68 protein-coding genes and 2 pseudogenes are annotated in these 84377 nt (G+C 45.3%); 36 read left to right on the top strand and 34 right to left on the bottom strand.

The features are described from left to right. On the bottom strand, positions 1–2654 hold a 2654-nt coding region (locus TW84_RS12440), incomplete at its 3' end, for a retention module-containing protein (RefSeq protein WP_045975953.1). A gap of 350 nt (positions 2655–3004) precedes the next feature. Here TW84_RS12440 and TW84_RS12435 point away from each other — a divergent pair. Then, positions 3005–4594, top strand: coding sequence for an EAL domain-containing protein (locus tag TW84_RS12435; protein ID WP_045975952.1), 1590 nt, complete (start codon positions 3005–3007; stop codon positions 4592–4594). 47 nt (positions 4595–4641) lie between these two features. On the opposite strand, the gene TW84_RS12430 is transcribed toward TW84_RS12435, so the two are convergent. Continuing rightward, positions 4642–5550, bottom strand: coding sequence for an aldo/keto reductase (locus tag TW84_RS12430; RefSeq protein WP_045975951.1), 909 nt, complete (start codon positions 5548–5550; stop codon positions 4642–4644). A gap of 95 nt (positions 5551–5645) precedes the next feature. On the opposite strand from TW84_RS12430, the gene TW84_RS12425 reads away from it, so the two are divergent. Continuing rightward, entirely contained in the window at positions 5646–6044 is a 399-nt protein-coding gene (locus tag TW84_RS12425; protein WP_205622487.1) for a helix-turn-helix domain-containing protein, read from the top strand. A gap of 130 nt (positions 6045–6174) precedes the next feature. Next, positions 6175–8232, top strand: coding sequence for an alpha-amylase (locus TW84_RS12420; RefSeq protein WP_084720222.1), 2058 nt, complete (start codon positions 6175–6177; stop codon positions 8230–8232). 46 nt (positions 8233–8278) lie between these two features. Here TW84_RS12420 and TW84_RS12415 read toward each other — a convergent pair whose 3' ends face one another. Together TW84_RS12415 and aroG are read right to left on the bottom strand one after the other, a co-directional pair. Further along, positions 8279–8518, bottom strand: coding sequence for a hypothetical protein (locus TW84_RS12415; RefSeq protein WP_240478175.1), 240 nt, complete (start codon positions 8516–8518; stop codon positions 8279–8281). 202 nt (positions 8519–8720) lie between these two features. Then, positions 8721–9773, bottom strand: a complete 1053-nt coding sequence (aroG, locus tag TW84_RS12410; RefSeq protein WP_045975947.1) for a 3-deoxy-7-phosphoheptulonate synthase AroG — start codon at positions 9771–9773, stop codon at positions 8721–8723. A gap of 306 nt (positions 9774–10079) precedes the next feature. Here aroG and TW84_RS12405 point away from each other — a divergent pair, with 306 nt between their 5' ends. The 4 genes from TW84_RS12405 to TW84_RS12390 all read left to right on the top strand — a co-directional run bounded on the left by TW84_RS12405 (position 10080) and on the right by TW84_RS12390 (position 13415). Next, entirely contained in the window at positions 10080–10799 is a 720-nt protein-coding gene (locus TW84_RS12405; RefSeq protein WP_045975946.1) for an amino acid ABC transporter ATP-binding protein, read from the top strand. Beyond that, complete coding sequence (locus TW84_RS12400; protein WP_045975945.1) at positions 10796–11596, top strand: amino acid ABC transporter permease; 801 nt, start codon at positions 10796–10798, stop codon at positions 11594–11596. Before TW84_RS12405 ends, TW84_RS12400 begins: the two co-directional genes overlap by 4 nt. 9 nt (positions 11597–11605) lie before the next feature. Continuing rightward, positions 11606–12445: a transporter substrate-binding domain-containing protein gene (locus tag TW84_RS12395; RefSeq protein WP_045975944.1), complete on the top strand. Its 840-nt coding sequence runs from the start codon at positions 11606–11608 to the stop codon at positions 12443–12445. Between the two features lie 73 nt (positions 12446–12518). After that, a complete protein-coding gene (locus tag TW84_RS12390; protein WP_205622489.1) occupies positions 12519–13415 on the top strand; it encodes an amino acid ABC transporter permease in 897 nt (298 codons plus the stop codon). 13 nt (positions 13416–13428) lie between these two features. On the opposite strand, the gene cyoE is transcribed toward TW84_RS12390, so the two are convergent. The 4 genes from cyoE to TW84_RS12370 are packed head-to-tail and all read right to left on the bottom strand — an operon-like array spanning position 13429 to position 16668. Beyond that, the gene (cyoE, locus tag TW84_RS12385) at positions 13429–14325 is read right to left on the bottom strand and encodes a heme o synthase (RefSeq protein ID WP_045975942.1); all 897 of its coding nucleotides are present in this window, start codon (positions 14323–14325) and stop codon (positions 13429–13431) included. Beyond that, a complete protein-coding gene (locus TW84_RS12380; RefSeq protein ID WP_045975941.1) occupies positions 14322–15356 on the bottom strand; it encodes a COX15/CtaA family protein in 1035 nt (344 codons plus the stop codon). Before TW84_RS12380 ends, cyoE begins: the two co-directional genes overlap by 4 nt. Before the next feature lie 21 nt (positions 15357–15377). Continuing rightward, a complete protein-coding gene (locus tag TW84_RS12375) occupies positions 15378–15926 on the bottom strand; it encodes a hypothetical protein (RefSeq protein ID WP_045975940.1) in 549 nt (182 codons plus the stop codon). Continuing rightward, entirely contained in the window at positions 15919–16668 is a 750-nt protein-coding gene (locus tag TW84_RS12370; RefSeq protein ID WP_045975939.1) for an SURF1 family protein, read from the bottom strand. Before TW84_RS12370 ends, TW84_RS12375 begins: the two co-directional genes overlap by 8 nt. On the opposite strand from TW84_RS12370, the gene TW84_RS12365 reads away from it, so the two are divergent. Further along, on the top strand, positions 16658–16897 hold the full coding sequence (locus TW84_RS12365) for a DUF2909 domain-containing protein (protein WP_045975938.1): 240 nt from the start codon (positions 16658–16660) through the stop codon (positions 16895–16897). The genes TW84_RS12370 and TW84_RS12365 overlap by 11 nt on opposite strands. A 12-nt stretch (positions 16898–16909) precedes the next feature. On the opposite strand, the gene TW84_RS12360 is transcribed toward TW84_RS12365, so the two are convergent. From TW84_RS12360 to coxB, 4 genes are read right to left on the bottom strand one after another with little or no spacing between them, the layout of a single operon-like run. After that, entirely contained in the window at positions 16910–17794 is an 885-nt protein-coding gene (locus TW84_RS12360) for a cytochrome c oxidase subunit 3 (protein ID WP_045975937.1), read from the bottom strand. After that, positions 17791–18393, bottom strand: coding sequence for a cytochrome c oxidase assembly protein (locus TW84_RS12355; RefSeq protein ID WP_045975936.1), 603 nt, complete (start codon positions 18391–18393; stop codon positions 17791–17793). Before TW84_RS12355 ends, TW84_RS12360 begins: the two co-directional genes overlap by 4 nt. A gap of 10 nt (positions 18394–18403) precedes the next feature. Next, positions 18404–20065 (bottom strand): cytochrome c oxidase subunit I, encoded by a 1662-nt coding sequence (gene ctaD, locus TW84_RS12350; RefSeq protein ID WP_045975935.1) that lies wholly within the window; start codon positions 20063–20065, stop codon positions 18404–18406. Beyond that, positions 20062–21216: a cytochrome c oxidase subunit II gene (gene coxB, locus TW84_RS12345; RefSeq protein ID WP_045975934.1), complete on the bottom strand. Its 1155-nt coding sequence runs from the start codon at positions 21214–21216 to the stop codon at positions 20062–20064. The genes ctaD and coxB overlap by 4 nt, the downstream gene beginning before the upstream one ends. Before the next feature lie 357 nt (positions 21217–21573). Here coxB and TW84_RS12340 point away from each other — a divergent pair, with 357 nt between their 5' ends. The 3 genes from TW84_RS12340 to TW84_RS12330 all read left to right on the top strand — a co-directional run bounded on the left by TW84_RS12340 (position 21574) and on the right by TW84_RS12330 (position 25124). Beyond that, complete coding sequence (locus tag TW84_RS12340) at positions 21574–23283, top strand: phospho-sugar mutase (protein ID WP_045975933.1); 1710 nt, start codon at positions 21574–21576, stop codon at positions 23281–23283. A gap of 188 nt (positions 23284–23471) precedes the next feature. Then, positions 23472–24329: a DMT family transporter gene (locus tag TW84_RS12335; protein WP_205622488.1), complete on the top strand. Its 858-nt coding sequence runs from the start codon at positions 23472–23474 to the stop codon at positions 24327–24329. A 57-nt stretch (positions 24330–24386) separates the two neighbouring features. Then, positions 24387–25124: a substrate-binding periplasmic protein gene (locus tag TW84_RS12330; protein WP_045975931.1), complete on the top strand. Its 738-nt coding sequence runs from the start codon at positions 24387–24389 to the stop codon at positions 25122–25124. A 137-nt stretch (positions 25125–25261) separates the two neighbouring features. Here TW84_RS12330 and ppsR read toward each other — a convergent pair whose 3' ends face one another. Then, on the bottom strand, positions 25262–26095 hold the full coding sequence (gene ppsR / locus TW84_RS12325; protein WP_045975930.1) for a posphoenolpyruvate synthetase regulatory kinase/phosphorylase PpsR: 834 nt from the start codon (positions 26093–26095) through the stop codon (positions 25262–25264). Positions 26096–26270: 175 nt separating this feature from the next. Here ppsR and ppsA point away from each other — a divergent pair, with 175 nt between their 5' ends. Further along, on the top strand, positions 26271–28643 hold the full coding sequence (gene ppsA, locus TW84_RS12320; protein WP_045975929.1) for a phosphoenolpyruvate synthase: 2373 nt from the start codon (positions 26271–26273) through the stop codon (positions 28641–28643). A 461-nt stretch (positions 28644–29104) separates the two neighbouring features. Next, positions 29105–30475, top strand: a complete 1371-nt coding sequence (locus TW84_RS12315; RefSeq protein WP_045975928.1) for a YjiH family protein — start codon at positions 29105–29107, stop codon at positions 30473–30475. Positions 30476–30639: 164 nt separating this feature from the next. On the opposite strand, the gene TW84_RS12310 is transcribed toward TW84_RS12315, so the two are convergent. Continuing rightward, a complete protein-coding gene (locus tag TW84_RS12310) occupies positions 30640–31404 on the bottom strand; it encodes a ferredoxin--NADP reductase (protein ID WP_045975927.1) in 765 nt (254 codons plus the stop codon). A gap of 170 nt (positions 31405–31574) precedes the next feature. Here TW84_RS12310 and TW84_RS12305 point away from each other — a divergent pair, with 170 nt between their 5' ends. The 6 genes from TW84_RS12305 (at position 31575) to copI (ending at position 39350) form a co-directional block, all read left to right on the top strand. Continuing rightward, positions 31575–32012 carry an acyl-CoA thioesterase gene (locus tag TW84_RS12305; protein ID WP_045975926.1) on the top strand — a complete coding sequence of 146 codons (438 nt, stop codon included), beginning with the start codon at positions 31575–31577 and terminating at the stop codon, positions 32010–32012. Positions 32013–32080: 68 nt separating this feature from the next. Further along, positions 32081–32458 (top strand): hypothetical protein, encoded by a 378-nt coding sequence (locus tag TW84_RS12300; protein ID WP_045975925.1) that lies wholly within the window; start codon positions 32081–32083, stop codon positions 32456–32458. Between the two features lie 51 nt (positions 32459–32509). Beyond that, entirely contained in the window at positions 32510–33901 is a 1392-nt protein-coding gene (locus TW84_RS12295) for a TolC family protein (RefSeq protein ID WP_045975924.1), read from the top strand. Between the two features lie 10 nt (positions 33902–33911). Continuing rightward, the gene (locus tag TW84_RS12290) at positions 33912–35618 is read left to right on the top strand and encodes an efflux RND transporter periplasmic adaptor subunit (protein WP_045975923.1); all 1707 of its coding nucleotides are present in this window, start codon (positions 33912–33914) and stop codon (positions 35616–35618) included. Between the two features lie 2 nt (positions 35619–35620). Then, positions 35621–38749: an efflux RND transporter permease subunit gene (locus TW84_RS12285; protein WP_045975922.1), complete on the top strand. Its 3129-nt coding sequence runs from the start codon at positions 35621–35623 to the stop codon at positions 38747–38749. Positions 38750–38804: 55 nt separating this feature from the next. Further along, positions 38805–39350 (top strand): copper-resistant cuproprotein CopI, encoded by a 546-nt coding sequence (gene copI, locus TW84_RS12280; protein WP_045975921.1) that lies wholly within the window; start codon positions 38805–38807, stop codon positions 39348–39350. Positions 39351–39624: 274 nt separating this feature from the next. Here copI and TW84_RS12275 read toward each other — a convergent pair whose 3' ends face one another. Continuing rightward, positions 39625–40473, bottom strand: coding sequence for a pirin family protein (locus TW84_RS12275; protein WP_045975920.1), 849 nt, complete (start codon positions 40471–40473; stop codon positions 39625–39627). A gap of 161 nt (positions 40474–40634) precedes the next feature. Beyond that, positions 40635–41271: pseudogene (gene catB, locus TW84_RS12270) on the bottom strand (type B chloramphenicol O-acetyltransferase). Between the two features lie 232 nt (positions 41272–41503). Between catB and TW84_RS12265 the strand changes: the two are divergent. The 4 genes from TW84_RS12265 (at position 41504) to TW84_RS12250 (ending at position 45183) form a co-directional block, all read left to right on the top strand. Continuing rightward, positions 41504–42805 carry an alpha/beta fold hydrolase gene (locus tag TW84_RS12265; RefSeq protein WP_045975919.1) on the top strand — a complete coding sequence of 434 codons (1302 nt, stop codon included), beginning with the start codon at positions 41504–41506 and terminating at the stop codon, positions 42803–42805. A gap of 93 nt (positions 42806–42898) precedes the next feature. After that, positions 42899–43576: a hypothetical protein gene (locus tag TW84_RS12260; RefSeq protein ID WP_006960342.1), complete on the top strand. Its 678-nt coding sequence runs from the start codon at positions 42899–42901 to the stop codon at positions 43574–43576. 7 nt (positions 43577–43583) lie between these two features. Further along, a complete protein-coding gene (locus tag TW84_RS12255; protein WP_045975918.1) occupies positions 43584–44519 on the top strand; it encodes a hypothetical protein in 936 nt (311 codons plus the stop codon). After that, entirely contained in the window at positions 44506–45183 is a 678-nt protein-coding gene (locus TW84_RS12250) for a hypothetical protein (protein ID WP_045975917.1), read from the top strand. Before TW84_RS12255 ends, TW84_RS12250 begins: the two co-directional genes overlap by 14 nt. A 56-nt stretch (positions 45184–45239) precedes the next feature. On the opposite strand, the gene TW84_RS12245 is transcribed toward TW84_RS12250, so the two are convergent. Further along, positions 45240–46394, bottom strand: coding sequence for a histidine decarboxylase (locus TW84_RS12245; protein ID WP_045975916.1), 1155 nt, complete (start codon positions 46392–46394; stop codon positions 45240–45242). A 206-nt stretch (positions 46395–46600) separates the two neighbouring features. Next, complete coding sequence (locus tag TW84_RS12240) at positions 46601–47131, bottom strand: dihydrofolate reductase family protein (protein ID WP_045975915.1); 531 nt, start codon at positions 47129–47131, stop codon at positions 46601–46603. A 90-nt stretch (positions 47132–47221) separates the two neighbouring features. Between TW84_RS12240 and TW84_RS12235 the strand changes: the two genes are divergently transcribed. Beyond that, positions 47222–47782: a TetR/AcrR family transcriptional regulator gene (locus tag TW84_RS12235; protein ID WP_045975914.1), complete on the top strand. Its 561-nt coding sequence runs from the start codon at positions 47222–47224 to the stop codon at positions 47780–47782. A gap of 8 nt (positions 47783–47790) precedes the next feature. Here TW84_RS12235 and TW84_RS12230 read toward each other — a convergent pair whose 3' ends face one another. Beyond that, a complete protein-coding gene (locus tag TW84_RS12230) occupies positions 47791–48666 on the bottom strand; it encodes a LysR substrate-binding domain-containing protein (RefSeq protein ID WP_045975913.1) in 876 nt (291 codons plus the stop codon). 103 nt (positions 48667–48769) lie between these two features. Between TW84_RS12230 and TW84_RS12225 the strand changes: the two genes are divergently transcribed. Then, positions 48770–49381 (top strand): LysE family translocator, encoded by a 612-nt coding sequence (locus TW84_RS12225; RefSeq protein WP_045975912.1) that lies wholly within the window; start codon positions 48770–48772, stop codon positions 49379–49381. Positions 49382–49387: 6 nt separating this feature from the next. Here the strand turns inward: TW84_RS12225 and TW84_RS12220 are convergent, their stop codons facing one another. Continuing rightward, complete coding sequence (locus TW84_RS12220) at positions 49388–50269, bottom strand: LysR family transcriptional regulator (protein ID WP_045975911.1); 882 nt, start codon at positions 50267–50269, stop codon at positions 49388–49390. Between the two features lie 91 nt (positions 50270–50360). Here TW84_RS12220 and TW84_RS12215 point away from each other — a divergent pair, with 91 nt between their 5' ends. The 4 genes from TW84_RS12215 to TW84_RS12200 all read left to right on the top strand — a co-directional run bounded on the left by TW84_RS12215 (position 50361) and on the right by TW84_RS12200 (position 53398). Then, positions 50361–50789, top strand: a complete 429-nt coding sequence (locus TW84_RS12215; RefSeq protein ID WP_045975910.1) for a PACE efflux transporter — start codon at positions 50361–50363, stop codon at positions 50787–50789. A gap of 96 nt (positions 50790–50885) precedes the next feature. Beyond that, positions 50886–51299, top strand: a complete 414-nt coding sequence (arfB, locus tag TW84_RS12210) for an alternative ribosome rescue aminoacyl-tRNA hydrolase ArfB (protein WP_045975961.1) — start codon at positions 50886–50888, stop codon at positions 51297–51299. A gap of 486 nt (positions 51300–51785) precedes the next feature. Further along, positions 51786–52649 carry a hypothetical protein gene (locus TW84_RS12205; protein ID WP_045975909.1) on the top strand — a complete coding sequence of 288 codons (864 nt, stop codon included), beginning with the start codon at positions 51786–51788 and terminating at the stop codon, positions 52647–52649. A 2-nt stretch (positions 52650–52651) separates the two neighbouring features. Then, positions 52652–53398, top strand: coding sequence for a ThiF family adenylyltransferase (locus TW84_RS12200; RefSeq protein ID WP_045975908.1), 747 nt, complete (start codon positions 52652–52654; stop codon positions 53396–53398). 108 nt (positions 53399–53506) lie between these two features. On the opposite strand, the gene TW84_RS12195 is transcribed toward TW84_RS12200, so the two are convergent. The 5 genes from TW84_RS12195 to TW84_RS12175 form a co-directional block, all read right to left on the bottom strand. After that, positions 53507–53974 carry a homocysteine S-methyltransferase family protein gene (locus TW84_RS12195; protein ID WP_240478173.1) on the bottom strand — a complete coding sequence of 156 codons (468 nt, stop codon included), beginning with the start codon at positions 53972–53974 and terminating at the stop codon, positions 53507–53509. 66 nt (positions 53975–54040) lie between these two features. Continuing rightward, positions 54041–54922, bottom strand: coding sequence for a hypothetical protein (locus TW84_RS12190; protein ID WP_045975907.1), 882 nt, complete (start codon positions 54920–54922; stop codon positions 54041–54043). Beyond that, positions 54901–56547 carry a phosphoethanolamine transferase gene (locus TW84_RS12185; protein ID WP_045975906.1) on the bottom strand — a complete coding sequence of 549 codons (1647 nt, stop codon included), beginning with the start codon at positions 56545–56547 and terminating at the stop codon, positions 54901–54903. Before TW84_RS12185 ends, TW84_RS12190 begins: the two co-directional genes overlap by 22 nt. A gap of 265 nt (positions 56548–56812) precedes the next feature. Then, entirely contained in the window at positions 56813–57697 is an 885-nt protein-coding gene (locus tag TW84_RS12180) for a DMT family transporter (protein WP_045975905.1), read from the bottom strand. An 81-nt stretch (positions 57698–57778) separates the two neighbouring features. Then, entirely contained in the window at positions 57779–58195 is a 417-nt protein-coding gene (locus TW84_RS12175; RefSeq protein ID WP_045975904.1) for a RidA family protein, read from the bottom strand. Between the two features lie 264 nt (positions 58196–58459). On the opposite strand from TW84_RS12175, the gene TW84_RS12170 reads away from it, so the two are divergent. From TW84_RS12170 to TW84_RS12155, 4 genes are read left to right on the top strand one after another with little or no spacing between them, the layout of a single operon-like run. Then, entirely contained in the window at positions 58460–58921 is a 462-nt protein-coding gene (locus TW84_RS12170; RefSeq protein WP_045975903.1) for a Fur family transcriptional regulator, read from the top strand. A 37-nt stretch (positions 58922–58958) separates the two neighbouring features. Continuing rightward, a complete protein-coding gene (locus TW84_RS12165) occupies positions 58959–60293 on the top strand; it encodes a dihydroorotase (RefSeq protein WP_045975902.1) in 1335 nt (444 codons plus the stop codon). A 29-nt stretch (positions 60294–60322) separates the two neighbouring features. Next, a complete protein-coding gene (locus tag TW84_RS12160; RefSeq protein WP_045975901.1) occupies positions 60323–60883 on the top strand; it encodes a DapH/DapD/GlmU-related protein in 561 nt (186 codons plus the stop codon). Continuing rightward, positions 60873–61871, top strand: a complete 999-nt coding sequence (locus tag TW84_RS12155) for a CobW family GTP-binding protein (RefSeq protein ID WP_045975900.1) — start codon at positions 60873–60875, stop codon at positions 61869–61871. The genes TW84_RS12160 and TW84_RS12155 overlap by 11 nt, the downstream gene beginning before the upstream one ends. A 51-nt stretch (positions 61872–61922) precedes the next feature. Here the strand turns inward: TW84_RS12155 and TW84_RS12150 are convergent, their stop codons facing one another. Both TW84_RS12150 and TW84_RS12145 read right to left on the bottom strand, forming a co-directional pair. After that, complete coding sequence (locus tag TW84_RS12150) at positions 61923–62786, bottom strand: aspartoacylase (protein WP_045975959.1); 864 nt, start codon at positions 62784–62786, stop codon at positions 61923–61925. A gap of 232 nt (positions 62787–63018) precedes the next feature. Beyond that, a complete protein-coding gene (locus TW84_RS12145; protein ID WP_045975899.1) occupies positions 63019–64110 on the bottom strand; it encodes a YdcF family protein in 1092 nt (363 codons plus the stop codon). Between the two features lie 550 nt (positions 64111–64660). Between TW84_RS12145 and TW84_RS12140 the strand changes: the two genes are divergently transcribed. Next, positions 64661–65425, top strand: coding sequence for a hypothetical protein (locus TW84_RS12140; protein WP_045975898.1), 765 nt, complete (start codon positions 64661–64663; stop codon positions 65423–65425). A gap of 266 nt (positions 65426–65691) precedes the next feature. Continuing rightward, a complete protein-coding gene (locus TW84_RS12135; protein WP_045975897.1) occupies positions 65692–66147 on the top strand; it encodes a DUF2147 domain-containing protein in 456 nt (151 codons plus the stop codon). 57 nt (positions 66148–66204) lie between these two features. Here TW84_RS12135 and TW84_RS23755 read toward each other — a convergent pair whose 3' ends face one another. The 5 genes from TW84_RS23755 to TW84_RS12105 all read right to left on the bottom strand — a co-directional run bounded on the left by TW84_RS23755 (position 66205) and on the right by TW84_RS12105 (position 79695). Continuing rightward, positions 66205–72804: a tandem large repeat gene (locus TW84_RS23755; RefSeq protein ID WP_052707919.1), complete on the bottom strand. Its 6600-nt coding sequence runs from the start codon at positions 72802–72804 to the stop codon at positions 66205–66207. Positions 72805–73403: 599 nt separating this feature from the next. Beyond that, positions 73404–74600, bottom strand: coding sequence for a DUF3103 domain-containing protein (locus TW84_RS12120; protein ID WP_045975895.1), 1197 nt, complete (start codon positions 74598–74600; stop codon positions 73404–73406). Positions 74601–74852: 252 nt separating this feature from the next. Then, complete coding sequence (locus tag TW84_RS12115; protein WP_045975894.1) at positions 74853–77270, bottom strand: M9 family metallopeptidase; 2418 nt, start codon at positions 77268–77270, stop codon at positions 74853–74855. 155 nt (positions 77271–77425) lie between these two features. Next, the gene (locus TW84_RS12110; RefSeq protein WP_045975893.1) at positions 77426–78370 is read right to left on the bottom strand and encodes an HlyD family secretion protein; all 945 of its coding nucleotides are present in this window, start codon (positions 78368–78370) and stop codon (positions 77426–77428) included. Continuing rightward, positions 78370–79695: a sphingomyelin phosphodiesterase gene (locus TW84_RS12105; protein ID WP_045975892.1), complete on the bottom strand. Its 1326-nt coding sequence runs from the start codon at positions 79693–79695 to the stop codon at positions 78370–78372. Before TW84_RS12105 ends, TW84_RS12110 begins: the two co-directional genes overlap by 1 nt. Positions 79696–79940: 245 nt before the next feature. Between TW84_RS12105 and TW84_RS24560 the strand changes: the two are divergent. Further along, positions 79941–80177: pseudogene (locus tag TW84_RS24560) on the top strand (hypothetical protein). A gap of 63 nt (positions 80178–80240) precedes the next feature. On the opposite strand, the gene TW84_RS12100 reads toward TW84_RS24560, so the two are convergent. Further along, positions 80241–82706, bottom strand: coding sequence for a collagenase (locus TW84_RS12100; RefSeq protein ID WP_045975891.1), 2466 nt, complete (start codon positions 82704–82706; stop codon positions 80241–80243). 295 nt (positions 82707–83001) lie between these two features. After that, entirely contained in the window at positions 83002–84345 is a 1344-nt protein-coding gene (locus TW84_RS12095; RefSeq protein WP_045975957.1) for a DEAD/DEAH box helicase, read from the bottom strand. Positions 84346–84377 lie beyond the last annotated feature (32 nt).

The following is an 84377-nucleotide window of genomic DNA, read 5'->3' as shown; positions in this document are numbered from 1 at the left end:
TCATGGTCGATTGGCGCTTTGAGTTCAAAGGTGTAGCTGCCATCTGGGCGCAAGGTCAGGACGAATACTTCACCGTCTGCACTGGAGGCGGTGTACGTTGCCACACCATTGGCATCGACTGATTCAGAGAGCGTGACCGCTTTACCTTGTGAGGTCATGCCATCAATCGGGTTGCTGGTCAGGTCAAGCTCGTAGCTCACGACCTTATCCGCCCCTTGAATGGTGGTGAAGTCGCCATCTTTACTCAGCAAGGTGCCATCAGGGCTAGTGCCACTGGCTAAGTCATTCTCATTGAGGATTAACGCCTCAGCATGGGTTATCGAAGGAGCATCATCGACAATATTGACAGAAATATTTTGGGCAGCAGTATCACCATCATTATCTTTGGCAATAACCGCGAAGTTCAATGTTTGATCATCAGCATTCGCAGCATGATCAATCGGTCCTTTCAACTCAAATGAGTAGGTACCATCTCCTTTTATCGTCAGGACAAATACATCCTGAGCAGACGTAGAAGCGGTATAGGTATAAGTATTAGTTGCGCCGTCATAGGTTTCACTCAGTGATACCGCCAAGCCATCGGACTTCAAACCCGCTATTGGATTAGAGTTCGTATCGAGTCGGTATTCAACTACCGTATCTGCACCTTCAGTTACAGTAAACTGACCGTTTGCCGTCAAAGAAGCCGCGTCTGGTGAGGAACCTGAAGCGAGGTCATCTTCGTCAAGAGACAAAGCGTCAGCGCCGCTAATCGTCGGTGCATCGTCTTTCACTTGGATGAGAATTTTGCCCGCTTCCTCGGAACCCGTGCCGCCCGCTATCTCTGAACGGTCACCATCCGCATCAACCGCGTAAACTGGGAGTTCAATCGTCAATGACTCATCGTTCACACCTAAATGATCAAGCTGTTCAAACAAGGTAAATTCGTAATCACCCTGCGAAGGTGAATCTACCTTAATTTCGAACACTGTGACACGGCTTCCGTTGAGCTCAATCACACCTTCATACGTTCGAACACCGTTCTCATTAGCCTTTAGTTCAAGGGTGACCGGCTGTCCCTGTGAAGTCAGTGAGCCATCGGTATTGAACTCGCTTGGCTCCAGTTCAAAGTGATCGATAATATCGCTGCCTGCGGTGGCTGTAATAGAACCACTACCCGAGACTGCTACTGTGCCGACTTGCGAACCACCAACGACACCTGATTCATCAAGGCTCAACCCATCAACATTGGTAATAACAGGGTTGTCGCCGTCAGTAATCTCAATATTAATGTCATTAGTTACCGTATCCTGATCGTAATCTACGATAGTGGTAGGCAGCGAAAGAGAAATAGTATCAGAGCTATTGTGTTCCAGAGGTTTAAACTGCTGGTACTCATACTGCCCCTGCGTATCAACACTAACCGTCAGTACGGTATCTCCTGAAGCATCAGCCGTTAACGTAATTGTTGTCCCATCATCTGACAGCGTTGCCGTCGTGGTTTGATTATCACTGAGTAAGCCATCAAATTGCTGAAGTGCAGAACTGTCAAACCTTACTGAGGCCAGTGCATCACTGCCAATTTCAACGAATTCACCTTGAATCAAGGTTGAGTCAGACTCGACGTTCTGAACATTGGTCGTTTGAGGTGTTGGATTAACGCCATCGCCGATTGAAACCTGTGCATCAATCGGTGCTTGGATGGCATTGCCACCAGAATCAGCACCAGTAATTCCAAAGCTGACTACGATCTGATCATCGCTGACCGCTACTTGTCCACCGCCAACAGAATCTAGATGATCAATAGGTTGGCTTACTGTTGTGGTCAGTTCTAGGCTGACATCTTTGCCAACCAAGGTGGTATCAATATCAATGCGCAGTACTTCGCCTTGGTCGTTGACACCAATAATCGCATTTTCAGCAGCATCATAAGTAAACGTAACGGCTTCGCCTGACGAGCTAATATCAGAGTTGAGTTCAGCCAGCAGACTGGCGAGGGATGCCGATTCAGGGGTAAAACTAGCAGCATCGAGGGCAAGATCGCCCGCGAAAATAGTGACTGTTGTTGTTGCTGTTTGTGGGTATGTGCCGCCTGATAGAGAGCCTTCTGTCAAGGTTTCTGAGATGCTTTGACCGCCGGCAGCAAATACTAACGTTCTTAGCTCATCCTCTGTCTCTTCTGCATCGTCTTGTGCTTGCGCAGATGTTTCGAAGAAAGTGCTTGCCAACACCTCGGTACCATTATAGTCAATAGTAACAAAGCCTCCATTAGCCGAACTAGCGCCACCAGCTCCTGCTGCTGTAGCTTCTAGAATTTGAGTCGGGTCAGCCCCTTCCAAAATTGCGTCTTGAATCGCTGCAATATCACCCTCACTCAACGCATCGTCGCCGATTTGAGTAAAGTCAAATCCAATGTCGCCGTTCACTTGTTCAGTGTGCCAAGCGTTACCGGCAACATTATCCAACTCTAAAGAGATAGTATTTTCGTCTACAATTGAAGCGACACCGTCAGCATTCAGTACCACAGAAGCATGACGAGCGGTGATCATTATTTCATTCGACTGGATAGTCTCGCCTTGAACGACTTTTCTCGCAGTACCATCTGGCTTAACGGCAATGACGTCACCATTTACTTCTTCTACGATACGAGCCTGGCGTACAATTTCGACTTCCATACTTATCCCCTCAATCTGACTAAGCCAGTCAACAGCAATTAAGAAATTTAATAATATTTAACGAGCGTATTGGCGACAAAAATATCAAAATTTGTACGTGATTCCAGTGCTTATTACCGCATTAGGGCCATTGATCGTTATTAGAGTAAGTATAGTCCGAATCACACACCACTTAGCCTTAGCTAACTGCATGATATTCAACAATTAACTCAAAACCACACTCAAATTTCTCACAAGTGAGAAATTTGAGTAAAAATTACCTTAAACCTTAAAATAGGGCTTTGAAAAACACAGCCTTTGATAGATAACTCTTCAAGTAAATAAAATACTATACGGACATTGATGTCTCTATGAATTACAAAATTCAGCGATACTTGGCTAATGGAAGAGAAGTTTTCGCACACTTACCCAATTTGTTTCCCATCGCAGGTCTATTCGGTGCGGTCTTTATCGTATCCCTGATTTGGAACTATCACCAAACGCGAGAACAAGCAATCCTCGACGGAAAACACTCCGTGACCACGCTGGAGAACTATATCGACCGAGTCGCTAGCGATTTAATTGTCCTAAAGCAAAATGTAACCACTTTATGTAGCGAAGCAGATAAACTCGCCCTTCGCGCTCATATGTTTCATTCTGATATGATTAAAGAAATTGGTTTGTATAACGGGTCCAATGTCTACTGCACCAGTAACGAAGGACGAACTCGTATTCGTCTATTTTCTTCGGTGTTGCAACGAATTTCAGAATCATCAAATAACATCACCATTTCTCTGACCAAATCTAAGAGCAAACTCAATTCATTTTTCATTTATGTCTCTTCCAATGACGGAACAGGCATAAACGCCCTATTGCCACCTGTCCAGTTTCTTCAGCAAACGTCCTTTCTGTTAGATAAGCAACATTACGGGTATCAGATTCAAGTCCTCAATCGAAGTATTCAAGGGCAACATCAGATTTCTGAATATATGACGACTCCGTTTAACTTTTCATCACAACTCTATCCGTTGTCTGTCAAAATCCAACTTGATAGCGCCGCCTATCTTTATCACTACCAACAAAATATTTGGCTGATCGTGTTATTCGCTTTCGGCCTGTCACTGATTTATATCCTGCTTCGGCATCACACTCTTGTTAAACATTCGATTGAGTTCTGCCTGAGTAAGGCCATTAGCGAACGTCAAATCGAACTGTACTTACAACCTATTGTGGATATCGAAACACGTAACGTCGTCGGTAGTGAAGCCTTACTGCGTTGGGAACATCCATTGAAGGGCAGCATTTCTCCGGAAATATTTATTCCCTTAGCAGAGAAATTGGATCTTATTGATGACTTAACTCGTCACACCTTTCAATCAGTAACAGAGTTTTTATCACAAAATGGCCCTAGCCTAGGCAATCATTATATTAGTATTAACCTAAGCCGCACATCGTTACTCAAACCCGACTTTATGGCCTTTCTCAAGTCTTATGCGAAAGAAAAACCGGCTTTTGTGTCGCACATTCTGCTAGAAGTCACGGAAAACCTCGATTTCCCTGCAGAGCAACTAAAGGGCGCACTCAGTTCCCTGCAACAAATAAGCCAGCTCGGATTCGAAGTCGCAGTCGATGATTTTGGTACCGGATACTCTGGGTTGAATTTGATAAGACAGCACAAGTTTAATGTGATGAAAATAGATAGAGTTTTCATTAATAGCTTAGGCGAAGACACCCAAATCAAACCCGTAATCCAATCGATGGTGAACTTAGCAAAAGAGCTCAACATGAAAATTATTGCTGAGGGAGTAGAAAACGAACTTCAAATCAGCCAATTAAACGAACTTGGTGTCCGTTACATCCAAGGCTTTTACTATTCAAGACCAATAAAGCCTGAGGCACTTGTTGAATACACTGTCACTCCGTTTAGCGTACGCTTTGCCCATCGTTATATCTGTTACTAAAAAGGAGCCAGCAGCACTCGCTCCTTTTGTCTTTCCATTGAGAATGGTTATGCCACACCATGACCTTTGGAGGCGACCCAAACCCGATACCACTGTTCACGAGTAAGCTCAATGTCCATCGCTTCAAAAGCGCTTTTCACGCGTTCAATTTTTCCTGAACCAATAATAGGCAGAGGTCGCGCTGGTAGTCGATTTACCCATGCGTAGATGATTTGATCGATACTCTGCGCACCGACTTCACATCGGATTGCTTCTAGCTCATCACGAACACGTTGCGCCTGCTCGGTTGCACCAGTAAAAATGCTCCCTCCACCGAGACAAGACCATGCCATTGGTCGCACGCGTTTCATTTGAAGCTGATCTAATGTACCATCATGGGCAACCTCAAAATTCAGTGGATTGATTTCAATCTGGTTAGTAACGAGCGGTTTCGCCACGCGTGACTGTAGAAGATCAAACTGACTTGGAGTGAAGTTAGACACGCCAAAGTGCTTCACTTTGCCAACTTTATGTAATTCACTAAACGCATCAGCCACTTCATCCGCATCCATCAGTACATCTGGTCTGTGGATAAGCAGCACATCGATCTGATCTATATTCAGGCGTTCAAGCGAATTGTTCACAGATTCATAAATATGCCCCGCACTGGTGTCATAATGATTGACCTTGCGTTGAGGAAATTTGTCGGTACAGAGCTTAATATCACACTTAGTGACAATCTGGAGCTCATCGCGAACGGAAGGATCTAGCTTCAACGCTTCACCGAATAGCGATTCACATTCGTAATTGCCGTAGATATCGGCTTGGTCGACCGTGGTAATACCTAACTCAATGTGTTGCTTGAGAAAAGACAATCGTTGCTGAGGCGTCATACCCCATTCTGCAAGACGCCAGTAACCCTGAACCAGTTGAGAAAACTCTGGGCCTTGCGGCGCAATTGTGACTTTAGACACCATCACTTACCTCCTAATAAAAACTGCCTTTACAGTATTCTTGTTTAATTCAATGCTCAACGTATACTGACAACAAATTCGAACCAGAGTACGAAAAATTGAGTTTCTCCGAACGGCTAAAACAATTGATTGGTGAAGAGTCAGTTTCTGGCTTTGCCCGCCGAGTCGAACTTTCAGAGGCCCTTATTCGCAAATATCTCAACGGCAGTGAACCTAGTTTGTCGAAAGCAAACCAAATAGCCATGAAAGCCAACTGTTCACTTGAATGGCTGGCCACTGGCTGCGGGTACCTATATAGACAAGCGGAAGTGGTCGACATGGATGCCTATGTAGTAGCCTATCGATACGTTCATGGTTTTGAGCCCAAAGACCATGAACAACACCGCCATGTCATTGCAGGCTATCAATATCTGCGAGGCCATAAAAAAGCCGATGGCTACCTAGATGAATCTGCCATGGTGCAATTTTTAAATCTGCAGATAAAGGCACAACGCTGAAACTGTCATTTGCATAATACAAAGGATGACTACTGTGATGCTGAGCAAACTTTAGGGCGTAGATTAAGGGAATGATGTCAACTTGAAGAAATCGGCTTAGCCTTGTTGAAAAAACAATCAAGGAATGAACGTGAAGCCAACACATCTCTCTCTTGCTGTGCTGACTGCCCTAATCAGCTTATCAAGCTTAGCCACGCCGACTCTTACCATTTCAACCACAACCACAAGTCGGGACTTCCCTTTAAGCACATCGGATCCATTGGTTCTACCACTTAAAAAAGAAACCTATCAAGTTAATATATCGGGGATCGATGGTACATGCCCGTCGGTGACAGAACCGACAGTGAAGTTCCGTAAACCACTCAGCCTCAATTGCAATAGCGCTACCGAATTATCGGTCAAGATCCACTTCAGTGGTGATTACTCCTTTGCCTACGATGATACTCAACACACAATAACAATCGCTCGGGAAGCCAAGAAAATTGCAGCCAAGAAGTTTACCCGCCCTATCCCCGATGTAGCCTGCGAGCAATACAAAGGTGGAGAAGTGACACTTTCTTTAGGTGATACCTTCAGTGAAGGTACTCAACTCAGAGAGGTATTTTCAAATCAACTCGTTACCGTACAAAACAACCAAGTCAGACTAACCCCCTCTCCAAGCAGTGGTGGACTTGTTCTACTTGAACAGGCCGACACCAGCGCTTCCTCTGCGCAATTCAACTATCGAAACGCCAATATCTATTTCGCGATGGTAGATCGATTCAACAACGGAGATACATCCAATGACCACAGCTATGGTCGAAAGAAAGATGGCAAACAAGAGGTAGGCACTTTTCATGGAGGGGATCTCAAAGGACTAACTGAAAAGCTCGATTATATTCAGAGCCTTGGCACTGACGTGATCTGGCTTTCTCCTATCGTAGAGCAAGTCCATGGCTTTGTCGGTGGTGGAGAGAAAGGCAGTTTTCCATTCTACAGCTACCATGGCTACTGGACTCGTGATTTCACTAAAATTGACCAAAACTTTGGTAATGAAGAAGATCTAAAACAGTTGGTCACACAGGCTCATAAGCACGGTATGCGTATCTTTCTGGATGCTGTTGTAAACCATTCTGGTTACTCGACACTAGCAGACTTACAATTCGACAATATAAACGTTGTTAACACCCAAAACATGCCTGATAAATGGCAAAACTGGGCGCCAAAATCAGGGCAGAACTGGCATAGTTTTAATGATTCTGTTGATTACACAAGTTCAAACTGGCACCAGTGGTGGGGTAAAGACTGGGTCCGAGCAGGGTTGCCAGGCTACAGCAAACCAGGCTCAAACGACATCACCAAAACACTGGCTGGCTTACCTGATTTTTTAACCGAGTCTAAGCAGCCTGTAACGCCACCAAAATGGTTACTCGACAACCCGGGAACCCGCGTTCAGGCACGCGAAAACTACACCGTATCTGACTACCTCATCGAGTGGCAAACCGACTGGGTCAAGCGATTTGGTATTGATGGGTTTCGAGTTGATACCGTTAAACACGTTGAAGAAGATGTGTGGAAACGGTTGAAAAGCGAGGCAACAAACAGTCTTGAGCAATGGCGTACCAACAATAATCAGACCGGACAGCCTTTCTGGATGCTAGGAGAAGTATGGGGACATTCTGCCTACCGCTCTCCTTATGCTAACCAAGGTTTCGACGCACTAATCAACTTTGATATGCAGAAGAAACTCGACAAAGGTGCCGCTTGCCTGAGTCAAATGCAGGAGACCTATCAAAACTACGCTGATTCAATGCAAGAAACACCAGACTTTACCCCTGTCAGCTACATGTCTTCACACGACACAGAACTGTTTTTCAGTCGCTTCAACTCATTTGAGATGCAGCGTAACGCCGCCAACGCTTTATTACTTAGCCCCGGAGCCGTGCAGGTTTACTACGGTGATGAAGTGGGACGTGGTTTAGGCCCCTATGCTGATGACTTCCATCAAGGCACTCGCTCTGACATGTTGTGGAAGCTAAGCAAAGAGCGCCAACAGCTTCTCAAGCACTGGCAAACGTTAGGTAAGTTCCGTCAATCACATCCTGCAATAGGAGCTGGTGTACACAAAGAAATTGGCAACAATTCAGCCTATGTTTTCTCTCGAAGTTTGGAAGACGACACGGTTGTTGTAGGTTTCGTTGGTAAATAAATATACAAGGGCTCTCTACCGAGAGCCCTTGTTCAAATTAGTCAGATTAAGGTTCGTAGTTTGTATTCATTAATGAATACCGGTATTGCTGATCTTTCTGTCCTTCAGCCGCAATATAAAGTAAGAATAGTCCGGTATGACCGATGCCACACTTGAGATCGCAAGGGACCTCATAATCTAGCTTCAAAGCAAGTGAAGGTGATGTACTATCGACCTTTACATCAATCGGGTCTTGGTTCATCTCATGGCGCGAGTCATCGTACTTGGGCAGGGTGTAAATAAACAAATCACTTTCGCTTTGGGCCGCATGAGCGCATGGGAATAAAGCCAAGCATAGTATGACAGTCCAGATAATCTTTGACGTTCGCTTCATGAATCATTGGGGTCGATAAGTTTGATTGCCATAATATATTAAACAGTGTTCAATTAAACCCCTAAAACGAAAAAAGCTCCCGAATTGGGAGCTTTTCTTACCAATAAGAGATAGTTTATTTGTTACGACGCGCTTCTACCGCATCGGCTAACTGACGAAGAACCTTTTCAGTGTCTTCCCAACCAATACACGCATCAGTGATAGACTGACCATAGGTTGGCGCTTGACCATCAACAAGATCTTGACGGCCTTCAACAAGATGCGACTCAATCATTACACCAAAAATAGCCTCTTCACCTGCAGAAATTTGACCCGCTACATCTTCCGAAACCAACATCTGGCGCTGGTACTGCTTCGAGCTGTTCGCATGGCTAAAGTCGATCATCACCTTCTGAGGCAGACCTGATGCTTCAAGTTCAGATTTAATCGCACCCACATGTTCAGCGCTGTAGTTAGGCTCTTTACCGCCACGTAGGATGATGTGACAGTCTGGGTTACCAGCAGTTTCAACGATTGCTGAGTGACCGTACTTAGTGACTGACAAGAAGTGGTGAGAAGCACTCGCACTGCGAATTGCATCCGATGCAATTTTGATGTTGCCATCCGTACCATTTTTAAAACCAACTGGGCAAGAAATACCTGAAGCCAGCTCACGGTGTACCTGAGATTCAGTCGTACGTGCACCAATAGCACCCCAACTGATTAAGTCTGCAACGTACTGCGGAGTGATCATATCAAGGAACTCACTCGCCGTTGGTAAGCCAAGATCAGTGAGATCCAGCAGCAACTTACGACCCATGCGCAGGCCATCATTGATCTTAAACGTGTCGTTCAAGTACGGGTCATTTATCAAGCCTTTCCAGCCCACTGTTGTACGTGGCTTCTCAAAGTAAACTCGCATCACAACTTCTAGACGGTCGCCCAGCTCATCACGCAGTACTTTCAATCGCTTACCGTATTCAATTGCCGCTTCCGGATCGTGAATAGAACAAGGACCAACGATAACCAGAAGTCGGTCATCATCGCCATTTAAAATTTTAGAGATTGCTTCACGAGAACGAAAAGTCGTTGAAGACGCAGTTTCAGTCGCCGGAAACTTCTCTAAAACAGCTACTGGCGGTAATAATTCTTTTACTTTGCTAATTCGTACATCATCAGTCTGGAACATTGCTACGTCTTCCTATTTATCTTGGCTTGAACACCGCACCAAAAATCAGTGGTGCATAAATGCTCTGTTTTGTTTTTCGTCTTCCCTGTAACTTATCTATCAAAAACGATGCTTGCAACCACTTTTTTCAACAAAAGGCAATATTTCTTCTATTTTTACATTTTACACTCAATGTAAACTTTGAATTACATGCGATTTAAAGTGAGCAATATCAGGCTTTCAAGCTCTATTTGAAGCACGTGAGATGCAATATCCCTTTGATATTGTTAAGGTGTTAATATAAATAAACTCAAATAAAGAATCGGCATGAACGCCATCGATTTTACACACGTCAACAAGTGGTACGGCCATTTTCAAGCACTAAAGGATATTAATCTTTCAGTGAAAAAAGGAGAAAGGCTGGTCGTTTGTGGTCCTTCAGGATCAGGCAAGTCAACCTTAATTAGAGCCATCAATGGGTTGGAAACTATCTCAACAGGCAATGTTCAGATATTCGGCCAACCTATATCCGCTGCACCGCCGGGGAAAGTCGGCATGGTTTTTCAGCATTTTAATCTTTTTCCTCATTTAACCGTTTTAGATAACCTGACGTTGGCACCAGTGCGCACATTGAAACATTCGAAACAGCAAGCCATCGATACTGCCATGCATTTCCTTAAGCGCGTCAATATCTCGGAACAAGCACACAAGTATCCCGTTCAACTGTCTGGCGGACAGCAACAACGTGTCGCCATTGCACGCTCTTTGTGCATGAAGCCCGAGATCTTGTTGTTTGATGAACCAACCTCTGCTCTGGATCCAGAGACCATTAAAGAGGTTTTGCAGGTCATGATTGACTTGGCCTCTGATGGCATAGCCATGGTGTGTGTGACTCATGAAATGGGCTTTGCCCGTGAAGTTGCAGATAGAGTGATATTTATGGATCAAGGAGAAATATTAGAAATGGCCACCCCAAAACAGTTGTTCAGTGCGCCTCAACACCCGAGAACACAACAATTTTTTGAGCAAATTCTGAGTCACCAATGATCAGCCGAATTTTTAAGCCTGTGCTATCAGCCTTCGCTCAAATCGTACTACTAGGCTTGGGGCTATGGTGGCTACTGGATTCTGGGGCGAAAGCGATAGACTACCAATGGCAATGGCATCGAGTACCCGACTATCTCGCCTTCTATGAAGATGGCCAGTGGTGGCCTGCTGAACTGCTCGAAGGCTTGTGGATCACCATCCAAATATCAACGTGGAGCCTTTTGTTTACTCTGCTGATTGGTATATTGACGGCCTTACTCAAGCTTTCACAATCGATTGTCGGTCGAGCTATTGCAAATACTTATATTGAACTGATTCGCAATACGCCGCTTTTGGTTCAAATTTATCTGTTGTACTTCATCTTTGGGCCAGTGATAGGCCTAGATAGATTTGCGACTGCGATTTTGGCGCTATCGCTTTTCCAAGGTGCCTACACCGCTGAGATTTTGCGTGGAGGCCTGAACAGCATCTCTAAAGGTCAGTTTGAGGCGGCTAAATCCCTAGGGCTCAGTCCTTTCTCTACCTATTACGACGTTATCTTCCCACAGTTACTACAAAGAACGTTGCCGCCTTTGACCAATGAGGTGGTTTCTCTGGTTAAGAACTCGTCAATTGTCAGTGTAATGGCCATATTCGACCTAACAACAGAAGGAAGGAATATTGTTTCGGAGACCGCGATGCCATTTGAGATTTGGTTTAGCGTCGCAGCGATATATCTTTTGCTCACACTCTCTCTATCGGCAATCTCCGCTTGGCTAGAACACAAACTTGGCGCCCAATGGCGTACCCACCAATAAGGAAATCAAATGAAACACTTAGGACAAAAGGTTCGCTCGTTAAGGGCATTCAAACAAACCATCACAGCACTAGTTGGGTTAGCTATTACACTCCCTACACTCGCCAGTGACACTCCAAATTTAGATAAGATTAACGAACGCGGTACGTTACGCGTCGGAATGTCGACCTTTGTTCCATGGGCTATGCGCGACAAGCAAGGGGATTTAATCGGCTTCGAGATCGATGTAGCTGAGCGACTTGCCGCAGATTCTGGCTGGAAAGTAGAATTTGTACCTACTGCTTGGGATGGCATCATTCCAGCGCTGCTGGCGAAAAAATTTGACGTCATTATCGGCGGAATGAGCGTGACTCCCGAGCGCTCCAAGAGCGTTTTATTTACCGCCCCTTATTCACACTCCGGCGTTCAGGTAGCAGCCAATAAAGAACTGGCTTCAGGCTTTTCTGAAATGAGCGATTTCAACTCTCGACGCGTTAAAATCGCTGCACGCCGCGGGGCGTTCACAGTTCAAGTCGCTCGAGAAGCTTTTCCAAAAGCTAAGATTCTTCAGTTCGATGATGATGCGCAAGCATTTCAGGAAGTCCTCAATGGTAACGCTCATGCTGTAATTGCTTCTAGCCCTAAACCTGAGCATGAAGCCGTGAAAAATGCCGACAAGTTGTTTATCCCGTTTAATGAGCGCCTGTCTAAAGGCAACGAGGCGTTCGCTGTTCGTCTTGGTGAAAACGACAAACAGGCCTTCTTCGACCAGTGGATACAAGCTCGAACCGACGACGGCTGGCTTGAGCAGCGTTATGAATACTGGTTTGCGACACTGGACTGGCAACAACAAGTAGCAACGGGTCAATAACTACATTGTGAAATCCCGAATGATTGATGAAAAATAAAGATTAGCAGGACGTTAGGTGAATAAATCGAATTTGATGACAGCCAGTGAGCCCAATAAACACCGCTGGAACTTTAATAAACTTGATATAGTTTTATTGTTTGTTTTAGCTGTGTTTGGTTTGTGGCTTTACCAACGCGCTTCTATCGGAGTCAATTACACTTGGCGGTGGAGCGAAGCATTCACGTTAATCTTTACTTCACGCTCTGATGGGTCGTTGCCCTACTTCATTCAGGGTGTGATCTCGACATTACGGCTCAGCCTTTGGGGAATGCTCTTAGCACTAACCTTGGGGACACTCATTGGTGTGGCTAGGCATTGTTCCATTTCCGTATTTCGCTCACTGGCCAATGTGTATATCCAGTTAATCCGAAATATTCCACCGCTGGTCTTTGTGTTTATATTCTACTTTTTTATCTCAAATCAACTCATTCCAGCTATTGGGTTGGAAGGGATTCTACGAGAATATTCAGGAGAGTCAAACGCGTTGCAATCGATGTTGTTCGGGCCGAAGCCACTATGGGAGAACCTACTGTCTGGCGTACTTTGTGTCGGGATCCTTTCCTCTGCCTATGTTGCTGAAATAGTGCGTTCAGGTTTGGCTGGCATAGCAAAAGGACAATGGGAAGCCGCGGACGCGTTGGGGCTTTCCACTTGGGCTAAGTATCGCTTGGTGATCGCCCCTCAAGTACTAGCTGCAATTACTCCTGCACTTGCCGGGCAAGCCATTTCACTGGTCAAAGATACCTCGATTGTTTCTCTGATTTCTATTCAGGAAATGACTTTCGTTGGCACAGAGATGGCAAACTCCTCCGGCCTTATTTTTGAGATTTGGTTGATAGTAGGCGCTACTTACCTAATGTTTTGTCTGACGCTCTCCGCTTTGTTTAAAAAGCTTGAGCGTCATTCATTAAAACATAAAGCAAATGGCTAAACAGACTCTTCCCTCAGATCAAATAGTGTTCAGCCAATAACGCTGAAAACAGTAACATCAAATGCCAGATAGAGAACTTAAATGTTTTGATGGCTTGCTTCTCGTCAGTACCAAATTTCAGCTGCCAAGCATGATAGACAAACAATGTAGACAGTATCGTCACACACACTAGATAAAAAACTCCCGCCATCCCGACCAATACAGGGAAAAGGCATACAATAAGTAACAATACGGTGTAAAGCAGTATGGATGTTTTTGTGTATTCCTCACCGTGTGTAACAGGCAGCATTGGTATATCGGCTTTGGCATAATCCTCTTTGCGATGAATCGCTAACGCCCAAAAATGCGGAGGCGTCCATATAAAGATAATCATCACAAGCAGCCAAGCATTGGCATGCATTTCTCCTGTCACAGCCGTCCAACCAAGTAAAGGCGGCATCGCACCAGCAATCCCTGCGATGACGATGTTTTGTGGGGTAGCACGCTTTAAGTACATGGTGTAGATCACCGCATAGCCCAGCAAACTGGCAAAAGTCAGCCAAGCCGTCAACGCATTCACCCAACCATACAAGATCACAAATCCGGCGAGTCCAATTCCAGTTGCGAACGCAAACACGTTGCGCACATTGAGTTCACCTGACGGCAGAGGTCGCTTGTACGTTCGGGCCATAATCGCATCAATTCGTCTGTCAATCAGGTGGTTAAACGCTGCGGCAGAGCCTGCCATCAAGGCGATCCCCAGCATACCAAGAATCGACTGTTGCACAGGCAGTGATCCTGGCACCGCCAAGCACATACCGACCAAAGCCGTAAGCAGCATTAAAGCAACGACCTTCGGCTTAGTCAGAGTGAGGTAGGTTCGCCATAATGATCGGTCTTGCTCAGAGATGTGACTGATAGAATTACTCATCGCGAACTCTCCTTACGTAAAAATCCCGTGGAGTGGGCATTAGCAGTGACTTTCTGTCGCAGCAGGTAATTGACATGGAGGACTGAAAGCAGCAACAAAGCAGCGACTAGATTATGCGCAACCGCCACCACAAGCGGTAAGCTAAGTAAGACATTAGCAATACCTAAACTGATTTGTACCATCAGCAACACACCCACTTTGAAAGCAGCACTTGTTAGCTTAGGATGTCTGGCACATAGCAAAGCGCAAAGTAAACTGATCGACAATAGAGCCACCAGCACAGCACCGAACCTGTGCGTCACATGAATGGTCATCCTAGCGCCATAATCTAACGTGCCAAACTCGTAGGTTTCTTGTTTGGGTTGTATCAATTGAAAAGCGCGGTCAAAATCCAGATGCCCCATCCAGTTCCCTTCACAAACCGGTAGACTTGTACACATTAGGGCAGCGTAATTGGACGATGTCCAGCCGCCTAAGGCTATTTGAATCACAACAAAACACAAAGTGACAGGCGCAAGAATCTTTAACCAACCCGATACATGAGGCACTGCTTCAAGGGGAGACTTGTGGTCAAGTAGACGCCAATAAAGGAGCGCAAGTAAACAAAACAGCGTAAACCCACCAAGAAGGTGCCCCATCACCACCAGAGGCATCAGCTTCATGGTTACCGTCCACATGCCCAAGAGCGCCTGAAAAACCACCACTAAAGAGATCACAAGCGGTAAGCCATAGGGCAACGATTTCTCTTTAATCACTCGAAATGAAATAGCAAACACCAATAAACCCAGTGTGCCCGCAAAATAACGGTGGATCATTTCCAGCCAAGCTTTATTCGCTTCAATAGTGAGCTCTGGATACAAGGACTTTGCCAGTGCGATTTCTTGTTGATTGTTAGGTACAGTCAACTGACCATAACATCCCGGCCAGTCCGGACATCCCAGTCCAGCGTCAGCTAGTCGGGTATAGGCACCAAGCATGATGACGATAAACGTCAATACGAGACTTAGGCGAACTAAATTGGTCAATCCCATAACCAAACTCCTTCCCTGCAGTTACCCTACTCTTGATAACTTAAGTAGCTTCCTTAAGTCCGCCAGTACATCTTTGCTTTGGCGGACCAGATCGTCTTGTGATTCCACTTTGGGATACCGCATCACTAATTGGCCCAATGGGTCGACAATAACGTACTCAAAGTCAGACACAACCTGATGGAAGGCTTGATTCACTTTAATAGCTTCAAACCCACCCTTTTCCAGTACCGATATATCGCTGCGCTCAGAGACAAGCAGCACAGGCGCGACACGGCTTTGATATTTACCCAACGCTAAATGGCTTTGACCCAACAAGTACACCTGCTTTTGGCAGAATTCATCACATTGCCGCGGAATCAAGTACCCCAATTGCCATTGCTCGCTTGCATAAGGGTTGCGGATTCCAAGCCCATCATAACTTTGCTTTGGTTTAATCAATTGACCTTTGTTTGTTACGCCAGACTCATACCAATGATTGGCGAGAAATGTCTTGGCAATGACTGCGGGCAAAGCAAACATTAGTACCAAGGCAATCAGAATGATTCTGCCTCTTGTAACTGGATCAGCCATCCTGGCCTCCTTGTTTTAACGCTCTGATAAAAACCCAACCACTCAGCAGTACTAGGGCCACAGCCATGCTAAACCACTGAAAGGCATATCCTGTGTGTTTAGCAGAACCCAGTGGGACAGGTTTCCAAGGTTGCTCATAGGGCCAATCTGACGTGCGGGGCTGTAAAATGTATGGCTCAATCGGGTGCTGCCAATATTGTTCAAGGTCAGCAAGATTGAGATTTTGAATTCGGTGTGGCACACCCGGCTCAATATACAATTCATCACTCAGCGGGTTAGCAGAACGCTGGTATACTAGCGCTTCTGATTTTAGTGGGCTGTTCAGCCAATCAACGCTAGGCAAGCTGTCTCTTTGGCCATTTGAAGCAATAAACCCGCGTTCAACCAAAACAGCGCTATCAGCCCCAAACTCCATAAGCTGATAAGCCAAGTATCCAACTTCACCTTGATAGGTCTGATTATCGAGCAACAGATATTTTCCTTCGATGGGTCTTAGTTCAACGGTAACCCGCATACCGGTAAGATAGCGAGTATCGGTAACGTTTAGCTGAGTAATATCGATGGCAGAGGCCTGCTCTCTTGCATCGAGAAACCGCTCCATCTGCTGCTTTTCTTCTGCTCTCGATAGTTGCCACAAGCCTAAGTTGACCAAAATAGAAAAGGCAACCACAGTTAATAACAGACCACCCCAAAACGAGTACGACTTCATCTGAGCTGATAAGGAAGACTTTATGGTATTCATCTTCAAGTCGCTATTGGTAGTGTTACTACTGTTTATCATCGTAAACCTCGCAAGAGCGATGCTCGAAATGGTGAAAGGGCCTCAGCCCGAAAGTGATGAGGAACCTCGCCAAGATAAGCCCATGAGTTATTACCTTGGCCGACGCGTGTTCCTCTCTGCACTCGCCGTTGTGTTATTGATCGCCGCCCTTCTTACAGGTCTTATTGAACCTAATGCGCGCCCTTACTAAGGGCGAACACACCTACAGTACATAAACAAAGACAAACAGACATAGCCAAACCACATCGACAAAATGCCAGTACCAGCTGCCTGCCTGAAACGCGAAGTGATCCTTAGGTGTAAAATGATCTTTTGCCACACGGGCGAGCAGTATGATTAGGAACGTTGTCCCTAAGAAAACGTGCATGCCATGGAAACCCGTCAACAAGAAGAACGTGTTGCCATATATTCCTGATTGCAGAGTAAGATTCAGGTCCTGATAAGCATGAGCATACTCAACACCTTGGTAATAAAGGAAAAAGCCCGCCAGAACAATCGTAATTTCTAGCCATACAATCAGCGCCATGCGTTTGTTCTGCTCAAGACTCGTATGGGCCATATGCAAAGTGATAGAGGAAGTCAGAAGAATCAGGGTGTTTATCAGCGGAATTCCCTGCCATGCCATCGCTGTCGTTGTGACACCATCGGGTGTGGTCGTCAGTGGCCAAAGTGCTTCAAACGCAGGCCACAGAACCTCATGAGTCATCGCATTATTGCTCGCTCCGCCCAACCACGGTACTGAGATCATGCGCGCATAAAACAGTGCCCCAAAAAAGGCACCAAAGAACATCACTTCAGAGAAGATGAACCAACTCATTCCTTGCCTGAAGGAACGAGAAATTTGCTCAGAATACTTACCTGTCATCGACTCGGTGATCACGTTGCTAAACCAACCTGCAAACATGTAGAGTAGGAACAGGAATCCAGCTAGAAGAATCAGCTTACCGAAGACACTGCCTTCGCCGCCTTCGGCCATGTTTTGCACAGTGACCCCTGCGCCAACCGCGATAAGAAACAGCGCAACCGCTCCGACAATTGGCCAGCTACTTTGAGCCGGAACATAATATGATTGATGTTTTGAACTCATGGCTTAGCTCCTTGCTGTGTGAGGTCGCCACTCGGCTCCATTCGTGCTACTTCAACGGGTTGAGGAACCTTATCCGTAATGTCGTAGAGGGTATACGACAGCGTTAACGTATGAATCGACTCTGGGATGTCTGGCTCAATGTAGAAGATCAAAGGCATCTCGGCTTTCGCCAAACTTTCCAGTGGTTGGTGATTAAAGCAGAAACATTCAATTTTATTGAAATATGATGCCCCCATACCCGGTGATACCGAAGGGACGGCTTGACCTATCGTTGCCTTGGATGACTGGTTTGTTGCTATGTAGGCCGTCTGAATCACTTCTCCAGGATGCACATCCATTGACTGTTGCTTAGGTTCGAACAACCAAGGCATCCCCTGATTTCTGTGGGCCATAAACTCAACTCGAATAAGACGTGATGTGTCAGGAACCATACCCTGTGGCTGTAGCGCAGACTCAGTATTTGTTTTTCCGTTGATTCCTAAAGCTTCGCACATCACGTCATATAATGGGACAAGCGCAAAACCAAAGCCAAACATCGCCACCACTGCTGCCAGCAGCTTTAAGGTTAACTTGTTATTGGATTGCTGTTGTCCATCCATAGCGCTTCCCTCAATCCACTTTCGGTGGGGTAGAGAATGTATGGTGCGGTGCTGGGCTTGGTACTGTCCACTCCAACCCTTCAGCACGATCCCACGGTTTCGCCTCAGCTTTTTCTCCTCCACGGATACACTTAATCACTAACCAGAGGAAAATTAGCTGAGACAAACCAAAGGCAAAACCACCAATCGACACTATCTGATTGATGTCGGCAAACTGAATTGCATAGTCAGGAATGCGTCGTGGCATCCCAGCTAAGCCAAGGAAATGCATCGGGAAGAATAAGACGTTGACCGAAATTACTGAGCACCAGAAATGCCACAAGCTCAACTTGTGGTCATACATATTCCCCGTCCATTTCGGTAACCAATAATAAGCAGCTGCCATAATCGAGAATACCGCCCCTGAGACCAACACATAATGGAAGTGCGCGACCACAAAATACGTATCGTGATACTGGAAGTCTGCAGGAACAATCGCCAGCATAAGCCCGGAGAACCCACCGATGGTAAACAGAATAATGAAAGCAATAGCAAACAACATTGGTGTCTCGAATGTCATCGCGCCCCGCCACATCGTAGCCACCCAGTTGAACACTTTGACCCCAGTGGGCACCGCAATGAGCATGGTGCAATACATAAAGAAGAGTTCGGCGAAAACGGGCATCCCTGTTGTAAACATGTGGTGTGCCCAAACCAAGAATGACAACAGCGCGATACTACAAGTGGCGTACACCATCGAGTGGTAACCAAACAATTTTTTACCACTGAACGCAGGAATGATGGCCGACACGATACCGAAAGATGGCAAGATCATGATGTACACTTCGGGATGACCGAAGAACCAGAAGATATGCTGGAACATCACAGGATCGCCACCACCCGCGGCATCAAAGAATGATGTGCCGAAGTACTTATCGGTGAGGACCATCGTCACCGCCCCTGCTAGCACCGGCATGACGGCAATCAACAAGAAAGCAGTAATCAACCAAGTCCAGACAAACATCGGCATTTTGAACCAAGTCATCCCTGGCGCTCTCATGTTGACGATGGTGACGATCACGTTGATTGCCCCCATGATCGAGCTGATCCCCATGATATGAACAGAGAACACAAATAGAGCCGTACTGTCAGGTCCATAAGTTGTAGAAAGAGGCGCGTAGAAAGTCCAGCCAAAATCAGGGCCCCCACCTTCCGTAAATAACGAAGCAATCAGGATTAGGAATGCAAAAGGCAAGATCCAAAAACTGAGGTTGTTCATTCGTGGTAACGCCATATCTGGCGCGCCAATCATCATCGGAATCATCCAGTTTGCTAAACCAGTAAAGGCTGGCATAACCGCGCCAAACACCATGATCAAACCATGTACGGTCGTCATCTGGTTAAAGAATTGGGGCTCGATCAGTTGTAAACCAGGTTGGAACAACTCGGCACGAATAATCATCGCCATCGCTCCACCGGTCAGAAACATAATGAAACTGAACCAAAGGTAAAGCGTCCCGATATCTTTGTGGTTGGTGGAATAAATCCAGCGGGCTATGCCAGAAGGTGCTTCGTGATGATCATCATGATCGTCAATAGCAATCGCACTGTTTGCTCTTCCTAACTCGGCGTCAGCCGCTGGTGCTGATTTGATTGATTCAGAATTCATTGACTCAGGTTTGGACGTTTTCATTGTCCCTCCTTGGATGCCTTAAATGCATTCACATCGGATGCCTGCACCAACTCACCCGTACTGTTTCCTAAACCATTACGTTGATAAGTCACCACAGCCGCAATCTCTTTGTCCGAGAGCTGGTTGGCAAAAGCCTGCATAGCGGTGCCGGATCGACCGTTAACCACGATATCGATATGCTTGTCAACATCGCCCGTCGCGATCTTACTGCCTGTAATCGCCGGGAATGCCCCCGGAATACCCGCGCCACTAACCTGATGGCAGACGGCACATCGGTCGACATACACTTTTTCACCTATCGTCATCAATTCTTCTTGTGATAAGGATGCAGTGAGAGAAGCTGCGGCCTCTTGCTTTGCTTGCTCAATTTCAGCTTTTTTCGCTAGTAACCAAGCGTCGTATTTCTCTTCTTCCATGGCATGAACGACGACTGGCATGAAACCATGAGCTCGACCACATAGCTCTGCACACTGACCGCGATATACACCCGGTTCATCAATGCGGGTCCAAGCTTCGTTGATAAACCCTGGGATAGTGTCTTTCTTAACTGCAAAGTCAGGTACCCACCAAGAGTGAATTACATCATCGGAAGTCAGGAGGAATCGTACTTTTCGGTTGATTGGCAACACCAAAGGGTTATCAACTTCAAGAAGATAATGTGCGCCTTTGTCTTCTATACCGTCAATCGCTTTTTGACTAGTTGCTAACAAGCTGAAATATTCGACATCTTCTCCGAAATAACTGTAGTGCCACTTCCACTGGGAACCGGTGATCTTTATCGTCAGGTCAGATTGAGAAGTATCCTCCATTGCAACCAGCGTGCGGGTTGCCGGGATGGCCATGAGAATAAGAATGATGATGGGGATGACGGTCCAGATCACTTCCACTTTGGTGCTCTCATGAAAGTTGGCGGCCACTGCTCCTTTTGACTTTCTGTGGTAGTACATGGAATAGAACATTGCTCCGAACACCACAACAGCAATCGCGCAACAGATATAGAATATGAGCATGTGTAAGTCATAAACTTCATTACTGATACCTGTCACGCCTTTGGTCATGTTCAAGGCGTTTTCTTCAGCATTAACTGAAGCAGCAAAGCCAACAAACAACAAATTGCTCAGTTGCCACAGTGAAACCTTTATTCTTTTCAAAAGACCTCTCCTCTGCCTGAGGCATCATCTCTGATGATTTAACCAAGGCGCCCTTTAGCAAGAACGACGCAAAAAAGTCCTAATAGCCCAAAGGGTGCGGAAAATTCCTTGTAAACAGCAAATTCGATGTGATTTGTTATAGTTATGTTAATAAAAACTAGTTGGCGTTTACTAATAGTGCAAGAAAGTGCTAATGGAAATGTAGGTAATTTAACCAATATAAATTGAAGATTGATCACAATATTTGGTTTAGCGATTGCGCTCTCTCAAATGATAATCAATATCACTTAATATCCATCCATTAATCCCCAGATGTCATACACTTGGGATAACGTTAGTCAAAGGTAGAAATAAGTTATGATGGAACAAGTTACTCGTTGGTTGGAAAAAGATCCGGACCCACGTACTCGTGAAGAGCTTCAACACTTAATTGATGAAGAACAATATCAAGAACTAACAGATCGATTTAGTCAAAGGCTAGAGTTTGGAACAGCTGGTTTGCGCGGCAAAGTCGGCTGTGGTCCAAACCGAATGAACCGACTTGTTATACAAGAAACTGCAACAGGCCTAGGTCAATATCTGATTGAGCAGGTACAAAACGCAAAACATCGTGGTGTGGTGATTGGTTATGATGGCCGCCCAGATTCCAAGCAGTTCGCTCATGATACCACCTCTGTATTGACCGCTTTAGGTATCAAGGTGTACTTGACACACGATGTCGCAGCGACACCTATTGCTGCATTTGGTGTTCGTCATTTTAATGCCGCTGCTGCTGTTGTCGTCACGGCCAGCCACAACCCACCAGAGTACAACGGCTTTAAAGTGTATTGGGAAAATGGCGCTCAAATCATCCCTCCTCATGACTCTGGTATTGCGGGAGAAATCGACGAAGCCGCTACAAAACCCATCCCTCTGATGAATCTTGATGATGCAGAAAAGCATGATCTTCTCGTGTGGCTAAAAGAAGACTACTACGAGACTTATCGCCAAACGATGAATGGCAACCCACTGCTGGCTAATCATCAACAACCAGAAGCGGTTGGCGTAGCCTATACCGCAATGCATGGTGTGGGGGCTAACATGGCAGAAACACTGCTGAAAGATGCAGGCTTCACCAAAATCTACAGCGTTGCCGAGCAACGTGAGCCCGACGGTTCTTTTCCGACAGTGAACTTCCCTAACCCTGAGGAAGCAGGAGCCATGGATATGGTGATCGCGTTGGCAAAAGCGAATAACGCTGACATCGCTTGTGCCAATGACCCAGACGCAGACCGTTTTGCGGTCGCTGCTCGTCGACCCGATGGCGAATACCAGATGCTAACGGGTGATCAGGTGGGTTGTCTATTTGGCCACTACCTACTTAGCCATACTGATGCAACTAAACAGTTGATTGGTAATACTATCGTGTCTTCAACATTGCTTGAGAAAATTGCACTGTCTCATGGCGCTGAGTACTACCAAACCCTGACAGGTTTCAAATGGCTGACTAATATCGCTATGCAAAAACAAACCGCAGAGAAACAGTTCCTGTTCGCTTATGAAGAAGCACTGGGCTACACAGTGGGCAATAAAGTGTGGGATAAGGATGGCTTGTCTGCTCTGGTCGCTTTCTCTCAACTAACCGCCGAACTTAAGCGTCAGGGTAAAACGGTGTGGGATCAATTGGAAAACATTTATCGCGAGCACGGTATGTACATCAATGCTCAACATAGCACTGCGCTCGATCCAAAAGCCCCACCTGTTGGAGACAAACTACGAGCCGCGCAGCCAGGTCAAATCGCAGGCCGTAAAGTCGAAGTGATTGAAGATTTGAAACTTTCAACACGAACCTTTGCTGATGGCAACGCTGAATCTATTGACTTACCAGCTAGTGACGTTCTGATCTATCACCTTTCTGGCGGGGCACGTGTCATCGTACGTCCATCAGGTACAGAACCTAAGCTGAAGTGCTACTACGAAGTCGTCGAAGCATTTGCTGCAGCAGATAGCTTTTCCATAGCGGAAGAAAAAGCGGAGCTTGCGCTGGATATGCTCATCAGTGAACACCAAACAAGTTTGGATCACTAAAGAGAAATCATCGAAAACACTGGGTTACAAAGCGGCTCGAATAGCCGCTTTTTCAATATCTTAGTTCTTATTTCAACTCCAAGCACCCACAAACTGACTTATATGTTAAAGTGCCACTTCTACTCTCCTCTAGTGATTGAATCATCATGAAGACCATTTTATCTGTCACCCCTGTAGGGGTGCGTTATATGTTGCTTTCTGCGCTCGGTTTTGCCTTGATGTCAGCCTGCGTCAAATACGTGAGCAACTATGGTATTCCTTTGTTTGAAATTGTTGCAGCTAGGGCATGTGTTTCATTGGTGATCAGTTACTTGGATGTTAAACGCAAACGTATTTCAGTGTGGGGACACAATAAGCCACTTCTTATGCTTCGCGGTGCAGTCGGCACAATCGCCCTAATGTGTGTTTACTATTCAGTCACAACCCTTCCTCTAGCAGAAGCCACCATCCTTCAATATGTGCACCCGGTGTTTACTGCTTTGCTTGGCGTACTCTTTCTCAAAGAACGTATTCAATTTTCGACCACTATGTGTATCGCGCTTTGCTTAATAGGCTTGGGGGTGATGGTTCAACCGAGCGTGCAAACAACCGATAACTCAAACCTCCCGCTATTTAGCGTGATGATGGCACTACTCGGAGCGTTTGGCAGCTCTATTGCTTATGTTATTGTCCGTCGATTAAGCCAAACAGAGGACAGTTCAGTAATTATTTTCTACTTCCCACTGATGGCCCTACCTACTTCTATCGTTTTGCTCGGCGATGATTTCGTCTGGCCCAGTCTATTTTTGACCGCGATGCTAATTCTAGTCGGTGTTTTCACTCAGATAGGTCAGCATGGTTTAACCAAAGCGATGCAAACTCAGGCTGCGGGTAAAGCTTCGGCCTATTCCTACGTACAAATTGTTTTCTCTGCACTACTTGGTGCCTGGATATTCAATGAAGCGCCTTCTAACTGTACCTACTTAGGTGGCTCACTGATTGTTATCGGTGCATTAATTAACGTTTTCGGCCATCAACTCAAGCCATCATTGCTTCGAGTAAAATAGCTTCAAATCAATACACGGGGTCTATACTCATATGAGTTAAGACAACCAAAGCGCCCCATGATGAATCTACCAATATGTTTTTGCCTGCTGGTTCTGCTAACAGGCCTTAACAAAGCATTAGCGACTACTTCGGAGTTAAGGAATGAACATTTAAGTATTTGCGGAGATTCTATTGACTGGCCTCCCTATACTTACCTAGATGGAGAGGATGTGAAAGGTTTCGATCTAGACGTTCTGAACCACGTTTTGCTACCGCAAAGCATCACATTTAATTTTACCATGACATCATGGAGCCGCTGCCTCAAAGGGGCGAAGAGTGGCGAGTTTCAAATAGCAGTCAGCGCATCCCACTCAGAGGAGCGTGCCAAGCATTACCTATACACTGATTGGTACTACAATATAACGCCATACTACTTATACAAAAAATCTCGATTTCCAAAAGGTCTATCCATCGATGATGTTGCAGAGCTAGACCAATACAAGGTGTGCGGCATTCATGGCTATAACTACGGCGACTTCCAACTTAAAGAAGTTGAACAGTACACACACAGCATGCACGAGCTCATCACAGAACTGAAACAGCAGCGATGCGATGTGATCCTATCATGGAATGAGATACTCGATGGAATTCAAAGCGTTTGGGGCATCAATTACGTCAGCGAAGACATTGAGTCTAAGCCCATTCCAAATATGGCTAAGCATAAATTTCACATGCTGGTTTCGAAACAGTATGAATATGCTTTGTCGCTTAAGAATCTCCTCGATAAAGGCTTAAAAAAATTCCAAACCAATTGAACTGGACGCAGAAGCGAAAGATCTAGGCGAGTTTTCGTCAACCATGGTCTCTATTGTGGTGTCACAGCGACATCTAGTGTGTCTTACTTAAACAAGGCAATCGGACAGCCTGTATTTGCTGCCCCGACTTATTTTATCTACAGTAAACGCCTTCTCAACCCCGCTTTTTCAAGGATACGGGTTGAAATCTCTTCCACTGACAATGATGAGGTATTGATGTAAGGAATGGCTTCACGTCGGAATAACGCCTCAACGCTCTCCAATTCATTGATGCACTGCTCGGTGCTGGCATATTCACTGCCCGCCAAGCGGTTCTCTCGAATTTCGGTCAACCTTTCAGGATCAATCGTCAGGCCAAACAGTTTATGACGATGGATTTCGAATTCTGGTAATAGTCTTAGGCGACGAATGTCTTCTTCAATGAATGGGTAATTCACGACTCTTAGGCCAAATTGCATCGCCATATAAAGACTGGTTGGTGTTTTGCCGCTTCGAGAAACACCCAGCAATATAATATCGGCTTCGTCCATGCCCTTGAGCGTAATGCCATCATCATGCGCCAAGGTGTATTCAATCGCCGCGATACGATCAAAATAAGTATCTGAATCTTTGCTCACACTACGCGAACGCTGTAGTTTGGGCTTGGGCTCAAGCTGAATATCATCTTTGACTTGTTGGACAATACTCGCCAGCACATCGTAACTAAACGCAGGCGCTGTCAATAGTTTCTGCTTGATCTCTGGAATAACGATGGAAAAAAACACTAAAGGCTTCACACCAGTGTCTTGATACGATAGTTCAATCTCCTTCAGCAGATCTGCTAATTTGTCTTCACTTTCAACAAACGGAAACGTTTTCTCGTTGGTGTTCAACGGGAATTGGCCCAAAACAACATGGCCTAATGTCTCACACGTTATGGCTGTTCCGTCAGAAACATAGAATACATCACGACTTTGAATATCAATTTGCATGTTTTATTTAAACTTTAAAATTCTTTTGAGTAGGATGGGCAACATAATATCGATAATAAAACCCGGCTGACAATTACGCCCCCCACAGCTTTGAAAATTTGTTGAGAATTTTTTTGAGCCTTTGCGTAATCGTTTGCTTTATCCCTACAAAGCTGCAATGTTTCTGGAGAAAGACATGCAAAAGAACACCCTCTGGTTCAATAGCCTATCCATGGAAGATGTCGACAAGGTCGGCGGTAAAAACGCTTCACTTGGAGAAATGGTTTCAAATCTATCGAATGCTGGCGTTTCAGTACCGAATGGTTTTGCTACTACTTCTTACGCGTTTAACCAATTCCTTGATTATGAAGGTCTGGATGAACGAATCCACCAACTGCTCGATGAACTAGACGTTGAGGATGTAGAAGCTCTGCGTAAGACAGGTGCCACCATCCGTCAATGGGTTTTAGAAGCGCCCTTCCCTGCTGACCTAGAGCAGGGTATTCGTAGCGATTACCAACAACTGATTGAAGGTAATACAGAACTTTCCGTCGCCGTTCGATCTTCAGCAACTGCTGAAGATTTGCCGGATGCCTCATTCGCGGGCCAGCAAGAAACATTTCTTAATGTAAAAGGTATCGATGCTGTACTTGAAGCAACGAAACACGTTTACGCTTCTCTGTTTAACGACCGCGCTATCTCCTATCGTGTGCACCAAGGTTTTGACCACCGTGGTATCTCGCTGTCTGCGGGTATCCAACGCATGGTGCGCTCGGATAAAGCCTCTTCTGGTGTTATGTTCACGCTAGACACTGAATCTGGCTTTGATCAGGTTGTGTTCATCACTTCCTCTTGGGGTCTAGGGGAAATGGTCGTTCAGGGCGCCGTAAACCCAGACGAGTTCTACGTTCACAAGCCAATGCTTGAAGCGGGTCAGCATCCGATTGTTAAGAAGACGTTCGGCTCTAAACTTATCAAGATGATCTACTCGACCAACCAAGAAATTGGCAAGCAAGTTGACATCATTGATACCTCGACACAAGAGCGTGAACAATTCTCTCTCAATGACGAAGAGATCAAAGAACTGGCAAAACAAGCGATGATCATCGAAAAGCACTACCAGCGTCCGATGGATATCGAGTGGGCGAAAGATGGTATTGATGGCAAGCTTTACATTGTTCAAGCTCGCCCAGAAACCGTATGTTCTCAAAGCGAACAGAACGTGATTGAGCGTTACGAGCTAAACAACAAAGCAGAAGTTTTGGTTGAAGGCCGTGCTATTGGTCAGCGTATCGGTTCTGGCCCAGTACGTCTGGTTGACTCGCTAGACCAAATGTCTTTGGTTCAAGATGGCGACGTACTAGTTACTGATATGACTGACCCAGATTGGGAACCAGTGATGAAGAAGGCCTCAGCAATCGTTACCAACCGTGGTGGTCGTACTTGCCACGCAGCTATCATCGCACGTGAGCTGGGTATTCCAGCAATCGTTGGTTGTGGCGATGCCACATCAAAGCTGACAGACGGCGCGACCGTGACGGTTTCTTGTTCTGAAGGTGAGACAGGCTATGTTTATCAGGGTGAACTTGATTTTGAAGTCAAGCGCTCTGCAGTTGACGAACTGCCACTGCTACCAACCAAAGTGATGATGAACGTCGGTAACCCAGATCGAGCCTTCGACTTCGCGCAGATTCCAAATGAAGGTGTTGGCTTGGCTCGTCTGGAATTCATCATCAACAAAATGATTGGTATTCACCCGAAAGCCCTACTGAACTTTGACGCACAAAGTGACGAGCTAAAAGCAGAAATCACTCAGCGCATTCGTGGCTATAAAGACCCTATCGATTTCTACGTCAGCAAGCTGACTGAAGGTATCGCGACTATCGCTGCGGCATTCTGGCCAAAACGCGTCATCGTCCGTATGTCTGACTTTAAGTCCAACGAGTACAGCAACCTAGTTGGTGGCAAAGGTTACGAACCACATGAAGAAAACCCTATGCTGGGCTTCCGTGGTGCGTCACGTTACATCTCACCTGTATTTGAAGACTGCTTTGAACTAGAAACTCAAGCGATTAAGCGTGTTCGCAATCAGATGGGTCTGAAGAACGTTGAAATCATGATCCCATTTGTGCGCACTCCGAGCGAGGCGGCATCGGTCATCGATCTTCTTGCGAAGTTCGACTTACGCCGCGGCGATCAGGGCCTGAAAGTCATCATGATGTGTGAACTACCATCTAATGCTGTGCTAGCAGACGAATTCCTCAAGTACTTCGACGGTTTCTCAATCGGCTCAAACGATATGACTCAGCTAACACTCGGTCTAGACCGAGATTCAGGCGACGTCGCTCACTTGTTCGACGAGCGCAATCCTGCTGTAAAAGCGATGCTGCAAATGGCTATCGATGCTGCGACTAAAGCCGGTAAATACGTCGGCATTTGCGGTCAGGGCCCATCTGACCATGATGATCTGGCTGAATGGTTAATGGCGCAAGGCATCAGTTCCGTCTCTCTAAATCCGGATACTGTGATTGATACGTGGCTCAAACTTGGGCAGGTAAGTGGCAAATAGTACAGAGCAATAATCGAGCAAAAACCGCCTATTTTGATTGGGCGGTTTTTATTTTCACAATTAAATCACTGGGTATATTTTCTTGATACGCCGAATTGCTCGATTTTGATATTTTTAAGTTCTATCCACTCTAAAACCACTTAACACCCTATCCAACCTAGTGTCTTTAGGACCAAATTTATGGGTCCTAACTCTATTATTCAAAATAAAAATAAACAATACACTTAATTCACGGTTGCAACATTATTTCAATCAAATTAACATCAGCAAAACAAAAATCCACCGTTGATTGAAAATAACACATTTAATCATGAATATTTAGCGAATTATATTGAATAGTATTGCAAAGGTATTCGAAAGACAGTAGGCTTGCGCCGGATGATTAAATGCAGATGTATAGTGAATATATATGCCAAGTGGATAGGCTTATCATATTGACTAGTAGTAACACGAGAATTGTAATGCAGAATAACGCTCAATCTATCGAACAGACGAAAGGTAAAGGCAACTTTTGGATGTTCTTTATTCCTTCTTTGCTGGGTCTTTTTCTTTTCATGGCCCCGATCAGCTACGACGGTGATATCACCATTCCAGTCGCAGTACTGGCAAAATCCATACAAGCTGTATTTGGTGATCACCTTGTAGGCATGGTCACTTCTATCATCTTATTTATGGCAGCAACATCATTGTTGTGTCGTATCAAGAATCCTACATTTATTGCTAACAGCCCATTCTTGAATAGCCTGTTTAACCCAAGCCCTCTTTGGTTGGCAGTGCGTGTTATTGGTGGTCTTGCTGTTGCAATGACCTTCTTCCAAGTCGGCCCTGAAGCCGTATGGGAAGAAAATACTGGTGGCCTAGTACTAGAGGGTTTGCTACCAACGCTATTTTCAGTATTTATCTTTGCAGGTTTACTGCTCCCACTGTTACTTAACTTTGGTTTGCTAGAGCTGTTTGGCACGCTGCTAAGTAAAGTGATGCGCCCAGTATTTAACTTACCTGGTCGTAGCGCTATCGACTGTATGGCTTCTTGGCTTGGCGATGGCTCAGTCGGTATCCTGCTAACCAGCAAGCAATACGAAAACAAATTCTACACACAGCGCGAAGCGGCTGTCGTAGGTACAACCTTCTCAGCAGTATCCATTACTTTCAGTTTGGTTGTTCTTGCTCAAGTTGAACTAGAGCACTTGTTCTTGCCTTTCTATGGTGCAATCTGTCTGGCGGGTATTGTGGCAGCGATCATCATTCCTCGCTTGCCTCCTCTAAGCATGAAAAAAGATACTTTCATCGATGGTACTCAGCCCGCAAAAGATGCCGATGCTGTTCCTGCAGGTCATACAAGCGTATCTTGGGGTATGGAGCTGGCACTAGCGAAAGCAAGCCAAGTAAAATCATTTAAGGATGTCTTTGGTGAAGGCGTACGTAACGCGGTAGACATGGTATTTGGTGTGCTGCCTGTAGTTATGGGCTTAGGTACGATTGCTCTAGTGATTGCTGAGTACACGTCGGTGTTTAGCTTCCTAGGTCAACCATTCATCCCATTCCTTGAACTATTAGGCATCCCAGAAGCGGCAGCGGCCTCTGAAACTATCGTGGTTGGTTTTGCTGATATGTTTATCCCAGCGATTCTAGCGTCGTCGATTGATAACGAAATGACACGTTTTGTCATCGCTGCTATGTCTGTCACCCAGCTGATTTACATGTCTGAAGTTGGTGCGCTGTTACTTGGCAGCCGTATCCCAGTGAACATCTTTGAACTGTTTGCCATCTTCATTCTGCGTACCTTAATCACACTGCCTGTGATTGCTGGTATTGCTCATCTGATTTTCTAATCTCAGATCGCAAATCAATCTTTTTTCAAAGGCCCTTTCAGGGCCTTTGTTTTATCGGCGAACCTTACGATCCTAAATCTCAAATCCTGCTTGGACTATGTGATAAAACCAAGCACACGGTTGAAATGTGGAAACTCAAACAAGTTCCCTATGATAATTGAGTCCTACCAATAGCGCTCAAAGGTGATGTTACCTCCTGTCGCTCGACGGAATTTTTCTAACCCAAAACTTTGCAGAATCTTGGTGGTCTCTTTGATCATTGCTGGGTTTCCGCACAGCATGACAAAACTGTTCTCCTGAGTGAGCTCTGCCTGCGCTCTTTCTTGGATTTCACGTTGACCCAACAGCTGAGGAATGCGGCCATATAGCGTATTTGGGTGCTGCTCTCTCGACACAACAGGCACATAACTCAGGCGACCTTCATATTGATCAACTAGCTGCTCAATCAAGTAGCGGTAGACCAAATCTTTCTCATGTCTAACGCCATGTACTAAAACAATTTTTTCATATCCGGGGCGAACATTAATGTCATCGAGTAGCGATAGGAAAGGACCAATACCCGTCCCCGTTGAAAGCAACCATAAGTCCTGAGTCGATTTAGGAATGGAACTCAAAATCAAATCACCATAGGCGGCAGCGCCTACGTATACCGAGTCTCCCTCTTTCAAGTGCTGCAGTTTTGGCGTCAGTTTGCCTTCAAGGTTAGAGACAATCAGAAATTCCAGCATATCGCTGCTGTTAAGTGGTGCGTTGACGACTGAATACGCTCGGCTGACCAATTGGCCGTCGTCGTCATACAGGGCCAGTTTAGTAAATTGGCCCGCTTTAAAGGTGAGAGGCGCGCCAGTAAGACGTAAACTGAATAGCTCTGGCGTCCAGTCAGTGCGCTTTTCCACTTTGGCGAGATTAAAACCATCGGGTGCGGTCATTGCAGATCCTCCATCAGGTTACCTCTTTAAAACCTACTCCTCTGATCTTTATAAGTAAAGACGGGCCTTTACTTAGTCATTAAAGATCACATTTTGATAACATTTTTACAAAATCACTTGATTCAGCATTAGAATAAGAGCTCTTTTAAAAACCAATGCAAGGAACACGCATGGAATCGTTACTGAAAGACTTTCCGGTCATCACAAAAATTCCGGTCGCTTGGGGTGAAATGGATGCTCTCCAACACGTCAATAATGTGGTTTACTTTCGCTACTTCGAAACTGCAAGACTCGACTACTTTGAGCACATCAATCTTCTCGTCAACCTAAGCCAAAGTCATATAGGCCCAGTATTGGGTGAAACAAGCTGCCGCTATAAAATGCCCATCACCTATCCAGATACTCTGATGATAGGGTCTAAAGTCGTCGACATTCAGGAAGACAGATTCACCATGGAGTATCAGGTTGTGAGCAAGAAAGTCGGTAAAGTCAGTACCGTAGGGCGCGCCACCTGTGTGATGTTTGATTTTAAAAACAATTGCAAAGCAAACTTACCTGAACAAATCAAACAGTCCATTTTAAATTTAGAAGCGACGGCAGAATCCTAATACACCGCTTGACCTTCCCCCTAGGGGAAGCTTTATGCTAGCCGAGTTATCGTCATTTTAGGTTACGTATGAGCTTCCCTTCGATTCGTAAATACTGGATTCTATTTATCAGCATGAGCGCCATGTTGGTATCCAGTTTTGCTACTAGCGAAACCCTAATGACGTTCGAAATGCTCAGCGATTCCGGTAGCAAGCAGGCTCACTGTGGCATGGCAATGAACATGAGCCCAGCGCTGACAGATTCTTCAATCCCATCAGATCATTGTGAAACCAGCGAAGAGATGGTTCATAACTGTTGTAGCGTGATGTGCGCAACGGTTTTCGCCCCCATTCCCCGAATTGATAAACCTCTACTAATCTCGACTCAGTTGGCTCTGATCCATTCAGATGTCCAAGGTCAGGTCATTACCCGTTTAAGCTCACTCTATCGCCCTCCGATAGCGTAATCCGTTCTCTGTTATCGACTCCCAGCCTATTGCTTTGGGAGATGGTTTTTCGTGCCTGTCAGGCACTCGGAAACGGACAATAAAGTGAAAATCAAACCAAGGATTCTGGCGCTTTCTGTCAGTGCCGCGGTCTGGTTTGCGCCTGTATCAGCAAGCAACTTGCAAGAGCAGACTCACCAGCCGCAAGCTGTGCTATCACAATTGATCAGCATGGCACTCAACAACGACAGCAATCGAAAGCAATATTTTGCTCAATCACAAGCACTGCGCGAGACCGGCGTTGCCAGTGCCACGCTAATGGACCCCAAAATCAAAGTTGGCTTCGGTGGCCTACCTGTAGACAGCTTCAAATTCGACGAAGATCCGATGACGAACATTTCCGTCGGATTGATGCAACAATTTGAGCGTGGCTCGACACTGGAGTTACAACAAAAGAAAAGCAATCAACAAGCGGATGGCGTCGGTTTACAAATTGATGCCCGAGAACTGGATGTCATTAACAGCATGACCCAACTCTGGCTTGAACTGGGTTATCAGCAGCAGGCGAAAACCATCATGCTGGAAAACCGTCGTTTGCTTAAAGATATGGAGAGCTTCATTCAGACCAACTATTCGATTGGTAAAAGCGAAGCTCAGGATCTGCTCAATGCTCAGCTTCAAGTAAGCAAACTGGATGAGAAGCTTCAGGCTAATCAGCAGATGCAACAGCGTTTAATGGCCCAGCTATCAGAATGGTTGGGAGCCAATTGGTCTGAACAGATTCAGAACGTCAGCGCATCCAATCAGCTTAACTGGACCAAGCTCGACCAACAGCTGAACGAAAACCTAGCAAGCTCCGAGTATTATCAGCAGCTCAGCCTGCACCCAATGGTACAAATGGCCGGCCAAACTATATCCACTTCCGAAACTCAGGTTGAAATTGCACAGCAGGCTTACCAACCTCAGTTTGGCGTTGAAGTCATGTACGCCTACCGTCAGGCCAACGGCATGATGGGAGAACCTGCATCAGACCTAGTTAGTGCCTATCTAACCATGGACATTCCTCTGTTCACGGGAAACCGTCAGGACAGAAATCTCGCTGCGGCCCAATATCAGGTCGGCGCGGCCAAGTCCCAGAAAGACACGTTACTGGCTCAGATGAATGCCAAAGTCAACGCCTTACTTGTCGACCGAACCAATTTAGCCCAACGACTAGAACGGTATCAGTCCACCCTTCTTCCTCAGGCCAACGCACGAATTCGTGCGGTTGAGCGAGGTTATCAGAACAACACGTCTCAGTTTAACGATGTCATTACGGCCTCTGCCGATGAACTTGCTCTACAACTCGAACAGCAACGTCTGATTGCAGATTTAAACATTGTGAACAGCAACTTAGCTGCCCTACTGGACGGTTTTGATTATCAAGTTGAGCCAGTCACTTTGTCTCAAGGCGAACAAGAATAAGGTATCTGACATGAAAACATTACAAATCGCTGCTATCGCTCTGTTGGTAGGAGGCGCGCTGGGCTATTCCGCTAATCATTTCCTAGCCGGATCTAGCATGGGAATGGACGCCAAGGCTGAGTCTGGTTCTTCTGATTCTGCTGAACCTCTCTACTGGGTTGCTCCGATGGACCCGAACTACAAGCGAGATAAGCCCGGTAAGTCACCAATGGGCATGGACTTAATTCCAGTTTACGCCGGAGACATGGCGGGAGAGCAAGATAAACCCGGAACCATTACGATTGATCCGTCGGTAGAAAACAACCTCGGCGTCAAGTCCGAACCCGTAACCCTAGAACCTCTCTCCCCCTGCATTGAAACGGTCGGTTACATCGCGTTTGATGAAAGCCAGCTTTGGCAAACCAACGTACGCGTCGCGGGTTGGGTTGAAAAACTGTTCATCAATGCGATCGGTGAAAAAGTCAACAAAGGCGATGTGCTGTTTACGCTCTATTCACCTGAGTTGGTGAAAGCGCAGGAAGAGTTACTTAATGCCTCTCGAACAGGTCGAACTGGCTTAGTCAAAGGTGCCACTGAACGACTCGTGACACTAGGTGTAGACCGTGCACAAATTAAAGCGATTCTAAAACGCGGTAAAGCGTCACAAACCATTGAAATAAAGGCACCAGCTAACGGTGTGATTGCAAGTTTGAGCATTCGCGAAGGGGGTTATTTGTCACCCGCGCAAGCAGTGATCAGCGCTGGCCCACTGAACAATGTTTGGGTAGACGCAGAAGTGTTCGAGCGTCAGGCGCAATGGATTAAAGCTGGCAGTGAAGCCTCGATGACATTAGATGCGATTCCGGGCAACGAATGGCAGGGTAAGGTCGACTACGTCTACCCGATTCTTGACCCTAATACTCGTACTCTGCGCGTCAGACTTAAATTCCCTAACCCAGATGGCGAGCTCAAGCCCAATATGTTCGCCAACATTGCTCTTCAACCTGTTAGCGAAGAGTCAGTACTGACGATCCCTAAATCTGCGGTAATACGCTCTGGCGGCATGGCTCGCATCGTTCTGGCAGAAGGCCAAGGAAAATACCGCTCTGCTCGCATCGAAACAGGCCGTGAAGCCGGAGATCGGGTTGAAGTGTTGCAGGGCTTAACCCAAGACGATCAAGTGGTGACTTCCGCACACTTTATGCTCGACTCTGAATCCAGCCAGTCTGCCGACCTTGCGCGCATTAATGGTGTTGAACCAGATGAGGAGACCGTTTGGGCGAAGGGAGAGATCACCGACGTCATGGCTGATCATGGCATGTTGACGATCAACCACCAGCCGGTACCTGAATGGGATTGGCCGGGCATGATCATGAATTTCACTCTCGCTAAAGACGTCGAAGCGAGTGCATTCACAACAGGTCAAAGCATAGAGTTTGAAATGCAAAAAACCGAGTCTGGCCAGTACGAAATTGTCGATTACAAAGTGGATGACTCTGTTGTTGCTGGCGAGCTTTGGTTGCAAGGCGATATTTCTATGCTGATGGCCGACTTTGGCATGATCACCTTAAACCATCTCCCTGTCGCGGAGTGGAACTGGCAGGCCGGTGAGATGAACTTCTCCGTTGGCGATGAAGTGGATCTAATGGGTTTTGAGGAAGGTCAGCGCGTTCGATTTCTAGTTGAACGACAAGGTGCAGATTACCTGCTCAAGCAATTGGCAACAGATGAGGGCTAACGATGATCAATGCAATTATCCGTTGGTCAATCAGTAATAGATTCCTAGTATTGATTGCCATCTTAGCTATTGTTTTTGCTGGCCTTTACAGTGTAAAAAACACACCTGTAGACGCAATCCCTGACTTATCGGATGTTCAGGTGATCATCAAAACCAGCTATCCGGGTCAAGCACCTCAGGTGGTCGAGGATCAGGTCACTTATCCATTAACCACTGCCATGTTGGCTGTACCCGGTGCAGAAACCGTCAGGGGATACTCTTTCTTTGGGGATTCCTATGTCTACATCATCTTTAATGATGACACCGATATGTACTGGGCCCGCTCGCGTGTGCTGGAGTATCTCAGTCAAGTCGCGCCAAACCTACCATCAAACGCTAAACCAACGCTGGGGCCCGATGCCACTGGGGTTGGCTGGGTTTACAGCTATGTTCTTCAGGATAAAACCGGACAACACGATTTAGCCCAGTTACGCAGCTTGCAGGATTGGTTCCTCAAATACGAACTGCAAACCGTTGATGGAGTATCGGAAGTCGCCACTGTAGGTGGTATGGTCAAGCAGTATCAGATCCAGATTGACCCCGCCAAACTGCGTGCTTACAACCTGACATTACAGCAGGTCAACAACACGATTCAAAACGGTAATCAGGAGACAGGTGCCTCCGTGATTGAGGTCGCTGAAGCCGAACACATGGTGCGCACCACAGGTTACCTGACTAGTATCGAAGATATCCGCTCACTGCCACTCAAGGTAACCGAAAAAGGCACCCCGCTTCTGTTGGGTGATGTCGCGGATATTAACCTTGGCCCACAAATGCGTCGTGGCATTTCTGAGCTCAACGGTGAAGGGGAAGCCGTTGGTGGCGTGATCGTGATGCGCTTCGGAGAAAATGCCAGTGAAGTGATCGCCAAAACCAAAGCCAAACTGACCGAACTGCAACGCAGCTTGCCTGAGGGTGTCGAAATCGTACCAACGTATGACCGCTCTACGTTGATCGACTCGGCGGTAGAAAACTTATGGAAGAAACTGGCTGAAGAATTCATCGTGGTTGCGATTGTCTGTGCTTTGTTCCTGTTCCATATACGCTCTTCTCTGGTTATCGCTTTGAGCTTACCAGTGGGTATTCTGACTGCGTTTGTGATCATGCATTGGCAAGGGATTAACGCCAACATCATGTCATTGGGTGGTATTGCCATCGCCATTGGAGCTATGGTCGACGGCGCAATCGTGATGATAGAAAACGTTCACAAGCACATTGAACGAACTCCGCTCACCGATAAGAATCGCTGGCAAGTCATCGGCAAGGCCGCAGAGGAAGTCGGTGCACCGCTGTTCTTTTCTCTGTTAATCATCACGTTGAGCTTTGTTCCTGTGTTTGCATTGGAAGGTCAGGAAGGCAAAATGTTTTCGCCACTGGCATTTACCAAAACCTACGCCATGGCAGCGTCTGCTGGCTTAGCGATTACGCTAGTGCCTGTTCTGATGGGCTATTTCATTCGTGGCAAAGTACTCCCAGAACACAAAAACCCAGTCAACAAAGGGTTAGTCTCGCTTTACAGACCCTTGCTCAACCTGAGCCTCAACTACCCTAAAATCATGATCGTCATTGCAATAGGGCTTATGGCATCGGCTTACTACCCAACCAGTAAGCTGGGCAGCGAATTCATTCCTCCACTCGATGAGGGTGATTTGATGTACATGCCGACCACCTATCCGGGTATCTCAATTGGTAAAGCACGCGAGCTGTTACAGCAAACCAATAAGTTGATTAAGAGCGTCCCAGAAGTTGAGACGGTATGGGGGAAAATCGGACGCGCCGAAACCGCTACCGACCCCGCACCGCTGACCATGATTGAAACCGTCATACAGCTGAAACCTCGCGAACAATGGCGTGAAGGCGTAACCACCGAATCGCTGCGCAAAGAGTTTGACGATCTAGTGCAGTTCCCCGGGCTAACCAATGCGTGGGTCATGCCAATCAAAACCCGTATCGACATGCTGGCAACCGGCATTAAAACACCTATTGGGATCAAAATCTCAGGCCCCGATCTTAACGTCATTGAACAGATCGGTGCTGAACTGGAACCTATTCTCAATCAGGTCAATGGTACGGCGTCTGTTTATGCTGAGCGTGTCGCTGGTGGACGCTACGTCACTATCGATATAAAGCGTCGCTCCGCCGCTCGCTATGGTCTCAATATAAAAGATGTTCAACGCGTAATTTCCACTGCAGTGGGCGGCATGAACGTTGGGGAAACCATAGAAGGGCTGGAACGCTACCCGATTAATGTTCGATACCCACAGGACTACCGTGATTCAGTGGTGAAACAACAGAACCTACCTCTGGTTACCCCGAATGGTGCTCGTATCGCACTGGCTGATGTTGCTGATATTCGTTACGAAGACGGCCCACCGATGATCAAAACAGAAAACGCTCGACCTAATGGCTGGGTATTCGTTGATATCGATGGACGAGATCTCGGTTCGTACGTTGCAGAAGCACAACAAGTCGTGGCTGTTCAGCTCAATCTGCCCGCTGGCTATTCTCTGGCTTGGTCAGGTCAGTATGAATATATGGAGCGCGCGAAAGAGCGCCTAAGTGTCGTGGTGCCGATTACGCTGGCGATCATTATACTGCTGCTTTACTTCAGCTTCCGTCGCATTGGCGAAGTGCTGATCATCATGATGACCCTCCCTCTCGCCATGGTAGGCGGCTTATGGCTGATGCACTACCTTGGCTATAACTTCTCGATTGCCGTTGGGGTCGGCTTTATTGCCCTCGCGGGTGTCGCCGTCGAAATTGGCGTCATCATGCTGGTGTATCTCAACCAAGCCTGGCACTACAAAAAGCTGGATGCCCAAGAGCAGAACCACTCCATTACTTCCGATGATCTGTCGATGGCGATTCGAGACGGTGCAGGCCTCAGAGTTCGTCCTGTGATGATGACAGTTCTGACCGTCATCATAGGTCTTGTACCGATCATGTACGGCGAAGGTACGGGCTCTGAAGTCATGCAACGAATCGCCGCCCCTATGATTGGTGGAATGGCATCGGCGCTGCTACTCACGCTTCTGGTACTACCGGCCATTTTCAAATTGTGGAAACAAAGAGAAATCTCACGTCACTCATGAACCATGTCCCCGTCGCTCAGTGCTTCGGGGCACCCTACTACTTAAGGAAACAATGATGAAAAAAACAATTCTGGCACTTGCACTGACTCTAGCGAGCACTCAAATTCTCGCTCAAATGGATCACTCATCCATGGATCATTCCAGAGTGAATATGGAAGGTATGGACCATTCGAAAATGATGGGCGATATGAAGGGGATGGACCACTCACAAATGAACATGGACGAAATGTCCGATGTCGGTATGCCTGCCAAAGGTGCTAAGCCGGACAAAGTGGTCCACGTGATCCTTGACGATGATATGAGCATCACATTCAAAAAAGAGGTGGATATAGAACCGAATGACGTAGTCCAGTTTGTGGTCATGAACAAAGGGAAAATCGACCATGAGTTCTCCATTGGCTCAGCGCAAGAGCAACTCAAGCACCGTGAGATGATGAAGAAAATGGGCAACCACGCTCATGATTCTGGCAGTACAGTGACGGTTGCTCCGGGCAAAGCCAAGCAGTTACTGTGGCATTTCCATGGTGACAATAACGTTGAGTTTGCCTGTAACATTCCAGGCCATGCTGAAGCTGGCATGGTCAAATCTTTCGAACTGTAACGTTCCTTGCCTGCCAGCTGTTGCTGGTAGGCCGTTTGACGTGACTAAAATATTTCACCGGATACGGAAAGTGACCTAGTAATAACTCACCACCTAGAACGTCAACCATGTTTTGCTATATCAAAGAAAAAGCCACGTATCTTAGACACGTGGCAAAACAAAAAGTGAATGGCAGTGGATTATTCGCTTTTTGTGTTCAATGGCTCCCAAGTTCAGGAGCTAATAGGTAAAGTTTAGACGAAATAGTGCAACTATCTATTCATATGGTTTAGTATCAGTATTTTTCAAACTCGCCGCTGTTGTAGTCGCTGATCGCTTGTTCAATTTCTTGCATTCTGTTCATTACAAATGGACCATAATGCACGATGGGCTCGTCAATAGGTTCACCAAGGAGAATCAATACTCCGCTGCTTTTTGTTGCAACTAAACTCACGGCTTCACCCGTTGATAACAATGCCATCTCACCGTGTTGCACGTGCTGTCCATTCAAGCTAATTTCACCCTGATAAACATACAGCATCATGTTAAATTTCAGCGGCGTAAGTAAGTTAATCTGGTGGTTAGTTTCAGCTCGCCAATCAGAAACAGATAAAGGGACTCCAGTTTCACTCAACGGCCCTTGCTGAACATGCCCGTCAACCGATACCTCACCCGCTAGAACGCGTAATACTCCGACGCTCTCATCTTGATACTCTGTGATGGTTTCAGGCTGAAAGTCATGATACTGAGCGGGTTTCATCTTGTCGCGCGCTGGCTGATTTATCCAAATTTGGAAACCATGTAGGTCACCATCTTGCATGATAGGCATCTCACTGTGGATGACTCCACGTCCTGCCGCCATCCATTGAGCGCCACCAGAACGCAATTCACCCACATTCCCCATGTGATCTTTATGTTGGAAGTGACCTTTAAGCATATAGGTCAAAGTTTCAATGCCACGATGAGGGTGGGGGGGAAAGCCGCCTACATAGTCAGAAAGCTGATCGGACTTCAGCTCATCTATCATCAGAAACGGCGAAAAACCTGCGTTGCTAAAACCCGCCACGCGGCTAATTTTGACCCCATCGCCATCGGATGTGGCGTGCGCTGGAATGATTTGACGAATTTCTCGACGTTGACTCATTTTCTTTCTCCTCAAGAGCGATAACTACAGTCTATCGCCCTCAAATCGAATCTTGAGCATAGGAATTTGAGCTATTCATTCAAAATTTTTGAATGTTTGTAAGGCGGCTACCTCTGCCGACCTAATCGACTTAAAAGCCATTTGTGGCTGTATATTGACTATCACGAAGCAGCAATATAACTCTGCCAGTAGCGGTGAAGCGCTGCAATATCTTTAGAGCACAACCATTCCATCGCCCCCCTTTAGCTCTTCGTCGTGCCAATGCCACCACTCCATTTCCAATAGCTGCTTAATTTGTTCTTGGCTAAAACGAAACTTGATGTGCTTGGCTGGATTAGATCCAACAACCTCATAGGGTGCCACATCTTTTGTTACCACCGCTCGGCTGGCAATGACCGCGCCATCCCCAATTTTAACCCCAGCCATAATTATGGCCTCAGACCCAATCCACACGTCATTTCCGATGACAGTATCACCTGCTGGCCGAAAACCATCTCTTGCCTGAGAAAAGTTTGGATCGTCCTGATAAAAGAAAGGAAAAGTGCTTGCCCAGTCAGTACGATGCCCTTGATTTCCAGCCATCATAAACACAGCACCAGATCCAATAGAGCAAAAATTACCAATGATCAACTTATCAACATCATCACGCTCAGCAGAGAGGTATCGGGCACAATCATCAAAACTGTGTTGATGATAATAGCCAGAATAGTAACTGTGCCGGCCAACAATAATATTGGGATTTGTAATTTGTTCCGCAATCGGTTTGCCCGCAAACGGAGAATCGAAATAGTTTTGCATAGTGGAGATACCTGATTGTTTTTCCACCAATTTACACCATCACTAGATATCCCAAAAGCTCTCTTTTCTACCTGAGTAAAATATCACACCAAATTGACAAGGCACGACTAAGTAAAATCCAATGGGCAATGTCGGACACAGTCAACTATAGGTAGCTCAGAATTGACTGGATAGGATTGGTTATCCGCTTCAACCAGAGTAAAGTAGCCCGACTTCAGAAAAGGAATTAATAATGAACGCTCAAGCATTTATTGATGCAGGACTAGATTACATCCCCCACATATTCTCAGTGCCACTGGATTACTCAGACCCAGCACAAGGACAGATTGACATCTTTGCGCGTGAAGTGTCTCTCGTTGAAGATAAGAATTCGTCTAAACCGTGGCTGGTTTATTTTCAGGGTGGACCAGGGTTTCCGTCACCCCGCCAAAACGGCAATAACGGGTGGATAAAACGCGCACTGCAAAACTACCGCGTGTTGTTGCTTGATCAACGGGGCACGGGTAACAGCTCGGTTGTTAATCACCAAACATTGGCCCATATACAACCACAACAACAAGCAGAGTATCTTAGCTATTTTCGCGCTGACAACATAGTGCGAGATGCGGAATTCATCCGTGAACAGTTCGGTGTCGATAAATGGGCTATCCTAGGCCAGAGCTTTGGTGGTTTCTGCTCTCTGACTTATCTGTCTATGTTCCCAGACAGCTTGTCGCGTAGCTACATCACAGGCGGCGTGCCTTCTGTTTCCCGTCACCCAGACGATGTCTATCGTGCGACGTTTAAGCGTACGATGGAAAAGAACCAAGCATTTTTTAGCCAGTTCCCGAAAGCTCAGCAGCTATGTCAGCAGATTGCTGATCATCTTTTGCAAAATGAAGAGTTTCTGCCCAATGGCCAGCGTTTTACCATTGAACAATTCCAGCAAATTGGAATTAACTTTGGCGTTAGTGATACTTTCCTACCCACTTACTACTTGCTTGAAAACGCGTTCATTACAGTGAACGGTAAGCCTCAGCTTCGTTATGAATTCCTCAATAGTATGCTGATGGAACAAAACTTCCAGACCAATCCGATTTATGCCATTTTGCACGAGTCTATCTACTGTCAGGGTTTTGCTTCAAAGTGGAGTGCACACCGCGTTCGTCAAGATCATCAGGCGTTTAATTATCAGTCGGGCCAGCCATTTTACTTTACTGGCGAAATGGTATTCCCTTGGATGTTTGACCAATATGTAACGTTAAAACCGCTAAAACAAGCCGCTGACCTACTAGCAGAAAAGCAGGACTGGTCGCCGTTATATGATGCTGAGCAGCTTTCAAACAACAAAGTACCGGTCAGCTGCGCGGTTTACGCCGATGACATGTTTGTTGAAATGGACATCAGCCGCGAAACTCTGGCAATGTTGCCCAATGCTAAAGCGTGGATAACAAACGAATACGAGCACAACGGTCTTAGAGCTGATGGCGAACGTATTTTCGACAAACTGTTCGAGATGGGTGAACAAACTGCCGCCAATCTCACGCTGGTTTAACGAAATCAAGGCGAACACTGAGATCAATTGTTGGTGTTCGCCCTGTCAAATCGTATAATTTCCTTATTAGTCTGTTATTTCTGGATTCAGAACATGTCTTCAAAATTTATTGAACGAGTTTGGTCTCATGCTTGTGTCACTATGGAAGAAAAGCTCATCTTGCTCGCTCTGGCAGAATTGTCCGATCGCAGCGGTGCAGTGATTACCACCATGGCGGAGTTGCAGGAAATGACCAACGGTTCCGAATCCACGATTGACCATGTCCTTGGCAAACTGGCGGTTGAGCAAGCCATTATCTCACTAAGTAAGACGTATACCCGTAAGCAGGGGAACATCAAGTGCAAAATCAACGTTGGCAACCAGCACTCTATTCCTGTGTATGCCACCTCAGAGCCGATTGCCAAAGTGCCACAATTCCATAAAACGCAGGTGAAGCCACTCAATCCATCGGCATCCAATGGAAAAATGATCAACCTTGCTGAACTGTCACCTAATGTGATTGAGTCGTGGGCAGAAGTCATTATGTTCCGCACTGGTTTCGCCAATCAGACCAACGTCTGGGCAAGCTTTGTGGAAAAAGTTCAGGCCATTGGTCAGCCACTGATGAGTCAGGATGACCTTAACAGTCGCCTTCACGCACACCTGCACACGGAAAAGAGTTACGGACAAGGCAAAGGCTTTAGTAATAAAAAACCTGCAGCGACCAAAATGTCACCCAACCAAGCCTTCAAGAAAAAGATGGCGAACTTCAACTTTGATTTTGACGATTAGGTAAAAGATGAAAGATATCAACGAGATCGCCTCTTCTTGGAAGCAAAAAAGTCAGGATAAGCCCGCTCAAACAACTCAACAGGTCACCAAACCTAGCATCCCCGTTGTTCAGCAAACTCAAACGCCTGCTGCACCTGCGACTACTTCGAACCAAATGCAAGTCAGCAGTGAGTTCAATCAGGATTTGAAGGATGTGCTTCGTCCCTACTCTGTAGAGCAACGCAAGCACATCATGGGTTTCTTTGGCAAAATGCAGGAGAACTTCTCCACCCAGTTCACTCACATGTACGGCTCAGAGCCGGATGATGAATTTGCAGCGTTTGCCTCTGAGCTGTCCATCGATGATGTTGAGCGCATTGTTCATCATCTACGTGAGCGTTTGGTGGCAGGTAAAGAGTGGCCGCCCGCGTTGGCCCTGCTCTCTATGCTGAAAGACCTTCCGCTCAACAACGAAATTCTTGAAGCTCGCCATCGCATCCTGATCAAAAAAGATCCGCAAACTCGCGTTGAAAAGTACATCTTTAACCGTAAAAACAGTTACCTGAAATCGCTATCTGAGAAGAATCTCGCCGAAGAATTCAAAGTGCTATACATCAACGCGTATCAAGAAGTGCAGAACAACCTCGATCAGACACTCGACCAAAGAGAAAAAGACGTTGAGCAGAACGTGCTCAAAGTCGAACCTACGGAAACTGATCGTGAAATTGAGCGTCGGATGAAACAAGGTATAAAGCCGAGTGGCAAAGTCGGAAGCATTCTTTCTCGCATTGATAAACTGCGTGGGGCGAGTGAAAGCACATCGACTGAAAACACATCGGAAGTCGCCTGGGAAGAAGTGATGGAACCTGCGCAACCAGTTAAACAAGACACGATTGATCGCGAACAGCAAGCTTTGATGAAACAGATTCTACGAGAAACGAACGGCGACAATGAGAACCTTTAATATTCTGAAAAAAGAGCGAGATTTCTTTCTCGCGTCCACTGGACGTTCTCATTGTAAAATCATCATTGACGATTACAGTCGTGACTTGCCGTTAGGTGAAGTTGAGCTGCATGTTGAAGAAGTCTCGAACAAATACAAATACTACTCCAACGAAGCTATTTTTAAGCTTACCCTTCCCCTTGAAGAACAAAGCAGCATCGACATTTGCACACTCAGTAGTGGCCGCAAGAATCAATTTCTCTACAAGAAATGTCTGCGACTGGGCGGCAAATGGGAAACAATACTTGGCCAGTGGGTATTTTCCGCGTCAGTGGAGGATAAGGTGCGTGAACTGGAAAGTATTATCCGTTCTGAAGAACAGTATTTTGAGGTGACATTCAAAGAAACCGTCACTCTGACCAATCAAGAACTGACGTTGTTTGGCTATCCAGTGGTGCTTTCCTCGTCTAGCTCATCGGTCAAAACCATGAAGGGTATCAGGTTACATCGTGGTGATATCGCCGTGATGGGAAATCGAACAGTTGTCGTCGCGGGGACTAAGATCAGACTGTTTGTCCCATTGGAGATGAAAAACCACCCTGATTTTCGAGAAGATTATCTGTGTGCGACAGAGGTTGAAAAGAAGCGTAAGCCTAACAAGAAAACGACTTACTCTTGGGAGTAAGATAATTAGCTTCCCTCACTGCAAATCAGAAAAGGGCACTCTGGCCCTTTTCACTGTTACTCTTTACAGAGAGCCATCTCCGTATAAGCTTGCTCACTCATCAAATCATCCAGAACTTGATTCAATTTGCTTCGGTTGCTCACTGTCTGACCTGCGATAATGATGTGCGCCATACCATTTGCAACCGCAAGATGGTGCTTTCTCCATATGGCTTCAGAAGGTTTGGGGAATACAACGATGGTTGAATTGGCGTTTCGCCAGGCTGGAATATTATGCTGGTTAAGTACCTGAACCGTGTCATCTGCCAATTCAAGGCAGCTTTGAATTCGTTCTCTTTTTTCTTGTTCGCTGGAACTTCGAATAAACTTCCATAGAAATAAAGGCGTTAAACCATTACGCGAGCCTGTGAGTGTTTTATCTGGCGCAGCAATATACTCAATCTGATGGCTGATCTTATCGGTGTGCTCTTTCAACGCCAACACCATGCCACATGGAATCGGAGAGCCCAACATTTTATGTCCAGATACTGATATGGAATCAATACCGTCTTTGAACGAAAATGGGGGTGGGTTGTCCACATAAGGAACAATTAGTCCGTGTAACGCGGCGTCCGCATGGATGTAGTACTGATCGCGACCAAATCCTGCGTTATACAATCGAGCCTGAATCTGCTCTAGATCATCTATCGCTCCGAACATAGTCGTGCCAATATTGGCGAAAATAATCGGTGGTTTATTCCAATTTTCCTTAAGAGCGGATTCAAGCGCGTCATAATCCATCTCACCATTCGCCTGAGACTCTACAACACAGTGCTCAACGTTGAGAAAGCGAACAATCTTCATTACTGAGTAGTGGGTATCCTTGGAAAAATACACCACACCGTCAGGAAAGCGTTCGCGTGCCAAATAGCACCCGTACATATTACCTTCAGTGCCACCGTTAGTGACATACCCCCAAGCGTTCTCTGTGTTGGTGTGAAATAGCCGACAAAAGTACTCAACAACATCCTGCTCAAAGGGAAAGGTATTCATTGGGTAGTTCGACGTTTCCGCCCAGTCACCCACATTATTAATAGAAAACTGGAAGAAAGACCATAGGTCCTGATAGTCGTAATCTGTCGCAACTGGATATCCCAACATCTGATGTTGGCTATCGAGACAAACTTTGTAAAACTCCCTAAGTCTTTGAGTATCATCATAAGAAAGCGGCATGTTCAATCCTTTACGTCCAATTTATCGACGTCTAAATGCCCTTTTCGACAAACAATTACAACAATAAATCGAACGCTAAATTCGGATGTGTGACTGGCGATAGGAAATTACTACATTTAGCTGATGAAACACTAAGAGAGCATCCATTTAAAATGTTATATATATCAATTATTTGACATTATAAACATTGACGTTTCTACTATTTTTCAATCTCTTAAATAATGACTTTGAACAATAGCTGCCAGATAGGTTTCACTCTTATGCAGCTTGAAATTCAATGGATTCACTAATTCACCAAACAGCGGCGCGCCACCACCAAGTAATACTGGAATCGTAGTGATGATCATCTCATCAATCAGGTCTTGCTGAAGGAAGCTCTGTACCGTTTTTCCACCATCAATGTAGAGATTTTTGTAACCCTGACCATTTAATTCCTCCAGTACACTCTCCAGAACCCCTTTAACCAAAAAGACCTTGTCTTCATAACCTTCAGGCACCTTGTCCATTGTATTACTCAATACAAAAACAGGTTTGGAATAAGGCCACTCACCACCAAAGCCTAAAATCACATCCAATGTGTTTCGCCCCATCACGAGCGCATCGATGCGCTTCATGATGTTAGAGAACCCCATATCATGATTGTCTGGGTTCGGGACCGAATGTAGCCAATCAAGGCCACCTTCTTTATCCGCGATATACCCGTCTAGACTAGTAGCAATAAACACGATGTTAGACATAAAACAGCTCCGATAGTTATAGGTAAACGAACTCGACACCATTAATTCTACAGTGTAGAATTAATGAAAATACTATAACGAGATAACAAAATGACTGTCAAGAAGAAACGCGGAAGACCAGCAGGAGAAAAAACTCAATTAGGTGAGGAACGGATTCTTTCGGTTGCAAAATCAATGATGAAAGAACAGGGAAAAATTCCTAGTATACGGGCACTGGCCAGTGAGTTAGATGTCGACGCTATGGCCATCTATCACTATTTCAAAAACAAAGATACGCTGCTGGAAGCCATCACGGTTTCCTTAATTGAAGACATCTATCTGCCTAAAACTAACCAAAACTGGCAGCATGAGCTCACGCAGTTAGCAACCAGCTATGTCCAGTTGTTGAAGAGCTATCCCGGATTGTTGACCACTTTGCTCAGCATGGAATCTGTCAGCCCAGCGATGGTCTTCGTTGAGCGCTTCAAATCTATTATCGCACCATTGTCTTTGAGCGAGGCAGAGGAGCGTAATGCCATTCACCTTTTGGCGGATTACCTGCACGGGTTTGCTTTAGCCCTTAATTGCAACCCTAACACCGACCTACTCGATGAAAACATGATGACAGGACCACTTTCACTCTATTGCCGCGCTTTAATGTCTGGTCAATAACGCAAGGGCTATGCTGCACAGTGACAAGGTAAGCAGTCACTCATTTCCGATTTCATCCAGTTGATGAATGGCGTACTCAATGGAGAATGATGATCGGCGTCTTGGATGGCAACATAATTGTGCCCGGTGAGAGAAAAGCCCATTGGCGCAATTAACCGCCCCTGCTGGATGTCATGATGTACCAGTGGGTAAGAACCTATAGCGATCCCAAGCCCGTCACTTGCCGCCTGCAAACAAAAATAGAAATGAGCAAAGCTTTGCTGGGATTTTGTTGTGACTCCTGAGAGAGACGAAGCATTTAACCACTCTTGCCACGCTGTTAAACGCGTTTGAGAATGCAGCACCTTAGCATTTTGTATATCACCTTGAATGCTCTCCCAGTATTCTTTGCTACACACTGGACCCGCCCACTCTTCCACCAAAGAAGTTATCTGATAGTGCGACGGGATCGGGAAATCGTCACGACGAATCGCGACATCCAGCCCCGCATTGACCAGATTGATTGGGCCTCCTGCCGTGGATAAGCGAACATCCGTCCCTGTTTGAGAATAGAATTCGTCCAGCTTGGGCATCAGCCAGCGCATGGTAAGCGTGGGTTCACAGGACACTTCCAAAGAGTGAGCATCAAGACTGTTGAGCTTGGCAACACCTGCCGATAAAGCGCCAAACGCCTGCTCGGTATAGCTCTTGAGCAGTTGCCCTTCTTCGGTTAGCACCACATTTCGACCTTGTTTATGAAACAGGCGCTTATCCAAATACTGCTCTAACGTCTTGATTTGCTTACTTACGGCCCCATGCGTCAGATTGAGCTGCTCTGCTGCCTGCGTATAACTGCGGGACGATGCTGCGATGTGGAATGCGTGAAACGCTTTAAGGTGACGCATATGTGAATTTATCTCACAATTCTTTGGCAATAGTTTCGATTATAGAAAGGAGGAAAGCTTCCTACAATAGCTGCATCTTATAAACAATATACAAAGGTTCACAATGGAATTTGTTAGTTTAGCCGTACTTGGCTTCTTTATTGTTATTAGCCCCGGGGCAGATTTTGTCTTAGTGTTGAGGAACAGTATTCAACAAGGGAGAGCGGCAGGTGTTTGGACTGCCATTGGCATTAGTACCGCAATTACGGTTCACATCGCCTACTCTATTTTAGGTATTGGTTACTTAATTTCACAAAACCTTTTTCTTTTCCAATGCCTGAAATATCTCGGCGCTGCGTATCTGATTTATCTAGGGATAAAAGGATTTTTATCCAGCAGCCACGAATTAGAGCAACAAGCCGGCATAGAAAACCACCAAGCTCAGTGGCGTTATGCATTGCAAGGCTGGCTTTGTAACGCATTGAACCCAAAAACCATGTTGTTCTTTGTTAGTATCTTTAGTCAAGTCATTTCTCACAACGGCGAAGAATTGACTCTAGCGCTGTTTTACGGTGGCTATATGATTCTGCTCCACGGGCTGTGGTTTGGTTTAGTGGCCGTCCTGCTGACCTCGCCAACCCTTCAAACGCGCTTGCTGAAATTGAAGAAAAAGCTAGAACAAGCCTGCGGCATTGCGCTTGTCTCTTTCGGCGCCTTATTGGCAACCAAAGCATAATAAGAATCAGTCAAGCAGTTGCTTGAGGTGCTCTTCCAACCATAAGAGTGCCGGACCCTTACCTGAACTTTTCAAGGTCGCCACATCCACAGGAGGGCTCCAAGTCTTGTGGTCAATCGAAACACGTAATTCAACCAAGGCACCTGACTCAATAGCAGGATCTACCATGTGAGCGGGCAGATAGGACCAACCTAAGTTGCCGTGCAGAATAGTGTGCTTAATCGAGCTAAAATTGTTTGACCACCACACCTTGGATGCTAACACGGGAAATTGCTGTAAGGTGGCGCCTTGGTTACCACGCGGTAACAACTGGCGGTATTTGATGGCATCAGTGATCGTGACCGTATCCAGCTCAGCCAGAGGGTGAGCTGGATGGCAGATCGCTTTAAACGGCAAATGGCCAATAAAGCACGGGTGAATGTCCTGACTAAAATCCAAATCAGTAAACATGATGCCAATGTCTGCCAGACGTGAAGTCAAAGACTCGACGACATCCATACTGGCGGTCGAAATCAGTTCAATCTCTGTTGCCGGAAAGGCCTCCGCAAACTGGTGAAGTATTTTCGGTAAACTCGGCACCATGAGCGCATCATCTACAGCAAGGCGAATTAGTTCCTCATCGCCGCTTTCAATCGATTCCACAGAGGCGTTCAGCTCTTCCACCTGCAAGACAATCGCTTTGACCTGCTTAAACAATTGACGCCCTTCACGGGTCAGCGTCGGCTTACGCGTCGAACGATCAAATAGCTGAATATTCAGGTCAATCTCTAGATTGTTGATCCCCTGACTCACCGCTGACTGCACTTTGCCCAACTTTCTCGCACTAGCGGAAAAGGAGCCCTGCTCAACGGCTTCAACAAACATCCTTAGTTGCTCAATGTTATACATATCATCATTAGTGATAGTTACTATCTTTATTCAATCATAATTACTGATATTATTTATAGCAAATAATTAGTACATAAGTGAGAGAGAAACAATGTCACATAAAGAACGCATTCTACATATGGTGCTATTTGAGCTGGTTGCCTTGATTGTAATGGCGACGCTAGCAACGCTGATCACTGGAAACGGCGCGGGAAAAATGGCGGGGCTAGCAATCGCACTATCAATGATAGCGATGGGCTGGAACTACATTTACAACTATGGTTACGACAAAGTATTCGGTGCAGACCGCAGTAAGCGAACCGCCAAAGTACGTATTCTGCACGGGCTCGGATTCGAATTGGGCATGATGATCATCTCTTTCCCAGTTCTAATGTGGACACTGCAACTCGGATTCTGGTCAGTGTTAGTCATGGATATTGGCGTGGTGATTTTCTTCGTCCTTTACTCCATCGGCTTCAACTGGGTTTACGACGCGATTCGTCAACGCATTACCACTCAGCGACTGGCCACTTCAGCATAAACGCAGATGCACGGGCTTTGGTTTTATCAAAGCTCGTGGTATTTAGCCGCTATTCGCTTTACACTTCGCTTATTACTCGGCAAATCCACTTCATTAATGCTCACTATTTCAAACACAGTCACGCTTCAGGCATGGGAAATTCAACTTACGGCAATTCGCGCTCAAGGTGCTGGCGGCCAGAATGTGAATAAAGTCTCTTCTGCGATACACCTGCAGTTTGATATAAGGCACTCAACACTTCCTGCGGTGTATAAAGAGCGCTTGCTAGCATTAAATGATTCACGCATCTCGAAAGAAGGCGTTATCACCATCAAAGCGCAGCAATACCGCACTCAGGAGCAGAACAAAGAAGACGCACTTAATCGTCTCGCCGAACTGATTCGCTCCGCTAATGTCGTACAGAAAAAACGCCGCACAACCAAACCCACAAGAGCTTCGAAAGAAAGACGCCTAAAAGCCAAAGGAATAAAGTCACAAACAAAATCCTTGCGCGGTAAGGTGAGTCACTAAAATATCCTTAACACTCCCTCAAGATTGAGGCGGTCTACTGGCCTCAAAAAATAGCCAAACTTACCCAGCGTAACTAGTCTTTAGAGAAACCTGCCTTCAGAAGGTTGAGCAGGCACCAATCCTTAACTTCAAATAATTAAAGATAGCTACGCCAGCAACTCATCGATTTATTAAGTGATGAGTTGCTCGTTCAGCTAACACCCAAGCATAGAGTGCAACGAGAGGTCACAACAACTCCCACCACACCTCCTCATGTATAGCCACCTTTTCAAATCGTTCAATTTTCCATATCACATTGGTTGCATTCATCATTTGTGATCTACTGCCTTTCACCAAAATATAAAACCAGTAGCATATGCAAAATTTTTATTTAAAATCCTGTTTTTATTTATATTTATGATGATTATGCAAAGTAAATTATCACTATTTATAAGGCCAAGGTCGTACATAAAAACAGCAATGATAATTACAACGAGGCTAGCTGCTATGACGCACACCTACATAGATCACTTTGGACCAACAACTACACATCATTACTTTAATCCGGGAAAGTACTTGAGCGACGAAGCACTTTTAAATATTTACGATGAGTTACTCTCAATCAATGGACGCGCTAAGAAACCAGTTGATCACAGACTGTTAGATGCTACTGATGATGTAGAAGCGATACGTAACAAATTCCAAAGCATGGTTGTCGGCATCTTGTATAAAGAGCAACAAGTGCCTATCGGATTTTTGGTGAGCCCCATTATTCGCGAAGGTAAGTTAACCGTTGTTCACGCAGGACTCGTTGTTATCGCAGAAAACAATGGAACGAATCTTTTGGCACTCGCTACCGCAGGCTTAGCCAAAGTCATTTACAGAAAATATCGACGAGTCTATACCACCAACATATCTGCAACGCCCAGAATCATAGAAAATTTCAGCCGTTTTACTGTAAAAGGATGGCCTACCGCAGAGTCCAACCAAATCAAACCACCTTCTAAAATCTATGCTCGAGTTGCAGAAGCGCTGATCAATGGTTATGTCAAAAAATACTTCCACAATCCGGAATCCGTTACCTTTGACTCGAAGCGTTTTGTTCTCAGTTCTGAAACCGATGAAATGGGGTTTGAAAAAGACTACCGCCAGCTACCAAGAGCAAAACGCCACAACGTAAACAGCTTTGTTATGACGTGGATTGATACTGAGAAGGGAGAAGACATTCTACAAGTTGGTATATTTAACACTTGGGTTGCATTCAAAACCTGGATTCAAATCAGTCTCTATCGATTGGTTTTAATGGTTAGCTCTGGACCAGCCTATCAAACTAAAGAATCTGTCACTGGACAATCTACCGAAGGAGCCTAGTGATGAACTATTCACGTAACTGGTTGTTCGTCTCGCCTACAGAACAGCAGCAACTAGCCTCTACCAAACTTTTGATCGTAGGCTGTGGAATCGGTGGGGTCGTCGCAGAACTGGCTCTTCGCACTGGCATCCGGCATATTACCATTGCCGATGGCGATACCATTGAGTCAAGCAACCTTAATCGACAAAACTTTACTTCCCACGAGCTTGGTAAGAACAAAGCGTCAGCAATTGGAGACCGACTGACAAAAATAGATGCGACAGCATCAATTAATGTCATAGACAAGTTTCTGGACGAGTCAGACTTGAGGGCACGCATCCCTGAGCATGATTTTGTCATCAATACCATAGACTTTGATGCACCTGAATTCCCTCTCGTTCACCAGATCTGCAAACAGCATAAGAAAGTGGAAATTTTTCCCATCAATTTAGGCTTCGGGTCTGGGATGACATTGCTCGATCACACTACGCCAGGTTGGCTGGAGTACTATCAAGTCGCTCATCACACCGAGATTAAACAGGCTATTCTGATGCACTTGCTCCACTCCGGTGCCATGTCCGACTACTTGGTAAAGAGCGCAGAGACTTACTACGCAAAACAAGTGGAATATGACTCGCAGCTAGCCATTTCTTCATCAATTTCGGCATCAATGACTATAGGTGCTATCGTTGCGATAACCAAAGGTAGCCCCGTTGCCAAATTCCCTCAGTTTCAATACGTCGATGTAATGGCGCCAAAGATTTTGTAGGATGTTCTTCTGATCATTTCGAGACCAAAACTAGTAAAATTCAGTAAAATCCCTCTTCGAAGAGGGATTTTTAACCTGAGCATTAAATATGTATGTCTTGAGGAGTAATTAAGACTCTTCCATTCCATCTCGCCATGCCGATAGCACTTCAATATGACTGGGTTCTATGCCACAACATCCACCAATAATACTAGCGCCGAGCGAATGCCATGTTTTTGCGAACTCTAAATATTCCCGAGGAGAAAAATGACGCATAGCCTGCACGGTGTTATTCGCCTCATGGCTGGTATTTATTGGCGTAAAACTGTTTGCAAACACACCAATCGCTAGCTTATGGTCCAACAGATCAACCACGTTGTTTACCGCTTTGATCGCTTGCTCAATGACCTCTGGAATTGAGCAATTAAAGAATATTCCTCTAGCTTCATTACTCAACAAAAGCTCTACTGCTGATGACACCGACTCACCAGATCGAAGACGAGCTGGTTGATTCACTTCATCCATCAAGGTAAAGGCTACAAAACAAGGTTTATCCGTCTGCGAGAAAACGTCAATGCAAGTGAAGATCTCTTTCATCAAGGTACGAGATTAAACCACAGCTGAAGTACCCTATCTTAGCCGACGACCAGTTTCACATAAGACTCATTCGAGCTTCTCTAGGTGTAATGAGTGATCGACGATATAACCTTGATATCGCTCTAATGCCCCTTCAGGAATCGCGAACGGTAACCCTCCCCAAGAGAGCTGCGGAACCGCTCTTACGTAGGGTAAAACGCACAAGTCTACAAATTGCTGTTGAGTGTAAGGAAATGATATAAAATCGGTTTTCCACTGATTAATATTCGCGATCAACTCTTGGACAGAACGGTGTTCCTCACACCCTGCAAGGAGCTCTGGGCTCGGCAAATAATAGGATGTTTTATACCCTGATGCATGAAAGTCAGTGAGTGCAGCCGCGTTTTTAGATTCTACAATTAGACGTTGCCTGTCTTCCTTCTGAGTAAAGTAGCGGTTCAGATAGCCTACAATAGTTGGGCTCATTTCAGGCGTTAGATTTTTCAGATCTAACCATAAACGACTGCTTATCGGCACAATATCAACAAGTTGATGGAAGTAGAACGCCATTGATGCGTGTTCAGGATAGTGGTAAATATCCAGCGCCTCTTGGTCCGCATTCCAAACCGCATCAAACTCGAATGCGTGATAATACTTAGCGTATGTTTTTGCCCGCTCAGGACTGTTTGTTCGGTGAGCATAAACATGCTCAGGAATACGATAGCGTTCAAAGAACAAAGATAACGCTAGCGGGTCTTCCACGCCGTATGAATCAGCATCTAACTTGCCTTGTTCCAAAATAGTGACAACGGGTAATTGATCACAGCTTGCTACCAACCCCACTTTCTCGACGACTTTACAACTGGAGTAAACGGCAAAAACCCTGATCGGTCTCAACTTATCGAACGTCAGCAAGATAAGAGCAGATGTAAAAATTAAAACATAAATTAATGAGCGTTGAATCTGCATTGCTGCTGCCCCGGATAATAAAACTCAAATGAAAAGTCACTAGGTAAGGTTTTCGTCACACCCTGCACAGAGTAATAGGTGAACTCACTGGTTGACTCTGGTGGCTCTATTTTCATACCGAGTGTTGATAACAAGACTTCAGGAAAGTAAGCACTGTTAAACAGCAGATGTTGATTATCCCGGTAACAGTTAATCACCTCAGACATATTTTTCCCTAGCGAGCCAAAAACAAGGTAAGGGACGGCAAGCTCGTCTTCGATCCGAATAGGTTGTAGCCCATGCCCTTTGCCAATAACTTCACCATGATCGGAAAAGTAAACCAGTAAGCTGTTGGGTTCATCTTTAAACAGCCCAGAAATCAGTGCATCCAGAATCGAGTCTGTGAAATGAACAGAGCTTAAGTAAGCGATTTCAATGGGTGACAGGTCTGAAGTGAGTTGCTGCTTGATGGCATCAAAGTGAGCTTGAGGCAATGCTTCACCATTTCTCACTGAGTAATCAGCGTGCTCGCCAGATAAATGTAGCACAACAAACTGATGCCCATCATCTTTGTTTAGCTGCTTTACCACCGCTTTGGCTGCATCAATATCTCGCCAAAGCTGTCCTGGCTCACCAGTATGGATAACATTATCTGAGGAAGTCGCTACTTTAGCGGTGAACGAGTCCCAGCGAGTGTAGAGTGCTTGAGTGGTAACCCAGGTAGTTTGGTATCCCATCATCCGAGCAACATCAATTAAGTTCACATAAGGCAACCCTTGGTACAACATTTGATTCGCCGAAACAAATGAGAACGAACGAGGGACAGATTCTCGAGTGTTGGGGGCAGGAGCAAAGACACCATCGACCACAGTGACAAGGTTACTGTCTTCGATATAGCGAGCCTTCAGCTTTGGGCTCGAATTTATCTGACTACCGTAGAGAGAATAGGATGCTCTTCGTGAAGACTCCCCAATAACAATGACGATATTAGTAGGAATAGTGAGAGAAAAATCAGGCAATACATGTTCTGGCAAATCTTGCCCATAGCTCAAGTGGCTCTGATAACGCTCATAAAAAGCCAAAGCAGCAACTCTGAAAACATTGTACGCGGGCGTATCCTGATAAAGGTACAAAGTATGGACGTAATCTTCAGTTATCTGCTGTTTGGCTTCAGGGTCAAAGTTCCATTTAAAAACAGGCAAGGCGGTAGCCACAGCCAAAACACTCAACAATAAAGTCATTCGGCGCCATCCCTGAATAGGTAAGTAGGCTTTCCAGAAACAATACAGCCCTATCGCGGTGGATAGAAAGACCGGAACCATGATGTACCAGTTAACGAGTTCAAAATAACCGATAACTTCTTCGCTATGTGTCAGCAGTATTGAGTGGAACGCCCCCGTAGAAACAAGGCCTCCCGTCAGAACTAAAGAAACGATGCTGAACAAGCACGATAGAGCGAATAGAAGCTTGGTCGCCTTACCCAGCCAGCCTTTAAACGTCATAATCAATAACAGTAGCAGCACGCTCATCAGCGCGAAGTAGTAAGTGAATACACTGCTTAACTGCATGGTAAAAACAAGTGGCACTAGAAAAGGAAGTAAACCAACTACGCAGTACAACATAGTAGTTTTATTCATCGCCTTCATAAGCATTCTCCTCTATAACGACTTACGCATTCAATCAATACAGCAGAGAACATGCCAACTACAAAATCTTTAAATTACAATACATTAAGTGGAAAATAGAGTTATCGGGTTAATCTCAAACCTATATTGAGAGAATCATCGCTTTTTGATTCTCATATCAAAAAACACTGTCGAAAACTTAGATATTGAGCTCCCTGCTTAACCAATAGTGTTACTTGTAGAAATTGGATGCCACGGCTCAGCTAGCCGTGGCAAAAGCGTAAAACTATCGCTCTTTCTTACTGTGTTTGCCTTCGAACATCTGATTAATAAACAAGGCTGACAAAATAATGGCGAGCGCTAGCCAAGTATTGCCTTGGACAGACTCATCGGTAAGGAAAACACCAATCAATACACCGACGGCAGGGACCAAATAATTGGTCATGGAAGTGAAAACTGCGCCCGCATTTTTAATACTCATCATATAGAGGTAATACACGACGCCAGCGCATATTACACCTAGGTAAAGCAAAGACATAACTGATGACGTATTCGGGTGAGACTGATTGAGCGGGGCCGTCATCAGGGCGATGACGGTGAGCTGAACACTGGCCATACACAGAACATTACGCGCAACAATAAGTGGGGGCTCACCTTTCACTCGATTAAGTAACAGCAAGGCAACAGCAAAGCAGATAGCAGAGAACACAATCGCTATCGAGCTAACAAGATCGATGCGCCCAGCCCCAGTGGCAAGCTCAGGATAAAACAACACTAACAGCCCGCCGAATCCTACAATCACGCTAATCGCACTGCCTATACTGATTCTTGTGCCTCTAATAAATACAGGAGCAAGCAACAATGCGTAGAAAGGCAATGTTCCCATCAATATAGCCGTAATCGAGCTTGATAACTCCTGCTGTGCCCAAGGTACCAAAACAAACGGAATCGCTGCTTCCAGCATGCCAATCAATGCAAACAGCCCCCATTGCTTGCTCACACTGGTTATACCCGTCATTTTGCATATCAGAGTTAATGTTAGTGCGCCAAGAATAGCGCGGAATGTGCCTATCCATACTGGGTCAAATCCCATTAGAGAATATTTCTGGAACACAAACTGAGAGCCCCAAATAAGACCAATTGTCAGCAGGGTTAAATAGTTTCTAAACATAACGATGGATTACCTAAAATACGTCTTTTTCACTCGGTGTGTATCTTGTCGTTGTTGAGTTAAGTTCATCGGCAATATCGCTTACATCGCTTTAAAAGCAACCGCATCCACCTCTATTTTCATTTCATCAAGCGCCAATCTAGGCACTGGGATCAACGTACTGGCAGGTAAGCGATCAGAAGGCCAGCGCATAAGCATCTCGTCGCTCCAGACTTGCAGTTTTCTTTCATCGTGATCGACGATTAAAACGGTAATTTTTAAAACATCGCCGAAGCTGAGTGTATGAGCCGTCAAGGCAATCTCTAAGTTAGTTAACACACTCCGCACTTGTTGGCGAAAATCTTCACTCAAGCGGTGCTCGACGCCTTCTCCACCACTTTGGCCCGAGATGTAAACAAGCTGTCCATCAGAGGGAGCAGTGACTGTGTGACAAAAGCCATATGGCGTCGGATTGAATAAATCTGAAGGGTTTTCAAACGTGATTGATTTATTTGACATTGTTATCTTCTCAACTTAGTAGGTTCAAATCTCAATCACTGTAAAACCTCAACCAAGATTGAGGTCAAGAGCATTTTTTTAGTCGCAAGCAATGTCCGTTCGATACCGCTAAGATGGGGATACCGATGAACAAACAAAGGCTCTCCTTGTCTGGCTCACCAAGTCTGGTTAAAGACTTTATTGCAGCCCAAAATGTTATGTTATAACATAATATAATATAAAAGATATTAGGGCACCAGAAAATACACGGTTTGGGTGAATGTTATGGAGACAATCGAAACAATGATTGAACAGGCAGAGAAACGCTGCCGGGCAAATGGAAAGCGGCTCACTTCAAAACGCAAGCAAGTACTCACGGCGCTCCTTCATGCTGATAAAGCGCTGTCTGTTTATGAGTTGATTGACTATGCAAAAACTCACTTTGGCCAAACGGTTCAAGCCATGTCTGCTTACCGAATCTTGGAGTTTTTGGAACAAGAGCACTTGGCACATAAGCTCAACGCCTCAAGCAAGTACGTCGCCTGTGCTCATATCCATGACGAGCACGAACATGGCGTCCCCCAGTTTTTGATTTGCCGCCAATGTAACAAGACTCAAGAACAAACTTTAGACCCATCCCTTATTACCAACCTAGAGTCAGATGCCAAGCAAGTCGGATTTAAGGTGTTAACACCGCAACTTGAGATTGATTGTCTGTGCCACGAATGCAGCCAAAGTTCCGATTAACACTCAGTAAACCAGCAAAAGGAGCCAGTTCAGCGTTATGACCTCAATACTAATTAAGAATGCTCATATCGTCAGCGACAGTATCGTGAGTCAAATGGATGTGCGTATTGTCGGTCAAAGAATAGAGAGAATAGCAGCAGATATTGTCGCCTCTCCCAGTGACGAAATTGTCGATGCAGAGGGAAGTTACCTACTCCCCGGAATGATCGATGATCAGGTGCATTTTCGAGAACCTGGTCTGACACACAAAGGGTCTATCGGTTCAGAGTCACGAGCAGCAGTCGCTGGCGGTATTACCAGTTACATGGAGATGCCAAACGTCAACCCTTCCACGACTACCATTGAAGCGCTCGAACAGAAATACGCGATTGCAGCCCAGTACTCCTACGCCAATTACGCGTTTTATCTTGGTGCTACCGAGGATAACCTAACTCAAATACAACAGCTGGATCCAACAAAGCACTGTGGCGTAAAAGTGTTTATGGGCGCTTCAACGGGTGACTTGTTGGTCGAGCACCCGCAAGCATTAGAGCGAATCTTCGAGGAATCGCCCACCTTGGTGGTAACACACTGTGAGAGTAGCCCTATCATCGCCCAAAACAGCGAAAAATTACGGCAATCTCGTTCGGTATTCTCGATTGAAGACCATCCAGTACTCCGTGATGATGCCGCATGCTTTGCGTCTTCATCATACGCCGTTTCATTAGCTAAAAAGTACCGCACGCAGCTGCACGTTCTTCACATCACCACGGAAAAAGAGCTTTCACTATTTGAACCGGGGCCCATTCAACAAAAACACATCACAGCCGAGGCGTGTGTACATCATTTGTGGTTCAGCAATCAGGACTACGCTGCGCGAGGCAACCTGATTAAATGCAATCCAGCGATCAAGTACGCCAGCGACCGAGATGCCTTGATCCAAGCTTTGCACACCAATCAGATTGATATCATCGCTACCGACCATGCACCGCATACCTTGTCAGAAAAACAGGTACCATATGAACAGGCTCCCGCGGGTATGCCATTGGTCCAACATGCCCTACTGAGCTTACTCGATCACGTCGACAGAGGAAGGCTGAGCTTGACTCAGGTGGTCGAGAAAGTATCGCACAATCCAGCACTCAGATACGCGATCAAAGACCGAGGATTTATTCGCGAAGGTTACTACGCCGATTTGGTGCTGGTCGACAGAGACAATTCCACCAGCGTCACTCATGACAACAACTTCTATCACTGCGGCTGGAGTCCATTCGCAGGTCACACCTTTTCGTCGAAGATCCAAAGTACTTGGGTGAACGGCAACAAGGTATTCGACGGGAAACAAGTGACTTTTGAGCCATCAATCGCCAGTGCCCTGTCCTTCACACGCTAAAAGCAGTTCCTATCCACTGAGATATTAAAATGTTAAGAAGAAACCCAAACGGGCATATGCCTGTCGTCTCCGAAACGGCATTCATTGACCCAACCGCCATCATCTGTGGCAAAGTGATTATCGAAGACAATGTATTTATTGGCCCATACGCGGTGATACGAGCGGATGAAGTCAACGCCGAGGGAAAGATGGATCCTATTGTCATCAAGCAGGATACCAATATTCAAGACGGCGTTGTTATCCACTCCAAAGCAGGCGCAGCTGTGACCATCGGCGAGCGCTCCTCTATTGCCCACCGCTCTATTATCCACGGCCCTTGTGAGGTTGGCGATGACGTGTTCATCGGTTTCAACTCGGTCGTTTTTAACGCGACGATAGGAAAAGGCTGTGTCATTCGCCACAACTGTGTTGTTGATGGTTTAGATTTGCCTGAGCAATTTCATGTACCACCAATGACCAATATTGGCGCAGGCTTTGATTTAAGTAGCATCTCTAAAGTCCCGCCTGAGTATTCAGCATTTTCAGAGTCCGTTGTATCAGCCAACCACACCCTTGTGAAAGGGTATAGGAGAATGGCAAATGAGCTCTGAACAACCAATCAAAGCGGTTCCGACCAATATCATTACCGGCTTTCTCGGTGCAGGAAAAACCTCCGCAATCCTCAAGTTAATGCAGTACAAACCGGCTGACGAACGCTGGGCTATTCTGGTTAACGAGTTCGGTGAAATAGGTGTCGATGGAAGCTTGTTTCAAGGCCAACATAATCGAAAAGAGCAAGTATTTATTCGTGAGGTTCCGGGGGGGTGTATGTGCTGCGCAGCTGGGCTACCCATGCAAATTGCTCTTAACCAACTACTTACCGAAGCCAAGCCTGACCGTCTTCTCATTGAACCGACTGGCCTCGGGCACCCTAAAGAAGTATTGCAAGTGCTCTCTTCTAAACATTATCAAGAAGTACTGTCTTTACAAAAAACACTCACGCTGGTTGATGCGCGACAGCTGTCTGATGAGCGATACACGCACCATGATACATTCAACCAACAGATCGCGATTTCAGACACCATAGTAGGTAACAAAATCGATTTGTACCAAGGCGATGAGAAACAGCAGTTAGGCGCTTATGTAACAAAGCTAGGTGGTGAGGAAAAACGAGTGATTTTCGCCGAATTTGGCAATATTCCTTTTGATGAATTTGAGGGACCTACTTTAGCCAACGAAAAAGGCAGTCACCATCACTACCATGCTCAATCAAAACCTCTGGCCGCCGATCTACCAATGCCAGAGAGTGGCATCATCAAAGCAGTAAACGAAGGTGAAGGTTTTCGAAGTATTGGCTGGCGCTTCTCACCAGACAAAGTTTTCAGCCGACAGAAATTGGTATTAATGCTACTTGATCTGAACATTGAACGTATGAAGGCTGTATTCATAACCGATATGGGTGTTTTAGGCTACAACATGACGTCAGACGGATTGACCGAAGTGATTCTGGATGATGGTTTTGAAAGCCGCGTAGAGTTTATCTCGGACAACCTTGACGATGCGATTGAAGCCCAATTAATGGCTTGCGTGATAGCCTAAACAACGAAGTCTCAGAGGGTAGGAAATACACCTACCCTATACACAGTCGCTTTACATTTTTACATGTACTTTTTCGGCCAGTGCCATGGCGATATTGCTGGTACAATACGCACTTTCATTGATGAAGTGTGGATAAACCTCCTTCTCTCCTTGCCAATGCACATCATAGCCTAAAAAGGTAGCTAACAGTGGCTCTCCCGGTTCTACGACCTCAAAGTCCCTACCACAAATTGTCGGATGTACGACTGCTAGACGCATTCCATCATGATCCAATGGGAAAACTACCTCTTCCATGTAGCGAAACGCATCGTATGAAGCACCAGCGATTGCCTTATCTAAGTTGTGCAGTTCAACAAAATCTAATACTGCAGTAAGCATTTGTTTCATTAACTCTAGTGTTTGATACATCAGAGAACCATGTGCTTGAGCCCCTACTTCTATCATGATTCCATATTGCCCTACAGAGCATAAATAAGGTTGCTCAGACAATGGTTTTCGGTCTTCAAACAACACATTCGCTTTCGGCATGCGCTGTTTAATGTAGGCTCCCATCCGAGTATAGAACGGGGCATTGGACAACAAGATCAATGTTGCTCCCATATTGCTAGTCGTATTATGTAAGTCAACAATCAACTGGTTTTCAACCCGAGCATATTCTCTTCGGAAGGAAACCGCTAGTTTCGCTTCTCGTGACTCCTCGACTAAAGCTGCGCTAACAAACTGACGATTGAGATCAACGTCCATGAAACGTACATTTCTCTTCACTGCTTCCGGATTACCGACCACGCTTTTTACTTCAAAGGAAGAGCGCTCAACAGAGTAACTACCAGCTTTGATCAATTTCTGAAGGTATAGCCCCGTCAACTCGTTTCCATGAGTGCCGGCAACAACGAGCACTTGATTCACTTTCTGCACAAATAGGTTCTCAAACAAAAACATTACGTTATAACATAACATTAAACTTTCGTTTTTTGGAGGTTAAAGATCTGGGATTTGAAAGTAGTAGCCATTTGTCGCCATCTAGTCAGCCTGACCTTTGTTGATAACTATATGATTTTTAAAAAATTCCCGTAAGCGGACACTATCCAATCTACGGGGATGTTGCTGACACAGAAAAGGCCAATACCGTGGCCTTTTCTGTGTGTATTTATCTTGACTCTAGTGGATAAGAGCGGTAACTCCACATCCCGTAAGTTCTTAAAGCGTCTCGGTAGATACCAAGTAGCTCACTGTCGCTCACCTTTGCCAATTCCGTTATCGGCTTATCTGGATAACCAACAGTATCAAACGTGATGTCTTGTGGGCCTGTTTGCCAGCTTGCGACTTCAAACAGCGTTTGCCCACGTCGAACATGGCTCGCAGAGCTGATAATAGTGGCGTGTTTAATACCGTGGCGAGCCAGTGCGTAACTGCTGTACAACGCGTTACCAACCGTGCTGGTTGCGTAGTTTTCTTCAATGATACGATCGTTACGCACACCTTTTGCAATCAACCAGTCAGCCATGAGTTTACCTTCCGTTTTATGATTTTTTGGCACACCTCCCGTCAGCACGATCAAAGCATCAGGGTTAGCTTTAGCCATGGCTAACGTCGTTTCTAAGCGCTCAACTAATATATTATGCATCGAGCCATCTGGATTGAGCGCATACCCCAAAGTGACAATTGCACCTTTATCATCCAACAGCCCTTTGTCCGCCATCTCTTTCAGTGGTGTTGCCAACACGCGATCAACGGTTTCAAAAATACGAGCCAAATCGGCTGCTTTACCTGCATTCAAAGATTTCAACTTATCCATATGCTTGTTTGACTCGACGTCATTACCTTTAAAGCGTTGCCAAACCGCAAGGTACGCGTGCAAATCAACATCGTCTGGTGCGACCGACAGTGCTTGCTCGAAAAGCGCTATCGCTCTATCAACATTCTTGTTGTAGATTTGCGCATTTGCCGCTGAAATAAGCAAATCTGTACGATAAGGCTCAAGTTCATAAGCTTCCAGAAGACGGTTAGTCACTATTTCCATATTGCTTGGCATTTTTGCAGTAAAGCCAGCATGAGAGATACGTGACGGCGATTTAAATGCAGTGACCGCATCAGCCAACAATTGATCCACCACCTGGCGTTTCGTTATGAGCTGAGCGTAGTTAGTGGCAGCTTGAACAGTCGTATCATTAGCGGCAAGAGAATAAGGGGCTGCCGTTAGCACGCCACCAAGAGCAAGGGCAATGATGTACTTTTTCATGTAGAGGTCCTGATGTTGTTGTATTCGACCTGAGTCGATTGATTTTTTCGCAGTGTAAATTTACTCTCTGGAAAAACCGTGAACCAAGACTCACTTCATACGCATAACATTGATAGAGCTTTTAAAAAGCGAATTAAAATCACAAATCAACATAAAAAACCATTCTAAATACTAATAATTTCAAGTCATCAAATAACCTACCTAAACTACTCAAAGAGTGTTGATGCAGTAATTCAATCCTCTCTCTGATTGCCCCAAGGAAAGACGGCCGTTACACGATTCTTGCCCGACGGGATGCAATGAGCATGTCGCACGTCTAAATGCAGGAAGTTATGGATATAGACTACAATTTGAATACAAATTTTGACCACCATATTCGTATGCAACTTCTATTTACATCTGGTCGACAAACAGCATGTCGCTCAATTAAATTAAGACAAAAGTGTGATACTGAAAGGGTAAACTGCATGCAGAACAAACACCGATTCGTACCTAATGCTGATATTCGTAATCTGCCTACAGAGCGCCAAAATAATCAGGGCTGCAACCCATGCATATAGGACCAGAATTTCTGCTAGCTGCCATCCGCCAGAAAATCAAAAATGAGGGGCTGTGTTATGGCGAATTGTCTGACAAAACCGGCGTACCCCTCTCAACCATAAAACGGCATTTGCACAATCCTGCTCTGGGTTTGGATAAGATCCTGATGTACACCAACCACCTTAATAGTGATCTGATGGAACTGACGCAATTGGCGGTTCAACTCCAACGAGACAACGAGCAGTTTCTCTCTGATGAACAAAATGCCCTCTTTGTTGAACACCCTTACCTTCTCGACTTTATCTACCTCATCACCTCACGCAATCAAACACCGCAGCAAATTGCCGAGCAGTATCAACTCTCAGATACCAGCCTGAGATTTTATCTAAGCATTGCTGAAATCCTTGGATATATGGAAGCAAATGGCGACAAGATCGTGTATCGCTCTGGTCGCCGTTTTATCATGGAAGAAGGCACTGCGCTCGATACCTTATTTAAGCGACGCTTCGAAACGATCTCGATGGAAGACTCCACAATTTCTCAGGTTTGTCAGGCACGAGTGCGTTTGACGCAAGAACAAAGTCTCAAACTGGAACAGGAGCTGGACCGCAAAGTCAGTGAGATGCACGCGGCAAATTGCGCCAACGAAGAAGGCGAGTTCACCAATGTCCTATTTCGAATGACACCTGGTCAACAGATCTATTTCTCTGACGGATTGCCAGAAATAAATGGAGAGCTGCTTAAACAAGTGTCTAAAAAATTCCGTAGCCGCTAGGATCAGAAAACATGAACAATCACTATCATCCACTTTCTATGACTCTGGATTCATTATTGGATTTGTTTTTGCTCATCATCGTTTCGTAAGACCATCAGTCGATTGTTTATTCCAACCGAAAGATCGCTTTTCTTGTAACAGTCCCCTTATAAAATGGGGAGTTACTTGTCTTAAAAAACATACCCTACACTGGTAATATTGATCTAACAAATAACTCAGAAAAACCAATATTATCGACGGCTATATTGGTTTGGAATCTTCAAATTATGAAATCTCTCGCTATTTTAATCGCCACTTTTTCCCTAACAGGCTGTGTCACCACACCACAATTTGAACAAGACATTACAGGTCAATGGCAATGTTCAGCAGACGCAACTTTCGAACTCGCTAACCTCAGGTACAGTGATCGTGTCCATTACTATAACAATGGGTTCTATGAAAAGGACTCTGTGGTGAAAGTCACCAATTTGAATACTGACATCACTTATAACATTAATGTAACCAGCAGCGGAAAGTGGATAAAGCGTAACACTTCATTGCTCGAGGTGATTAATAATCTAGAGACCACTTTTTCAGACAATACACCCGAAGAGTTTCAGGAAATTTTCACTAATACACTTTCCCCGACAGTGACACAAAAGTGGAAATTGAGCGCAGTGAATGAAAATAACATTTCAATGACGACGGAATCGGGAGACCAACTTTTTTGTCAGAAAGGTTGACGGAAAAGAGTAAATAAACTGATTATTTACTCTTTTCACCTGAGGCGAGGAGACTCATTACTGAACAATAAAGGTTTGAGTCGCTTCGTCCGCACTCACATTTCCACTATTCACTCCGGTTACCTGAACGACATAGTCTCCAGTCCACCAACTTGTCGCGTTAATATTTCCAGTAGACCAAGTTCCGTCCGATTCTACTGTCACCACTTCATCATGCTTTGTACTACTTAAAAAACTCCGTTTCACTTTAACTCTTAGCGTGCCATTGTTTTCCATCCCTTTAGACTGCCCAGTAATGTAAAATTCGCTCACTTCACCGGAATCGATAACATTCTCGCCGTTTACTGAGTCGATTTCGATCAATGGCTTAACAAAAAATGCTTCTTCATACACTTGCCCTGCACTATTGCCTGAAGCATTTTCAAAGTTGTTTAAGACCAAAGCTTCGGTCGCTCTACCCGCAGTCAAAGCAATCTCGCGATTTGTTTGTCCTGTCCATTGTTCCGACAGTTCACTGTCCAAGGTCACTTTAGTAAAGGTCATAGGTACACCAGCAAAGCTTCCCGACAGCCCTTTTACAGGATTATCGAAGTTAACGGTGACACTCACTGCATTGCTATGCTCAGGCTCAGATGGCGAGAGAGATTCCACTCCCGTTACGCTAGCAACAATATACACGCTATCTTCTCTAACAGGAGCCGCAGCACCACCTTGTTGGTTCGTACCCGTCACTTCAACACTTACTAACCCTAATGGCCAATCAGACATATTGTGACCGTGTGGTTCTGTTGTCCAACTTCCTGCCTCAGAAATGGGCACTGTCTGCTGCCAATGAAAAGCCGTATTTTCTTGTGAGGTTACTGTAACAGTGATCATTTCCGTACCCCCTGAGAAGCCAACACCAGTGCCATGAATCACAACATGTTCCGCTTCTTGAGAATTAATTTCATTGTTACCTTCTACTGGCTCAAGATACAGTACTGGTTTCACTCCGGTTGCAGTCTCTTTGAAGTCGACAGCAGTATTCCCTGACAGGTCCTCGTAGCCTGCGTTCACTCTCGCTACAATCGTGTCTTCATTTGACGACAGGGTGATAGGTGTCTCTGTACTGCCCACCCATTGCTTGGCGGGGGTGTGACCAGAAAAAGCCACAGCCACGCCACCTACATTCGCTGTCACACCTGTCACGAGCTCAGTAAAGTTCACTGTAATTGTCACACTCTGGCCGTCCTCAGGGGCCTCTGGGTCAAAGGCAATCTCCCCCACTATCCCTGGTGGCGTCACATCCGCATAGTTCATAGTAGAGGGTGCAGTCTCCGCTACCTGACCATTCTGGTTATGCCCTGTTACCGTCAGGTTAATATCACCACTTGGCCAGTTGCGGATATTTTGCTCTGAAGTACTCCATCCACCATTTTCTGAAACGTCAACGGTTTCACTAAAATGATATGTGCTTGGGTCTGAATCGAGACTTGCCACAACCGATACTTGATCGTCAGCTTTAAACCCTCGTGCAAATCCGGAAATCACTACCTGACTTGATTCCTCTTCGTCAATCGGCCCACCTCGCGGTGTCATCTCAATCACTGGTTTCACAGGTACTTCACTGGAACTCGATGTACCGTGATTGCCTTGCACATCCTGATACTGCGTTACAGTCACGGTTTTGAACACCTCATTGGCGTTCACAATCACCACATCTGACGTAACACCTTCCCAAATAGTGCTCTCATTACCTTGAGAGGTAAAATTCACATCGACACCGTCCACATTCGCGACGACATTCTTCACGCGCTCGCTAAATGTCAGGTTAACGGACACGACACGGTTGTCTTCGATAGGCACACCTGAGTTAACAGTAATACGGCTCACGTCTGGCGCGATATCATCCTCTAGAGCCACGTCCTGAGACACTAAAGTCGCCGCGTGCCCACCGCTATTTGAACCATTGACCGTGATCGTTAAGGTTCCGCTTTCCCATGATGAGATATCCTCGGGCGCAGTTTTCCATGCTCCCCCGCTCACTGTCACAGTCCCACTGAATGTTTCACCGAGAGGGCTATTATTGGAAACCGACACGCTCAATTGAGCACCATTTTCAAATCCTCGTGCCGTTCCTGAAACCACAAAGGCCCTCGCCTCGCTCGTCGATAAATCCAGAATTTCCGGCATTAGAATAATGGGCTTTACGTCAAGCGTCTTCTCATAGCGAGCCCCTAAATTCGGTGTACTCGCCGTATCTTGGTAATTTGAAACGACTAGCTTTGATGTAGAGGCACTACTTGGAAGGATCAGTGCTGGACTCGTCCCGACCCAGATTTTAGACACACCTTCATCAGGCTGGTTAAAGGTAATGGCTTGTCCATTTAGGACAACCTCTGGTTGTCTCACCCGCTCGCTAAAAGCCAGTGTCACGGTCGCGATTTCGCCATCAACCAGCATTTCTTCTGAAGCAGTGGTTAGTAACCTTGCCGCAGAGCCAGACATTGATATTTGAGATTGGTGAACTTGAGGAGCAATACTATCCACGTAGCTTGAATCCTTTTCTTGAGCCACGTACTGAGATTCTTCGCTATTTCTACCAATGACCTCAATAGTAAAACTCGACTCTTCCCAAGTTGACATATCTTGATTAGAAGTAGCCCAAGTACCATCTTGATTTACTGTGATCCCTGTCAATTCAAACTTATCAATGTTGGGACGCTTTTCTGAAACCACGTTTACAGACAACTGACTGTCCCTTAAAAAGCCTTTCGTTGAACCACTAAAACTAATGTTTTTAACGTCATCTACTGTGTTGTCAACGACATTATCATCCGTCACGTTATCAATAGTGATCGTCGGTGTAATAATGATATCTTCAGAAAATGCCTCACCGGCATTATTGAGCTCATCATGGTAACGACTCACCACTAAAGGTTTCGAATTCTCATCAGGATTGAGTGAAACCACATCCGACGTCGTCCCCGTCCAAGATTGCTTGTATTCTTGAGACTCACCAAAATCGATATCTATATCACTAAATGTTGCGGCGACCGATGTGACTGGTTTGTCGAATTGCAAGGTCACCGTGACACTGTCTACCTCAGTTGGGTGCTCAGGCGTTAAGGTAGTAAGGCTGCCAATAGGTGGTTCGTTATCCACATAATAAGTCGACGCAACATAAGGGCCTTGACTATTTCCTATACCATCTTCCACCTTAGCGATGATTTCAAAGTGTTCAGCGTCTACGAACTCTGGATCTAGGGAGTCAATCGTGAAGGCATAGACTTTTTTATAATCTGTTGATTTATCGCGATTAAGAACAAACTCTATCTCCGCCAACGTCTTTTTTTTTGAGCCATCCACCCAATAGGCAGACAGTACCGTTTTCTCCTCATTAACCGTTGCGATATCTTCAATAGTGACTTCTGATTGGACACTGCCAGCAATATTGTAATCAGTATCATTGCCGACTTGTGTGAATGATCCATGGGCCTGTTCATGATTCGGGACGACACTAACCGTGGGAGCCTGCTGGTCAATACTGCCACCTTGATCACTAAAGATATTCCCACCACCAAAGGTAGGGTTTGCGGTTGCGAAATGGTCCGCTTGATCAAGGGCTTCTTTAGATTCCACACCATGTAGGTCATGTGCCACATCATAGTAGCCTTGAGCGAGTTCTTCACGGTATGAATCGGAAGAGAGAGAATAATGACCAATAGTAATTTGACCACTTTCACCGATACCATTTGCCAAACCATCATGTGCTAAGTCTTGATAGAAGGCTGACGCGTACTCCACGGTACTCGAATTCGCTGCAGAGTTGTCTTCTGCCATTTGAGTTAAGCTTTCGAGTAAGAAACGGTAGATAAATGGGTCGGTTAAAGGGTCAGGGACAGAGCTTTCCAGCATCTTGTTAGTCGCGTACTTAGTTGAAATAGGATCGAAGCCAAGCATTGAGTGGTCTTGTGTTGCGAGTGCGTCCTTCACTTCAGCTAAGATTCTCTCCGCATTTTCTAACGTTTTTTCACCAGACGTTAGGTTGTCCCACTGACTATCGAACAAACCTGTGTGATAGCTAGAGAATTCTGTAATGTAAAGCGTTGTCTTATCTGCCCCAGAAAAATAGGCGCCTATATTTGCCGTCGGTAGAATATTAACATCAGTTTGTGTATCTAAACTCCACTGGAAGTAATGTGTAGGGTCATCACTTCCAAGTGAAACCTTAAAGAAATGATAATTTTTTGATTCGTAAGCTATGGTGCAACTGGCTTCATCATTGGCCCCATTGACAGCCTTAGTACGGCAGGTGCCCAAGGTATTAAAGTCACCCCTACTTTCATTTAGGCCTAGAAGTCTCACAGGTGCATCAATGAAGGGCGAAACAATGGTTACTTCTGGTTTATCAAACGTGGTTTTGAAGTATACTTCGTGAGAAATACTTTCATTACCGGAAGGATCGATCGCTGAGAGAACCAATTTTTGTGAATCAGAAGAAGTGGCATTAACAAATGAAGTATCTAGCACTTCCTTGACGAAAGGAATGTAGTATTTCATTTCAATCACTTTTTCATCGGTTCCAAAATTCAACTCTTCGAAGGGTATACCTTTGTTTTCTTCACTGACGGCATCACTTGCAATTTGCGTCGTCTGGCCATATTGCAAGTAAGAGCCGCTGTCACTTTTCTTACGGTAATACGTCACTTTGAACGTTAAATCGTCTGCTGAAGAGCTATAGGATCCACCTTCGGATGAATCCATTATCGTTGCAGTCACATAGGGCACAGAATGATCGAGTAACGTTTGTTCGCTGAATTGAGTAAAATCAAGCCCAGAAACGGTGGCGTCTAAACCATCAGCTGCAAATTTGTAGTCTATTTTGAGATACTTAGCCGCGGTATCTACTGATGACTCCGTGTATGTCGTATCTGTATACTTGTCAACAAGGTTATCTCCGTTTTGGTTTTCGTAGTTGAACTCCTCATTTGGAAAACTCAATGTAAGTATTGGTGGGACACTATCTTTGTATAGAGTGAATACTGACTTACCTTGATTACCATGGATATCTTCTGCTGTAATTGTGAAATTTGCACTGTCACCAAACGACCGAGTATCGTAAGCATTTGTCGTGAATTTACACCAGACATTATCGCCACTATTTATCGGCTCACACGTATTTGGAATCGCCTCACCACCAGAGAGAGAGACAAAGGCAGATTTTTGTTTAAGGGAATCAGGGTGCTCTTTAACTATCCCTGTTAGAATATATGTTGTCGCTGAAGCATTAATTGTTTCTGAAGAAGTCACCTCAATGACTGGCGCAACATTATCCCACTCGAATGGGACTTCAACGCCGACATCGTTTTGGTTTCCAAGCACATCAGCTGTCTTTACTAGAAGGTGGGCTTCTGTAACACGACTTTCAACACCTAGAGAATCTAATACTTCCGTATTGACGTAAACTTTGAGTCGAGTTTCCCTTGGCCCCTCTACAAAGTCACTCTTATCGGTCCAACACAGCTCAGCCTCCCTTGAGTATGAAGCATCACAAGACGCCTCCAACCACTCGCCACTCTCTAAGTGATACTTTAATTGGGATTTTGCAGACTGGACACCGACCTTATCTTTAAGTACAACTTCAATCGACTCTGTGCCCGTAAGAACACTATCTCCCTCCCTTTCTGCTGTCGGAGCATCTTTGTCAATGTCAATCCATTCTCGTGATGGAATCGCGCCTTCATCACTATCATTAGTGCCCAATGAGTTAAGGTTTTCAGCCAGCTTCATATAATCGGAAACGGGTGTCTTGGAGATATTCAGAGCTGGGTTACTAACTACAATCAACACATGTTCAGCCATACTGTTAGTGTAAAAATCCGAACTTAGTTCATGTGCACCAAAGTTTAGTTTCTGAGGAAAGGCTCCTTGATCGTCAAGCTCATAACCATTGAGCATCCCATCAGCAGCAATGTCTCTATATCCTAAATCTGCCAAATTCATCGATGTATATACACTGGATCCGGTGCCATCTTCATTAATATAATCGAATGAGTATGACGAGTAGGCCGTTAACAACGCCCCATATTTGTGGCCATCTGTCGCCGTGGTATTATGGCCACCTGTTGTAATATCTATTGGTTTGACCGAGTTTACGTTAAACCCATACATGTTATTAATTGTCTCGAGTGCCTCATCGATCGCGGTAGCAGCCTTTTCCCCCCTACTTATATTGAATTCAGCAAGACCAGAAACTAAATATGTTAAAGGTGTTATCATAACCGCTTGATCACTGCCCTCAGCATAGTTAATAACGCTAGTCATCTTTATCGACCTATTTTCGCTGACGCGAATGACTTTATTTGTTAATGGATCTAAGTAGCCTCCGCCTTCCGCGACAATGTAAAGAGGCATGGACGAAGCATCAACTTCAATTGAATAGGCTCCGGTTGAGTTGGTTGTCGATGTACCAAGCTTGCGTCCTACTTTTCCGCTTTGATATTCATATACGGTCACCAAAGCCTGCGAAACAGGTGCATCAAAAACAATTCCAGAAATCGTTGCATGCTCTCGAGATCTTGGTGATGAATCACCACCACCCCCACCACCGCAAGAGCTCAGTAATAAAATAGTGAAGATTGTCAGAAAAAGCTTAATGATATATTTATATCTCAAAATGATGCCGATGTGATGTTACCCAAAAGTAGCTAAAGTATATTTTCAGCTTGAATAATAACAACGTGGCAAAATGACTAGATATAATAGGTTTAACAGCGACGAACTATATTAAAATAGCAACAAAAAGATTTATATGTCAGTAAATTTAACTATTAGCATAGTAGAAATGATGGCTATTAAAAATTTATAACAAAAGATAACTATGATTTTTTTCAAAAAATAGATAGAGATAACAACAAAATATAAAAAAATAATATAACACAAACAAAAACAATCACAAAACAAATTAATAAATATTAGTTTTTATATTAAAATAAAGAATACCATTCAATAGAATAATATATAATAAGAAAGCAAAGGTAATTTGTATACTATGCCTAAAAAACATGAAAGCACAGTCTATTTTGATAAAGGCACTCTGCTAAAGCTTAATTTCACCACTACTTCTAGTCTTTTCCAGCTCCACACTTTTGATCACAAATATAGAGTTCTTATAGCGGCGAAGTTTACGCTCATGACCGCTCTGCAAGTCATAAATAGAAAGAGCGCATATCGTTTAGAATATGCGCCCTTGAATAGAGGTAGGTTGTCAGTAATTACTCAGTCGGTGCAATAGTGACTGGCTTAAAGGTTGCAACTGCATTGCCGCCTGCCCCTGGACGGTCAACATAGGTAGTGTTTTGCATCAAGGTGTAATACGTATCGACGTAGTCATCGTCGTTGGTCAGTAAGCCATCTGGAATCACATCAATGATTTTACCAGTAATTTGGGCAATGATAGCATAGCCTTGTACTTCCGGATCGGGAATCATTTTCAGAATATCTTCAGCCGCTTTAACCAATAGCTTGGCAAGCTCTTTATAGTCAGTACCATCATCTTGCTCCATCAGAATCATGTCGACAGCGCCCCAACGGTAACGTGGCCAAAGTATCATAGTTTGCCCTGGGTAGTAATCTTGACCATCGTAGTCAAGGTAAGGCATTTCGACTAAATCAATTTCCGGTTCAACTCGACTTGGATCAACACCTGTAATAATGGCGTAAACCTCAGCTTTTCCTGATATCCAGGGTTCTTGATCATCATTCAAGCGAATTTTAGTTAGCTGAGTGGTATTTAGAGGCTCAACGTTAGCAGCCGCAACCGAACGGCTCATTTTACTCATCTTGGCTACGGGTTTTGGTGCAGATTCATTGGTTGTTAGCTCAGTATCCTGACCTAAGCGTTTCATTTCTGCCTGCATGGCCATCAAACCAGCACGCAGTTCTTCTGCACCATTGCTGTCAACGACTAAGACCGGTACGTCTGGCATGTCATAAACGTCCAGTTGATGTACCTGACCATAAACATCATACGCTTCAATGTACTGCCAGTTAGAGTCGTCACCTGAGGGTTCAAAAGCAAACAGCGGGCTTTCACCCTCTTTCCAGTTTTTAACCATTGAAGCGTCTGCGATACGTAGCTCCATGATTGAATCGCTGTACTCACTGATGCCTTTCATTGCTCGGTAACTACGGTCAGCTTTTTGCATTTTCTGACTAAACGCTGAATATGGCTGAGCAGACTGAAGTGTGTCCAGAGGTGCGGATAGGTGTTCTTCGCTAATCTGTGACTTGATAGAGGATTCAAGATCAGCATAGCGAGCACTGATCTGTAATGCGATAGATTGTTTCTGTTGTGCAATCGCCTCAGCCTTGGATTGAGCATCTGTTGTGTCTACAACATTCTGCGCATTCGACTGGAAGCCAACCACTGCCGTTGCAAGCATAATGCTAATAGATAGGTTTGGTCTCATAAAAATGATCCTTATTTTAATTTTTATCCTGATGTAGAGCTTTAGCCCTACACGTAAAAACCTATCATCAATATCAATAAGTGGAAGTAAAACGATTGCTTTTTGTTTGATTTTTCAGCTCAAGATCACTTTTTGACCAAATTGTATGATATTTAATCTTATATGCATTGGAATATCCAAATTAATAATCCAGTCATTATTTAATTTATAATATTATTAACTAAAAGAGCACCTTAGGTGCTCTTTTGGGTTCTAATAGGTGGCGTAAAGTTCGACTTCTCCACCTTGCTGTTCAGCACTCAACGTAAAGTGGACGTAACCAGCCTCCTCTACCTCAAACTGGACAAACTCATTGCTATCACTCTGCTGCCCAGACACATCAAAGCTCTCTCTTGTTGCCCAAGAATGTTGACCGACAAACACATCTACGTTACTTGGAATTTCGTCTGCTGCAGTTATCCAAAGCCGAACTGTTGCAGGTCTCTCAACATACATGCCCACATAACGTGTTTGCTTTACCTTTAACTGCATAGGTTCGTTCGCTGACATCAGTTTTGGCGTCAAGTCATCTTGCTCAATGTTCGGGGAGCGAGTGACCGTTTTACTTGTTACCCTTACGGATTCAAATGATTCGCGGGCTGTTAAGCTGAAATAGTAGCGCCCCGGTGCAATGTAGCCATTTTCTTGGGTTTGAATCTTGATTGCCTCGTTACTTCCGCGTTGAAAGTCGGAAACCTGATACTCATAGTAGTGTGCAACACTTTGATAGCTGGCATACAAGTCAGCATCACCATCACCTTCAATCGAAACAGAGAATTCTGTCACTTCAGAGGGGATATCGATGTAAAACAGATGCTCCTCGTAGGCGTTAGCGCTATAGTCTTGGGCGTGGTTTGCGCCAAAACTCACTATTTTTGCTGAGTCTTGTGGCGATGGGTCCGACTCTCCGTCACCGTTGTGCGAACCAGAATCAGTAGATGAGACTGTTTCTAACCACAATGCAAACTCGCTATTGAACTCAACACCCAAGCGCTTCGCTTGTTCACTCCAAGTCGCATAATCTCCTTTTCTTGCAAATTCTAGTAAACGAGCCATGTGCTGAGGGTGTTCTTCCAACATAAATCTAACCCCTAGATAACCCCAGCGGTAGATGCGGTTAGTGTCGTCTTCGTAGGTAGTTTCAATCACTTCACTCAAAGACATCGGCTGATGTTCAATCAAATCCACCGCCGCTTGGTAATCTTGACGGTAATGCATATACTCTGCGAACCCTTCCAGCCACCAGACCATATGACCACTGCTTAAGGTATCACTAAAATCACCATAGAGATTGAAACGACCATCTAAATAGTGAATGTACTCGTGCTCAAGATTTAAGATGGCCAGTTCATCACCGGCATCGTAGCGATAGGCTAAAAAGCGCGCCACATTTTCCGGTTTGGACGGATCGCCCTCTAGATACTGACCTCCATTGTCCGTGCTATTGCCGAACAGGAAATGAGAGTAAGCGACATATGCATCGTTGTCCTTCCAGACCACCACTTCGACATTATCATTGTGATCGTCATTGACTGGAGCCCAACCAGAGTTCACGACCTGATGAAAATCTGCTTCAACCGCTGACAGAACCTCACACGCCTTTTCAGACTGTTGCTCGGATAAGTTTTGCGAACGAATAATCGCGGCCCCCTGACATTGATAGCGGTACGGAAGAACGCTAAGCTCAAGCTTCGACTTACTTTGTTCAAGCTTTAACTTTTTGCCTTCTTCTGGCGCATAAAACAAGATCATCTCTGCAGCAGCGATCCATAATCGTTCACCTTCAGTGCCAATTGCATTACGTGCTAAAGTCCGTTTCATAAACGCCATCACCTGGCTACGTAGCTTCTCATCTCTACTCGCCAATAGCCGACCAGATTCACGTACAGCGTTGTAGATAAGAAATTCTGCGTCGGTACCCAGTGCCCAGAGATTCTGATCAACAAACGTTTCTAGCCTCACAAGATACTCTTGGTGAGCAGCAACATCCGCATAGAAATAGTCTCGCGCTACGTGACCATTCATCGCTCTGAACAGGTTGTTCAATCCATCCACATACTGCAGTTGTTGGCTATTTTGACGATTGAAGCTTTCAAGCAAGTCAAGCATGGCTGGCATTGCGCTAGGTAATTGTTTCACGCTGTCGACCAATATGCTCATTGCAGACATTGCACGTACCTGTTCGCGCCCAGTCGATTGAGCATATTGGCTGCTTAAGAATCGGGCTGAGATTTGGGCAAGCTCACGACTCAACTGTTCAGAATAGTACCCATAGTTTGATTGAGTTGAGTAACGCGCAAAGTACGCCGCTTTGATCAACTCACTAAGGTTGGCAATTCGCTTTGCCTGCTGCTCATCCCCATCATATTGTGTGACTTCGTCTAGCAAGACGCGCTGTACTTGCTTTATTGAAGTCTCGCTGTAAATACCTATTGCTGCGTCTTCGGGTGCATTGAACCAGGAAGAATAACAAGATGAATCCGCGACTTTGACTTGTTCCACCCAATCAGAGGAGCGCGAAAGTAACTCGTACTCACACTCAGGGGCGGCAAAGGCATTGAAACTGAGTCCTGCCAATAGCAGAGCGCTAGCAATTTTCTGGGGGATAAACAAACGTTGATTGTGCTTCATACGCAACACCTTACTTATGGTAATTATTTGGGGCTGCGTTATATCAACTATTTATCAATCGTATAAGACCAATTTATGAACAATTTAGAGACTGGTTCCGATAATGCCTTCGATTAAATTTTCGCAAACGATTAAATAAAACACTTATTTAACAACTATTTATATGTAAAAAAGTGTGTACGAAACTCGCTAATCTGCTGCTCAACGTACTGCTGCCACTCATGATCAGACATTGCCGACCCCGCTGTTGAACGTTGTTGGTCAAGTGATTGTTTGAGATCAGACAACTGGCTTTGATAGCTTTTAACTTGTACCTCCTGACTGGCAACTTGTTGCTCTCGTTGAGCAATGGATGCCGACTGTTCCGCATTCAGGTACTTGGCAGACAGTTGTGCTTTTGCTTGATCCTTTTGCAGCTGCGTAAACGTGCTTGGTATTAGACTTACGCCTTTTTCATAACGTGCTGCGCCACTATCTAAAGACAGCGACTCTACATTGTGTTGCCATTGTTCTAGTAATGCTTCGTAGCTTTCAACGTAACTCACAGCGCTATCAGTCGCTAAACTCTGGGACGCCAAACTAAAGTCATAGAGCGCATATTCTTCAGCAAACATAACGTTTGCCAGCTCGCCCCAGATCAACAATGCCTGCCGCTTTATTTCTGCAATTCGATCAGATAACGAGTGGTATTGATTGAGCTCCAACTCTCCCATTACATTTTGCCACTGTGCTTTCAATTGAGGATAACGAGCAAGGAGATGATACCTAGCATCCGATAGCTCAGCTTTGAGCTCATTCAGTACCTGTTCACAATCATTACGCCATTGGCACTCTTGCCAAAAAGATTCCAAAGCCTCTACCAACGATTTCCCTGTGCTTTTCGCAACAGAGCTTGGCACTATCTCTCGACTGGGTTGAATAAGACTTTCGGTGTGTCCTCTATCTTCTACAACCGTTCGATAGCGATTCTCGTTAGAAGCGATAGATTGAGCAGAATCTTCTCTTTCAATCACCGTCCCTGCACTGGCAATCTCATCCTCTGGCCAGAGAAAGATGCCTGCAACAATGGCAAGCATCATCAGTATATAACGATAGACCACTACTTAATCACCGCAGAAACTGGGAAATGATCTGATAAGTTGTAGTGCTTCCACAGACGCTCATCTGTGCTACGCGGTACATCAACACGGTTATCGTTGAATGATTTCACCGAATACTCATCACTCACCATAACGTAATCAAGATATTCAACATTCTCACCACCTGACATCGCTTTGCCGGCAAAACCATTAATACGTGGGTCGAAAGTCGACTCGGTATACCCTGAGTATTGCGGTTCAATGGCACTGAGATTTGCAATCATCTGTTGATAATCACCCGGAAATTTACGCTTGTTCACATTGAAATCACCGCTATAAACCACTGTTTCACTTGTCGGAATATTGAGCGAAGTGGCAAGTTCACGGATCTGTTTGAACTGACGCTGACGATAATCACGCGCGGTGTCTGTATCAAACGACGCTGTATGCGTTGCAAACACGTGATAAGCCTCACCACCTTTAATCACTTCTGCGTAGTTGACACCTTTGTCTGCGAAGCAATCTGTGCCGGTACAATCAGGGAATACATACTGGGCTTGATTGACGATTGGGTAACGGCTGACGATAGTCACACCGCCGTCGTAAATGTTGATACCATCTTTATCTAACATCTTGGTTTGGTAAGGATACTCTTTTGCCAATTCGCGTAGAAACTCCTCTCGACCGCTAGCAAACACTTCTTGCAAAGCCAAAACGTCGTAACCTTTGACGTATTCAGGGATCAGTGCGTAGCGGTCACCAATATGTGAAGCAATAACAGGCAATGCCCAAATGTTGTAAGTCATTAACTTCAGGGTGTTTTCATCTGGCTCAACAGCTTCATCGACTTTGGCAGGTGTGATGGTGTAGTAAAGGTCATCATAGCGAGCGGTATTCGCGGACTTGAACGCCAACTCCGCTTGCCGATCACCAAACGCGGCCGTATTAAAGCGGTGTACATTACGGTCATCTTTTAGAGCCAGTTCAACATCAGATGAAGAGACTCCATATTCAATGGTTGAGTTATACCAATGCCCTTCCATCACTTGGTTTAACACAACACTTTCGCCCACGGGGTTGGAAAGCACCGTATTGAATTGGTATGTTTTACCCGATTTGACCCCTTCCCAACGATTAAAACTGAGCACTTGCTTAGTCTCCCATGGCCCAAGCGTTTCTATGTGTTGCTTCCATTCTTCGCCGTATTCAAGTAAATCGGTGCCATCATGGCTCACCTGAATAGTCAGAGACTGGTCTGAATTATTGGTTAAATATACATCTGTGTCCGCTAAAACGGGAAGCGCCATCAGAGACGCTAACAAGAGATTCCACTGCTTGAGATTCATGTTTTGTTCCTTAGTTTTTGTTTGAAGGCTAGAACCTAAAGCAAACAAGTTGCATATTTGTTATAAATATATGAAAAGATAAAAATCACGTAAGTTGATGAAAATATGTGATGGAAAGTCTATTTTTTGATCAAATATTGTTTAAAATTTAACATTTAGCCACGTCTTACTAGACTCTACTTATATCAATAAACCTATCAGTAGAGATGAAATAGCCTCGGCACATTATCAAGATGCTTTTGACGATGAGTGACGCTGAAATCCAACGAAAATTGCCTAATTCTCCCCTATAGAGGAGGCGTTAGGTTATTTCGAGATCGTTGACGAGCCAGCTTTTATAAACCAGTATCGAACGCCTCTAGTGAAGCGGTTTAACGGCTACTTATTGATGGTAAAACCTGAAGATTGGTTTGCAGCGTAGCCGTCTGGATCCTTATTCCCGCTCCGCATGTCGAGGGGGCACAACCTGTCAGCGACGTTAATCCCTCAGTGAAGCTAACAACGAAAAAGCTCAGCGAATGCTGAGCTTTGTGCGAAGTCACGACCTACTGACGGCAACCTGATGTATTGAAATCAACCACCAGTGCTGCATTGCTGAACTCTCCAGAAACTTTCAAGTACCCCCAGTAATTCGCCTGACCATTAAGAGTGATACATTCCGAGTTTCCTGAATTATCAGACCATCCATGAAGATTAGAACCTTCATCATTTGGCCAGCCAAAGTTACTGTACTCCAGTTTGAGATCACCCGTACCATGCGCCGATGTAATCGACATCGACTGATATTCATTAACCCCTTCGATACTCAGCCATATTGGTGACTGAGACGCCAAACATACGGGCTCTCCGGCAGTCAATCGCCCACCACTGACTTTCGGACGAACGGCACAATCGGTAGGCAAAGAATCGTTGTCACCTTGGCTGCGAATATTGATCGATGCGCTGGTATTGGCCGTCAGACCATCATTATCTGTGACCGTTAAGCGGACCGAATAACTCCCCTCACTACTGTATTGGTGCGTCGGATTGGCCTCTGAACTGGTCGCGCCGTCACCGAATTCCCAGAGGTAACTCGAGATTTGACCGTCGGAGTCTGAGCTATCTTTACTGCTGAATGAAATGGATTCACCTACTTGTCCCTCACTGTTGACCGATATTATCGCTGTTGGTGGCTGTGGTTCCGAACCACCATTCACCAACTCTTGCTGCCATTGTTCAAACTCACTTTGGTAAGCTGTAGACCAGCCGTTGATGACGGTTTTATATTGCGACCAGTTACCTTTACGCGTTTCCACCAGCATCTGATTTACATCATCCATATGTCGCTCAAACATGAAGCGGACTGCCAGATACCCCCAGCGATAGATTCTGTCGACATCAAAACCATCATACGTTGTCTCAAAAATCTCATTCAACGTGTAAGTTGAGCCGTCTTTGATCGTATCTATGGCTTTCTGATTGTTGTCTTCGTTGGCGATGTACTCCGCTATACCTTCACTCCACCACACAACCTTTTCAGTTGGATGACCAAAATCGCCATACATATCAAATCGACCGTCCAAATAGTGGACGTACTCGTGTTCAAGGTTCCAAACAAAATGATCAGGATTTGCGTAGGAGGCTTCATAAGCAATAAAGTTAGGCACGTTGCCTTGCTTGGAAGGATCGCCTTCTAGGTACATACCGCCGTTGTTGGTATCAATACCAAAAATCGGTCCGGCGTATTTGCCGTAGTCATTGCTGCTGTCGAAGATGTTCACTTGCAACTGAGTATTGTAGTCATCAGCTACTGGTTGGTTACCCGTTTCTAAACGCTGATGGAAGTAACCTTCCTCATAACCCATTTTTTCACAGGCTGATTGGTGTTGAACCTCAGTCATATTCTGGGACAATATACGAACAGATGGGCCACAGGTGTAGCTTTGTGACAGCACTAACGACTTCAATTCTGTTTTGAAGTTACATATGTCCAGCTCTGTACAATCTGAGTAGTATGAAGCAGTATCAGCCGTTCCCAGCCACACCGAATCACCAAAGCCATACATTTCATACTGATCAAAGATCTGCTTCACCTTAGCTTTGACATTGGCTTCAATAGTCGTGTTTTGATAACGCGTTAATCGACCGAGTTCACGGCCTGCATTTGCCGCCATAAACTCATCATCACGTCCAATTGAGTTTCGGTTTAACGCAAAACTCGATAACGCATTCACTAGATCAGTCTGCTCGCCGATTTTCGCCTTGTACTCATCATTCCAGCTGCCACCAAACAACACGGTGAAGACGCTGTTTACTGCATTACGCATGTACCAGCTCTGCGCGTAGTCTGCATTCCAACGGTTGAGCCATTGCGTGACAACATCGATGTAATAATGTTCTAGGCTGGCGCTGTCCATCGTAATGATCACTTCCGCTAACACTTTACCGTGAGCATCACTGTTGTCGTAAAAATGACTGTTAGCAACAAACGCATCTACCGCCGCTTTCACTGCAGGACGTACCAATGTGTTGAAGCTGATCTTGTCGTTGTAAAATTCCGCGTAATACCCTGCACGTAGATAGAGGAACAATGCTTCAAGTTCATTGTTTCCTCCACCCTGATAGCTCTTAGCTAAAGTAGTGGTATGTTTGGCCACGTTGAACATGTTGCCAGATTCAAACGTTATCTCCTGAATACGGCTTTCAGCAGAGAACAGCTCATTAACACAACTAGCACCTTGAGTCGTGATGGTGTTAATCAGGCTAATGCTATTTGATGTCGCGAACGCCTCAACGTCACATGGTACGGCGGCTTCATCCGCCGCAATCATGTTAAACGCTTTGATTGTTGGTTGAGGCTTCTTCGGGGTGAGTTTCGTTGGGGAGTATTCAAGGTGTTGATCTTCTACACCATGATGATGATTGTGTTCTGCGTCGAGTTCGACAACTTGTGGTACGGGGGCACTGATGGCGTAGGCATTCGCACTAAGTAAAACACTAGCCACTGCCACTGTTATTTTTTTAAGTTCCATCTTTTTTTTTCTTCTGTCTGTCGTTAAGTAGGAGCACTTCACGGCGAAGCGCTATATGCAATCGGTTACCCGATCACTACTCACTCTAAACAGAGAAAAACGCTTGTAGTAAGAAAAATATAAACAACGGATTATTGGGTCTCAGTTTCTGATCTTACTAGTTTCAGAAATCCGATCTCAATGATATTTTCTGGTAGAAGTTCAATTTTATGCTACGCAGGTGACAACGTTTGTAAGTAGTAGAAGCCTCTGCAAATCTATACAAAAAAGCCACCGATTACGGGTGGCTTTCTTATTACTCGTCGTCTGCTTTCGGGGCGACTTTCTTTTTCGGAATAAAGACAGAATCACCTACTGCGACATTCTGATAAAAACCTTTATCACGCTGGGTAGGCTTCTTCACTGTTTTCTTCACTTGTGGTTTAGTGTTCTTGACGACTTTCTTCTTACCACGGTAATCCGGCTTACGTGGTTTGATTCCTTTGAATTTACCTTTTAAACCTTCCAGTTCAGAGAACGTAAGGTCTTGCTGGAGATAAGCTTCAACACGCTTAAAGCTATCCCAGTCTTTCGGGCCAACCAAAGACACTGCGTCGCCTTTATTACCAGCACGGCCAGTTCGACCAACACGGTGAACGTACTCTTCGGTGTGCTTAGGCATATCAAAATTGACAACGTGTGTGACGTTGGCAATATCCAAACCACGAGAAGCGACATCTGTTGTGACCAGAATTTTGAACACTGCACGCTCAAACTGGCTCATGATGGTGTTACGCTGGGTCTGGTTCAGGTTACCACTCAGAGCTATGGCTTTCAGCTTCTTCTCGTTGAGCTTGTCCGTTAGGCGCTCCGTGTCTACGCGAGTCGCAGTAAAGATGATCAACTGCTTGTATTCAGCTTCTTCCAGAATGCGATCCAGAATCGCTTCTTTGTGATCAAGATGGTCACACAAATAGAACTTCTGCGTGATGTCTTTATGCTCTTCATTAGAAACACCAATCGCGATACGTTTTGGAGCATCTAACATTTCAAAAGCAATTTCATTCACTTCGGCGTGATCAAGGGTTGCCGAGAACATCAGAGTTTGACGACGGCGGTGCTTAGCAGCGTTATGAATACGACGTAACTCAGGTGCAAAGCCCAGATCAAGCATACGGTCCGCTTCATCAAGAATAAGCGTCTCTAGTCCGTCTAGGTAAAGCGAGCGGTGATCAAGGTGGTCCGCCAAGCGACCCGGTGTAGCAACAATAAATTTCGGGTAGCGACGTAACGCTTTCACCTGATCATTGAAGTTTTCACCACCTACAATCAAAGTCGCGTCATAAGACAAGCCACCCAACATAGAACGCAACTCACCGTATACTTGCTTCGCCAGTTCACGGGTCGGAGCCAAAATCACACCACGAGGATCTTTCGCTGAAAATGCTTTGTTTTTTAAAGACTTATGCAGCATAGGTAAGACAAACGCCAATGTTTTACCCGAACCCGTTTTTGAAGAAGCCAACAGATCTTTACCAGCAATCGACACAGGAATGGCTTGTTGCTGTATATCTGTCGCCTTCTTGAAATCGAAATGCTTCAAGTTTTTCAGTAAGCGATTATCTAGGCCTAAATCTTTAAAGTGCAAAGTATTCTCCAAGTTCAAATATACGTCTCAGCCTCGATCTCGGT

It is taken from the genome of Vibrio neptunius (assembly GCF_000967495.1).
Lineage (GTDB): Bacteria > Pseudomonadota > Gammaproteobacteria > Enterobacterales > Vibrionaceae > Vibrio > Vibrio neptunius.
The sequence above is the reverse complement of the archived record's forward strand: the minus strand, read 5'-3'. Positions and strand labels throughout refer to the sequence as shown.

What these genes read in the sequence shown, in the direction of transcription:
- TW84_RS12400 (WP_045975945.1), top strand. Translation starts at nt 10,796, where the DNA reads ATGATCAGCCGAATTTTTAAGCCTGTGCTATCAGCCTTCGCTCAAATC.
- TW84_RS12435 (WP_045975952.1), top strand. Translation starts at nt 3,005, where the DNA reads ATGAATTACAAAATTCAGCGATACTTGGCTAATGGAAGAGAAGTTTTC.
- TW84_RS12335 (WP_205622488.1), top strand. Translation starts at nt 23,472, where the DNA reads ATGTTGCTTTCTGCGCTCGGTTTTGCCTTGATGTCAGCCTGCGTCAAA.
- TW84_RS12145 (WP_045975899.1), bottom strand. Translation starts at nt 64,110, where the DNA reads ATGAAAAAGTACATCATTGCCCTTGCTCTTGGTGGCGTGCTAACGGCA.
- TW84_RS12315 (WP_045975928.1), top strand. Translation starts at nt 29,105, where the DNA reads ATGCAGAATAACGCTCAATCTATCGAACAGACGAAAGGTAAAGGCAAC.
- TW84_RS12205 (WP_045975909.1), top strand. Translation starts at nt 51,786, where the DNA reads ATGACGCACACCTACATAGATCACTTTGGACCAACAACTACACATCAT.
- TW84_RS12190 (WP_045975907.1), bottom strand. Translation starts at nt 54,922, where the DNA reads ATGCAGATTCAACGCTCATTAATTTATGTTTTAATTTTTACATCTGCT.
- TW84_RS12240 (WP_045975915.1), bottom strand. Translation starts at nt 47,131, where the DNA reads ATGTCTAACATCGTGTTTATTGCTACTAGTCTAGACGGGTATATCGCG.
- TW84_RS12140 (WP_045975898.1), top strand. Translation starts at nt 64,661, where the DNA reads ATGCATATAGGACCAGAATTTCTGCTAGCTGCCATCCGCCAGAAAATC.
- TW84_RS12235 (WP_045975914.1), top strand. Translation starts at nt 47,222, where the DNA reads ATGACTGTCAAGAAGAAACGCGGAAGACCAGCAGGAGAAAAAACTCAA.
- TW84_RS12370 (WP_045975939.1), bottom strand. Translation starts at nt 16,668, where the DNA reads ATGAATACCATAAAGTCTTCCTTATCAGCTCAGATGAAGTCGTACTCG.
- copI (WP_045975921.1), top strand. Translation starts at nt 38,805, where the DNA reads ATGAAAAAAACAATTCTGGCACTTGCACTGACTCTAGCGAGCACTCAA.
- TW84_RS12100 (WP_045975891.1), bottom strand. Translation starts at nt 82,706, where the DNA reads ATGGAACTTAAAAAAATAACAGTGGCAGTGGCTAGTGTTTTACTTAGT.
- TW84_RS12175 (WP_045975904.1), bottom strand. Translation starts at nt 58,195, where the DNA reads ATGTCAAATAAATCAATCACGTTTGAAAACCCTTCAGATTTATTCAAT.
- TW84_RS12360 (WP_045975937.1), bottom strand. Translation starts at nt 17,794, where the DNA reads ATGAGTTCAAAACATCAATCATATTATGTTCCGGCTCAAAGTAGCTGG.
- TW84_RS12260 (WP_006960342.1), top strand. Translation starts at nt 42,899, where the DNA reads ATGTCTTCAAAATTTATTGAACGAGTTTGGTCTCATGCTTGTGTCACT.
- TW84_RS12340 (WP_045975933.1), top strand. Translation starts at nt 21,574, where the DNA reads ATGATGGAACAAGTTACTCGTTGGTTGGAAAAAGATCCGGACCCACGT.
- TW84_RS12195 (WP_240478173.1), bottom strand. Translation starts at nt 53,974, where the DNA reads ATGAAAGAGATCTTCACTTGCATTGACGTTTTCTCGCAGACGGATAAA.
- TW84_RS12180 (WP_045975905.1), bottom strand. Translation starts at nt 57,697, where the DNA reads ATGTTTAGAAACTATTTAACCCTGCTGACAATTGGTCTTATTTGGGGC.
- TW84_RS12215 (WP_045975910.1), top strand. Translation starts at nt 50,361, where the DNA reads ATGTCACATAAAGAACGCATTCTACATATGGTGCTATTTGAGCTGGTT.
- TW84_RS12405 (WP_045975946.1), top strand. Translation starts at nt 10,080, where the DNA reads ATGAACGCCATCGATTTTACACACGTCAACAAGTGGTACGGCCATTTT.
- ppsR (WP_045975930.1), bottom strand. Translation starts at nt 26,095, where the DNA reads ATGCAAATTGATATTCAAAGTCGTGATGTATTCTATGTTTCTGACGGA.
- TW84_RS12255 (WP_045975918.1), top strand. Translation starts at nt 43,584, where the DNA reads ATGAAAGATATCAACGAGATCGCCTCTTCTTGGAAGCAAAAAAGTCAG.
- TW84_RS12170 (WP_045975903.1), top strand. Translation starts at nt 58,460, where the DNA reads ATGGAGACAATCGAAACAATGATTGAACAGGCAGAGAAACGCTGCCGG.
- TW84_RS12265 (WP_045975919.1), top strand. Translation starts at nt 41,504, where the DNA reads ATGAACGCTCAAGCATTTATTGATGCAGGACTAGATTACATCCCCCAC.
- ppsA (WP_045975929.1), top strand. Translation starts at nt 26,271, where the DNA reads ATGCAAAAGAACACCCTCTGGTTCAATAGCCTATCCATGGAAGATGTC.
- TW84_RS12135 (WP_045975897.1), top strand. Translation starts at nt 65,692, where the DNA reads ATGAAATCTCTCGCTATTTTAATCGCCACTTTTTCCCTAACAGGCTGT.
- TW84_RS12220 (WP_045975911.1), bottom strand. Translation starts at nt 50,269, where the DNA reads ATGTATAACATTGAGCAACTAAGGATGTTTGTTGAAGCCGTTGAGCAG.
- TW84_RS12390 (WP_205622489.1), top strand. Translation starts at nt 12,519, where the DNA reads ATGACAGCCAGTGAGCCCAATAAACACCGCTGGAACTTTAATAAACTT.
- TW84_RS12290 (WP_045975923.1), top strand. Translation starts at nt 33,912, where the DNA reads ATGAAAACATTACAAATCGCTGCTATCGCTCTGTTGGTAGGAGGCGCG.
- TW84_RS12330 (WP_045975931.1), top strand. Translation starts at nt 24,387, where the DNA reads ATGATGAATCTACCAATATGTTTTTGCCTGCTGGTTCTGCTAACAGGC.
- aroG (WP_045975947.1), bottom strand. Translation starts at nt 9,773, where the DNA reads ATGTTCCAGACTGATGATGTACGAATTAGCAAAGTAAAAGAATTATTA.
- TW84_RS12275 (WP_045975920.1), bottom strand. Translation starts at nt 40,473, where the DNA reads ATGAGTCAACGTCGAGAAATTCGTCAAATCATTCCAGCGCACGCCACA.
- TW84_RS12310 (WP_045975927.1), bottom strand. Translation starts at nt 31,404, where the DNA reads ATGACCGCACCCGATGGTTTTAATCTCGCCAAAGTGGAAAAGCGCACT.
- TW84_RS12285 (WP_045975922.1), top strand. Translation starts at nt 35,621, where the DNA reads ATGATCAATGCAATTATCCGTTGGTCAATCAGTAATAGATTCCTAGTA.
- TW84_RS12375 (WP_045975940.1), bottom strand. Translation starts at nt 15,926, where the DNA reads ATGGCTGATCCAGTTACAAGAGGCAGAATCATTCTGATTGCCTTGGTA.
- TW84_RS12200 (WP_045975908.1), top strand. Translation starts at nt 52,652, where the DNA reads ATGAACTATTCACGTAACTGGTTGTTCGTCTCGCCTACAGAACAGCAG.
- TW84_RS12165 (WP_045975902.1), top strand. Translation starts at nt 58,959, where the DNA reads ATGACCTCAATACTAATTAAGAATGCTCATATCGTCAGCGACAGTATC.
- TW84_RS12225 (WP_045975912.1), top strand. Translation starts at nt 48,770, where the DNA reads ATGGAATTTGTTAGTTTAGCCGTACTTGGCTTCTTTATTGTTATTAGC.
- TW84_RS12160 (WP_045975901.1), top strand. Translation starts at nt 60,323, where the DNA reads ATGTTAAGAAGAAACCCAAACGGGCATATGCCTGTCGTCTCCGAAACG.
- TW84_RS12430 (WP_045975951.1), bottom strand. Translation starts at nt 5,550, where the DNA reads ATGGTGTCTAAAGTCACAATTGCGCCGCAAGGCCCAGAGTTTTCTCAA.
- cyoE (WP_045975942.1), bottom strand. Translation starts at nt 14,325, where the DNA reads ATGAGTAATTCTATCAGTCACATCTCTGAGCAAGACCGATCATTATGG.
- TW84_RS12115 (WP_045975894.1), bottom strand. Translation starts at nt 77,270, where the DNA reads ATGAAGCACAATCAACGTTTGTTTATCCCCCAGAAAATTGCTAGCGCT.
- ctaD (WP_045975935.1), bottom strand. Translation starts at nt 20,065, where the DNA reads ATGAAAACGTCCAAACCTGAGTCAATGAATTCTGAATCAATCAAATCA.
- TW84_RS12355 (WP_045975936.1), bottom strand. Translation starts at nt 18,393, where the DNA reads ATGGATGGACAACAGCAATCCAATAACAAGTTAACCTTAAAGCTGCTG.
- TW84_RS12380 (WP_045975941.1), bottom strand. Translation starts at nt 15,356, where the DNA reads ATGGGATTGACCAATTTAGTTCGCCTAAGTCTCGTATTGACGTTTATC.
- TW84_RS12300 (WP_045975925.1), top strand. Translation starts at nt 32,081, where the DNA reads ATGAGCTTCCCTTCGATTCGTAAATACTGGATTCTATTTATCAGCATG.
- TW84_RS12105 (WP_045975892.1), bottom strand. Translation starts at nt 79,695, where the DNA reads ATGAATCTCAAGCAGTGGAATCTCTTGTTAGCGTCTCTGATGGCGCTT.
- TW84_RS12155 (WP_045975900.1), top strand. Translation starts at nt 60,873, where the DNA reads ATGAGCTCTGAACAACCAATCAAAGCGGTTCCGACCAATATCATTACC.
- TW84_RS12395 (WP_045975944.1), top strand. Translation starts at nt 11,606, where the DNA reads ATGAAACACTTAGGACAAAAGGTTCGCTCGTTAAGGGCATTCAAACAA.
- TW84_RS12365 (WP_045975938.1), top strand. Translation starts at nt 16,658, where the DNA reads ATGGTATTCATCTTCAAGTCGCTATTGGTAGTGTTACTACTGTTTATC.
- arfB (WP_045975961.1), top strand. Translation starts at nt 50,886, where the DNA reads ATGCTCACTATTTCAAACACAGTCACGCTTCAGGCATGGGAAATTCAA.
- TW84_RS12250 (WP_045975917.1), top strand. Translation starts at nt 44,506, where the DNA reads ATGAGAACCTTTAATATTCTGAAAAAAGAGCGAGATTTCTTTCTCGCG.
- TW84_RS12230 (WP_045975913.1), bottom strand. Translation starts at nt 48,666, where the DNA reads ATGCGTCACCTTAAAGCGTTTCACGCATTCCACATCGCAGCATCGTCC.
- TW84_RS12120 (WP_045975895.1), bottom strand. Translation starts at nt 74,600, where the DNA reads ATGAGACCAAACCTATCTATTAGCATTATGCTTGCAACGGCAGTGGTT.
- TW84_RS12185 (WP_045975906.1), bottom strand. Translation starts at nt 56,547, where the DNA reads ATGAAGGCGATGAATAAAACTACTATGTTGTACTGCGTAGTTGGTTTA.
- TW84_RS12305 (WP_045975926.1), top strand. Translation starts at nt 31,575, where the DNA reads ATGGAATCGTTACTGAAAGACTTTCCGGTCATCACAAAAATTCCGGTC.
- TW84_RS12245 (WP_045975916.1), bottom strand. Translation starts at nt 46,394, where the DNA reads ATGCCGCTTTCTTATGATGATACTCAAAGACTTAGGGAGTTTTACAAA.